A 112,132-nucleotide genomic window follows, 5' to 3' on the forward strand; every position below is an offset into this window, starting at 1 on the left:
GTTCGTCCCCGGCCGGGCCGCCCGGTCCACGCATCGGCGCCCCGGTGGCCGCGACGGTCCCCAGCACACCCCGGCCCGGCACCAGGCGGCGCTGGGTCAGTTCGGTGCCGCCCACGTCCCACTCGCCGGTCAGCCCGGCACCGCAGCGCGCGGCCAGCCGCCCGTCCCCCGGATCGGCCAGCAGGATCAGTCCGGCGCGGGCGCCGGTCGCGGTCATCGCGGTCCGCAGGATCACCGGCAGGATGCGGTCCAGGTCGTGGGTGCTGGACAGGGTGTCGCCGAGGATCGCCAGATGCCGGCGCAACTGGTCCCGGCTGGCGGTCAGCGCCTGCACGTAGGACTGCAGCTCCCGGGTCATCCGGTTGAACGTCCCGGCGAGCCGGCCCAGCTCGTCCGGCCGCGGGATCGGCACGCGGGTGTCCAGGTCGCCGTTGGCCACCCGGTCGGCCGCCCACGCCAGATCACCGAGCGGCCGGGTGGTGGAATGCGCCAGCCAGCGGGCGGCGAGCACCGCGAGAGCAGCGGTGACCAGCACGATCAGGGGCAGGACGGCGTACTTCAGGGTCGGTTCCCCGGTCGGTACGGTCAGCGTGAGCGGCAGCGGGCGGCCCGGCTCGGCGGCGAGCCCCCGGCCGGCCGAGCCCTCCGGCGGCACGACGCCGGCGCCCAGGGCGACGCTGACCCCACTGACCTCACCCAGCCGGTCCAGCAGGGCGGGATCCACACGCTGGGCGGCCACAACGGTGACATCATCGGTGTACGCGGCCGCGGAAAGCGCCGTGACCTCCGCGCCGGGCGCCGTCTCCGGTGCCGCACAGTCCTGCCAACCCGCCTCGTACGCGTTCTCCGGCACCGCGGCGGCCCGGGCCACACTGTCCGACGGGGCGCTCAGCGTCTGATCAGGAGCGGACACCTGAATGGCCGTAGCGAGCCCGCGCACGATCAACTGCTCCTTGACCGCCGTACGGTCGCCGGGCGGAACCACCGCGACGGCGTCGGCTGCGGCCTGCAACTGACGGCACACTGAACTCAGCGCGGCGCCGACGGTGCTCGCGGCGTGGTCGAGCCGCTCGTCCGTTCGTTCCCGGCTCACAGCGCCGACGGTGAGGGCGACGAAGATGGATCCGAGCAGGACCGGACCTAGCACGACCACCAAAAACGCACTGGTGAGCCGGCCACGTAGTGTCACACATCCTCCCGGGAGTGGCCCTCTTTGGAGCGATGCTGACATAGTGTGCACCGTTTGCCGCTTTTCGAAAGGGGGTGTTGCATGTCGCATTTGACCGATGACGCGGAAAAATCACCACAAAACAAGATCACGCTCCGCGCTCGCCTGCTCACGGCCCGTCGTGCACTCTCCCTCACAGACCGGGCGCACGCCACTGCGGCACTGCGGAACCACATCCTTTCCCTCGTACGCGCCGAAGCCCCGTCCACGATCGCCGCCTACGTCCCCCTCGGCGCCGAACCGGGCGGCCCCGACCTCCCCACCGTGCTGGCGCGGGCTCTCCCGCCGGGCGGCCGCCTGCTCCTGCCCGTGCTGCTCCCGGACAACGACCTCGACTGGGCGGAGTTCACCGCACCCCGCGCCCGACCGGACGGCCCCGAGCCGCCAGAGGGTCCCGGGCAGGCGGAAGGCCCCGGGCAGGTGGCGGAAGGCCCCGAGCCGGCGCTGGAAGGCCTCGGGCCGGTGGAAGGTCTCGCATCGACGCGGAATCCCGGATTGGCGGCCGGCCCGCGAGGACTCCTCGAGCCCACAGGCCCTCGCCTGGGCCCGGACGCCATCCGCTCGGCAGATCTGGTCCTGCTCCCCGCCCTCGCAGTAGGCCGCAACGGAATCCGGATGGGCCGCGGCGGCGGCTCCTACGACCGGGTCCTGGCCCGCCTGGCTACCCCACCCGGGCCATCCGAGTCATCCGAGCCGCTCTCCACCGCGCTCGAGCCGCACTCCACCGCACCCGAGCCGCACCCGACACCACCTGAACCGCACCCGACACCGCACGGGCCGCACCCGACACCGCCCGGGCCGCATTGCGACCGCCCGTTGTGGGCCTCGCAGCCCGGCCAACCGTCCTGGAGTCCGCGATCCGTCCGGGCACACCGAACCCCGCTCGTCGTGGCGCTCCTGCACGACGGCGAGGATGTCGACGAGGTCCCCGCCGAACCGCACGACCGCCCGGTCCACGGTGTGATCACGCCCACTCGGGGCTTCGCTGAACGCCCCGCTCCGTGACCGGTTCTGCCTCAACCCCGCGTCCGAGTGGACGAATTGACCTCCGATGGCGCAACATTGGCACTCGGACTTGGCGAGTGCCAGCAGCCGAATGATCCGGAGGAGCCGTGCCTACCTATCAGTACGCCTGCACCGAGTGTGGTGAGCAGCTCGAAGCCGTGCAGTCGTTCTCCGACCCGGCTCTGACCGAGTGCCCGAACTGCCAGGGCAAGCTCCGCAAGGTCTTCAACTCGGTCGGCATCGTCTTCAAGGGTTCGGGTTTCTACCGCAACGACTCCCGCGCGGGCAGCGTCAGCGCCGAGAAGCCGTCCAGCGGATCGACCTCGGAGTCCTCGACCCCCAAGAAGGCCGACGATTCGTCCTCGAGCTCGTCCTCGTCGACTTCGACGTCGTCGTCCTCGACCTCTTCGTCGTCCTCCTCGCCCTCGTCGTCTCCTTCGTCGAGCAGCACAAGCGCGGCCGCGGCGTCCTGAGCCTCGCGTCCTGAGCCTCGCGCTCTGAGCCTCGCGCTCTGAGCCTCGCGCTCTGAACCTGCCCCTCTGAGTGCCACGCCCCGAGCCGAGGCTCCAGGGTTCCGCTCTCTGAGCCCGGGCTCTGAGTTCCGCTTCGAGCCCGGGGTTCCGAGTTCTGTTCTGAGGTTCAGACCTTGAGTTTCATGCTTCAGCCAGAGCGCCGGTCCACTTCACGGACCGGCGCTCGCGCTGTCGTGCCCGTCCATCCCACCGCTTCACGGACCGGCGCTCGCGCTGCCGTGCCCGTCCATCCCACCACTCCGCGAGCCCGGCCGGCGGTTATCCACATTGCGTGGCTGTCCACAGGGCCGGAGCGCCGGCGCCGCGGCTTCTCCTAGCGTCTGAGCCCGTCCCCGCGCTGTCCGGCGCGGTACCGGCCGTGCAGGAGGTGGTCGCCATGCCCCGTTCCGCCAAGGGCTCCGACGAACGGCTGGACCCGGTTCGCTGGCGCGCTCCGAGCCGAGGTTCTCTGCTGCGTTTCGGCGCCGCTGCCGTCCTGTTGAGCACCGCAGCCGCCGTCGCCTGGTCCCAGCCCGCCACGTGTGCGTCTACAGCCCCGGACGCCCCGTCCCCGGCAGCCTCCGGCGGCATCGGCCCTGAAGGCACCTCAACGGGCTCCAGGACCTCCTTGACCGGCTCCGACAACGCCGATGGCACTTCGACCGAAGCCGGGGCCATCTCGACCGATTCGGGGAACGCCCCGACCGATTCCGAGGGCACCTCGGCTGCCTCAAACGGCGCAGGGGGTACGTCGACCGGCTCCGGGGACGACTCGACCGGTTCCGGCGCCGGCCTGACAGGCTCCGAAGCCACGGGCACGAGGCCGGATCCCGCGCCGGTCATCCCCGAGGGCCACGTCGGCGTTCCGATCCGCCTGGCCGACCCGACCGCCTTGAGTGTCGTACGCCCCGGCCACCGCGTCGATCTGCTCCGCCTGTCCGACACCGACGGCGGCGCGAACACGCCGATCGCCGAGTCCGTCCTGGTCCTGGACGTCACCGGAGCGGACGATCCGGTGCTCGGCGGCCTCCTGCTGGCCCTCGATCCCGAGCGTGCCCGCAAGGCGCTCTCGTCGCCGGGCCGAGGTTTCGCCGTCCTGATCAAACCCAGCGCATGAGGGATATCCGGCACCCCCTGATCGGGGCCCGGCGGAGCGCACCGTGATCGAGCGGTCGAGCGTCGCGGGTTCAGCCCCAGTGCGGCGGACGGTCGTCGAGCAACCGGTCGTCATTGGAGTAGTCGCGCTCGCCCCAGCCCCGCTCGGTGTCGTCACGAGTCTGCTCGGGGAGCACCGGAGCCTCATCGGAATCGAAGTCGACTTCGCGTTCGCCGTCGTTGTCGCGATCCGGCTCGTCCAGGATGTCCACGACTACGAGGGTAAGCGGACGGCCCGGCGGCCATCATCCCCCTCCGGCTGTACCGTCGGTGAACGTGAGTTCCCCCACCAGCGAACCGGCCGACGACTCGTTCTGGCAGCGGCCCTCTCCGGACGCCGCCTCGCTAGGCCGCCCGGAGCCGGTCGAGCCGACCACGCCGGAGCCCGCCGGCTACGCGGGTCCGCCACGGACCGACAATCCGACCCCGGCGTGGCGGCCGGCAACGATCGCTCATCCGCCGCCGCCACGCCCGATGCCGTCGCAGGACATCGACGCCCTCGACGAGGCCGAGGGCTCGGCGCGCACCGTGACCTTCGGGGTCGGGCTGGTCACGGGTGCGGTCGCCGTCGTCCTGATGTGCCTGCTCTGCGCGCGCGTCCTGTTCTGATCAGCCCGCTCTGCTCAGGCCGCTCTGCTCAGGCCGCTCTGCTCTGCTCAGGCCGCTCTGCTCTGCTCTGATCACGCCGTTCGGCGCGGGCCGATGCCGCGCGGGCCGCGCCGGGTCCTTCCCCGGACCGAACCGATCAGCAGGAGCCTGGACCGATCAGTAGGAGCCCCACACCGCCGTCGCGCCGGAGTCTCCGGTGAGGAAGATGTAGTACGCGGAGAACCCCGCAAGAACCAGCAGCACCACGCCGAACGCCAGGTCCGCCACCTTGGGCAGTGCTCCCGGCTTGCGGGTGGTCAGCACGACCAGGATCAGGCTGAGCACGCCGAGCGCGAGGGACAGCAGGAACGTGGTCTGGCCGTAACTCATGTGCTCGTCGAGGATCACCTTGCCCGCGGGCGAGACCCGTTCCTCGGCGATCAGCCGCTCGTAGAACGCGGTGCCGGAACGCATCGTGATCAGCGCGGACACCGGGGCGGCTATCGCCAGCAGCCCCACCGCCCAGCCGGTCTTCGGCCGCCAGGGGCCGACGAACGCGTACAGCACGGCGCCGAGACCCAGCAGCGGCACGAAGATCACTGCCGCGTGGAGCACGAGAATGTGCACCGGTAAACCGTTGACCTGGTCCAACACCATTTCCTCCTCGATCAGGGTGAGCGCAAGCTTATGAGTTGTCTGACGAGGCAAACATCCTTGGCGCCCATCCGTTACCGGGCTGTCGCGAAGGCGGGCGCGTCCGACCGCCCCACACGACGGTCGCCGGTGTGACGACGACCCGTATTGGTGAATCGGCCACAACGTGTTGTCATGGACCGATGTCCACCGGTGAAGAGCTGCTCCGCAAGCACGGTCTGCGGGTCACCCGCCCACGCCTCGCGGTGCTGGAGATCCTCACCGCCGGCGGGCACCTGGAGGTCGACGACATCACCCGGCAGGTGCGGGCCCGCCTCGACTCCGTCTCCACTCAGGCGATCTACGACGTGCTCGGCGCGTTCTCCCGGGCCGGACTGGCCCGCCGGATCGAACCCGCCGGCTCCCCGGCCCGTTACGAGGCCCGGGTCGGCGACAACCACCACCACATCGTCTGCCGAGGCTGCGGCAGGATCGCCGACGTGGACTGCGCCGTCGGCGAAGCACCCTGCCTGACGCCGGGCAGCGCGCACGGTTTCGAGGTCGACGAGGCCGAGGTGACCTTCTGGGGTCTGTGCCCGGTCTGCCGCACCCGCCGCGACGAGGAGAGCGCGGGCTGACCGCCCCGCGCCCGAGCACAGACGCGACAACAACCGTCGCCGAAGCCGAGCCCGGTCAGGACACCCCGGGCTCGGTCAGCCTCTCCACCGACGCCCACGGATCCTTGGCCACGGCGTCCGCCCCCGCCGGACACACCTTGCGGAAATCGCACCAGCCGCAGAGAGTGCCCGGATTGGTGGGGAACTCGTCGTCCGGATCCGCGCCCGCCGCCACCGCCTTCTCCGCCGCCATGATGTCGGTGGCCGTCTCCTCCGCCCGGCGCAGCTGACGGGCCAGCGACTCGTCGGTGTGCTCGTGCGCGGCGACCGTCCCGGTCGGCAGGTGGTGCAGTTCGACGCGACGGCAGGGACGCCGGAAGACCCGGGACGCGGCATACGCATAGAGGGCGAGCGCCATCGATCCACGGGCGTCGTCGTCACTCAGCCCGGCCCGCCCGGTCTTGTAGTCGACGATGACCGCCTCCGGCCCCTCCGGACCGGTCCGCCCGTCGATCCGGTCGGCCCGCCCGTTCAGCGCCAGGATCGACGTCTTCGTCGCCACCACCCGTTCGACGCCGAGCGGCTCGTCCGACGGGTCGAGGCCCGCCACATACGTCTCCAGCCAGTCCAACGCTTTGCGGTACGCCACCCGCTCCTGCTCGACGTCGCGGTATCCCTCGCGTACCCACGTGGATTTGAGCAGCCCGGGCAGCACCTCCGTGCCGCGGCGCTCGGTGGGCAGCGCATACCAGTTCTTCAGGGTGGTGTGGACACTCGCGCCGAGCGAGTTGTGCGCCCACGGTGGGCCCTTGGGTGGGGCGGGCCGATCGATGTAGGAATATCGATAGCGCCGCGGGCAGTCCGTGTAGGCGCCGAGCTTGCTCGGCGTGCAGACGAAGAGCCGCTCCGGCATGCCGGCGAAACCCAGCTGCTCGGGGATGGCCCGGCGGTTGGCGGTGGAACGGTTGGGGGGCACACGACAATCCTGCCAGCACCCCCCGACAAGACCTCAGAAGCGGGGCGCGTACAACTCGACGAAAGCGAAGATGGCATCCGCCATGAGCTGCACCGCGATGGCGGCGAGGAGCAGGCCGGCGATCCGGGTGAGCACCTCGATGCCGGCCGGGCGCAGCAGTCGCACGATCACGCCGGAGAACCGCAGGACCAGCCAGACGGTGGCCATCACGGCGACGATCCCGGCCGCCAGGACCAGGTATTCGTCGATGCTCTGGGCGCGCTGCACGTACAGCATGGTCGCGACGATCGCGCCGGGCCCGGCGAGCAGCGGGGTGCCGATCGGGACCAGGGCGACGTTGCTGGTGCCGATCTGGTCGACGGGCTCGTCGGTCTTGCCGGTGAGCAGCTGCAACGCGACCAGGACCAGCAGCAGACCGCCGGCTGCCTGCAGGGCCGGGAGCTGGACGTGCAGGTAGTCGAGGAGGGTTTGGCCGGCGACCGCGAACCCGACGATCACACCGAGGGCCAGCAGGACGGCCTGGGTACCGGCCTTGTTGCGGGCCTTCGCCGGCAGGTTTCCGGTGAGGGCCAGGAAGACGGGGACCATGCCGGGCGGATCGACGATCACCAACAGCGTCACAAAGAACTCGCCGAACAGCTTGACATTCACCCGATCAAGGTAGGGCCAGGTTCTCCTGGACGCAGGCCGGTGCGGCGATCGTCACCCCAGGACGGGCACTCCGGTCGCCGCCGACACGAGCTTCTCGAACGTCTCGGGGGCGGTGAGGAAGGCCCCCAACGCGACGGTCTTGTGCGTACCGTGAAAGTCGGAAGATCCGGTGACGGCCAGGCCGAGCCGTTCCGCCAGGGCCCGGATCTGGGCGCGTTCCGCGGGTGAATGGTCCTCGTGGTCGGCTTCCAGGCCGAAGAGTCCCTCGTCGGCCAGTGCCTCGATCAACTCGTCGGACACCACCCGGCCCCGTTTGCTCGCCCGGGGGTGGGCGAACACGGCGACGCCGCCCGCCGCCCGGATCCCGCGAAGAGCATCGAACACATCAAGATCTTCCTTGGGTACGAGATAACGGGCCCCCAACCACTCGGACGCGAACGCCTCCGCGGTGGTGGCGACCAGTCCCGCCCTGATCAGCGCCTGCGCGATGTGCGGCCGTCCGACGGATCCGCCGGCCGCGTACCCCGCCACCTCGTCCCACGAGATCGGCACGCCGTCGGCCCGGAGATTGTCGACGATCCGTTCGCCGCGGCGGGCCCGGTTCTCGCGCAGTCGTGCGAGTTTCCCGGCCAGCACCGGCTCGGCCGGGTCGAAGAGGTAGGCCAGCAGGTGCAGGGCGATCGGCCATCCCGGTGCGCCGTGCCAGATGCAGGACAGCTCGGCACCGCGCACCAGCGTCAACCCGGTCGGCCGTGCCGCTTCGGCCTCGGCCCAGCCGCCGGTGGTGTCGTGGTCGGTGATCGCCATCACGGTGAGACCGGCCGCGGCCCCTGCCCGCACCAACTGGGCAGGGGTCAGCGTGCCGTCGCTGGCCGTCGAGTGACAGTGCAGGTCGATCCGGGCCGACAGGTCAGGCGTCGTCGTCGTCTTCCTTACCGAGTCGTGCCTCGACCGCCTGCGGCTCATACATCTCCTCGACGACGCGGAGGTAGAGCTCGTTGGGGTTGGGCAGGTGCTTGACCTCGCGCAGAGCCTGGTCCTGACCGGCAGACTCCAGCACGAACGTGCCGTAGCTGAGCATGCGGCCGAGCGCGGACTGGGTGTACTTCATGTCGGTGACCCGGCCGAGCGGCATCATGGCCACCTTGCGCGTGACGATGCCGTTGACGACCATCACTCGCTTGTTGGTCAGGATGAACCGGTCGAAATACCAGTCGAAGACCTTCCACGCGACCCAGCTGATCACGCCGAGCCAGATCAGCACCGCGACGGTGACCAGACCGTCGACGTTCTGCCGGGTCAGGAACCCGGCGAGATAGCCGAGGACCAGGGTGGCACCGGCGGCGATGCCGAGCGGGCCGGTCAGATGGATCCAGTGCCGTTTCCACTCACCGCGGTAGCGCTCGGTGGGGAAGAGGTAGCGGGCGACCAGTGTGGTCGGTTCGTCCTCCAGGGGGAGGAACCGCCGGGGGCCGCCACCGCGGTCGAGGCCTTCCAGCTCCTCCTCGGTGAAGCTGGGCGGCTCGTACTCTTCCGGCTCATCGTAGAGATCCTCGGCCGTGCGCCTGCGACCGCGAGCGGCGTAGGCGGCCTCGTCCGCGTAGGGATCTGTCCCGTAAGGGTCAGCGCGACCGGTCGCGTACTGAGGATCGTTGTTGAATGCCGGGTCTTGATAACCGAAGTCATCGTCGTCCCGAGGGCGCCGGGCGCCCTCGCCTCTCGGTTGGCGCGGCTCACCAGGATCCATGTGGTGATGCTATGCGACGAGGTCGGTGAAGAAAGTGCCGAAGCCGCGCGCGATGTCGGCGATCGTGCCTCCGAGAGACTCGAAGACCGCCGCGGCGGATCTCGGGTTGAAGGCGATGAAGAAGATCAAGAATGCAATACCAAGCCAGGTGAGGACCTTCTTGATCATGGCGGGCCTTCTCCTCCGGTGCGGGTGACGTTCAGCGCCGCGGCAGTACTGACGGTATCAGCTCCGTCGCTTCGTGTGAACAAAGTGCCCAGAAAGCCGATGTCCATAGCGGCAGGTCACCCCCGGAAGGGTCAGACACGACCGTGCAGATATGGCGACGGAGCTCCGAACACCAGCTCGGGCGGCACTCCCTCGGACAGGTCGTGCAGGACGACGTGTTCCGCGAGAAGGTAGCCCGCGCTTGCCGGCCACGCTACCGCATAGAGCCACATTCCTTTGGCCTCACTCACGTACGCGCTGCGGTCCTCAGGGGACTTGACGCACCACAGTGGAGTGGGATGCCCAGCAGCCTTGATCTTGGCATGTGGACCCGAGTGAGCACTCTCGGCACTGAGCGCCTCGGTGATCAGATGTCCGGGATCGATCCCCGAGATGCCGGCGAAGCGCGTACCCAGCCCGACACCGGGCTGCTCGGCGATCAGAACGAGATCCGCGGGACCACCGCCGAACGGCTCCGGGCCACTGCACGCGACCGCCGTGGCGCTCACCCCGAAACGGTCGTCGCCGGACCAGCCGATGCCGGTGACCATCCAGCCCGGCGGCAACGGCCACAGGCACCAGACGGGCATCCGCGCCGCACTCGACGAGGTCTCCCGCAGGACCGTTCCGATGATCTCCGCACTGATGTGATCGGCGACGTGGAACGGCGGCACGTCACCGCAGTCGTCGCATCGCCAGGCGCTGTGCATCAGGTCCGGCTTGCGAACCTGAGCAGCACATCTGGGGCAACTCACCGGGACAACCACACCCCATACCGTGCGGGTCGGGCGAGCCGCCGTCAAGCGAATCGGCAGAACCCGGACCTTTACTGATCAGCCGGGCGGGGGACCCGCGTGTGCCCTGATCCATGCATGCATGGCGATGCCGCTGGCGACCCCGGCATTGATCGACCTCGTGGAGCCGTACTGGGCGATCGAGAAGAGCTGCGAGCAGGCCGTACGCGCGGGATCCGAGAGCCCGGGGCCCTCCTGCCCGAAGAGCAGCACGCAGCGCTCGGGCAGCGTGGTGGTCTCCATCGGCCGCGATCCGGGCAGGTTGTCGATGCCGATGATCTCCAGATCCGCGCCCCGCGCCCAGTCCACGAACTCCTCGATCGTGGCGTGGTGCCGCACGTGCTGGTAGCGATCGGTGACCATCGCGCCCCGCCGGTTCCAGCGCCGCCGGCCCACGATGTGCACCTCCGCGGCGAGGAAGGCGTTGGCGTTGCGGACCACGGTGCCGATGTTGAAGTCGTGCTGCCAGTTCTCGATCGCCACGTGGAAGCCGTGCCGCCGGGAGTCGAGATCCGCGACCACCGCCTCGCGCCGCCAGTACCGGTAGCGGTCCACCACGTTGCGGCGGTCACCCTGCTCGAGCAGGTCGGGATCCCAGTGGTCACCGACCGGGAGTTCACCGGCCCACGGGCCCACGCCGACCTCGGCAACGCTGTCGGTGATCTGGTCCTCGCCCGTGGTCATGGGGCGATAGGCTACTCATCCGGCCCGCGAGTGATCAGCGGCGGTCGTGAGTCGACCCTGACGAAGGGGAGACGCAATGAGCGGCGGGGCCCTCCCCGGCACCCGCCGCCCACGCTCTGTTGGGAAAGAGTTTGCCTCACCGTCCGTATCCATGTGAAGGACTTTCAGGTGTGACGCAGGTCACTGTAAACTTAGTTTACGTGAAGTCGCCTGAGATGGGCTCGCTCCCACAGCGCACACATAGGCTGGACAAATCGCCTACATCCCACAATGGCGGACCGAACACGCGGCCCCAGGGTGTCAGCAATCAGACACCGCATGCCTACTTTCAGTTACCATGGGTCGCCCCCGACCTCCCCGCACGAGGTGCTCCAGGACACGCTTGGGCGCGGCCGGAGCGGGAATGCAGAGTGGGTGACGGGGGTTCCACTGGACGAAAGCGATTCCCGCAGACGGAGGCATCATGGCGACGGTTGCGCTGACCACAGCGAACTTCGACGAGGTCACCGGCAAGGACGGCATCGTCCTGGTCGACTTCTGGGCCAGCTGGTGCGGGCCCTGCGTCCGCTTCGCACCCACCTACGAACGCTCCTCGGAGAAGCACCCGGAGATCACCTTCGGGAAGGTCGACACCGAGGCCGAGGCGGAGCTGGCGGCCAAGTTCGCCATCCGCTCCATCCCGACGATCATGGCCGTCCGCGACGGTGTCGTGGTCTACGCCCAGCCGGGCGCGATCCCCGAGTCGTCGCTCGAGAGCCTGATCGAGAAGGTTCAGGAGCTCGACATGGACGAGGTGCGCGCGCACGCGGCGGCCCGGCAGAAGGGCGCCGCGGCTCCGGCCAAGGCTCCCGCGGACGCCAAGGCCCCGGCAGCCAAGGCCCCGGCGACCAAGGCTCCGGCAGCCGAGGCTGCGGCCACCGAGGCCGAGAGCCCGGCCGCCGGAACCCCGGCGGACGCCCCGGCCAAGGCTCCGGCCGCCGAGAGCAAGGCTCCGGCCGAGGCGCGGGAGGAACCGGCCACCGTGGCCGGCTGACCCCGACGATCACGGGAGGCCCGTGGACCGGATTCTCCGGTTCGCGGGCCTCTTTCGTACCCGCCGAGGGATCTTCTGATTCTGCGGCTCCACGACTCGGGGATCCGCATGGACAGCAGACTCGAACATGTGTTCGAATGACTGTCATGCGCTGGTCCCACCTGTCGGTTTCCTCCGGTGACGGCTCGCTCCCGGCGGGGGCGGCGCCGGCGGCACCACCCCTGCCGCTGGCGCTGCCCGGGGCGACCGTCCGCACCTTCGACACGCCGGATTTCGCGGGCATGACGTTCTACGAGGTCCGCGCCAAGTCTTTGATCAACCGCGTTCCCGGCGCCTCCCGCGTGCCGTTCGAGTGGACCGTCAATCCCTACCGCGGCTGCTCCCACGCCTGCACCTACTGCCTGGCCGGCGACACCCCGATCCTGCTCGCCGACGGATCCACCCGACCGCTCGCGCAGCTGCGGCCGGGCGACGCGGTGATGGGCACGATGGGCGCCGGCCCGCACCGGCGCTACGTCCCGACCACCGTGCTCGACCACTGGTCCACCAGCAAACCGGCCTTCCGGGTGACCCTGGCCGACGGCACCCGCCTCGTCGCCAGCGGCGACCACCGCTTCCTCACCGACCGCGGCTGGCGGCACGTCAGCCCCACCGAGACAGGCCGGCCCGCCCTCGCCGTCGGCGACCTGATGTTCGGCGTCGGCCGCTTCGCCGAGCCGCCCAAGGAGTCCCCCGACTACCAGGCCGGATTCCTCTGCGGCCTGGTCCGGGGCGACGCCGCGAGCGACGGCTCGAGCCACGAGGGCGACGCGTGGATCCGCGCCGACGGCTACCTCGGCGACATCTCGCTCACCGAGGCGCTGCGCTGGCCCGGCGCACCGACGACCGACTGGCACCGGGGGTTCCTCGCCGGTGCGTTCGGTGCCGTCGGCCGCACCGACCGGCTCGCCGTCGTCTTCGAGAGCGGCGACCGGTTCTACCTGGCCCGCGTCACCGAGTCCCTGACCCGGCTGGGCCTGATCGCCCGCAGCCCGGTCCGTGCCCGTCCCGGCCACCGGCACGGTCCCGTTCAGGAGCCGTCAGCCGGTCGTGTGGAGACCGAGAGGCACCTGGAGGCGGCGTTGCGCTTCCGCCACCTCACCGGCGCCGCACAGGCCCGTCTGGACGCCTCCGGCGTCGGCGTGCGCACCGACCGCCGGCTCGCCGTGGCCGACATCGAGGACCTCGGCCTCACCCTCCCGCTGTTCGACATCTCCACCGGCACCGGCGACTTCATCGCCGACGGCGTGGTCAGCCACAACTGCTTCGCCCGCAACACTCACACCTACCTCGACCTCGACGCCGGCCACGACTTCGACACCCGCGTCATCGTCAAGGTCAACGCCGGCGATCTGATCCGCCGCGAGCTCGCCGCGCCCCGCTGGACCGGCGCCCCGATCGCGATGGGCACCAACGTCGACGTCTACCAGCGGGCCGAGGGTCGCTACCGCCTGATGCCGGAGATCCTGGCCGCCCTGCGCGACCACGCCAACCCGTTCTCGATCCTCACCAAGGGCACGCTGATCCTGCGCGACCTCGACCTGCTCCGTCAGGCCGCCGAGGTCACCCGGGTCGCCCTGTCGTTCTCCGTCGGCTTCCTCGACGAGGCGACCTGGCGCTCCGTCGAACCCGGCACCCCCAGCCCTCGCCGCCGCCTCGACGCGGTTCGCCGCCTGACCGACGCCGGCTTCCCGGTCAGCGTCCTGATGGCCCCGATCCTCCCCGGCCTGACCGACACCGACGAGTCCATCGACGCCACCGTCGCCGCCATCGCAGCCGCCGGCGCCACCAGCGTGACGCCACTCCCCCTGCACCTGCGTCCCGGCGCCCGCGAGTGGTATGCGTCCTGGCTGGCCCGCGAACACCCGCACCTGCGCCCCCGCTACCGCGAACTCTTCGGCAACGGCTCCTACCTCCCCCGCACCCGGCAGGACGAGATCAACGCTCGGGTACGCATGGCCGCCCGCCGCCACGGCCTCCACCGGCCGGACGCGGCGGCCGCTCGTCGGGTGGCCGCCCGCGAGGAGGCTGCGGACGTGGCTTTCGGTTTCAGCTTCGCCGCGGAGTCCACCCCAGTCAGCGGGTCGGCGGCCAGCACGTCAGCAGCCAGCACGTCGGCGGCCAGCGGGTCGGCGGCCAGCACGTCAGCAGCCAGCACGTCGGCGGCCAAGCCCAGCTCCGCCGCCGTTCCTGGCCGCGCCGACGCCGGCGGTTCCGTTCCCGCTGCCGGCCCCGGTTCCGCCTCCGATCCTGACCTTGGCCCTGCCACTGCGTCCAACCACGACCCCGGTACCGGCCTTGGCTCCGGCTCCGGCTCCGGCTCCAGCTCCAGCTCCAGCTCCAGCTCCAGCGAGTCTCGGCTGCGTCGAGCTGCTGAGCTTCGGCCGGCCGGTCAACGCCATCAGGCGGAGCATCCCGATCAGCTCACCCTGCTGTGAGGCTTCCGCGGGTGGTCGCTCGGTGGGGTTGCGGGAGCCCTCGTGCTGCGGCAGACCCGGACCAACGGGATCGAAAACAGGTGGCGGCGGCAAGTGGGTGACGGCCATGCTCGATGCCAGCAGGTGAGGCCACACCAGCTGAAACGTGAAACGGCCAGCCATACGCTCGCGCCATCCCTGGGCGGCGAGCGGGCAAGTGCCGTCATCGACGGACGGTCGTGCCGCCGCCAGCGGACACCGCACTTTCTTCGCCGTAACTAAACCTTGTCCGCTGTCACTGAATCATCGCCGTCACTGAAGCGTCGTCGCCGTAACTAGATCTTCTCTGTTGTCACCAAGTGGTCGTAGCGCCGTCGGCGCACATCGGCCGGTCCCGCCATGCCCGGCTGCGGCTGCGGCTGCGGCTGCGGCTGCGGCTGCGGCTGCGGCTGCGGCTGCGGCTGCGGCTGCGGCTGCGGCTGCGGCTGCGGCTGCGGTGGAGAACTACCCGCCCTCCTCGACGAAAGGCCAGACCGTTTGCGAAAGAGTCAGCTTTTTGTTCAGAACTGGAGTGCTTTGTTAGGAATCGGAACGCCTGATCGAAAACAGCTTGAGGAGTGAGGGAGCGGGCTGGAGAGCCCGCCACCGCTGCCAGTTCGACCAGGTCAAACAGGCCACCTTGTTATGAGGGCCGCTCACGGGGGAGCGATCACCATGAACATTTTCACGGTAGGCGACGGGCCGGGTAAGCCACCCAACCTGTCCTGCCCACTCGCTGATTCGTTCATCAATTTTCATCCGGCCGCGTCACCGCGGCTTTCGCACGGCTCTACCGTCTTCCGGCCGCTTGTGGCCAGCGGTGACTGCAGGGCCGACTCATGAGATCGACATCCACGGAATCGAGATCCACGGGTCGGGTCTTCATTGATCGACGGAGTAGCGCCAACTCCGGGTAGGCCGCGACGGCACGTTCCGGGCCGGGTCGGAGAGTCCGACTCCGGCTCGGACATCGGGTAGACCCCGGCGATACGTTCCGGGCCCGGGCCGCATCGGGTCCGGGCGGGTCCGACGGGTCAGGTCAGGCCGCGTCAGGTCAGGCCGAGCCGGGTCAGGCCGAGCCGGGCCGGATCGTGTCGGGCCGGATCGTGTCGGGCCGGATCGTGTCGGGCCGGATCGTGTCGGGCCGGATCGTGTCGGGCCGGATCGTGTCGGGCCGGGACTGCCGAAGACGCTCGGGTTCGGGGTCGAAATGATCAAGCAAGTTGCATCGGGGATTCGCGGATACAGTGTGGCCATGCGGAGCGCGCAGCAGATCCTGGCGGGGGCGAAGGTCATCGCGGTGGTGGGGGCTTCTCGAGATCCCTACAAGCCATCGCACACGGTGCCTTTGCAGATGCTGCAGCACGGGTGGCAGATCATTCCGGTCAACCCGTTCGTGGATGAGGTGTTCGGCGTGAAGACCGTGCCGACGCTTGCTGACATCGATGAGCCGGTGGATCTGGTCGACGTGTTCCGGCCCGCGCATGATGCGGTGGAGATCGTTCGCCAGGCTGCCGCGATCAAGGCTCCGGCGGTGTGGCTGCAGAGTGGCATCGTCTCGGCCGAGGCACGACGGATCGCTGAGGAGGCCGGCATGGACTATGTCGAGGACCGCTGCCTCGCGGTCGAACGCGCCGTGGGCCGGCTCAGCAAACTCAGCGGCGGCCCCGACCGGGTCGGCTGACCGGACCAGGGTCGGTTGGCCTGTACGTCGTGGTTGACCGGAACGGGCCGACAGACCGCACGCACCGGCACCGGCACCGGCACCGGCACCGAAGAGTGGAACACGGCCGAGGCGATCTCGGTGGGACACCGGACTCGGGCAGCTCGACCGACCAGCGTCGTTCGGACGAGTTGCCCTCGGGTCGCGGATGCCCGGTCGTGTCGGTCCGCGATCGAAGGCCATCCTGCACGGGCGGCTCAGGCGCACGTCGGCCCGCCTGAGGCCCGAAGTCACCACGCCACCACTTCCCCTTCGATGGCGTGGTGACTTCGGGTTCGCTCGGCATCCGAAGTCACCTGGACCGCCGCGACCAACGCAACGAACACGACGAACACACCGAAGCGACGGACGCAACGGACGCAACGGGACGCGACGCTGTGGGCCACTCGACCAGCGCGTATGCGAGCCACGACCAGCGCGTATGCGAGCGTCGACGGACGCGGTGTCGCGGCCGGCCGGCGGAGGATCAGCGGAACTGGGCCTCGCGGACGCTGTTGCCGCCGTCCACCACCAGCATCTGGCCGGTGATGTACGAGGCAGCCGGCGAGCACAGGAACGCCACCGCCGCCGCCACCTCGTCGGGGGTGCCGGGCCGACCGATCGGCGTGCCGAGGCCCTGCTTGATCTCGGTGACCGTGGACGCCGCGGTGTAGATCGTGCCGGGGGCCACGCAGTTCACGTTCACCCCGTCGGCCACCAGTTCCATCGCCAGCGCCCTGGTCAGGCCGACCACTCCGGCTTTCGCCGCCGCGTACGCCGCTTCGGTCGGCAGCGCATTGACCGGGCCCGCCGTGGCGGCCAGGTTGACGATGCGACCCCAGCCCCGTTCCGACATGCCGCTGACGAAGGCCCGGCTGCACAGGAACGCGGTGCTCAGATTGCGGTCGATCTCGGCCTTCCACTCGTCCAGGGTGAGCTGGGCGACCGGGCGGAGCACCTCAGGGCTGGCCCGGCTCGCCAGGCCGGCGTTGTTGACCAGGACTTCGACGTCGCCGAGCTGGTCGGCGATGGCGTCGGCGAGGGCGCCCACCTCGGATTCGTCGGTGAGGTCGGCGACGAATCCGGTCACGTTGAGTTCGGCGGCGCGCTCGTGGATGCGCCGGGTGGTCGAGACGATGGCGACGCGGGCGCCCAGGTCGCGCAGGCGCCGGGCGGTCGCGTAGCCGATGCCGTCGGGGCTGCCGGCGCCGGTGACCAGGGCGACCTTGCCGTCCAGCCGGAGGGTGACCGGGGCTTCGCCGACCTCTTCGACCTGGCCTTCGGCGTTGACCGGGACGTCGATGTCGGCGGGTCGGTCCTGCTCCGAGCCGGGCGCGCCGGATCGGGGTGGCCGGCCGTCGGCCGGGCGGGTGGCGTCACGGCGGGACGGACTGCCCCCGGCCGAACGGGCGTCGAAGACCATGCGGCGATCCTGCCTTCTCCCGGAAGCCGGGGCAAACATCACTTCACTGTGGCGTACCCGACGTTACCGGCGACGGAGGAGCCCTCCGTCAACCATGGGGAGGACGCCGGTTTTCTCTCACTCTCATTCTCGTCGTCAGCCACCGGTTCCGGGGATTGCCGCGCGGTCCCCGGCCGGGGTGGCATGTCCGTCGGGATTCTCGGCGACGAAGACCAGGGGCGCGGACCGGCCGTACCGGGCGGGGAGTTCGCGGCGGGCCCGGGCGAGGTCGTGGGTGCCGATCTCCACTCCGGCGCCGTCGTTGCGGCTGCCCACGGTGACTATCCGTACGCCGCGGTCGGACCAGTACGCCAGGTCGGCGACCACCCGGTCGTTCCAGTGGCCCAGTTCGCCGACGCCGTGGGCCGCGTCCCGGACCACGATGCACGAGTCTTCGGCGTTGGTCCGGACGAAGTCGTCGAAGCCTGCCGACGGAACCCGGTACAGGATCGCCCGTACTCGCATCTCGTCGACCTCGACGCCCGCGAAGCTGGCGCCGAACCGCTCGCGTCCGCCTTTGTCGATCCGGTCGACGGTGGCGCCGAGCCGTGCCGGGGTGGTCGGCAGCCGGATGCCGCCGACGACGGTGTACTGCGGCGCGCGCCGGAATTCGCAGCCGGCGGTTCGCCATCCGCCGAGCGGTCCGCCCTGGTCGGGCTGGCCTGCGCTGCCGATCCCGGTGCATCCGGTCGCGCTCAGCGTCAGTGTCACGGCGGCCAGCATCCGGGCCGCCTGATCGCGGTGCATCGCCATTCCCCTCCGAGCGAGAGCCGTCCAAAGCCGTGCAAAAGCCGCGCCAAAGCCGAGCCGGAACCGCGCCAAAGCCGAGCCGGGCCGACAGCCGCACCGACCGCCGGGCCGACCGACGAAACCGACAGCCGGTGCAACGAACGGCAGTCACACCAAGTGGCTCATATGGTGACTTTCAGCCACGGCGGCGTCCGGATCGGAGGAATGCTCGCGGACGAGCCATAAGGATGACCACGGCGACCCCGGCGAGCAGCAGCGCCAGGCCGGGCAACGCCTCCGGGCGTGGCTGCTGGCCGAGCCACAACCAGGCGAGCAGGGCCGCGCCGGGCACTTCGAGCAGGATCAGCACGCTGACCGTGGTGGCCGAGGTGCGCTGCAGCGCGTAGTTGAACATCGAGTGCCCGAGCAGTTGGGCGCCGACGACGACGGCCAGGATCGCGAGCCAGGTGCCGTTGTCGTAACCGCCCAGGTCGGCGCCGGCGATCAGGCAGACCGGCAGCAGGATCACCGCGCAGGTGCCATAACAGATCCAGGTGTACGTGGTGGTGCTCAACGTCGTCCGGGCCCGTTCGCCGAGGGCGGTGTAGACGGCGGCGAAGATCGCGCCGAACAGTGCCAGCACGTCGGCGAGCACGGCCTGTCCGGAGACGGCGATGTCGGCGCCGGTGGCCCATGCGGCGCCGGCCACCGCGAGGCCGATGCCGATCCAGCCGTGGACGCCGGGACGGCGGCCCTGCGCCGCCGCGATCAGTCCCTGCCAGACCGGTTGGGTGGCGACCAGGGCGGTGGCGGTGGCGACCGAGCCGAGTTGCACGCTCGGCATCCAGGTGGCGAAGTGCGCGGCCAGGGTCACGCCCGCGAGCAGGCAGAACAGGCCTGCTCGACGGTACGGCCCGAAGAGGATGCCCCGGATCTCGGCCCGCCGGGCGACCGCTGCGACGGGGGTCAGCACGGCGGTCGCGATGGCGTTGCGCCAGAACGCCACGGCCAGCGCCGGAGCGGCGGCGAACGCGATCAGTGGGCCGGAGGAGGAGACGGCGAGGACGGCCACGGTCAAGGCGAGGACGGTGGCCGGTTGACGAGGTGAGCGCGTATTCATCCCTGGCAGTCGCTTCTTGCGTGCGTGACCAGGCATACGCGACCAGCCCCATTGGCGGAGAGTGACGGAATGGATACAGTCACCGACGGTTCCTTGCCCGTTTCAGCACCTCGATGCCCGGGAGGCCGATTTACGTGCCCGCGTACCGTGCCGTGGTATTTGACTTTTTTGGCACGTTGACCCGATCCGTTCAGCGTGGGCCCCAGCACGCGGACATCGCCCGGGCCCTCGGCGCCGACCCCGAAGCCGTCCGCGGCGTCCTCGACCGCACGTTCCGGGCCCGCGCCTGCGGACGGTACGGCTCGGCCGAGGCCACCCTCGCCTGGGTGATCGAACAGGCCGGCGGCCGGCCGCGACCCGGTGCGATCCGCGCGGCGATGCCGGCCCGGGTGGACGCGCTGCGCGCCGACACCCGGTTGCGCTCCGACGCGGTCTCGGCGCTCACCGCCGTCCGGGGCCGAGGCGTCCGCACCGCGCTGATCAGCGACTGCACCCACGAACTGCCCGCCTTCCTGCCCGGGCTCCCTGTGGCGCCGCTGCTCGATGCTCAGATCTACTCCGTGGAGATCGGAGTCTGCAAACCGGACCCGGAGATCTATCTGGCTGCTTGTGATCAGTTGGGTGTCGCACCGCGGGACTGCCTGTACGTCGGGGACGGTGGCAGCCACGAGCTGACAGGGGCCGCGGCCGTCGGCATGACCCCGGTCCGGCTGGCCGCTCCGGATCTCGCGAACCACCTGGTCTTCGACGCCGACACGAACTTCGCCGGGCGGACCGTCCGGTCGCTCACCGACGTGCTCACGTTGATCGACCCGCTGCCGGTCCTGGTCTGAGCCCGGCGCCACGCCTGCGTGCGAGGATGGCCGGGTGAGTTCTGGCGTGCTGGAAGAGGCGATCAAGAAGGCGTCGATCGCCTGGATCTCGGTGGGCGACGCCCCGGCGTACGCGCTCTGGTGCCTGCCCGTGGAGAACACCCTGGCCGTGGTCAGCGGTGCCGGCGAGCAGTTCGCGCCGGGCCTGGACCGGGCCGAACGGGCCACGGTCCGGCTGCGCGGCGACCACGGCGGGCTGATCGTGCAGTCCGAGGCGACGGTGGCCCGGGTGCTGCCGGGCAGTCCGGAGTGGGACGAGATCGCGCCGCAGCTGGCCGCGAAACGGCTGAACGCCTCCGGCAGCGCCGAGGACCTGGTCACCCGCTGGGTGGAGACCGGCTGTGCGGTGGTCCGGCTGACCCCGGTGGCCGAGACCGTGCTCGGCGGTTCCGGCCTGTCGTCGGAGTCGGCTGCCGCACCGCCCCGGGAGACGCCGGCCCGGGTGGAGACCCGCAAGCCGTTCCGCCTTCACAAGGTCCGCAAGCGCTGATCGGAAGCGGTCAGCCCCGAAGGAGTGATCAGCCGATGAAAGGCGGGACCGCGATCCGGCCCTCAGCGACCGGGTAAACCGAACCGGCGACGGTGGCCGTGACGGCCGCACCGCCCACCGCGGTGACCGTGCAGTCCAGCAGCGACGGCCGTCTCATCTCGATGCCCTGGTGCACCCGGTACGACGAGGTGCCCTCGCCGGGCAGCCACCCCGCGTCGACCAGCCAGACGCCCAGACCCAGGGCCGCCGACCCGGTCGCCGGGTCCTCGTCCACGGCGGAACCGGCCACGAACACCCGGGCGTACGCCTCCCGGTTCCCGGCCGACCAGGCGAAGACGCTGAAGTCGCTGACGCCGGTCAGTTCGGCGGCGGCCGCGTTCGCCCGCGCCTTCGCGAGTGCCTCCCGGCGTACCGGAAGGAACACCCAGTCCAATCCGCACCCGGCCGCACGTGGGGCAGCAGGCCCGGCATGGTCCTCGGCCGTCAGGCCGACCGCCGCGAGGACCGCACCCGGCGCGAACGTCGCGCCCAGCCGGGGCTTCCCACCGGTCAGCGTGCCGTGACCGTTCTCGGTCACCTCGATAGGCAGCAGGCCGGCGCCGCACTCCTGCACCACCCGGCCCGGCCCGAACAGGCCACGGCGCATCGAGGTGACCGCGGATCCCACGCTCGGGTGACCCGCGAACGGCAGTTCGAGCTCCGGAGTGAAGATCCGCAGGCGGTATCCGGCCTCGGCGGTGGTGGCCGGCAGCACGAACGCGGTCTCGGAGAGGTTGAACTCCCGGGCCATGGCCTGCATCTGATCGGTGCCCAGGTGTTGTGCGCCGTAGACCACGGCGAGCGGATTGCCGGCGAAGGGCCGATCCGTGAACACGTCGACGATCTCGTACGCCACGGTGGACATGTCCGGACCCTAACCTAGTCTGGGTCCGTGACCATGGGGACGAGGGTTTATCTGGCTCGCCTCGCCGGCCTGGCGGTTTTCGACCCCAACGGGGACCGGGTCGGACGGGTTCGCGACGCGGTGGTCCGACTCCGCACGACCAACCGGCCGCCGCAGGTCGTCGGTCTCGTCGCCGAGATGGCGCTGCGCCGCCGCATCTTCCTGCCCATCGGGCGGGTGACCAGCATGGACGCCGAGTCGGTGGTGCTCAGCACGGGCACGCTCAACCTGCGCCGGTTCGAGAAACGGCCGAACGAGCTGCTGGTGCTGGAGGATCTGCTGGACCGCCGGGTGACCGTGACGCCCGAGCACGGCGACGGGCCGGAGCAGGGCGCCACCGTGGTGGACGTCGGGATGGAGCTGAGCCGCAACACCGAGTGGCAGATCACCCGGGTCGCGGTCCGCGGGCACACCGGCCGCCTGGCCCGCCGGGGTCACGTCTTCCAGGCCGAGTACGACCGGGTCCGCGGCCTGGTCGGCCCGACCGACACGCAGGGCACCTCGAGTCTGCTGGCCCTGCTGGACCAGATGCGCCCGGCCGACATGGCGAACGTGCTGCAGGACCTGCCGGACGCGCGGCGCAACGAGGTGGCCGCCGCGCTGAGCGACCGCAAGCTCGCCGACGTGCTGGAGGAACTGCCCGAGCACGACCAGGTGGAGATCCTGGCCCGGCTGGACCGGGAACGCGCCGCGGACGTGCTGGAACGGATGGACCCGGACGACGCGGCCGACCTGCTCGCCGAGCTGCCCAAGGCCGAGCAGGCGGTGCTGCTCGACCTGATGGAACCGGAGGAGGCGGCACCGGTCCGGCAGCTGATGGACTACCAGCCGGGCACCGCGGGCAGTGTGATGACCTCCGAGCCGGTGATCCTGACCCCGGACACCACGGTCGCCGAGGCGCTCGCCCGGATCCGCGAGCCGGAGTTGTCCGCCGTGGTGGCGGCCCAGGTGTTCGTGGCCCGGGCACCGGCCGCCACGCCGACGGGTAAGTACCTCGGCATGGTGCACTTCCAGCGACTGCTGCGCGAGCCGCCGTCGTCGATCGTGGGCGGACTGGTGGACGACGGCATCGAGCCGTTGCGCACCGGGGCCGGACTACTCGAGATCACCCGGCGGATGGCGACGTACGACCTGGTCGCGATGCCGGTGATCGACTCCAACCACCGGCTGCTCGGCGCGGTGACGGTGGACGATGTGCTGGACCACTCCCTGCCCAGGGACTGGCGTGACAGAGACGCGGCCTCATGAGCGAGACACGGCGGGACCGGCTGGACCAGCCTCGCGAGCCGGGCCGGGTGCAGCTGCCCAGGTTCGATCCGGAGGCCTTCGGCCGCTGGTCGGAGGGGATCGCCCGGTACATGGGGACGGCGAAGTTCATCGTCTACATGACGGTGCTGATCGCCGCCTGGTTCGCGTGGAACACCCTGGCGCCGGACCGGATGCGGTTCGACCCGTACACGTTCACGTTCCTCACCCTGATCCTGTCGTTGCAGGCGTCGTACGCCGCTCCGCTGATCCTGCTCGCCCAGAACCGGCAGACCGACCGGGACCGGCTGGCCATGGACGAGGATCGACGCCGTGCCGCCCTGCAGAAGGCCGACACCGAGTTCCTGACCCGGGAGATAGCGTCGCTGCGGATCGCCCTCGGCGACGTGGCGACCAGGGATTTCCTGCGTAACGAGCTGAACCGGCTGGCGGACGAGCTGGACGAGGCCGCGATGCGGCGGGAGAAGCGGGCGCGTACGGAGTGGGAGGAGGAGCACCCCTGACCTCGACGTAGCATGGCAGGCATGTCCGCTCCTGCTCCCACGCTCGAGGATGCCGTCCAGGCCGCTCTGGCGACCGTGGACGACCCTGAGATCCGCCGCCCGATCACCGACCTCGGCATGGTCTCGGGCTTCACCATCGGCGACGGCCTGGTGAAGGTCGACCTGCTGCTCACTGTCGCCGGCTGTCCGCTGCGGGACAAGCTGACCACCGACATCACCGACGCCGTCACGAAGATCCCCGGCATCGACCGGGTCGAGATCAACTTCGGTGTGATGAACGAGGAACAGCGCAAGGCGCTGCAGACCACGCTGCGCGGTGGCGGGGAGAGCGCGGAACCGGTCATCCCGTTCGCCCAGCCCGGGTCACGCACGCGGGTGTACGCGGTGGCCAGCGGCAAGGGCGGCGTCGGCAAATCCAGCGTCACCGTGAACCTGGCCGCGGCCCTGGCCCGGCGGGGCCTGTCGGTCGGCGTGGTCGACGCCGACATCTACGGCCACTCGGTGCCCCGCATGCTCGGGGTGGAGGGCCGTCCCACCCGCGTCGAAGAAATGATCATGCCGCCGCAGTCGCACGGCGTGAAGGTCATCTCGATCGGCATGTTCACGGCCGGCAACGCCGCGGTGGTCTGGCGTGGTCCGATGCTGCACCGCGCGCTGCAGCAGTTCCTCGCCGACGTCTACTGGGGCGACCTGGACGTGCTGCTGCTCGACCTGCCGCCGGGCACCGGCGACGTGGCGATCTCGCTGGCCCAGCTGCTGCCGAACGCGGAGATCCTGGTGGTCACCACGCCGCAGACGGCCGCCGCCGAGGTCGCCGAGCGGGCCGGAGCCATCGCGCTGCAGACCCACCAGCGCCTGGTCGGCGTGGTGGAGAACATGTCCTGGCTGGAGCTGCCGGACGGCTCGCGGATGGACGTCTTCGGCTCGGGCGGTGGCCAGGCGGTCGCCGACTCGCTGACCCAGACGGTCGGTGCGCGGGTGCCGCTGCTCGGTCAGATCCCGCTGGACACCCGGGTCCGGGAGGCCGGCGACGGGGGCACCCCGATCGTGCTGGCCGAGCCGGACGCCCCGGCAGCGAAGGCGCTGGACGCGGTGGCCGACAGCCTGGCCGTCCGCCGCGAGTCCCTGGTCGGCAAGCCGCTCGGCCTCATGGTGACCACCAAGAACTAGACACGGCTCACCACGCCCGCTGAAAGCTGGATCAACCAGCAATCGCTGCAGGCCAGGGGAGGCGTTTCACGTAGCGTCGAGGTCGTAACGCTGCGCCGGTCGGGGAGCCTCGACGGGCGCAGCGGCCTTCTCCGGGGCCTTCTTGATGTCGACGGCCGACGCGACCTCGTTCAGCTCGGTCTTGACGCCGTTCAGGTCGCCCTTCACATCGTCGTAGAGGGTCTGCAGCGGCTTGCGGATCGCCGCCTCGTCCTCCTCGCTGAGGATGTGCTTGCGGATGAAAGCCTTCGGATGCAGATCCTCGAGCTGGATGTCGGTGCCGAGCTCACGACTCAGGTCGGTGGTCGCGTTCTGCGCCATGGCGCGCAGGCCACGCAGCATGCGCAGGCCGTCGCCGATCACCTTGGGCAGCCGCTCCCCGAAGATCAGAAGCGCCAGCATCAGGAGCGCGCCGATCTCCCACCAGTTCAGATTCTCGAACACTTACTGCCTCCCGGGCGTCCGGGGCCAAGCGTACGCACGCCGACTGTGACCGCACAGCCCCGGGACTGTGCGCCACTTGTCAGTTCGTGTCGGCCGCCAGCGTCACCGAGGCCGAGGCGGTCTTGTTGCCGCGGCGGTACTCCACCGCGACCACCGATCCCGGCGCGTACTTGCGGACCAGGGCGATCAGGTCGGTGCCGTCGTCGAGCAGGTGCCCGTCCAGCCGGGTGACCACGTCGCCGCTCTTGAGCGCCGCGGCGGCGGCCGGTCCGGCCGGCTCCACGGCACGCAGCCGGGCCCCGCTGTAGGAACCGCCGGTCATCACCTCGGCACCGATCACCGTCCGGCGGGCCTTGCCGGTGTCGATGATGTCCTGGGCGACCCGCTTCGCCTGGTTGATCGGGATGGCGAAGGCCAGGCCGATGTTGCCGGCCTCGGTGTCGCTGGCACCGACCGAGCGGATCACCGAGTTGACCCCGACGACCTGACCGGACGCGTCGACCAGCGGGCCACCGGAGTTGCCCTGGTTGACCGCGGCGTCGGTCTGGATGGCCGCGTAGTACCGGGTGACGCCGCTGGAGTCGCCGCCGCTCTGCACGATGGGCCGGTCCAGCGCGCTGACGATGCCCTGGGTCACCGTGTTCACCAGGGCCAGCGGCGAACCGAAAGCGAGCACCGGGTCACCGACCGCGATCGTGTCCGAGTCACCCAGGCCCACCGGGGTCAACCCGGACTTTGCGACTTTGATCACTGCGACGTCGGACTCCGGGTCCCGTCCGACCAGCTTCGCCGAGGCCGTCGAGCCGTCGCTGAACGACACCGACATGGCCCCGTCGGCGCCCGCGACGACGTGATCGTTGGTGATCACGTAGCCGTCGGTGGAGACCACGAAACCGGACCCGATCGCACCCGAGACCCGGACCGTCACCACGCTCGGCAGCACCTGATCGACCACTCCGGCGGTCGACTCGGGCGCGTGCTGGACGGCGCCGGCGGTCTGCGGAGCGGCGCCCAACTGGGTGCCGCCACCGGTCGCGTAACCGCCGCGGACCGCGAAGACGAAGCCCAGCGTGCCGCCGACACCACCGGCCAGCAGGGCCGTGACCAGGCAGATCAGAAGGATCGGCGACCACGGGCGGCGCGGCGCGTCGGGATCGGGGACGACCTCCAGCGGCGGGCCCCCGGACGGCGCCGGCGGTGGCAGGTGGATCGCCGCCGCCGAATAGGGATCACGCCACGGATCCGACGAGGCATCGGACCACCACGCCGCTTCCGGAGCACCCGGAGCAGGCGGCATCGATGGCCGGCGCCAATGTCCGCCGTCGGTCACGTCGGTGCCTCCACTCATCGTTCGCCCGGCTCCGCGCATCCAGGATGACACGGAATCGCCGGATCACACCCACCCACCGGACACCTCGCTGCCCGCGGTGGCTGGTTTATCCATCGACGGTCAGGTGCATCACCCGAGAGCATCGCTCTACTCTCTTATCCGATGTGCGCGGTTTCCAGCCGCCGGCATCGACAGTCGCTCGGAGGTCGTCATCATCGGTCCAGCTCGTTCCTTCGGTCAGCAGGCGCATGCCACGCCGTTCGCCGAGACCTACGCCACCGAGGACCCGGTCCTGCAGACCGCGCGTGCCCTGGCGCACGAGCTCGGCCTGCCCTGCGTCTCGCCGGGCGCGGGCTCGGTGCTCAGCCTCCTCGCTGCCGCGGGCAGCGCCAAGGCCGTGGTCGAGATCGGCACGGGTACGGGTGTGAGCGGCATCTGGCTCCTCCGTGGCATGGTCCCCGGTGGCATCCTCACCACGATCGACGTGGAGCGGGAACATCAGAGGATCGCCCGCCGGATCTTCCAGGAGGCCGGGTACACCTCGTCCCGGACCCGGATCATCAGCGGTCGTGCCCTGGACGTGCTGCCCCGCCTGGCCGACGGGGCGTACGACATGCTGTTCGTCGACGCCGACACCACCGAGTTCGCGGCGTGCACCGAGGCCGCCCTGCGGATGCTGCGCCCCGGCGGCGTACTGGTCGTCAACGGGGCGCTGGCCGGCGGCCGGATCGGTGACCCGGCCGCCCGTGACGTCGACACCCTGACCGTCCGCGAGACGGTCAAGGCGATCAAGGAGTCGGAGGACTGGACGCCCGCCATCATCCCGTCCGGCGCCGGCCTGCTAACCGCCGTACGCCGCTGAGAGATAGCGCAGGAGCGTCCGCGCGCCCCAGCCGGTGGCACCCTTGCTGAGGTCGAGGTCGTCCGCCTCGGCCCAGCTCGGCGCCGACATGTCGATGTGCGCCCAGGTGGTCTCCCCGAAGAAGTCCCGCAGGAACAGGGCCGCCATCACCGACCCCGGGCCGGGCGCCGCGCTGACCCGGTCGGCGATGTCGCTGCGCAAGTTGTCGACGTAGTCGTCGGCGAGCGGCAGGCGCCACATCTTCTCGCCGGCCGCCGCGCCCGCCTCGGCGAGTGCCGTGGCCAGGGCGTCGTCCGGGCTGTAGAGGGCGGCGGTGCGCTTGCCCAGGGCGACCGCGTTGGCGCCGGTCAGCGTGGCCAGGTTGAGGATCAGGTCGGGGTTCAGCTCGGCGGTGGCGTAGCCCAGCGCGTCGGCGAGCACGATCCGGCCCTCGGCGTCCGAGTTGAGGTTCTCGCTGGTGCTGCCGTCGTAGTGGGTGATCACGTCACCGGGACGGAAGGCGGAACCGCTGATCGCGTTCTCGGCGAGCGGGAGCAGTGCGGTCACCCGGACATGGAGTCCGAGGTCGGCGACGCCGAGCGTGGCGGCGAGGACCGCGGCCGCACCGCCCATGTCCTTCTTCATCAGCTTCATGCCGTCGCGCGGCTTGATCGAGATGCCGCCGGTGTCGAAGGTGATGCCCTTGCCGACCAGCACCACGTGCGTGGTCGCGCCGGCGGGCGCCCAGGACACCTCGACGAACCGGGGCGGGGTCACCGAACCGCCGCCGACCGCCCGGATGCCGCCGAAGCGCTGCAGCTCGTCGCCGGCGCGGACGGTGACGGTCAGCCCGGGACGGCTCGCCGCCTCGGCGACGGCCTGGCCGGCGAACCACTCCGGGTTCTTCACCGAGGACGGGGTGTTGGTGAGGTCACGGGCCAGCCAGGTGGCGGCCGCGGTGATCCGGGCCTGTTCCAGGGTCGCCGCGAACTCGGCGGCCCGGGCGGTCACGATCCGCACCTCGGCGGACCGGGGAGCCTTGGGCGCGTCGCGGTAGCGGTAGCCGCCCAGCCAGAGGCCCTCGGCGAGGCCGCGCAGGGCCTCCGGACCGGCGTCGGACGGGAGCCGCACCTCGAGCTCCTCAGCGGCCTCTGCGGCCCGGACGGCGGCGGCGCCGGCGGATCGCCAGGCTGCCTCGTCACCGGAGCCGACACCGGCCAGCAGAGCACGGGCCGGCTCGCGCAGCGGACGCGGCAGAACCAGCACCTCACCGGCGGCGCGGACGCCACCGGCCAGCACGGCAGCCTCGGCGTCGAGGTCGCCGGCGGGGCCGTCACCGGGCAGTACGCCCTGCGGGCCGACCGGCAGAACCCGGGTGGCCGCCTCGTCTGGTGACGGGGTCAAACGGATAACGAACACGGGAGGATGACCTTTCCTTAAGACGTGGAAAGCCCGCCGGTACGGGCGGTACCGTACCGGCGGGCTCGCGTGAAACGTCAGCCGGCGATCGACTTCAACGCGTCACCCAGCGCGTTGGCCTCGTCCGGAGTCATCTCAACGACGAGACGGCCACCACCCTCCAGCGGGACGCGCATGACGATGCCACGACCCTCCTTGGTGACCTCCAGCGGACCATCGCCCGTCCGCGGCTTCATCGCCGCCATCTTGTCTCCCCTCAGACCTACGTCAGGGTCGGTGGGTTGCCCCACAGCCACTTGCTCCTGGAATGCCAGCAGCCACGTCACGTGCTCAGCCCCACGCGACGCGGTGCTCGTATCCGACCGGCGGCCGTACAGGCCGTTTCACGTGTTCACGCGTTGCGGCCCACCGTGCCGATCAAACATTTTCCCTGATGAACACCGGCGAACCCAAACCCAGCCCGGGCGGATGTGACAGCATCTAGCATATCGCCTTTCAGACTGTCACAATGTGCGGTCATGCAGGCGCGGTCCGCTCTCTTCGACCTGTACGGCGACTACCTGCGTGCCCGGGGCTCCCGGGCTCCGGTCTCAGCGCTGGTCCGGTTGCTGGCTCCCCTCGACATCGCCGCCCCCGCGGTCCGGACCGCCGTGTCACGAATGGTGCGGCAGGGCTGGCTTCATCCGCTTCGCCTGGCCGCAGGACCCGGATATCTGCTCACCCCGAAAGCCGCCCGCCGACTCGACGAGACGTCGGCCCGGGTCTACCGCACCGGGCGCAGCGGCTGGGACGGGCGGTTCGACATGCTGCTGCTGCACGAGCCACCCGGGCGCCCGGAGACCGACCGCCTCGCCCTCCTCGGCTACGGGCCACTCAGCGAACAGGTCTGGGTCTCGCCGCGAGCCTCCGACGAGATCGTGACGATCCTCGGTGCGGCGAGCATCGGGTACGAACGGTTCAGCGCCAGTCACAGCGGCTCGTCCGGGCCCGCCGAACTGGTGGACCGCGCCTGGGACCTGACCCGGCTCGGCGAGTCCTACGCGCGGTTCGCCGACACGGTCCACCCCGCGGTCAAGGCGATCACCCTGCGCAGCACCGACGAGGAGGCGTACGCGGCCCGCTTCCGCCTGGTCCACGCGTGGCGCTCGATCCTGCTCGACGACCCGCAGCTACCCCCGGCGCTGCTGCCGGCCCGCTGGCCCGGGGTACGCGCCGCGGCCTTCTTCGACAAGCACGCCACCCGGTTGCGGCCGGCCGCCGACCGCTACGTCGAACGCTGTCTGCACGCTGCCCATCGTGGCGGTCGTGTGGGATTCTCAGAGCCATGACCGCCATCCGACCGCCCCAGCCGCCGCCCAGAAACGGACTGACGGCTGACTCCCTCCTCGTCGACCGCACCGGCGCCGTCGTCACCCTGACCCTGAACCGTCCCGAGGCGATGAACGCGTTCACCGTGGACCTCAAGGAGGCCCTCCGGGACACCCTCGCCCAGCTGGAGAGCGACCGGTCGGTCCGGGCGATCGTGCTCACCGGGGCGGGCGGCGCGTTCAGCGGCGGCCAGGATCTGCGGGAGCACGCCTCGCTGCTGGAGGCGGGGTCGACCGACCTGAACACCGTCCAGTTGCACTACAACCCGATCGCGCAGCGGCTGGCCAGCATGCCGAAACCGGTGATCGCCGCGGTCCGCGGGATGGCCGCCGGGGCGGGTGCGTCGCTGGCGATGCTCGCCGACTTCCGGATCGGCGGGCCGAAGACGAGTTTCCTGATGGCGTTCGCCAACGTGGGCCTGGCCGGGGACAGCGGCATCTCGTGGTCGCTGCCGCGCATCGTCGGGCACGCCAAGGCGGTGGAACTGCTGCTGCTCGCCCAGCCGGTGCGCGCCGAGGAGGCGTACCGGATCGGCATGCTCTCGCAGTTGCTCGAGGACGACGAGCAGGTGCTGCCGGCGGCGCACGAGCTGGCCGAGCGGCTGGCGGCCGGGCCGACCGTGGCCTACGGGGCGATCAAGCGGGAGCTGTTCATCGGCGACGCGGGGACACTGTCCGACGCGCTGGCCGCCGAGGCCCAGGCGCAGGCCATCTGCGGTGCGACGGCCGACCACCGGGGCGCGGTGGAGTCGTTCCTCAACAAGCAGAAGCCGACGTACCAGGGGCACTGAGCCTCGACCACGCTGCTTCGGGCATGCTCCGGGCCGGCGGTCGCGCCGCGGCCCGGAGCGGGCACCGCATCGCGCGGTGCCGGCGGTGGGAGGCCGGTAGGCGTACCCCCGTCACTCGTCGTCTTCGTCTTCTTCTTCCGGGTCCTGGTTGCGCTCGGCGCCCAGCACGAAGGCCTGCATGGCGAGTTCGTCGCCGCTGGGCCAGACGTAGGCGGGCAGCTCGGAGGGGCCCAGCTCGAGCACGTGTGACCAGAACTGGCGGACCGCCTCGGCGGGGTTGCTCGCCTCGATCGGCATGGCCACGCTGACCAGCCAGTTCTTCTTGTCGGCCGGGCCGGCGACACGGGCCGCCAGACGCTGGAAGATCTCCACGTCGACCGCGGCGACCGGGGAGTCGGCGATCAGGCCCTCGGCGGGCACCGGGGAGTCGAAGGCCCGGCGCTGATAGCCCAGCACCAGGTCGCCGCCGTCGGTCTTCTCCACGCGGGCCAGTGCCACGACGTGGTCCTCGGCGAGGATCAGGACCTCGTCACCCGCGGAGGCCGCCACCGGCCCACCCGCCACCGTCACGACCTCGTGCTGGAACAACCGCTCGGTCGCCCACTGCTCGTCCGGAAGAATCACCGACCACTGCGCCATGCCTCCCATCTCATCACGCGGGGGCGGCGCGCTCGGACGGCGGGACCCAACAGTCCGCCAGATGATCGTCGACCATGCCGGTGGCCTGCATCAACGCGTACGCGGTGGTGGGACCGACGAACTTGAAGCCGCGTTTCTTGAGCGCCTTGGCGAGCGCGGTGGACTCCGCGGTGACCGCCGGGACGTCGGCCCGGGCACCCGGACGCGGCCGCCCGGCGGGCTGGAAGGACCACAGCAGTGCGGAGAGGCCCTCCGGGAGATCGGCGGCGACCTTCGCGTTGTGCAGCGCCGCGTCGATCTTCATCCGGTTGCGGACGATGCCGGCGTCGGCCATCAGCCGGGCGGCGTCGGCCTCGGTGTACCCGGCGACCTCGGCGATGACGAAGTCGTCGAAGGCGGCCCGGAACGCCGGACGTTTGCGCAGGATGGTGATCCAGGCCAGGCCGGACTGGAAGGCCTCCAGGGTGAGGCGCTCGAACAGCGCGTCGTCGCCGCGCAGCGGGCGGCCCCACTCGTCGTCGTGATAGGCCGCGTAATCCGGCGCGCTGCCAGCCCAGAAGCAGCGGGCCCGGCCGTCGGCGCCCACCACCAGGTCGGTCACGGCAGCCGGCCCTGCTCCACGAGGCGGCCGAACTTCTTCAGCGCGCCGGTGAAACCGATCTTGGAGCCGGGCCAGAGCACCGGCCAGGCGATCTTGCCGACCGCACCGGGCGGCAGGTGGAACCACTCGTGCAGGACGACCTGGGTCCGGTCGCCGGACATCGCCGTGCACCGCATCGAACCCGGCCCGCGCAGCACCTTGCCGCAGTGCACGACCCGCACCTCGAACGGCGCGTTGACCTTGACGACCCGCAGCTCGTCGCGGAGCACCGCCGGGCCGAGCGCGGTGACCGCCTCCACCAGGCTGCCCTCACCGCCGTCGCCCTCGACCACCCGGACCCGGGTGAACGGGATCCACGCGGACTGCGCCTCCCAGTCCAGGAAGGCGGCGAACACCTTCTCGGCGGGGGCGTTCACGATCACCGTGGCGGTGAACTCGCCGTGGCCGGGCCGGCCGGCGTCGCCGAGACCGTCACCGTTGCTTGGGTTGCCCTCCGGGCCGGTGCCACTCATCGTCCCGCCGGTTCCTCGTCGCTGCCGGGTGCCTTGCCGAGCACCGGGGCCGGGCCCGGTGCGGGGAGGCCCACGGTCTCCGCCACCGGGTCGTCCGCGACCGGCTCCACCGGCTTCTCCGGGTTCTCCGGCGCCCCGGCGGGTTCGACCTCGTCGGCGCCGGCCGGCTCGCCGGGCGTGACACCCGGGGCCACCGCGGCCTCGCGAGCCCGGCGCAGCACCTCGGCGTCCTCGGTGCGGCCCTCCCGCAGCGCGGCGACCTCGGCCTCGAGCACGCTGATCAGCTCGCCCTTGTAGCCGATGTCGTACGCCGCGCGATGCAGCGCCTGATCCACCTGATTCATCCGGTAACCACGCCACACGGTGTCGAACCGAGCCTTGGCGATGTCGCCCTCACCGAGCGGACGGTCGCCGGGCAGCGGCACCGACCGGCCGTCGGGCTCGACCGGGGTCAGCCCGGGGTCGCCCCCGCTCAGCAAGACGGTCACGCCGAAGACGATCGTCGCGACGACGAGAGCCACGACAATGAAGAGCAGAAGCTGACCCATGCGCACGATGTTGACATGTCGGCTCAGCCGTGGCGAGCCCGCCACCCGGTCAGTCGCAGGCTCGACCGTCAGGTCCAGGTCAGAATGCGTTTCCGCCAGGCGTACAGGATGCCCAGGGCGAGGACCGCGACGAAGACGCCCATCTCGGCGATCGCGGGACCGCCGAAGGACGGCCGATCGAAGATCACCGCCCAGGGGAAGAGAAATACGGCTTCCACTGCGAAAAGCACATAGAGGTATGCATAGACGTAATAGCGGATCTGCGCCTGTGCCCAGTCCCCGCCGACCGGGTCGATGCCACTCTCGTACGAGATCCGCTTGCCCGCCGGTTCCGCCGGGGACCCCGGCCGGAGCAGCCGGTTCGCCCCGAAGGCGGCCACGAACAGCAGCACACCGGCGGCGATCACCAGGCCGAGCATGGCGTACGAGCCGAGATAACCGTCCACGATCGGGGAGCCTAACCGAGACTTTGCCTGGATGGCGCTCGACCGTGTGACTACTGTGGGCAACGGTTCGCGGCCACCCCGTGAGGATCCGCGAAGTAGCATCGACAAGCGTCATCCGTCGGCACGCGCCGTTTTGGAGGTTGAGACGTGGCCGCCCCCTCGAAGCGAGTCGAACAACTGGACAGGGTCGTCATCCGATTCGCCGGCGACTCCGGCGACGGCATGCAGCTCACCGGCGACCGGTTCACCTCGGAGACCGCACAGCTCGGCAACGACATCTCGACCCTGCCGAACTTCCCCGCCGAGATCAGGGCACCGGCCGGCACCCTGCCCGGCGTCTCCAGCTTCCAGGTCCACTTCGCCGACTACGACATCCTGACCCCGGGCGACGCGCCGAACGTGCTGGTGGCGATGAACCCGGCCGCCCTCAAGGCGAACCTGTCCGAACTGCCGCCCGGCGCCGACATCATCGTGAACACCGACGAGTTCACCAAGCGCAACCTGGCCAAGGTCGGCTACCCGGTCAGCCCGCTGGAGGACGGCTCGCTCGACGAGTTCGCCGTCCACCCGGTCGCGTTGACGTCGATGACCGTCGGCGCGCTCGCCGACCTGGGTGTGGGCAAGAAGGACGCCGAACGCGCCAAGAACATGTTCGCGCTCGGCCTGCTCAGCTGGATGTACTCGCGGCCGTTCGAGTCCACGCTGCGCTTCCTGGAACGCAAGTTCGTGAAACGCCCCGACCTGGTCGCCGCGAACAAGGCCGCGTTCCAGGCCGGCTGGAACTACGGCGAGACCACCGAGGCGTTCGCCGTCCGCTACGAGGTCAAACCGGCCAAGATGCCGCCCGGCACCTATCGCAACATCACCGGCAACCAGGCCCTGTCGCTCGGACTGGTCGCCGCCGCGGTGCGCTCCGGGCTGCCGCTCTTCCTCGGCGCCTACCCGATCACCCCGGCGTCGGACATCCTGCACGAGCTCTCCAAGCACAAGCGCTTCGGCGTGACCACCATGCAGGCCGAGGACGAGATCGCCGCGGTGGGGGCGGCGCTCGGGGCGGCGTACGGCGGGGCGCTCGGCGTCACCACCACCTCCGGCCCCGGCGTGGCGCTCAAGAGCGAGACGATCTCGCTGGCCATCGCCCTGGAGCTGCCGCTGGTGATCGTGGACGTGCAGCGGGCCGGACCGTCCACCGGCATGCCCACCAAGACCGAGCAGGCCGACCTCAACCTGGCCCTGTTCGGCCGGCACGGCGAGGCGCCGCTCGCGGTGATCGCCCCGCGGTCGCCGTCCGACTGCTTCCACGCGGCGATCGAGGCGGCCCGGATCGCGCTCACCTACCGCACCCCGGTCATCCTGCTGTCCGACAACTACGTGGCCAACGGGTCCGAGCCGTGGCTGCTGCCGGCCGTCGACGAACTGCCCGACCTCACCGTCACGTTCGCCGCCGAGCCCAACGCGCCGGACGGCCGGTTCCTGCCCTACCTGCGTGACCCGGAGACGATGGCCCGGCCCTGGGCGGTCCCCGGCACACCCGGACTGGAACACCGCATCGGCGGCCTGGAGAAGGCCGACAAGACCGGCGACATCTCCTACGACCCGGCGAACCACGAGTTCATGGTCCGGACCCGGGCGGCCCGGATCGAGGCGATCCCGGTGCCGGACGTGGACGTCGAGGATCCCTCCGAGGCGGCCCGGGTGCTGGTCCTGGGCTGGGGTTCGACCTACGGGCCGATCGGGGCGGCCTGCCGGGCGCTGCGCCAGCGCGGGCTCACCATCGCCCAGGCCCACCTGCGGCACCTCGCGCCGCTGCCCGCCAACCTCGGCGAGGTGCTCGCGGGCTACGACAAGGTCGTCGTCCCGGAGATGAACCTCGGACAGCTCGCCGCGGTGATCCGGGCGAGACACCTGATCGACGTGGTGCCCTTCAACCAGGTCAGCGGCCTGCCGTTCACCGCCGCGACGCTGGAGAACATGCTCGAGGACGTGGTGAAGAATGGCTGACCCGGTCACCGTGAAACTCAGCTCCAAGGACTTCAAGTCCGACCAGGAGGTCCGCTGGTGCCCCGGCTGCGGCGACTACGCGATCCTCGCCGCCGTGCAGGGCTTCATGCCCGAGCTGGGCATCCCGCGGGAGAACATCGTCTTCGTCTCCGGCATCGGCTGCTCGTCACGCTTCCCGTACTACATGAACACCTACGGGATGCACTCGATCCACGGCCGCGCCCCGGCCATCGCCACCGGCCTGAGCGCCTCCCGGCCCGACCTGTCGGTCTGGGTCGTCACCGGCGACGGCGACGCCCTCTCCATCGGCGGCAACCACCTGATCCACGCCCTGCGCCGCAACGTGAACCTGAAGATCCTGCTCTTCAACAACCGGATCTACGGCCTCACCAAGGGCCAGTACTCCCCCACCTCCGAACTCGGCAAGATCACCAAGTCGACGCCGGCGGGCTCGGCCGACTCACCGTTCAACCCGCTCTCGCTGGCGCTCGGCGCCGAGGCGAGCTTCGTCGCCCGGACCATCGACTCCGACCGCAAGCATCTGCAGGCGGTGCTGCGCGCGGCGGCCGCCCATGAGGGCTCCGCGTTCGTCGAGATCTACCAGAACTGCAACATCTTCAACGACGGCGCCTTCGACCTGGTGAAGGACCCGTCCACCCGCGACGAGCACCTGATCCGCCTCGAACAGGATGCCCCGATCGTTTTCGGTCCCGACAACCGTTACTCGGTGGTCTACCCGGAGGGTGGTTTCGGTCTTCAGGTCCAGGAGGGCGGCACCCCGATCGTGCACGACGCCACGGTCGACGATCCGGCCTACGCGTTCGCCCTCACCCGCCTGTCCGGCTCCGACCTGGGCACGACACCGATCGGCGTGTTCCGTTCCGTGCAGCGGCCGTCCTACGACGAGATCGTCCGCAAGCAGGTGCTCGACGCGCGGGCGCAGGCGACCGGGACGCCCGGGGAGATGTTCACCGAACTCCTGCACGCCGGGGACACGTGGACGATCCTCTGAACCACACCCCGTTCCTCCGGGCCCAGGCGGTTCGTCTCACGCTTCTTCCGGGGGTACGACCTACCCCGTCTCCGGCGATCCGGACCGCCCCCACCTGACCGCCCGCGTCTGCATGGGTCACCCGCTTGCCGCAGTTCCGGTCCGATGCGCGGCGAGACCCCCACGGGTTCACTAATCAGTTTCGGTCAGCCGTGACGGTCGTATTCGACCGTCACGCATGCTGCCCACAGCTCCGCGACGGTCGACGCCACTCAGCTTAAGTTGATCTTGGGTGCGGCTCCACGCTGCGGCAAACGGCCGAGGTGCGCTGAGGTGGCCACCACTGCCGACCCGGCCGTCGACCACGGTCCGCCTGCGGTCCGCCTGCGATCCCGTCTGCGGTCCGCCTACGAGCCGCCCGCGGTCCGCCTGCGGGCCGCCTGTGGTCCGCCTGTGGTCCGCCTGTGGGCCGCCTACGAGCCGCCTACGAGCCGCCTACGAGCCGAAACGACCACAGCAGACGGCCCGGGCAGCTCCGAGCCGTCGGCCACGGCTGCCTAGGAGTCGGGAATCAGCCACGGTCGACGGCTCGGGTTGCTCGGCCGTCTGCTGTGGTCGTTTTCGACTCGCAGATGAGCCACAGCCGACGGCCGAGCCGGCCGAGCCGTCGACCACGGCTGCCCAAGAGGACGGAACCCAGCCGTCAGCAACGGCTCAGGGACACCCAGCCGCCGCCCACGGTCGCTTTCGACTCGCGGGCGGACCGTGGCCGACGGCCGGGGTGGCCGGAACGCCACTCGACCTCTTCCGATCTCGGCGACGGCCCCGAGGAGGCCACGAATGGCTGAACGGCGCCGACACATGGGGCGGCCGCAGAACGACGGCCGCAGACGGCTCTACCTCCGTGTGGCGGCCGTGAACGACGGCTGACGGCATGCGGGGCGACTCCCGACCGGGGCTCCCGACCGGGGCGGCGGCCATCCGGTCGCCGTCGCAGTGGCGGCTGTTGCCGGCTCGTCGCCCACGGCACCGTGTTGATCAATCGCCCGGCCCTCGGACCGGCCACGTCTCAGCTCCGACGCCCCCGTGCGCTCGTTCCTCAGTCTCGGGGTTCCAAGGACTGGACCAGCTGGGAGACGTCGACGATGTACTCGAACCAGTCCCGGTCGGACTGATAGCCCAGCTCCGCGTTGACCTTCAGCATCGACTCGTTGTGCTGGGCGTTCCAGGTCTGGACCTGATGCAGCCCCGGCTCGGCGGCCCGCAACTCGAACAGCATGCGGGCCTTGATCGCCCGGTCGATGCCGTAGCCGCGGTGTTCCCGGACCACGATCGTGTCGTACTGGTCGGCGCGCTCGGGATGCTGGGCGGGAACGACCACCTCGGTCAGCCCTGCGACGGCACCGGTCGCCTCGTGGATGGCCAGCACGATGTACGGCTTCAGCCCCCGCTTGTGCAGGGTGTCCAGTGACTCCCGCAGACGCTGCGGGTCCGACGAACGGGGCTGCAGGTCGAGGTCGTCGTCGTCGCGCTGGGCTTCGGTCTTGGCCTGCGCGTACGCCTCCAGCAGTGGATCCGGCGGACCACCGGGGTGGTATTCGACCCGGTAGCCGGGGCTGATCCCCCCGGCCATCGCCTGCAGCGCGTGCCAGTCGACCGCGTCCAGACTGAGCACACTGCGGGTCTCCACATACTCCCGCTCGAAGCCCAGCGACTCGTAGAACCCGATCGCCGGGGTGTTGCCGATCGCCTCCACCCCGATCGAGGAGAAACCCTCCAGGTAGGCGCGGCGGGCGGCCATCGCCACCAGCTGACGGCCCAGCCCGCGACGGCGCAACTCGGGGCGAACCACCACTTCGAGGACACCGATGTCACCGATGAGCAGAATGTTCACATGGGCGAAGATCTGCCCCTCGCCCTCGGGCAGACGGTCGTCCTCGGCGATCCAGGTGATCCGGCGTTCGCCCGGCATGGTTTCGGCCAGATAATCCCGGACCTGCACGTCACGCCAGGGTGGATCGTCGGGGAGGTCAGCCGCCAGGACCGCGTTCACCAACTCCACGAGCGAGTGGATCTCGGCCGCGGACGCGGAGCGGGGATCCCATTCACGCACCCTCACTCGTCCATCGTGCCGTTGATCCGACCTTCAGGGAAGTGCTGACCACGCAAAAGTACGCCTATGATCACCCTGGGTCGTGTTTGCCGGTCACCTCGTCACGCTGGGCTGTGCCGACCCGATCAACGGCGAGCTCGGCACCAACGTGGTGTCGCATTTGCCGTTCACCTCGTCACGCCAGACTGCGGGCCCCGTAATCCTCGGCGGCGGCGTAGACGTCCTGGGCGTACTGACGGACGGCGTTGTAGGACAGGATCGCGTCCCACCACGAGTCGGGCTTGGACATGTCCCGCCCGCCGGTGCAGAGGTAGGCCGCCGCGGTCAGCGCCGCGTCGTCGATGTCGTGCGGATCGGCCGTGCCGTCGTTGTCGGCGTCGATCGCGAACTGTTTCCACGTGGACGGGATGAACTGCATCGGCCCGATGGCCCGGTCGTACGTGGTGTCGCCGTCGAGCGTGCCCTGATCGGTGTCCCGGATCATCTGCCGCCCGCCCTGACCGTCCAGCGGCAGACCGTAGATCGGTGGCGTGGACTTGCCGTCCACCCCGAGCACCGCGTTGTTGTGGCTGCCGTGCGACGACTCGATCTTCCCGAGTGCCGCTAGTGTGGTCCAGCTCAACCGGCAGGCCGGGGTGGTCTTGGCGGTCACCAGCTCGGCGTACCCATAAGCCTGAACAGCCACCACCGGGATGCCCACCCGGGTGCCGATCTCGCGCGCCCAACTGTCCAGGGCGTCGGCCGGTCGTCCGCCGGTCGCGCCGGTACCGGTTCCCGTGCCGGTGCCCGGGGCCACGGTGCCCGGCAGGGTGGCACCGGGCACCGTGGCCCCGGGAAGAGTGGCGCCCGGAAGTGTGGCGGTCGCGCCCGGAACAACGCCGATCGAGGGAGCCAGTGTTCCGGCGCCGACGGGCAGGCCCGCGGAGGCTTCCGGTACGGCCGGGGCGGACCCGAACAGCGGGGTGGAGCTGGGCGAGGGGGTGACCTCGAGGGCCTTCGGCACCAGATAGGCGCCGGACGTCGCGGCGAACGCGACCAGCGCCGCCACCAGCACACCGGGCACGATCACGCGGCCGGCGGGCCGTCGCGTCCAGTCGTAGGTCGCCCGCCCGGCCCGCCCGACAGCACGCAACGGCCGGAGCCGCCGGGTCTCGACCTTCGTCGCCGCACCAGCCTTGTCGCCGGCCTCGCCCCCGTCGACCTTCGTGTCGCCATCGGCCTTCTTGACGTCGTCAGGCTTCTTCTCATCCCCGGAAGAGAGAGCCTTCGCACCCTCGGAAGAGGCACCCTTCGTGGGATCGGAAGGAACAGCCTTCGCGGGATCGGAGGCAGCAACCTTCTCGGAAGGGGCCGCCTTCTCGGGGGAGGCCGCCTTCTCGGCGGGTGCCGGCGAACCGGAAGCGCCGGCCTCGTTCACGGAAGGGGACGCCGGCGGGTCACTCTCTCCGGTGGTCTCCGGCTTCCCATCCGACTTCTCCACCGCCCCGGGCTTGCCGGATCCGCTACTGTCAGCAGCAACGACGGAACTGTCCGAATCGGCGGGTGACACCTTCCCCCCGGCGGGCGGAACCGAAGCGGGCGTAGCCGAAGCAGGCGGAACCGAAGCAGACGCAGCCGAAGCAGGCGCGGCGGCGTCAGGTTCGCCCCCGGCGGGCGCAGCGTCGTCGAGCGGCTCGCGCTGACGGGGCGCCGCGGACCGCAGCGCCGGCTGGTCGGCTGGTGGTTTCTTCCGCGACTCGGCCACGCGTCGACCCTACCGGTCCGGCACCACGACCGTGGCACTCGTCGACATGCCCTGGAACACTCCTCGACGTGCCCGGGGACAAGCCCTGGCCGACTCCCGGCGCAACGACCTCGACACGGGCCCTACGCTGGTCGGATGCCGCGTTACGAGTTCCGGTGCCGCGCGTGCGGCGCCACCTTCGAGGTCAGCCGTCCGATGAGCGAGGCCGGTCAGCCGGCCGCCTGCCCCGAGGGGCACGCCGACACGGTCAAGCTGCTGTCCACTGTCGCCGTGACCGGCCGTGGCGGGGGCGCCCCGTCCGCCCCGTCCGGCGGCGGAGGTGGAGGCTGTTGCGGCGGCTCCTGCGGCTGCTGATCGGGGAGCCGGAAGCGAACGCCCCGGGGCCGGGAACCAGGCGCCCCGGGAAGCAGCGGGCCCACGGACGCTGATCAGAAACGACCGGCACGCCGTCGATGGAACCGCACGACGCCTGAGCCGGTGAACGACCGCCAGGCCCCGGAACACCGGAGAACGGGATCATGTGCCGTACGCCGTGATCCCGTTCGGGTGACCGCCGACGATCGGCGTCGACTTCGGCCGGTGAGCGCGCCCTGGCACCCCGTGTCGATTCGTTGCCCCGTTCGGGTGCACCTGATCGGCTTGACGGTTTTGCCCGTCCGCGGCGTTTCCGCGTTCGATCTCTTTCGTTACGAGACGCGTAGTCCCGTACGTCACCGTCGATACCGACGATCAGTTGTCCTCCGTAAGGGGTCGGCCGTGGCGGGCAGATGATTACCGTCCGTTTCTACGATGGGCGGTGACTCAGAGATACGCCAGCATGAGTCACGACTTCCACGAAGGGGGCGGAGGGTCCACCGTGTCGGGACGGAACGAGCTACCCAGCGGTCTGGTGACCTTTATGTTCACCGACATAGAGGGCTCGACTCGCCTTGCCCGGATGCTCGGTGAGGGTTACCGCGATGTGCTCGGTGCGCATAGAACAGTGCTACGCGCTGTGTTGGCAGACTTTGATGGTGTTGAACTCTTAACGGAGGGTGACTCCTTCTTCGTGGCGTTCGCGGATGCCGGTGCCGCGCTCGCGGCGTGCGTCGAGGCGCAGCGCCGGCTTGCCGCGCACGACTGGCCGCAGCCCGATGCGATGCCCCGGGTCCGCATGGGTCTGCACACCGGGCATGCGACGCCGGTCGGCCGGGAATACGCCAGCGCCGAGGTTCACCGGGCCGCCCGGGTGTCCGCGGCCGCCCATGGCGGGCAGGTGCTCTGTTCGGAGGCGACCGCTCAGGCAGTGACCGCCGGATACGTGACCCGTGCCGCCGGCCTGGACGGTGTGGACCTGCAGGATCTCGGCGCGTTCCGGTTGCGGGGCTTCGACGACGACGAGCGGATCTTCCAGGTGGTCGCCTCCGGCCTGGATCGCGACTTCCCGCGGTTGCGGACCGCCGAGGCGCCCCGGCACAACCTGCCGGCCGAGCACACGCCGTTCATCGGGCGGCGGGCCGAGACGACCGAACTGGCCGAGCTGGTCGGTCACCACCGTCTGGTGACCGTGGTGGGTCCCGGCGGATCGGGTAAGACGCGGCTGGCCCACGCGGTGGCGGAGCAGCTGCTTCCCGCGTACCCCGGTGGTGTCTGGACGATCGATGCCGCCGCCGCGGCGAAAGGCCTGCCGCACGCCCTGGTCGCGGCTCTGGGTCTACGCCCGGAGCCGGGCCGTCCGGTGATCGACACCGTGATCGAGCAGTGTGCCGAGCGGCGGATGCTGGTGGTGTTGCAGACCTGCGACGCCGCGCCGGGGCTGACCGCGACGCTGGCGCACCGGCTGCTCAGCCGGTGCCGGCGGATGGATGTGCTGGCCACCGCCCGGGCGCCGATGGGCCTGCCCGGGGAGACCGTCTGGCGTCTGCCGTCGCTCGCTCCGGCGGACGCGTTCGCGCTGCTCCGGGACCGTGCCGCGGCCGCGCAGGGCGGGCGTCCGGGCGATGGGGAGTCGCAGCTGGCCCGGCTCGCCGCCCGGTTGGAGGGTTCGCCGCTGGCGATCGAGCTGGCCGCGGCCCGGCTGCGGCTGTTGCCGGCCGAGCAGTTGGCCCGGCGGCTCGACGATCCGCTCGCCGCCCTCGACCTGGATCCGGCCGACACCGTGGCGTTGCGGGAGGACCGGCATGCCAGTCTGACCAACAATCTCGCCTGGTCCTACCGCACGCTGGGTCGGCGGGCGGCGGCGCTGCTGCGGCGCCTGGCGGTGTACGCCGGCCCGGTGGATCTCGCCACGGTGGAGTGGTGCGGGTCGGACGAGCTCGGCGCGCTCTCCGAGTTGGCCGAGAAGTCGCTGGTCGAGGTGGTGCCCGGTCCGCGGTACCGGATGTCCGATCAGGTCCGCGCCTATGCGCTGCGCCTGCTCGCCGAGTCCGGTGACGAGCCGGCCGTCCGCGACCAGCACCTGGCCTGGTCGCTGGACACGCTCGACCGGGCCGGGGTGGACACCGACGACCAGGTCCGCACGGTGTCGCTGACCGAGTTGGGGCCGTATGTCGCCGAGTGGCAGGCCGCCCTGCGCTGGGCGGTGTCCAGTGGCGCGGTCCGGGCCGGTCTGCGCCTGGCCTGCGCGCTGGACCCGTGGTGGCGGGAGCACGACGGTGTCGCCGAGGGCCGGTCCCTGATCACCCGGCTGCACCAGCGGATCTCCGACGTGCACGTGACGCCCGCCGAGCAGGCCGGGGCGTTGCTGGTGCAGGCCGGGCTGACCGAGGAGCGGGCCGAACGGGAACGGCACCTGGACCGCGCGGAGCAGGCGGCCTGGCGGGCCGGTGATCCCGAGCTGCTGATCCGTTGTGCGGTGGCGCGGCGGGTCCGGCCGGACGGGGAGCCCGGCGACGAGCTCACCTGCCGGGAGCTGATCGCCCAGGCGGAGCGGGCCGGGGTCGCGGCGGCCGCGTTGCCGGCCGTGCTGGCGCTGGCCGAGTTGCTCTGGCGGCGGGACGCCCTGCGGGAGGCGGCCGATCTGCTCGGCGCGGCCCGGCAGCTGGAGGCCGGGCATCCGCAGGATCGGGGGCGGCGCGCGGTGGACTGGCTGCTCGGCATGGTCGCGTTGCGCCGTGGTGATCTGATCGCCGCCCACGATCATCTGGTGGTCGCGTTGCGGTCCCGGCTGCGGCACGGGTTCCGGGGTGCGGCGGCGGACGCGGTCGCGGCCATCGCGGTGCGGTGTGCGCTGGGCGGGGATCCGGTGACGGCTACGGTGCTGTTCGGTGGGGCGGAGGCGGCGCGCGGGGCGCGGCGGACCGACACGTTCGGCGGTTTCTGGTCGGCGCAGCAGACGTGCCTGCGGGCGGCCCTCGGGGACATGGCCTTCGATGCGGCGTACGCCGACGGCGCCGGCCTGGGGTTCGACCGGATCGTGGCGCTGGCGCTGGCGGTCGATCACCCGGACCTCGCCGACGGAGCGGTCCGATTCGCCCAGATAGCCCGCTGAGAGTCCGGACGACCGGCCGCGAACCCGGACAGCCCGCTGAAAAGGCTAGACGGACACCCCTGCCGGAGCGCTCTCCTCGTCGCGGATGTAGACCAGCAGGTCACCGGTCTCGATGGTGACCGCGTGCTCACCACCCAGCGGCAGCACCTTGCCCCGGCGGATCAGCGCCACCACCAGTGTGACCAGTTCCCGCGGGTTGCGTCCCACCTCGGCCCGCTCGGCCGACCGCATCGCGAGCGCCATGCCCTGGCCCGGGGTGAGCAGGTCCTCCACCACGTCGATCAGTGGCGGGGCGGTGGTGGTCAGGCCGAGCAGCCGGCCCGCCGTGGAGGACGACACGATCACGTGGTGGGCGCCGCTCTGCTTGAGCAGTGCGGCGTTCTCCTGTTCGCGGACCGCCGCGATGATCCGCACCTGGCCGGCGGTCAGCTGCCGCACGGTCAGCGTGATCAGCACCGACGCCTCGTCCCGGTCGGTCGCGATGATCACGGACTTGCAGTTCTTGACGTCCGCCTCGTTGAGCACCGCCGACCGGGTGGCGTCGCCCTCGATCACCACGAATCCGCCGGCGGTGGCCTGCCGGATGCCCGCCTCACGGTTCTCCACGATGACGATGCGCGACTTGTCGTAGCCCGTCTCCAGCAGTGCGGCGACCGCGGCCCGGCCCTTGGTGCCGTAGCCGCAGATGATGACGTGGTCCTTCAACTTTCGCCTCCACCGGCTGACCCGCAGGCCTTTGCGGTACTGGTCGGTCAGCACCTCCAGCGTGGTGCCGACCAGGATGATCAGGAAGAGCACCCGAGCCGGGGTGATCAGCAGGACGTTCACCAGGCGGGCGCTCGGTGTCACCGGGGTGATGTCGCCGTAGCCGGTGGTGGAGAGGGTGACGACCGCGTAGTAGAAGCAGTCGAGGAGTGTCAGGCCGTCCTCGTTGACGTCCCGGTAACCGGCCCGGTCGGCGTAGATGATGCTGACCGTCGCCAGGACGAGGGCGCAGGCCATCGCCAGCCGCGCCGCGAGCGCCTTGAGCGGTCCCTGCCGGACCAGGGGAAGGTGAATCATGGAACTGCCTGCACGCCCAACACCATAACGGTCACCGTGGAGATCACACGCAGAGGACGACACATCGCCCTTCGACGGCCTTCGGCAGGGCATCGGGTACGCGACGCGCCCGCGACCCGGTGATCCGGTCCGGCGACCGCGCTACGACCGGGAACAGGGCGGCGCGGTCGCGGGTGGACCGGATCAGCGTCGGGTCACGCGTACCCTAAGAAAGGATCTTGGCTACCTCGGTGGCCCAGTAGGTGAGCGTGATCTGGGCGCCGGCCCGCTTGATCGACGTCAGCGACTCGAGGATGGCGCGCTCGCGGTCGATCCAGCCGTTGGCCGCGGCCGCCTCGATCATCGCGTATTCGCCGGAGACCTGATAGGCGGCGACCGGCACGTTCACGCGCTCACGGACCGCGGCGATGATGTCCAGGTACGGCAGAGCCGGTTTGACCATCACGATGTCGGCACCCTCGGCCACGTCGAGGTCGACCTCACGCAGGGCCTCGTGGACGTTCGGCGGGTCCTGCTGGTACTGCCGGCGGTCGCCCTGCAGCGCCGAACCGACGGCCTCGCGGAACGGGCCGTAGAAGGCGCCCGCGTACTTCGCGGAGTACGCCAGGATCGAGACGTCCTGGTGGCCGGCCGCGTCGAGGGCTTTGCGGGCCACCCCGATCTGACCGTCCATCATCCCGGAGGCGCCGACCATGTGGGCGCCCGCCTCGGCCTGCACGACCGCCATCTCGGCATAGAGCTTCAGGGTCGCGTCGTTGTCGACGGAACCGTCCGCGGCCAGCACACCGCAGTGGCCGTGCGAGGTGAACTCGTCCAGGCAGAGGTCGCTCATGATGACCGTGCTGTCGCCCAGCTCGGCCTTGAGGTCACGGATGCCCGCGTTGAGGATGCCGTCCGGGTCGAGACCGGCCGAACCGGTCTCGTCCTTGGCAGCCGGGTCCGGCACGCCGTAGAGCATCAGGCCGCCGACGCCGGCCTCGACCGCCTCGTGCGCGGCCTTGAGCAGCGACTCACGGGTGTGCTGGACGACGCCGGGCATCGAGCTGATCGGTCGCGGCTCGCTGATGCCCTCGCGGACGAAGAACGGCAGGACCAGCTCGGCCGGGTCGAGGCGGGTCTCCGCGACGAGGCGGCGGATCGCGGGGGTGCGCCGGAGGCGGCGCGGGCGGATGTCGGGGAAGGACATCGACACTCCTTCAACGAGAAACGCGCCGGCATTCCTGCCGGCGCGTTTCAGAGGATCATCAGCGGAAGCGGAGAGCCGTCGGCCCCTGCACCTTCGAGCCGCGGCGCTGCTTGGCCGGCATCGCGGCCAGCTTCTCGCGCAGCTCCAGGGCGTATTCGGCGAGCGCCTCGACCAGGTCGGGCACCGAGGCGTTCTGCGGCTGGGAGTCGACCCGCAGGCCGAACTCGACCGCGGTCTCCGCCGTCTTCGGGCCGATCACCGCGACGACCGTACGGGCGTGCGGCTTGCCGGCGATGCCGACCAGGTTGCGGACCGTGGAGGACGAGGTGAAGAGCACCGCGTCGAACCCGCCCGACTTGATCGCGTCGCGGATCTCGGCGGGCGGCGGGGCGGCACGGACCGTCCGGTACGCCGTGACGTCGTCCACCTCCCAGCCACGCTCGATGAGGCCGGCCGCCAGGGTCTCGGTCGCGATGTCGGCGCGCGGCAGCAGCACCCGGCCGACCGGGTCGAGGATCTCGTCGTGCGGCGAGAACTCGGCCAGCAGACCGTCGCTGGACTGCTCACCGGCCGGGATCAGCTCGGGCTGGATGCCGAAGGCGCGGACCGCCTCGGCGGTGGCCTCACCGATACAGGCGATCTTGACGCCACCGAAGTGCCGGGCGTCCAGACCGTGCTCGCCGAACTTCTCCCAGACCGCGCGGACCGCGTTCACCGAGGTGAAGATCACCCAGGCGTAGCGGCCGTCGACGAGGCCCTTGACCGCGCGTTCCATCTGCGCCGGGGTCCGCGGCGGCTCGACCGCGATGGTCGGCACCTCACACGGGATGGCGCCGTAGGCACGCAGCCGGGCGCTCATCGCGCCGGCCTGCTCCTTGGTCCGCGGGACGAGGACCTTCCAGCCGTACAGCGGGCGGTTCTCCCACCAGCTCAGGTTGTCGCGCTCGGCGACGTCCGAACCGACGGTGAGCACGACACGGCCGGTGAAGCCGAGTGCCGCGGCGACGAAGCTGTCCACGGTCGAGGTGGTGGTGTACTGCGTCTCGCCGGTGCCGTCGCCGGTCACCGCGACCGGGACACCCGGCTCGACGCCCGCGGCCATCAGGCCGTCACGGACGGCGGCCAGGTCGCCGGCGTCCACGGCGACCGCGAACGACCCCTTCTGAGCGGCCGTGGCGAGCGCGTCGAAGTCCAGGTTCGTGACGTCGTCCACGTCGGCGGAGATGCGCACGCCGGGCAGCGGCACACCCGCGTAGGCGGCGACACCCTCGGCCTGGCCGATGCCCGGGATGACCTCGAAGTGCACCGCGGTCCGCGCGACCGCCTGCACCTCCTTGACCACCGACTCGTGGCCGAACGGGTCACCGGACACCAGGTGCACGGCGGAGAGGCCGGACTTGGCGGCGGAGAGCAGCACCTTGGCGACATCGCCGGGCGCGCCCTCGGCCGGGCTGAACTGGGCGTCCGCCTTGGCGTCGGAGCGGATCGCGCTGAGCAGGGATTCGGGCACGCCGCGGTCGTAGACCACCTGGTCGGCATCGGTCAGCGCCGCATATGCGCGGCGGGTCAGCAGCTCCGGGTCGCCGGGTCCGGCGCCGATGAACGCGATGCGTCCGGCTGGCTTACGGGCGGTGCGGGTGGTCATTCTGTGCTCCCCATCAGGGTATCGGCTCCGGCGTCGAGGAGATCGATGGCAAGGGCCTTGCCGATCTCCGCCGCGCCGGCGGGCGTTCCGGTACGCGACAGCCGGATGGCTCGAACCCCATCCGGGCTGATCACCGCACCGCGCAGGTAAATCTCGTCACCGTTGTCGCCCTCGGCAACCTCGGCGTATGCCGCGACCGGCGCGTTGCACCCGGCCTCCAGCGTGGCGAGCATCGACCGCTCCGCGTGGACCGCGGCGCGGGTCGGTGCATGGTCGAGTGCGGCCAGCAGCTCGACCAGGTCGGCGTCGTCGGCCCGGCACTCCACCGCCAGCGCGCCCTGAGCGGGTGCGGGAAGCATGAGCATCGGGTCGATCGTCTCGGTGATCTCGGTGGATCGGCCGAGGCGGGCCACTCCGGCTCGGGCGAGGACGACCGCATCGAGGTCGGCCTCGGGGCCGAGCACCCGTGCGATCCGCGTGTCGACGTTCCCCCGAATCGGCGTGACCTGCAACTCTAGGCCCAAGGCATGCAATTGCGCGATACGGCGCACCGCTCCGGTCCCGATCCGGGCGCCGGGCGGGAGCTCGGTGAGCGTCAAACCGTCCCGGGCGATCAGGGCGTCACGCGGGTCCTCACGGCGCGGGATCGCGGCGATGTACAGCCCCGGATGTCCCGCCGAGGGCAGGTCCTTGTAGGAGTGCACCGCGAAGTCGATCTCCTGGGACACCAGGGCGTCACGCAGGGCGGAGACGAACACGCCGACCCCGAGCTGGGCGACCGGCGCCGAGGAGCGGTCGCCCTTGGTGACGATGCGCACCAGTTCGACCGGACGGCCGGTGGCGGCGGTCAGCGCGTCGGCGACCATCTGGGACTGGGTGAGCGCGAGGGCACTGGCACGGGTGCCGAGACGCAGCGGGCGGGTCATGCTTTGCCTCCGATCTCGGGCACGGCGTCCGCCTGGGTGGCCAACGGCACGTCCAGGTCGAACAGTTCACGGAGCAGGGCCGCGTACTGGTCGCCGCCGGGTTCGGCGGCCAGCTGCCGGACCCGCACGGTCGGCGAGTGCAGCAGCTGCTGGACGACCCGGTGCAGGGTACGGGAAACGTCGCCCCGCTGCTCCTCGGTGAATTCCGGACGCCGGGAGATCAACTTGCGCATCTCGGCAGAGACGACCTCATCGGCACGGGTCCGGAGGGCCGCCACTGTGGGCGCGATCTCAGCACCGCGCAGCCAGCCGAGGAAGTTGTCCACCTCACCGGCGACGATCTGCTCGACGGCGGCGGTCTCCGCGGCCGCCGGCAGGGCACGCCGGCTGGTGGCCAGGCTGTCGATGTCGACGACGACGAGTCCGGGCAGGTCGGCGGCGCCCGGCGCGACGTCGCGCGGCACCGCCAGGTCGAGCACGACGAGCGGGTCGGTGGAGGTGCGGGCGGCCAGCGCGGCGGTCAGGCGCTCACGGGTCAGCACCGGCTCGGTGGAGGCGGTCGCGCTGACCACGATGTCCACCTCGCCGAGCGCCTGGACCAGTTCGTCGATCGGGAAGGCGGTCGCGCCGTACGCCTCGGCGAGCCGGTCGGCGCGCTCCAGGCTGCGGTTGGTGATGCGCAGCGGGCCGACGCCGGTCCGGGTCAGGGTCGCCACCGACAGCGAGCCCATCGCGCCCGCGCCGATGACCAGCGCGGGACGTCCGGTCAGGTCGCCGCCGAGGTGGTCGGCGGCCACGTCCAGGGCGGCGGTGACGACGCTCTGCCCGGCCTTGTCGATGCCGGTCTCGGCGTGCGCCCGCTTGCCGACACGCAGGGTCTGCTGCATCAGCTCGTGCAGCAGCCGGCCGGCCGAGTCGACCTCGGTGGCCACGTGGTACGCGTCGCGCAGCTGCCCGAGGATCTGCGCCTCACCGACGACCATCGAGTCGAGGCCGGACGACACCCGGAACGAGTGGCGCACGGCCGCCTCGCCGTAGTGCACGTAGAGGTGGGCGGCCAGGTCGGCGGCGGGGATGCCGGAGTGGTCGGAGAGCACGTTGCAGATGTCGCCGAGCCCGCCGTGGAACCCGCTGACCGCCGCGTAGATCTCCACCCGGTTGCAGGTGGAGACGACGACGGCCTCCCCCACGTAGGGCTGGGCGAGCAGTCGCTGCAGCAGTGCCGCCACGTCGGGTTCGGGAATGGTCAGCCGTTCCAGGACGGCCACGTCTGCGGTGCGGTACGAGGCACCGATGCTGAGCAGGTTCACGAACCGACCGCCTCCTGGTTGTCCGCCGCGGCGGACCGGCCACCGGGTAGCGATGTCAGAGACGCCTTGCGGTGCTCATGGAACGAGAGGATCTGCAGCTCGATGGCGAGATCCACCTTACGGACGTCGACGTTCGCGGGCACCGACAGCACGCCGGGCGCGAAGTTCAGGATGCTGGTCACACCGGCCGCGACCAGGGCGTCGGCGACCATCTGGGCGGTGCCCGGTGGAGTCGCTATCACGCCGATCGTGATCGACTCCTCGGCGGCGACCCGCCGCAGGTCGTCGATGTGCTGCACGTTCAGCCCGTTGATCTGCTCGCCGACCTTGTTCGGGTCGGCGTCGAAGAGTGCGACGACCCGGAACCCGCGGCTGGCGAACCCGGCGTAACCGGCCAGGGCGTGCCCGAGGTTGCCGACGCCGACCAGGCAGACGGCCCTGTTCTCGTCCAGGCCGAGGATGAACTCGATCTGGGCGACGAGCAGGGCGACGTCGTAGCCGACGCCGCGGGTGCCGTAGGAACCGAGGTGCGAGAGATCCTTGCGGAGCTTCGCCGAGTTGACCCCGGCGGCGGCCGCGAGGCCCTCGCTGGAGACGGTCTCGGCCCCGGTCTCGGCCAGGTGGTGAAGGGCGCGCAGATATTCGGGCAGCCGCGCGATGGTCGCCTCCGGCAGATCCGGGAAAGCCGGGACGCCACCGGCTTCGCCGGGCGTGCTTCCGTGACGCTGCTGACTCATCTGACTCCGTGCCGACGAGGCGGACCTGCGGTGAGCCCTGTCTGTGCGATACCGGTGGAAGCCTCGTGGGGCGGCTGTGGTAGCGGGGCTCGTCGGAGTCACAGAGTAGGCGCTTGTGAAGGCGTGCACAAATCGCGATCTTGTCGGGACAATTGGACAAGATCGACCCGACTGTGTTAGTCGAGCCGACCTCGTCGAGTATTACCGCTCCGAGGCCGCCAGGGCCACCTGACTCAGAGTGACATGGCCATCTTTACCGCGTCCACCAGCGTGTCGGCGACCGGACGGCCCGAATTACGCAGCCGGGTGGGGTCGGTGAACCCGCCCGTGTAGAGAACCGCCGTTCCGCCGACCGACTCGGCAGCCTCGGCGTCGTCGATGGAGTCACCGATCAGCACCACCCGGTCGCCGGGCACACCGAGCTCGCTCAGGTGCCGCGCCAGGTGCCCGGCCTTCAGACCGCCGCCCAGTTCGGCCCGCAGACCGTCGATCCGGGTGAAGACACCGGTCAGACCGTACGTCTCGACGGCCGGGACCAACTCCTCGTGGAACCACATGGACAGCAGCGACTGGCTGCCCGGCCAGCTGCGGATCGCCTCCATGGCGTCGGCGGCCAGCACGATGTCGGTCAGGCCCAACCGGTACGCCTCGTGGAAGATCGTGTCCAACCGGCCGAACTCGTCCTGCTCGACCGCGCGGCCGAGCATCTCGGCGTAGAAGTCGGCCACCGGGCGACGGAAGGCCCGCCGGTGCTCGTCGGCGTCGACGAGCCGCCCGCCGACCGAGGTGAAGGCCTGGTTGGTCGCGGAGACCACCAGGTGAAGATCGTCGAGGAGGGTCCCGTTCCAGTCCCAGACCAGGTGCTTAGACGTCACGGGGAGCCAACCTACAGCCGGGGTTCACCCGGTTGTCGAGCCAAATCCCGCAGCAGCCGCTCCTCCTCGATCCGCCAGTAGCCGTGCTCCTTGCCGTCGAGCAGCAGCACCGGGACCCGGTCGCCGTAGTCGCGCTCCAGCTCGACCGACGAGTCCACGTCGATCTTGGTGTACTGGCCCGGGGCGATCCGGTCCAGCGTCTGCTCGGCCACCTCGCACAGGTGACAGCCGACACGACTGATCAGGGTGAGACGGGACATTCAGAGCTCCCTCTTGCGAACTTTTCCGATCGGCGACCGCGGCAGCTCGGCCACCAGCTCCACGCCGGGCAGCTTGAACCGGGCCAGCCGGGCCGCACAGTGCGCCTGCAACTCGGCCACGCCGGGCGGCGGATCACCCGCGGGCACCACGTAGGCGTACGGCCGCTGACCGGTCCGCGGATCAGGGACGCCGACCACGGCCGACGCGGCCACCCCCGGATGCGCGTCGAGGACACGCTCGATCTCGGCCGGGTAGACGTTGAAACCGTGCACCAGGATCAGCTCGCCGATCCGGTCGACCAGCACCAGGTCGCCGTCGGCGTCGGCGTACGCGATGTCGCCGGTCGCCCACCAGCCGTCCGGGCCGGGACCGTCCCGGCCGTCCGGCCAGTACCCGGAGAACAGGTTCGGGCCGCGGACCACGATCTCGCCCGGGTCGGTGCCGGCCGAGCCCGCCACGTCCTCCTCGAGCGCGGCGGTGCCGTCCCGCCACAACACGGTGCCGCCGCCGGCCCGCAGGATCAGCTCGACACCGGGCAGCGGTCGGCCGATCGAGTCGCTCTTGTCCCGGTCGCCGACCGCGGTCGTGGTCAGCACCGGGGCGGTCTCGGTCAGGCCGTACCCGATCAGGATCGGCCGGCCGGTCCGCTGCCGGAACCGCGCCGCGACCCCGGCCGGCAGCGGAGCCGCGCCGCAGACCGCGGTGCGCACACCGCGCAGCGCCGCCGTGTCCGATTCCGGTGACTGGGTCCAGGCCTGGTACATCCCCGGGACGCCGACCGTGACGGTCGCCCCGTGCCGGGCGACCAGTTCCAGCGAGGCGGCCGCGTCGAAACGTTCGGCGAGCACGCCGGTCGCCGCGTGCCGGGCCACCGAGCCGAGGCCGGTGTTCAGCCCGTAGGCGTGGAAGAAGGGCACCGCCAGCAGCACCACGTCGTCCGGGCCGATCACCGGTGGGTCGATCCGGTCGAGCTGGTCGTGGTTGGCGGCGAGCGCGGCGTGGGTGAGCATCGCGCCCTTCGGGCGCCCGCTCGTGCCCGAGGTGTAGAACAGGACCGCGAGATCTCCGCCGCGAACCACCGGCATTTCTCCGGGTACGCCGTGAGCCGTCGGATTCTGATCAGGTCCGACAACGAGTGCCGCACCCGAGTCGGTGAGGATGTGCCCGCGCTCGTCGGCCGTGTAGCCGGGGTTGACCGGCACCGCGACACGGCCGGCGCGCAACACACCGAAATAGACCGCAGCGAACGTCACCGAGTTACCGAGCACGATGGCGACCCGGTCACCGGGATCGGTGCGCGCCGCTGTCCAGTGCGCCGCGGCGGTGACCATCGCGTCCAGCTCGGACCAGGTCACGACGGCATCATCGCTGATCAGCGCGGTCTGGCCGGGACGACGGGCGGCGGCCTCGGCGACGGGATCGCGGGCGGGTTCCTCCACTTCCTCCACGAGGCCCGAGTCTGGCACAGAGCACACCCGGCCGGGACGCCGGACAGGGCGTCCGATCGCGACCATGCGGTCTCGGTGAGGGTGACGGGAGGATCCGCGCGCCTCTTTTGGTCACTTACGCGGCTTTACTCGGAGCGCACACGGTGTGCGACTCAACGTGTCCAAAGTCGGTGATACTTCCGGTCTGCGTAACAGAATCCACACCAAAGGGTGAGGTCAACCGGCGATTCAGCGGGTTGCCCCACCCCTTTTGTTGTGAGTGACCACCCTCATCCCGAGGAGGCCGCTGTGCCACATGCCGCACCGAATTTCAGTGAATCCACGTCTGGCGGGACGGATTCGCGGTCGTTGGAGGCCCGCCGGGTTGAGGAGGCGAAGTGACTCATGCGTACGCGGGAGACCCGTACCAACGACGGCTCGCACTCCCGGAGAGCCTGAACGGCCTGCGTGAGTCCTTCGACGGAATGATCGTGAACACCATCCGCGGAGACAGCCCCAAACAGGCCGGCAGCCGCCGGCCACCCAACGCTCCACCCGCCGTCGCCTCGCCCAACAGCAGTGGCAACGGCAAGTTCGGCGGGGGCCGGGGCAGCGGCCCCCGCACCCCGGCTCAGCCCACCGCGGGCCAGCGCTCGAACGTGGGCGAGCCGGAGACCGCAGCCGCCGGCGACCACACCGTGGTCCTGCCGACGCAGAGCACCACCGGGCCACCCACCGAGTCGGCACCGCCCAAACACCCGGCACGCCCCGACCCGTCCGACGCGGCCGCCGAGGTGTGGGCGCTGGTCGAACGGGCCCAGGGCGGCGACTCCGAGGCGTTCGGCCTGATCTACGACCGGTACGTCGACACGGTCTTCCGGTTCGTCTACTTCCGGGTCGGCAACCGGCAGCTCGCCGAGGACCTCACCTCGGACACCTTCCTGCGGGCGCTCAAGCGCATCGGCAGCTTCACCTGGCAGGGCCGCGACCTGGGCGCCTGGCTGGTGACCATCGCCCGCAACCTGGTCGCCGACCACTTCAAGTCCGGCCGGTACCGCCTCGAGGTCACCACCGGCGACGTGCTCGACGCCGACCGTGAGGACCGCGGGCCGGAGGGCAGCCCGGAATCGGCGGTCGTCGACCACATCACCAACGTCGCCCTGCTCACCGCGGTCAAGCAGCTCAACCCGGAACAGCAGGAGTGCATCGTGCTGCGATTCCTGCAGGGATTCTCGGTCGCCGAGACCGCCCAGACCATGGGCAAGAACGAAGGTGCGATCAAAGCCCTGCAGTACCGGGCGGTCCGGGCGCTCAACCGGCTCCTACCGGAAGGGTTCCAGTCTTGATCCGGGGCTCTCGGATGTCGATCTCCGATACCCGATGGCACCCTCCGGCACCCGTAACCGGGGCCGCGTGTCGCGCGTTTGTCCGGATGCGACGGGCCGTCCCGTACCGCTCTGTCGCCGACACCGGCCCGCTGGCCGGCGAGACATTCACGAGCGAGGGGAGGTGCCCACGGTGAAGTTCGCCTTTCCGAGCTCGCGGCGCGCCGAGCGCTTCGCGGAACTGATCGACGACGCCCACGGCGCCCGCCGGCACCACACCCGTGGCCCAGCCGACGAGGAGCTCGACCGGCTGGTCGCCATCGGCAACCGCCTCACCGCGACCCGGCCCGGGGCCTCGGTCGATGCGGAGTTCCGCGTCGGCCTGCGGTCCATGCTGGTCGCGGCCGCCGAACGGGAGGGCATCGGCCAGACCGCCGTGCTCGATCCGGATCCGAGCGCCGACTTCACCACCGGCGCCCGCCGGCCGCTGTTCGGCCGGCGGATCCGGGCCCGGGGAGCGATCGTGATCGGCGTGGCCGCCGGCGCGATGGCCGTCTCCGGGATCTCCGCGGCAAGCGAGAGCGCGTCCCCGGGCGACGCCCTCTACGGCGTCAAGCGCTCCACCGAACGCGCCCAGCTGGCGATCGCCGGCTCCGACGTGACCCGGGGTCAGCTCTCACTCGACTTCGCCCGGACCCGGCTGACCGAGGCGCTGGCCATGGCCGGTGACGCCCCGCAGTTCACCGGGGTGCTCGACGACATGGACGCGGACACCCGCAAGGGCGTACGCCTGCTGACCACGTCGTCCGTGGCGCACCGGGACGTCAAACCGCTGATCACGCTCGACGGTTTCGTCGACAACCAGCGCAAGGCGTTCGGCCCGGCCCTGGAACGGCTCGCCCCGGTCAACCGGGAACGGGCGGTCACCTCCCTCGAACTGCTGGAGCAGGTCGGCGAGCGGACCGAGGCACTGCGGATCGGCCTGAGCTGCGACAAGCCCGAGTCGAACGGTTCCGATCAGCTCGGCCCGAAACTGCACGACTGCGCGGGCGGCCCGGCGACCGGTTCCGGCTCGGCGAAGGGTTCCTCGGGCACCGGCAAGACGCAGCAGCGTCCGGCCACCGAGGGCAAGAGCCCCACGCCGAAGCCGGTACGCACCGGGGCCGGCGCGGATCCGGACGCCTCCGGTGACGTGACGACACCGGACGACACCGACGGGACGGTCGGCACCGGGACGGACACGGACCGCCCGGACGTGCGCCCGACCACCGGCAAGGCGACCGTGACCACGGTGCCGCCGACGGCGACGACGGTTCCGACCACGCCTCCGGCGTACGAGGAACCGGCCGAGAAGAGCAACGGCGGGGTGCTGGGCGGGCTGCTCGACGACCTGTTCTAGGTCCGGGGCCCGGCTTCCAGGTTCTGGTTCTCAGCCTGGCTGCTGGTTCTCAGCCCGGCTCTTGGTCTCGGCCTGGTTCCGGTCCTCGGCCCGGTTCCGGTTCCGGTTCCCGGCATGGTTCCCGGTCCACAGAATGGTTCCCGGTCCACAGCATGGCGAGGGGCGGTGCCGTAGTCGTATTCGACTACGGGGCCGCCCCTCAATCGTCACTATAGGACGGTCGATCCGGGCGACCCGAGCAAGTTGCGTCGATCCGTTAGGGACCGAACGGATCCGGCCGCTTCTCCAACAGCTCGTGCAGGCTCGCCTGGATCGTCTCGCGGACCTGATCGGCGAGGTTGTAGACGACCAGCGGGTCGTCGGCGAACTCGGTCAGGTGAGCGGTCGGAATCGGCGGGCAGAACTGGATCAGCCACTTGCTCGGCAACGGCACCAGACCCAGCGGACCGAAGTGCGGGAAGGTCGGGGTCACCGGGAAGTAGGGGATGCCGAGCAGACGGGCCAGCGGCTTCAGGTCGGCGAGGATCGGATAGATCTCCTCGGCGCCGACGATGGCCACCGGCACGATCGGGGTGCCGGTGCGCAGCGCCGCCGAGACGAACCCGCCCCGGCCGAAGCGCTGCAGCTTGTAGCGCTCGGAGAACTTCTTGCCGATCCCCTTGAAGCCCTCGGGGAAGACGCCGACCAGCTGGTTCTCGGTCATCAGGCGTTCCGCGTCCGGGTTGCAGGCCACGGTCGCGCCGGCCGCCCGGGCCAGCTCGCTGAGCAGCGGCAGCCGGAAGACCAGGTCGGCGCCGAGCAGCCGCAGATGCCGGTTGCCCGGGTGCTTGTCGCGCAGGGCGACGGTGAGCATCAGGGCGTCCAGCGCGATCGTGCCGGAGTGGTTGCCGACGACCAGGCCGCCGCCCTCGAGCGGCAGGTGCTCCACACCGAACACCTCGGTGCGGAACCAGTCCCGATAGAGGATCTTGAGCATGGGGTGGAAGACCGTGTCGGTCAGCTCCGGGTCGAACCCGAAGTCGTCCACCCGGTAGTTGCCGGCCAGCCGGCGCCGGATGAAGGACAGGCCGCGGGCGACACGCCGGTCCCAGACGTCCGGGTCCTCGGCGGCGACCGGCGGCGCCTCGGGTTTCTCCGGGATCGGGCGGCGGCCGTTGACGCGCTGCGCCGGAGCCGGTCCCGGAAGCGTGAAATCGGCGTGGCCGGGCAGCATGTCGCGGCGGAACTCGTCCTGACTCACGATGCGTCCTGTCCCGCCGGGGAGGTCTCTGCGGCCGCGCGCACCTTCCGGATCCCGTCCAGGATGGCCCGTTCGGCGGCGACCAGCCGGTCCGCGCTGAGCGTGGAGCCGTCGGCGTGCGCCTGGATGAACTCCTCGAAGGCCGCGGTGGTGGTCCGCGGCGTGAAACCGAACTCCTCGACCAGCCGGCGGGTGTCCACCACCCGGCCGTGCACGAACAGGTCGATCTGGTCCAGGCCGATCTGCTCGACACCCAGGTGGCGCAGCAGGGCGGCACCGGTGGAGAGGGCGGACTCCGGAAGCGGCAGGGCGATCCGGCCGGACCGGCGCACCGCCTGGGAGAGCATCAGCACCCCGGAGCCGGCCACGTTGAAGGTGCCCGGGTGGTCCTCGGTCACCGACCGGTGCAGCACCTCGAGCGCGTCGTCGACGTGCACGAACTGCAGCCGGGCGTCACGGCCCACCACGGTGGGCACGACGGGCTGCACGAAGTAGCGGGTCAGCGACGTCGTCGCGGTCGAGCTGATCATCGGTGCGAACCGCAGCACGGTCGCCGCGACCTCGGGCCGACGACGACGGAACCCGCGGACGTAACCCTCGATGTCGAGGATGTCCCGGGCGAACGGGCCACGCGGCACAGCGCGCGGCTCGGTGTCCTCGGTGAAGACGGCGGGATCGCGGAACGAGGCGCCGTAGGCCGCGGTGGAGGAACGCACCACCAGCTTGCGCAGACGCGGCGCACCCTGGGCGGCCGCGAGCACCTGCATCGTGCCGATGACGTTCTGTTCCTTCATCGCCGCCCGGCCACCGTGCCGCACATCGGGCACGCTGGTGACAGCCATGTGCACGACCGCTTCGGCGCCGAGCTCGGCGATGGCCTCGGTCGCCGCACGCGCGTCGGCCCGGATCCGTTCCACCCCGTCCAGCAGGCCGAGAAGGCCCGGTGGGGGGTCATGCGGATCCAGACCGACGACACGGTCGATGCGAGGATCGGCAGCCAGCCGTGCAGCCACCCGAGCGCCGAGGAAACGGCTCACTCCGGTGACCACGACGACGCTGGGCGGTGAGGTCACCACGGGTGCACCTTTCGATGCCTTGCGACCGTCCGGTCGAACGTTGCGATCCTCAGGCCGGACGAGGCGTCCGGCCTGCCGTCACTTGCCGAGACGGCGACGCTGGACGCGGGTCTTGCGCAGCAGCTTGCGGTGCTTCTTCTTCGCCATACGCTTGCGGCGCTTCTTGACCACGGAGCCCATACGAAAGCCTCTCGAAACCATGTCGGAAGGAACCGGGCACCCGAAGGCGCGGCCGGAACCGAACTGGACGGCACCCGGAAGCGGCGCCACTCGTCCGAGGACGGGGACGGCACACATGAATCCAGGAGCCAACTGGACCAGCGTACCGGCCCGGTCGTGGCGTACCAACACGACCCCGCCGCGGGCGTCCTCAGGCGGTTTGCGAGAACGCTCCGCGCAGATACTCGTGTACCGCATGCTCGGGCACCCGGAACGAACGTCCGACCCGTACAGCGGTGAGGTCACCGCCGTGCACGAGCCGGTAGACGGTCATCTTGGAGACCCGCATGAGCGCGGCCACCTCGGCAACCGTCAGGAACCGGACCTCGGAGAGTCGTTCCTCGGTCGGGGCTGGACCCGTCATCGCGTCGCACCGTTCCTTTCCCAGCCACGAACCGCCGCGGGATGGAGGGTTTCCGGCGCCGCGGCGACGACGTGCGTGTCATCAGAACGGTATCGATACAGCTGTGACCAACGCGATACGTTCCGTGAAATGCCCACAAAAAGTCAAGGCCGACACGCCGGATCTGTGGCCTTTTCGCCCGATTGGGTTACTTTTTGGAGGTCATCGCCCGGGCCGCGAAGCCCACATTCGCCGGACGGTCGGCCAGCCGGCGAACCAGGTACGCATACCAGTGCTCGCCGTACGGCAGGTAGACCCGCACCGTGTTGCCGCCCGCGGCCAGCCGCGTCTGCTCCTCCGGGCGCACCCCGTACATCAGCTGGAACTCGAACTCCCCGGTCGACCGGTCGAACCAACGGGCCCGGTCCTCGGCGATCGCGATCAGCCGGGCGTCGTGGGTCGCCACCATCGGGTAGCCCTCCCCCGACATCAGGATGTTCAGGCAACGCACGAACGACTTGTCCACGTCCAGCGACGACTGGAACGCCACCGACTCCGGCTCGGCATAGGAGCCCTTGCACAACCGCACCCGGGAACCCGCCGCCGACAACTCCCGGCAGTCCCCCTCGGTACGGCGCAGATAGGCCTGCAGCACCGCGCCGGTCGCCGGGAAGTCCTTACGCAGTTCCAGCAACGTCTCCAGGGTCGCGTCCGTCGAACCGTGCTCCTCGGCGTCCAAAGTCACCGCGGTGCCGGCCTCCTCGGCCGCGGCACAGATCGCGCGCGCGTGCTCGTACGCCAGCTTCTCGTCGATCCTCTGCCCCAGAGCCGAGAGTTTGACGCTCACCTCGACCACCGACGACAGACCCGCGTCCCGCACCCGGCCCAGCGCGCCCAGATAGTCGTCGCGGGCCGTCACCGCCTGCTCGATCGTGCGGGTGTCCTCACCCAGCAGATCGAGGCTGACGACCAGGCCGTCGTCGACCAGGGCCCGGCTCGCCACGAGCGCCTCCTCGGCACTGCGGCCGGCGATGAAGCGCCGCACGACATCCTTGCTGACCGGCGCGGACTCGACCAGCCGCTCAAGCCGGGAGGACCCGGCAGCGGCGCGAAAGAGGGATCGGAGCATGGGCCGAGCGTATCGCCCGGACCTGTCACCGAACCCGGCTGCGGCACAGGATTCGCACGTCCCGGGCACCACATACGTGTCCCAGCGAGCCGGGTGCGGCTACCGTTGTCGGGTGAACTTCGATGCGTACGCCCGGACGGCGGTCGACCTCGTCAACGCCGGCCTGGACGATCTCGCCGGTTTGCGTGCCCTGTTCTCCGACGAACAGGCCTACATGCGCGACGAGGTCGTCGAGAAGGACCTCGCCGCCTTCCGCCGCGCCCAACGCCGGCTCCGCGAGGTGTTCGAGCTCGGCACCTCCGGCCGGGACGCCGAGGCGGTCCACGAACTCAACGGTCTGCTGGACGCCAACCCGGTCCAGCCGCGCATCTCCGGGCACGACGCCGGCGACTGGCACATGCACGTCACCAGCCGCGGCTCGACGGTCAGCGCCGAATTCCTGGCCGGGGCGGTCTGGGGACTGTCCGTGTGGCTCTGCGAGTACGGCAGCGCCCGTTTCGGCATCTGCGCCGACGAACGCTGCGGCAATGTCTACCTCGACACGTCGTCGAACAACTGCCGGCGGTTCTGCAGCGAACGCTGCGCCACCCGATCGCACGTCGCCGCGCACCGGGCCCGTAAGCGGGCGGCCACCGCGCTCGCTCCCGCCTGATCGCCGCCGCGCCGGCCCTCGCGTCGTCCATCGCCCCGTCGCGCCGCGACGGGCTCAGCCCTGGGTGATCGCCGTCTCCGCCGGGGTCAGGTGTTTACGGGCGAACTCCAGCGACTCACGCAGATCGGCCTCACGGACCTCACGGCTCGCGGCCTTACGCGTGGCGACCTCCAGCGCCACCGACCCGGTGAAGCCCCGGCCCGCCAGCGACTGCAGCAGCTCGGCACACGGCTGGTTGCCGCGCCCCGGCACCAGGTGCTCGTCCCGGCCCTCGCCGGTGCCGTCACCCAGGTGCACGTGCTTGAGGCCGGCACCCATCCGGTCGGCCATCTCCAGGGCGTCGATGCGCGACGCCGCGCAGTGCGACAGATCCAGCGTGTACGCGTCGAAGCCCGTCTCCGTGGGATCCCAGCCCGGCGTGTACGGCACGAACCAGCGTCCGGCCATCTTCACCGGGAACATGTTCTCCACCGCGAAGGTCAGGTGCGGGTGCCGCCCCTGCACTTTCGCCAGGCCCTCGGCGAAGTTGCGGGCGTAGTCGCGCTGCCAGCTGAACGGCGGGTGCACCACCACCGTCGGCGCGCCGAGCGTCTCGGCCAGCTGGGCGGCCTTGTAGAGCCGCTCCCACGGATCGGAGCTCCACACCCGCTGGGTCACCAGCAGGCAGGGGGCGTGCACCGACAACACCGGCACACCGTAATGATCGGACAGCCCTCGCAGGGCCCCGGCGTCCTGGCTGACGGCGTCGGTCCACACCATGACCTCGAGACCGTCATAGCCGACCGTGGCCGCCATCTCGAACGCCGCCGCCGTCGGCTCCGGGAAGACCGAAGAGCTGGAGAGAAGCACGGGTACGCGGGAACTCACACCGCCAAGCGTAGCCGCGCCGCTCCCGCTGGGATATATCAGCTCTAAACGGTCATGATCCACCAGACCGCGTAGGCTCAGGCCGATGAGCGGCAAGCAACCCACCCCGGAGGTCGCCCTCGACTTCCCTCGGGAATGGATCGAGTTCCTCGACCCCGACGACGAACAGCACCTGATCCGCGCCGACCTGACCTGGCTGCTCTCCCGCTGGACCTGCGTCTTCGGCTCCGCCTGCCACGGCATCGTCCCCGGTCGCGCCCAGGACGGCTGCTGCTCGCACGGCGCCTTCTTCACCGACTCCGACGACGAGAACCGGGTCCGGTCCGCCGCCGCCAAGCTCACCCCGCAGACCTGGCAGCACTACCGCCGCGGCTTCAAGAACTACACCGAGATGGACAGCGTCGACGGCACCAAACCGGCCCGCCGGACCGCCACCCGGTCCGAGGACGGGCCCTGCGTCTTCCTCAACGACGCCGGCTTCCCCGGCGGGGGCGGCTGCGCCCTGCACGCCCAGGCACTGCGCGACGGCGTCCACCCGCTCAAGTACAAACCCGACGTGTGCTGGCAGCTCCCGGTCCGCCGCGAACAGGACTGGGTCACCCGCCCCGACGGCACGAAGATCCTGCTCTCCACGCTCACCGAGTTCGACCGGCGCGGCTGGGGAGCGGGCGGCCACGACCTCGCCTGGTGGTGCACGTCGTCACCGGAGGCCCACGTGGGCGCCGACGCGATGTACATCACCTACGCGCCGGAGCTGACCGAACTGGTGGGCGTCGCGGCGTACACGAGACTCGCCGGGCTCTGCGCGGCCCGGCTGAAATCCGGCCTGATCGCGATCCACCCGGCCACCGCCGCCGCCGAACAGCCCCGGCGCGCCCCACGGCGCACCCTCAGAGGTTCGTGAAAGAGTCGGCGTCCAGGGCGCGCAGGATCTCCGACCGCACCTCCGGGCACTCCTGCCGGCTCTGCGCCTCCAGCATCTCGGCGTCCACGACCGCGTCCCGCTCGGTGTAGAACGCCGAGATCGCGATCACCACCTGCGCCGTCGCCCCCGGCTGCCGGCTCACCGGCAGCACCTCCGACTCCAGGAACGCGCACAGCTCCGCCGACGGCACCGCGGCGGTCGACAGATCGGCCGCCGGCTCCTCCACCCCGGCGGCGTCGCCACTCGGCACCGGCGCCGCCTTCTCCTCCATGGCCTCGGTGCACCCGGCCAGGGCGAACATCACCAGCAACAGACCCGCAGCGGACACCCTCATCGACAACACCCGGCAAACGTAGCGGGCGTCCACAAAAGACCCGCCGAGCGCCCGCTCCGAAGCCGACACACAGCAGGCCCGCACCGAGGTGCGAGCCTGCTCAATACCGTAAATGTCATAAAATGTCAGGGCTCGAACTTGTACCCAAGCCCACGAACGGTGACGATGTAGCGCGGCGCGGAGGGTTCGGGCTCGACCTTGGAGCGCAGGCGCTTCACGTGGACGTCCAGGGTCTTCGTGTCACCGACGTAGTCGGCTCCCCAGACGCGGTCGATCAGCTGGCCGCGGGTGAGGACCCGGCCGGCGTTGCGCAGCAGCAGTTCGAGCAGTTCGAACTCCTTCAGCGGCAGCTGGACGCCGGACCCGTCGACCGTCACGACGTGCCGTTCCACGTCCATCCGGACCGGGCCGGCGGCGAGCGTCGGTGTGGTGACCTCGGCCGCCTCGGTGCCCTGGCGGCGCAGGACGGCACGGATGCGGGCGACGAGTTCCCGGGGCGAGTACGGCTTGGTGACGTAGTCGTCGGCCCCGATCTCCAGGCCCACCACCTTGTCGATCTCGCTGTCGCGGGCGGTGACCATGATGATCGGAACGGCGGAGCGCTGCCGTAGCTGGCGGCACACCTCGGTGCCGGACATCTCCGGCAGCATGAGGTCGAGCAGCACGATGTCGGCACCGGTCCGGTCGAACTGCGTGAGTGCCGACGTGCCGGTCGCAGCGACCGATACCTCGAATCCTTCTTTACGCAGCATGTACGACAGGGCGTCGGAGAACGACTCCTCGTCCTCGACCACGAGCACGCGGGCCAATGAAGTTCCTTCCGTCGTCGGTGGCCGGGTCAGCGCCCGGCCACACCGGACTCGATCTCAATCGTCGTCGGTGACGACGAGGGGGCTTCCGGGGGACGCGCCGGTAGGCGCAGGGTGAACGTAGATCCGTCGCCGAGTTCGCTGGTGACGTCGACGCGGCCGCCGTGGTTGGTGGCGATGTGTTTGACGATGGCCAGGCCGAGGCCGGTGCCGCCGGTGGCACGGGAGCGGGCCTGGTCGGCCCGGTAGAAGCGTTCGAAGACGCGTTCGACGTCCTGGGGACCGATGCCGATGCCCTGGTCGGCGACGTCGATCTCGATCCAGTCCTCGCTCTGTCGCAGGGCCAGGGAGACCTTGGTGTCCTCGCCGGAGTACGCGATGGCGTTCTCGACGAGGTTGGTGACGGCGGTCGCGATCTGGCTGTCGCTGCCGTAGACGGTCGCGCCCTTGGGCCCGTCGTAGACGACCTCGATGCTCTTGGCCGAGGAGGTGGTCCGGGTGCGGTCGATGACTTCGGCGATCACCCAGTCGAGGGAGACCGGTTCGGGGTCGGGCAACGGTTCGGCGCCCTGCAGCCGGCTCAGTTCGAGCAGTTCGGTGACGAGGCGTCCCATCCGGGCCGACTCGTGGTGGATGCGCTCGGCGAAACGGCGGGCGGCGATCAGGTCCTCGGACTGGGCCTCGGGGGCCGAGTCGGGGAGTTGGGTGGCGTCGAGCAGTGCCTCGGCGAGGAGTTGGAGCGCCCCGATCGGGGTCTTGAGTTCGTGGCTGACGTTCGCGACGAAGTCGCGGCGGACGCGGGCGAGGCGGTGGGCCTCGGTGACGTCGGCGGCTTCGACGGCCACGTGGGTGGCGCTGATCGCGACGGCCCGCAGGTGCAGGCCGAGGGGTGCGTGCGCGTTCCCGGCCCGGCCGCGGGGCAGGTCGAGTTCGACCTCGCGGCGGACGCCGGTGCGGCGGACCTGGCCGGCGAGGGTGCGCAGGATGGGATGGGCGGCGATGGTGCCCGGCGCCCCGCCGGACCGGAGCAGGCCCATGGCTCGGGCTGCCGGATTCACCAGTACGGGGTAGTCGTCGGCGTCGAGGACGACGACTCCCACCCGCAGCGAGTCCAGGCTTTTTCGGCCGAGACCTTTGAGGCTGTTCTTGCCTCCCGGGCGATCGTCGTCCGGTTCGATGGCGGTTCTCCCCTCCAGCGACCCGGTCCGGGCGGTTCCGCCCGTACCGCGGAACCGCGCAAAGGTCAGGCCGGCACCCGCCCCGATGGCGAGCGCGGCAGTGACCATGCCTACGGCGTATTCCCACTCCACGCTGCGATCGTAGGGTCATTGTTTACCTGAGCTACAGGGCCAAAGGTACGAATCGGGCGCGCGTCGAATAATGTTCACCACTGCGCCCGGCGTCGTTCACCGCTGTTCATGTTCGCGCCGTGGGGCGCCCATAGCGTGAGCAGCACACACCGGCCGGCACCGGCTAATCGGGCCGGCCCCGAACACCGGGATCACAAACATGCGCGAGGAGTACCAGGCGGACCTGATCGAGGTGAGCCGCCTGCTGGTGACCATGTCCGAGGCGGTGCGTGCCGCGTTGCGCAAGGCGACGTCCGCGCTGCTGACCGCGGACCTCGAGGCCGCGCAGGCGGTGATGGAGCGCGACTCCGAGGTCGACAAGCTGTTCGACCAGGTGGAGCTGAAGGTGGCGGACACCATCGCGCGCCAGGCGCCGGTGGCCTCCGACCTGCGCCGGGTGATCACCGCTCTGCACATCGGGGCGGACCTGGAGCGGATGGGCGACCTGGCCGAGCACGTGGCGAAGACGGCGTCGCGGCGTCACCCGTCGCCCGCGGTGCCGGCCGAGTTGCGGCCGACGTTCAAGGGGATGGCCGAGGTCGCCGACCGGATGGCCGAGAAGATCACCGAGCTGCTGGGCGCTCCCGACGTGGCGGTCGCCGCCACCCTGGAGACCGACGACGACGCGATCGACGACCTCGAACGCGACCTCTTCAAGATCATGCTGGCGGACGACTGGCCGTACGGCGCGGAGACCGCGATCGACGGCGCGCTGCTCGGCCGCTTCTACGAGCGGTACGCCGACCACGCCGTCAACATCGGCGAGCACCTGATCTACCTGATCACCGGTGAGCAGGTGGGCGCGCAGGAGGACTGACTCCGAACCGACGAGGGCCGGGACACCACGGGGGTGTCCCGGCCTCGTCGTCCCGCCGAAGCGGAAAGGTCAGCGCCCCTGGTTCGCCACGGCCGCGGCGGCCTCCTCGGCGGCCTTCGGGTCGAGGTAGGTGCCGCCCTTGGTGACCGGGCGCAGGTCCAGGTCGAGGTCGTAGCGCAGCGGGATGCCGGTCGGGATGTTCAGCTTGGCGATCGCGTCGTCGGAGATCCCGTCCAGGTGCTTCACGATCGCGCGCAGCGAGTTGCCGTGCGCGGCGACCAGCACCGTCTTGCCGGCCCGCAGGTCCGGGACGATCGCGTCGTACCAGTAGGGCAGGGCCCGCTCGAGCACGTCCTTCAGGCACTCCGCCTTCGGCAGGATCTCCGGGGCGAGACCGGCGTACCGGGCGTCGCCGGCCTGGGAGAACTCGGAGCCGTCCTCGATGGGGGGCGGCGGGACGTCGTACGACCGGCGCCAGAGCATGAACTGCTCCTCGCCGTACGTCTCCAGGGTCTGCTTCTTGTCCTTGCCCTGCAGGGCGCCGTAGTGACGCTCGTTGAGGCGCCAGGAGCGCTTCACCGGGATCCAGTGGCGGTCGGTGATGTGCAGGGCGATCTCGCTCGTCCGGATCGCGCGGCGGAGCAGGCTGGTGTGCACCACGTCGGGGAGCACGTTCTGCTCCTTGAGGAGCTCACCGCCGCGGCGGGCCTCGTCCTCACCCTTGGCGTCGAGGTCCACGTCGACCCAGCCGGTGAAGAGGTTCTTGGCATTCCACTCGCTGTTGCCGTGCCGCAGCAGCACCAGGGTTCCAGTCATGACCACATCTTCCCTCGTGGCCGGTCACGCTGTACGGGCCACCCGGCACGTGGCCGCCGCCACATGGAAACCCGGTTGCGCCACCGCCTAGGTTGTAAGGGGAATCAGCACTGAGCATCACTTACCGGGGGTTTCGCGTGCGGGCGTGGTTACAGCAGACGGCCGGTGGGCTGCCGCGGCAGTTCTGGTTCCTCTGGGTGGGCACGCTGATCAACCGGCTCGGCTCGTTCGTGGTGCTGTTCCTGAATCTACCTCACCGTCGACCGGCACTTCACGCAAAGCCAGGCCGGCCTGGTGGTGGGCCTCTACGGTGCGGGCGGTGCGCTCGGCACGATGGCCGGCGGGGTGCTCGCCGACCGCTGGGGCCGCCGGCCGACCATGCTGACCGCCCAGTTCGGCGCGTCCGCGCTGATGCTGGCGCTCGGTTTCGCGCACACCTATGCGCAGATCGCCGTCGTCACGTTCCTGCTGGGCCTGGTGGCCGAGGCGGCCCGCCCGGCGATCTCGGCGATGCTCGTCGACGTGGTGCCCGACCACGACCGGGTCCGGGCGTTCTCGCTGAACTACTGGGCGATCAACCTGGGGTTCGCACTGGCCGCGGTGATCGCCGGGTTCGCCGCCACCCTCGACTACACGTTGCTGTTCGTCGTCGACGCGACCACCACGGCGGTCACCGCGATCATCACGGCGATGTTCCTGGCCGAGACGCAACCGGTCCGGTCCCGCACGGCCGGTCCCGCGGTGCCGCACGGTGGCCTCGGCGCCGCGCTCAAGGACCGGGTCTTCCTGGTCTACCTGGTGCTGACCTTCATGTCGGTGCTGGTCGTCATGCAACACCTGTCCATGCTGCCGCTGAGCATGCTCGCCGACGGCCTGACCGCCTCCACCTACGGCACGGTGATCGCGGTCAACGGCGTCCTGATCGTGGCGGGCCAGTTGTTCGTGCCGCGGCTGATCCAGGGCCGCGACAGCTCCCGGGTGCTGGCGGTGGCCACCCTGCTCATCGGCGCCGGCTTCGGGCTGGTCGCCCTCGCCGAGACCCCCATCGTGTACGGCCTGACCGTGGTCGTCTGGACCCTGGGCGAGATGCTGCAGTCCCCGAGCAACGCCACCACCGTCGCGATGCTGTCCCCGCCGGCGCTCCGGGGGCGTTACCAGGGGCTGAACTCGCTGGCCTGGCAGCTGGGCAGTGCCCTGGCCCCGGTGCTGGGCGGGGCGATCCTGCAACACGGCGGCGACGTGGTGCTGTGGGTGGGCTCGTTCGCGTTGTGCGCCCTGGCCGCCGTGGGTCATCTGCTGGCCGGCCCGGCCCGTGCCCGCCGGTCCGAACAGCGGAACGCGGCGATGCTCCGCGCGGCCGACGACCTCGCGGAGGCCGGTGTCGCGGCCGAGAGAAAGAGTTCTTGATCGACCCCGCGACCCCGGCAACGGAACAGATCGGACGTTATGCCAAAACGCGCCTCGGACCTCGCAAACCGTCCTTTCGTCTCGCGCGAACTGACGGCGGACACACACAAACGGGCAGAACCCACGAAGACCAACAACAGAAAACGCGTGAGCCATTCGATCGACTCACGCGTGAAGATGGTTCAGAAATGAAAGCGCCGGCGGCGGCGGGCGGCACCCATCCCCATAGGCGCCGCCCGCACTAACCGCCGGTCTCGGGTCGCGCCGTCCCCCAACGGCTCATGCCACCCGTCCCCAAACGCCGATCCGCGGCGACCATTGCTGATCCACCCGTTCCCCGAACTGACGGTTCGGCGTCCATCGACCACGCTAGTTGGGGCCGTCAAGCCTCACAACCCGATTTCGTGTCGACATCTGTCTCAACCGTCACATTCCCCAACATCCAACCGATCGGAGGATGCGCCAATCACTCGTCCGGGCTCCCCGGATGGAGCAAATAACCACACTTACCGATCGACGGGAATAGCGAGGGATGCCCGATCTCCGGGAAACCAAACCTCGGACCGTCCTCAGTAGACTAGACGGCTTGCGCAACAGGCCACTTCACCTCGTGTTCACACCCCGGCCCGCACCGGTTCACGATGATCCACATCGGAGCCTCAGAACGTCTGCTATAGGCTGCGGTCGCAGTGATATTGGGGGATGTCTTGGCTCTCGCACTCCGGACGACCGGATTCGTCACCGCGGCCACCCTGGCCGCCACTCTTCTCACCACCTCGCCCGCGCACGCCGCGGTGCCGAGGGTGCACGCGTTCACCGAGAACTTCTATGTCCACGGCATCACCCGGGTGACCTTCGAGGGTTCCTCCGGCGCCGACCTCTCCGACGTCGGCAGCATCCGGCTCCAGGCGAACGGGACCGACGTCGGGACCGACACCGAGGCGCCGTGGGCCGTCGACTGGGACACCACCGGCTACGACGGCGTCACCACGCTGACCACGATCGCCACCGGCGCCGGCGGTTCCACCACGACCTCACGCACCATCGTCGTGGACAACAAGGCACCGACCGGCCTGACCGTCCGTTTCCCGGTGCGGGACGGATACATCGGGCAGGGCGGCACCCTCACCGTCGACGCCACCGACAATCTCAACTCGTTCGGCGGCTCCGAGCTGATCGTCGGCGGCAAAGTCGTCGACAGCCGGGACTCGCCCACCGAGGGCACCCTCGACCTGCGCTGGAAAGCGAAGGTCGCCAACGGGCGCACACCGATGACGGTCCGGGTCCGGGACACCACCGGCAACGTGACGACCCTGAACCGCACGGTCACCGTCGACAACGACAAGCCGGTGATCACCGGAGGGACCAGCGCCGGTGCTGCGGTCCGTGGCACGTTCACGGTCACCCTCAGCGGATATCGGGACGCAAGCCCGCTGAGCAACTACACGGCCACCCTGGACAGCGCGAAACAGAGCTGGGGATACGGCCAGGGCACCGCACGGACGGTCACCGTCGACAGCCGGGACCTGCCGAACGGCAAGTACACGCTCGGTTGGCGGGCCACCGACGCGGCCGGCAACGTGACGGTGCTGAAGCGGTCGCTGACCGTGGACAACAAGGCGCCCACGGTGTCGATCAGCAAGGCGCCGAAGAACAAGGCGACGGTCAAGAAGGCATTCACGGTCACCGCCAAGGCGACCGACACCTACGGCATCGCCAAGGTTCAGCTGCTGGTCAACGGCAAGGTGGTCAAGACCGACAGCAAGGCCGGTTACGCGTTCACGGTGAACCCGAAGAAGTACGGCAAGAAGTTCACCGTGCGGCTCCGGGCATACGACAAGGCGGGCAACGTGAAGTACACGGCCACCCGGACGTACAAGCGTTAGGGCTTGTCCGGATCCGCCATCAGGTGCTTGAAGGCCTGCAGGTTGGCCGTCGATTCGCCGCGTTTGAGGCGCCAGTCCCATTCGCGGCGGATCGACGAACCGAAACCGATCTCCAGCATCGGGTCGAACGACTCGTCCGCGTACGTCAGGACCGACCCGAGCAGACGGTCCAGTTCGTCGGCGTCCAGGCCCTTCAGCGAGACCCGGCCGGTCAGGTAGACGTCACCGGCCGCATCGATGGAGAACGCGACGCCGTACATCCGGGCGTTGCGGCGCAGCAGCCAGGCCCACAGCTCCTCGTGCCGCTCGTCCGGCCGGCGCATCACGAACGCCTCGATCCGCAGCGCATGCCGGCCGACGATCAGGTTGCAGGCCGTCTTCAGTTTGTGGGTGCCGGGGAGCGACACCACGTACGCACCGTCCCCGGTGGACTCCCACTCGAGTTCCCGCTCGGTCAGGACGCTCTCGATCAGGTCGGTCACCATCCGCACGCCGCCCTCTCCACTCGCGCCGCGATCAGCGCCCGGTGCTCGGTCACCGCGTCACGGTAGACCCGCAGGAGGTCATCGGCGGTCCGGTCCCAGGAGAACCTGCTCGCGTGGGCGGCCGCTCCGGCCGACAGCCGGCGCCGGCGGCCTGGTGCGGCGAGCAACTCGGACAGCACCCGCGCCCACGCGGCCGGTTCGTGCCCGTCGACCAGGACACCGCTGATCCCGTCGCGGACCGCGGTGACCAGACCGCCGACGGCGGCCGCCACCACCGGCGTGCCGCAGGCCTGCGCCTCCAGCGCCACCAGCCCGAACGACTCGTTGTAGGACGGCACCGCGACCAGGTCGGCGGTCCGGTAGAGGGCGGCCAGCCCGGCGCCGGTCTGCGGGGGCAGGAACACCACCGAGTCGGCGACCCCGAGTGTGCCGGCCAGTTCGATCAGTGCGGACGGCCGGTCCAGGCCGCTGCCGCTGGGACCGCCGCAGATCACCAGGGTCACGTCCTCGTCGCCGGCCGCCTTCATCTCGGCGAGGGCGGCGATCAGCACGTCGGGCGCCTTGAGCGGCTGGATCCGGCCGACGAAGGCGATCACCGTGCCGTCGGCGGGCAGACCGAACCGGGCCCGGTCCGCGGGGCCGGGCCGGAACCGTTCCAGGTCGACGCCGGGCTGCACCACGCTGACCCGGTCCGGGTCGGCGCCGTAGTAGGTGATCAGGTCCTGTGCCTCGAACCGGGTGTTCGCCACCAGACGGTCCGACTCGGCGATCACCTGTTCCTCACCGATCACCCGGGCCTTGGGTTCCGGACGGTCACCGGCGGCGATGAACCGGTTCTTCACCTTGGCCAGGGTGTGCGCGGTGTGCACGTGCGGCACGCCCCAGCGTTCCCGGGCCAGCCAGCCGACCTGGCCGGAGAGCCAGTAGTGCGAGTGGATCAGGTCGTAGTGGCCCGGCGGGTGCGCCGCCTCGGCCCGCAGCACGCCGGCCGCGAACCCGCAGAGCTGGGCGGGCAACTCCTCCTTGGCCAGACCCTCGAACGGCCCGGAGGTGACATGCCGCACATACACACCGGGGGACATCTCGACCACCGGGGGCAGGCCGCTCGCGGTGGCCCGGGTGAAGATCTCCACCTCGACCCCGCGTTCGGCGAGACGCTTGGCGACCTCGACGATGTAGACGTTCATGCCGCCGGCGTCACCGGTGCCCGGCTGTTCCAGCGGCGACGTGTGCACCGACAGCGTGGCGATCCGCCGCGGAGTGGGCCATCGGCCACCGGCCCGTGGTTCGGCCACCAGGGACCACCTCCGCGTCGCATGAGAAGAGTCGCGTGTGAAAACTTGTTGCTCCAACGTTCATCTTCCCCATCGGCGGCCCCGGAACCACTACGCAGCCGACCGAGGGTGATCCAGGTCATGAGGGAAGATCGGGTCATGAAGAACATCGCAGTGGTGACCGGGGCATCGAGCGGTATCGGTGCCGCCACCGCACGCCGCCTGTCCGCCGAGGGTTTCCACGTCGTGGTCGCGGCCCGGCGCGCCGACCGGCTGGACGCGCTGGTCGAGGAGATCGGGCCGGACGCCACCGCCGTCGCGTGCGACGTCACCTCGGACGAGTCGGTGGCCGCGCTGGCCGCGACGGTGGCGGGACTCGACGGTCCGCTCACCGTGCTGGTCAACAACGCCGGCGGTGCCCGGGGCGTGGACCCGGTGGCCGAGGGCTCGGTCGACGACTGGCAGTGGATGTACGACGTCAACGTCCTGGGCACCCTGCGCGTCACCAAGGCGCTGGTCCCGGCACTCGAGGCGAGCGGCGCCGGCACGATCGTGACGGTCGGCTCGACCGCGGGTTTCATCACCTACGAGGGCGGCGGCGGGTACACCGCGGCCAAACACGCGCTGACCGCCATGGTCGGGACGCTGCGCCTGGAACTGTCCGGCAGGCCGATCCGGGTGATCGAGATCCAGCCGGGCATGGTGCGCACCGACGAGTTCGCCGTCAACCGCTTCAGCGGCGACCGGGACAAGGCCGACGCGGTCTACGCCGGGGTCAAGGAGCCGCTGGTCGCCGACGACGTCGCCGACTGCATCGTGTGGACCGCCACCCGGCCGCAACACGTCAACATCGACCGGATGGTGGTGCGCCCGATCGCCCAGGCCGCCCAGCACAAGGTGCACCGGGAACTCTGACGGTGAAACCGGTCGGCGCGATCACCCGGGGGACGACCAATCCCAACCGGCTGCGCCGTGTCGACAACTTCGTCGCGTACCGCTGCGGGGATCTGCTGAGGGCAGCAAGCGTGCCCCTGGTGGTGGATCTCGGTTACGGTGCCTCGCCGGTGACGGCGGTGGAACTCCGGGCCAGGCTTGCGGACACGGTCCGTGCGGACCTCACGGTGATCGGTCTGGAGATCGATCCGGTACGCGTGACCGCCGCACAACCGTGGGCCGCGGCGCCGCGGCTGCAGTTCCGGCGCGGCGGTTTCGAACTGGCCGGGCTGTCGCCGGTGGTGGTCCGCGCGTTCAACGTGCTCCGGCAGTACCCCGAGGAGGGTGTGCTCGAGGCGTGGCGCAGCATGACCGCCACCGGGGCGTTGCTGGTCGAGGGGACCTGCGACGAACTGGGCCGGATCGCCACCTGGGCGGTCGTCGAGCGGGGCACGCCGCTGACGTTGACGCTGTCCGCCCGGCTTCCGGTGCTGGAGCATCCCGCGGTGTTCGCCGAACGCCTGCCGAAGGCCCTGATCCACCACAACGTGCCAGGCCACCCGGTGTACGAGCTGCTGCGCTCGCTGGGCCGGGCGTGGGAGACCGAGGCGACCCCGTTCGGTCCGCGGCAGCGCTGGCAGGCGACGGTCCGGCGGATGCGCGCCGAGGGGTGGCCGGTGCTCGACGGCCCGGCCCGCTGGCGGCTCGGCGAACTGACCGTCCCCTGGCCGGCCGAGGGTCAGACGTCCTAGCCCTTCTTGCGGTCCAGCACCTCGCGCAGCGCCTGCAGCAGCAGGTCGGCGGTGAACGGCTTCTTGACCAGCAGCGCGTCCGGGCCGACCAGGCCCTTGTCCACGGCGATGTCCTTGGGCAGGCCGGAGATGAAGACCACGCCGAGGTCGGGGCGTACGGCGACCGCGTCGGCGGCGAGGTCGCCGCCGTTCGCGTCCGGCAACGTCAGGTCGACGACCATCACGTCGATCGTGCCGACGTGGTCGCGGCACAGGGCCAGGGTCTCCTGGGAGTCGCCGGCGGTGAGCGTCGCGAATCCGCGGCGCTCCAGTTGCCGGCGCATGATGTCGCGCAGGTCCTCTTCGTCGTCCACGACCAGGACGGTCGGTTTCTCGGCGACCGGCTCCTCGGACATGCGCTCCTCCTCGGGCTGGGGTCGTTCTCACGCTATCGTCGGCGGCCCTCCCGTACGGCACTTTCCGGTGCGAAGAGGCACGCCCGGTAACGCTCGGCCGGTTCAGCGGTCATGTCCCGGCGATCGACCGTCCGCAGAAGCAGCAGGTGGCGGCGGGGTTGCCGGTGACGTTCGCGGCGTACACCCGAAGGAGGTCCCGGGAAGCGGCCGCGACCGGCTCCGCCTGGTCGTTGAGGACAACGGTGGAGATGGACGAGAACCGTCCCGGGTTCGCGACGGTTGCTCGTCCGTTGCAGGTTTTCCGGACCACGGTTCTGATCAAACTGATCACAGGGTGAACCACTAAATCCACCCGGCGCGGGGCCGAACTACCCCCTGTCAGGACCGCTGCACCGCCACCGAGCAAGGAGAGCGATATGACCACACTGCTGTCGGCCGAGATCGACACTGTCGAGGAGCTGACCGAGCGTTGTGACCGTTGTGGTGCGGCCGCCAAGCTGGAGGTCGTCCTGAACACCGGCGGGGACCTGGCCTTCTGTGGGCACCACGCCAACCGGCACCGCGCCGACATCGCCCGGGTGGCCAGCCGGATCCGGATCGAGGACGGATTCAGCTGGCCGAGCAAGTAACCGCCCGCCCGGGTGGCGCGCGTTATGCTCTTTCCCTCACGTCTTGGGGGTATATGTGCATATCGCTGCGCATGGCGTGGGCAGGCTGTCCCGGCTGATCGCCGGGTGTGCCGGGATCACGGTCGCCGTTCTCGGCGCCGTGAACACGCGCACGCTTGACGACGGTGTACCGCCGGACGGGCTGTCTCCCGCCCCGGCGGTCGCCCTCCTCCCGGCCGGAATCGCCCTGCTGTTGCACGCGGCACCGATCGCCGCCGGGCCGGCCGGCCGGATCCGCTCCGGTGCGGCCGCCCTCCTCGCCCTGGGTGCCGCCGTCCTCGGCACCGCCGGCCTGGGCGACAGCCCGGCCGCCGCGGTCGCCGTGGCGCTCACCGGACTCGCGCTGGCCGCCCTGGACCTGCGGCTGCCACCGCGGGACGGCGCGGGCGCCTTCCGCGTCGCCGACCCGTTGCTCCTCGGCGCCGCGATCATCACGCTGGTGGCCCTGGTCCCCCGGCTGTTCGACGCGGCCGGCACGGACAGCGTGATGCCACGACATCAGGCCTTCGCCGTGCTCGCCCTGGTCGCCGGCGCGATCCTGGCCCGGCCGGAGAGCGGGCCGCTGCGGACCCTCGGCTCGTCCGGCCCGCGGCTCTCGCTGCGCCGCCTGGCGCCCGTCCTGGTCGCCACCTCCCTGGTCGCCGCGCTGACCAGCGTGCTCGCGCGGCGTACCGGCGTGAGCCCGGCCGCCGCGGCGGTCAGCACCGGGATCATCCTGGCCGTCCTCGCCCTGCTCGCCCTGCTCGCCTTCGGGGTCCGCACCCTGGACAAGGCCGGCCAGCGGCAGCGCAACCTGCTCGCCGAGCTGCGCGATCGCGAGGAGTTCGCCCAGACCCTGCTGCAGTCGATGAACGAGGCCGTGATGGTGCTCGACGTCAACTACCGGGTCATCGACGTCAACCGGCGCTGGCGTGAGCTGACCGGCAACCCGGACAACGAGCCCGAACCGCCGCCGCTCCCGCCGCCCGGCACCGGCCTGGACTGGACCCTGCCGCGGGCCGACGGCACCCGCGTGCCGGTCCTGGCCACCATGGCGGCCATCCCGGACGCCGCCGGCAGCACCCGCGGGTACGTCGCGACCTGCATCGACATCGCCGAACGCAAACGCGCCGAGGAGGCGCTCAGCGAGCACGCCGCCGACCTGGAACGCGGTAACGCCCAGCTGGCGGCGGCGCTCGCCTTCAAGAACGACCTGACCTCGATGCTGACCCACGACGTGGCCCAGCCGATCAGCTCGATCGCCAGTCTCGCCGAGCTGCTCTGCGACGACTGGGCGGACCTGCCGGACGACATCCGGCTGGAACTGGCCACCAAGATCGACAAGAACACCCGCCGGCTGATCAAGATGATGAACGATCTGCAGCTGCTGTTCCGGCTGGACACCGGCAAGGTCACCGCCCGGCGGGTGCCGGTGCCGCTGCGCGAGGTGGCCGAGGCGGCCGGGGGCGGCGCCGACGTGGACATCGCCGTCGACGCGGAGCTGACCGCCCTGGCCGACCGGGGACACGTCGCCGTCGTGGTGGAGAACCTGCTGAAGAACGCGCTGACCCACGGGTCGCCGCCGGTGCGGGTACGCGCCTGGCGCGAGGACGCCACGACGGTGCGCCTGGTGGTCGAGGACAGCGGAACGGGCATCCCGGACGAGGTGCTGCCGCGACTGTTCGGCCGGTTCATCAAGGGCGCCGGACTGGGCCTGTTCATCGTCCGGCACCTGGTGGAGGCGAACGGCGGATCGGTGCGGTACGAGGCGGTCACCCCGCAGGGTGCCCGCCTGATAGTCGATCTGGAGTCCGCTCCGGCTTGATTTGCGGCGTCCACCCACAAAGGTGTGGTGACTTCGGGCGCCGTAGACGCCCGAAGTCACCACACTCGAGAAGGTGTGGTGACTTCGGGCGCTGCGGGCGCCGGAGATCACCACGGTTGAGGAGAGCGGTCAGCTGCCGCGCTCCTCTTCGTTGATCATGCCGTCGCCCCAGGAGTCGGAACCCTGGTTGCGCCCGCCCATCCGGGCCGAACCGGAGACCCCGGCCGAGCGGGCCGGGGTGGAGATCCGGCGGGCGGCGGGACGGCGCTCGGCGGCCTGGGCGGCACCGATCGCGGACGGGGTACCGATGTCGGCGGCGGTCGGGATGTCGCGCAGCGGGTTGTCGGCGATCCCGGCACCCGACGGGTCCGCGTTGCTCAGGTTGCCCGCTCCGGTACCCCAGCCCGCGCCGGGGCTGGGGCTCGGTTCCGGGGGGAGCGTGGGCCGGGTGGTCCCGGCCGGCCCACCGAGAGAAGGCGCGGTGGCGGCGTTGCGGTTGCGGATCCGGGCGGCCACCGCGGCCGGACTGGGCGCCGAGCCGGAGAGGATCGAACGGCCGGACATCTGCTTGGAGCTGGCGCCGCCGGTGGGCATCGCGCGCCCGCCCAGCACGCCGCTCTCCACCAGCCCCTTGAAGGTGGTCAGATCGGCCTTCAGCCGGCGGTCCAGCGACTCCTGCCCATGCCGGTCGCTCGGCATCAGGAAGGCGATGTCGGCTTCCAGCTGCGCCACGATCTGGGTCTTGGTCTCGCCCATCGGCCGCAGCGTGATGGTCTCCGCGAGCAGCGGGCCCTCCATGGTCGACCAGGAGACCCGCTCGTCCGGCGACCGCTCGATGATCTGCGCGTCGAACTCGCGGCGCTTCCCGTCCACGTCCATGATCCAGTGGGTCTGGTCGGTGCCGGTGGCGGTCACCTGACGAACCCCGGTCATGAACCGCGGGTAGTTCTCGAAGGATGCGAGCTGCTCGTACACGGTGTGAACCGGTGCACTGACCTCGATAGCCTGCTGAACCATACTCATCGCAACTCTCCCATGCTGAAGTGCTGGCATCACAGAGAGTACGGAGACGAGTGCTTATCGTGTTCGGTTTCGCTCAGACGCGACGCAGGTACTGCCAGTGGCCCACCTCGGCGGCGTACCGGGCGTCACTCGCGGCCACCAGGGTCACACCCGCCTCCCGGAGCATCTCCACCACCCGCGGGGACGGGCTGCGCCACGCCTCGCTGACCTCCACGATCGTCCCGGTCGTCCGGCACGCGGCGGCCAGCTCGCCGACGAGGGCCGGGGTGACCGCGGTGTCGTCCACGCCGGCCTGGGCCAGCAGGGCCAGCGGGCGGGCGAGCTGACACGGGACGTAGCGCGAGGCCCGCTCCATGCCCTTCACCGTGGTCTGCACCAGCAACTCGACGGTCTGCGCCACGCTCAGCGAGCCGGCGTCCAGCCGGGCCCGCACCTCCCGCGGATCGAGCACCACGTCACCGAGGGGGAGACCGGAGACCGCCACCGAGATCGCGTCCAGCTGGGTGAGGTCGGTGGGCAGCGACAACCAGCCGTCCACCCGGACCACCTCGACCTCGACGGCCAGCTTCAGGATCATCTCGGTACGGTGCCGGGCCCGGCGTACCGAGTCGGCGTACGTGTTCATCCACGTCACGTCCGGCCCGGCCTGATCCGCGAAGGTCAGTGCGGTGAGACCGGCCCGGTCGGCGGCCGAGACCACCACGCCGACCGCGTCACGGCCGGCCGAGAAGCCGGTGTGCACGTGGCCGTCGACCGTCAGATCGAACCCGCCGGCGGTCCCGAGCGCACCAGCGTCGGCACCTGACTCGCGATCCGTCACCACACTGACTCCCCCAACCCTGTGGAACGGGTTTCTCCCGTCCGCCTATGAGACTGCGGAACCGGCGTTGTCCACGGGGTCGACGACCGGTGCAGGTGGGGTGCACCCCGCCGGCCGGACCCCGCCACCGATCCGCACTCACCGAGCACCGGCCCCCGTCGCCGGGACCGGATGACGTCTTCCCTGGTCACGAGCACATCCCCCACATACCGCGCGACGCCCGCCGCGATGGGCGGCGGGCGTCGTCGTTCACTCGCGCGTCTCGGCCTTGCCCTCGAGCATCTCGGTCAGCGCATGAACCGCCTCCTGCGGTGGCGAGGCGGCCGCACGGTTGGCCTCGCGCAGCTCGCGATAGACCTCCTCGCGGTGCACCTGCACGTCGCGGGGCGCCTCGATCCCCAGCCTGATGACGTCGCCGCGAGCTTCGAGGACCGTGATCACGACCTCGTCGCCGATCATCACGCTCTCCCCGGCCCGCCGGGTCAGCACCAGCATCGGCGCCTCCTCCATCCAGGGAACGGACGGCACAGGCCCAGGCGCGGCCGCGGCGGAACCGCGACCGCGCCTGGGCCTGTGCCGAACGGGTCAGAAATTCCGGTTCATGATCGCTCGGACCGGGAAGCCCGATCCACTGAGGACGACCTGCATGGCCCGCATGGAGTCGCGGTCCACCAGGATCGGGGCGAGCAGGTTGGCGGTCGTCTCGTCCTGGCCGGCCGTGATGATGGTGAGCAGCAGCAGCCGGTCCGGGTCGTGGGTGTTCAGCGCCGCCAGGACCTTCTCGTCGATCTCCGGCGCGTACTCCGGGAAGAACGGCTCCGGAGGGGCGACCAGGAAACGGAGCTCGGGGTTGTCCAGGGACGTGAAGGCGTAGAGAAGACCGTCCTCGTTGAGTCGCACCAGGACGAAGTCACGGTGCCCCGGGAATCCGGGCATGGGCACCGCCATCGTGATGGTCGGCAGTCCCAGCGCCGGATCGGTCATGGTGGCCTCAATCGGTCGGGATGCGGTGCGAATACTCATGGTCACCTCAGAAAATCGATGAGCGACGGCTGGATCACCTTGGCCGTGGCGGCCAGGGCGGCCTGATACGAGGTCTGCGCGAACTGCAATTCCATGATCGCCTTCGGCAGGTCGACGTCCTCGACATCGGACAGCTGCGACGACACGGATGACAAGCGATCCTCTGCGGACTGCTTCATCTGGGTAACCCGATTATATCGGGCACCTGCGTCTGAAAGAGTGGATTTCAGGGTTTCTGCAGCCTTATCCAGGCTTTGTAGTCCAGTCGTCACGCCGTCGATGTCTCCGCTGATCATGGCAGCCTGCAGGTCGTCCAGGACGTGGAAGAGTTGGGTCGGGTTCACGGTCGGATCGCCGTTCGCGTCCAGCACCGGGTCGCCGTTCGCGTCCAGCACGTAGTCGGTGCCGTAGACCTCGGGGCCACGGGTGTCCACCCGCACCTTGGCGTTCGGCCCGATCGACCGGGTCACCTCACCCGCCGCCTCACCGATGTACTCCCCCGTCGCCGAATAGGCGACGGCGTCCGGTGTGTGCCCACCGAAGACCGGGCGGTTCAGGTACTGGGTGTTGGCGTGCTGGATCAGGGTGCCCTTGATCTGTTTGATCTCGGCGGCCCGGGCCTTGTCCGCCTCCGGATTGCTGCCGCCGGCCGACGCCGCCGCCACCGTCAGGTCACGCACTTTGTTGATCAGCTCGACCGAGCTCTGCAGGGTGTCCTGCACCGTGCCGAGCCGGCCCATCGCGTCGTCGGCGTTGGCCGAGTACTTGCGATTGGCGCGCACCTCGCTGCGCAGCTGCAGCGCCGTCACCGTCCCGGTCGGCGAATCCGACGGGCGGTGCAGCAGCTTGCCGCTGGAGATCTGGTCCTGCGCGATCTGGGTACGGGTGAGGCTGCGCTGCAACCCCGCCATGGCGTGGCTTCGAATGCTGCTCTCGGTGACTCGCGGGCTAGTCATGAATGGTGTTCTCCTACCTACCGACCAGTCCGGTGCGGTTGATCAATTGGTCGAGCATCGAGTCGATGGTGGTGAGCACTCGAGCCGCGGCTTCGTATCCACGCTGGTACATCAGCATGTTGGTCATCTCTTCGTCGAGGTTCACCCCGGACTCGGCATCGCGGGCCGCGTCGACCTGTTCGGTCACCGCGTTCTGGATGTCGCGCCGCTGGGCCGAGGACTGCGCGGCCACGCCCAGGTCCCCGATCAGCGACTGGTACTCCGCGTCGGCGCCGACCCGGGACGTGGACAGCTCGGACAGGTCGTCCGCGACGATGCCGTTGAGGATCTTCACGGTTCCGGTCGGATCACCGGAGGAGACCGCCACCTTGTCCGGATCGGTGACCCCCACCTTGATGTTGGCCGCCGAGAGCGGATCGGCGTTGCCGGCCACGAAGAAGTCCAGGCCGGTGGTGCCGTCGATGCTGTACCCGGCGCGGTGCAGGGTGTTCACCGTGTCGGCGAGCTTGGTGGCGACCTTGTCCAGGCGGTCGGACATGCTCTGCACGATGCCGCCGGAGGCCAGCAGCTCCATCTCGGCACCCATCTGGCCCCCGGTGCCGACCGCCGTCTTGGTGTCGGTCCAGCGCGGGGCGACCTGGACCGTCTTCAGGTCCTCCAGCCGCGTCGCGCTGCCCGCCTCGATCTCGATCAGGCGCTGGTGGAAGCCGCTGACCATCGGTGAGCTGCCGACGTACACGTTGAGGGAGCCGTTCGGCATCTCGGTCGCGGTCGCGCCGATCAGCTCGGCCAGCCGGGTCATCTCGGTGCCGCGCTGATCCTTCAGCTCGTTCGGCGACAGGCCCGCGTTGGTGGCGTTGACGATCTGCTTGTTCAGGGCGGCGATCGACGCCGCCGACTTGTTGACCTCGTTGACGTACGTGTCCAGACCGGACCGCGTCGACGCGAACTGGCTGTTCAGCGAGGCGTAGGCGTCGTTGAGCGTGCTCGCCACGGTGGTGGCCTGCTCGATCATGGCGGACTTCGGCGCCGCCTTGTCCGGGTTGGCGGACACCGCGTTCCAGCCGTCCCACATGTCCTGGAGACGGGCCTGCAGCGCGGTGTCGCTCGGCTCCCCGAAGACGTCCTCGATCAGGTTGTACGCCGACGTCCGCTGGTTGTGGTACGCGGAGTTCGCGTGCTCGGTGTAGCTGCGCTGGTCCAGCGCGGCATTACGCATGCGTTCCACCGAGGAGACCTTCACGCCACCGGCCAGGTCGTCCTGGGTCACGTAGACGCCCGGGACCATGGAGTGGTTCTGCGCGTGCAGGATGACTCGTTGCCGGGTGTATCCCTCGGAGTTCGCGTTGGCGATGTTCTGGCCGGTGACGTCGAGTCCGCGGCGTTGCGCGTACAGCGACGTCAGCGCCGTGTTGAGTCCGCCAAAAGTGCTGCCCATCAGATCGCCTCATCCACCAGGCTGGGGCGGCGCACGCCGCCGGTGACGGTCTGGCCCTGTGGCCCGTACGTTTCCACGGAATCGGCGAAGGCGACCAGCGTCTCGCGCGCTGCCCGCTGCCCGGCCGTGAGGAGGTCACGGTTGGCGTCGGCCAGGGTCCGGATCTCCGAAGTCAGGAGAAGGAACGCCTTGCGGTGCTGGTGAAGGAGTTCCGACCAGGGTTCCGGCGCGGCGTCGGCCAGCTCTCCGAGCGGGGTGTCGGGACCCAGACCGAGCTCCGTGGCGACCTCCTGAGCGTAAGCGGCCCGGATGACCTCCGTCTGGCGGATCTGGTCGAGAACCACCTCGACTTCGCGAGTGGCGTGGCTGAGCCACCGTGACCGGTTCGCCGCAAGGAGCAGCTGCTCCTCCTCCAGCTTGAACAGCAGCATCTCCAGCAGTTCACGTGAACGCCACAGGACACTGGCCAGGTCGGTCAGGCTCACCTGGTCCTCCGTCGTCTCGGTGTTCGGGTCCCCGGTTCGGCGGACCCGCTCATCCGGACAGGTCGGCACGTCCGCTGCGGCACTGAGTGCTTTACCCCGGTGGAGAGCCGCAGCTGGGCAGACCAAGAAACGTCATGAAATTTCGGGAGAAGTCTCAAAGGTCGGGGGCGGCGAGCCGAAGAACAGGGCGTAGCAAATCGGCTCACGGACGGGCCGGCTCGACCCCCTCAAGGAGGAACCAACTCATGGGTCTTCGTATCAACCAGAACATCGCCGCCCAGAACGCCTACCGGAACCTGTCGGTCACCGACAACCAGATGTCGAAGTCGCTGGAGAAGCTGTCCAGCGGTTACCGCATCAACCGGGCGGCGGACGACGCGGCCGGCCTCTCGATCTCCGAGGGCCTGCGTTCCCAGGTCGGCGGTCTCAAGGTCGCGGTTCGCAACTCGCAGGACGGCGTCAGCGTCTCGCAGACCGCTGAGGGTGCGCTCAACGAGGTCACCTCGATCCTGCAGCGTATGCGTGACCTGTCCGTGCAGACCGCATCCAGCGGCTCGAACGACTCGGACGCGGCCGCCGCGGCGAACAAGGAGATGACGCAGCTCAACGCGGAACTGGACCGGATCGGCAAGACCACGTCGTTCGGCAAGTCGAAGCTGCTCGACGGCACCTTCGGCAGCTCCCAGAAGTACACCGGCACCCAGGTCGCGAACACCGGCGGCGCGCCCACCATCGACGCTGCCGTCTCGACCGCGGGCACCACGTGGACCTTCGACCTCAACGAGGTCGGCGGCAAGGCGCTCACCACACCGATCACGGTCACGGTCCAGCCGGTCGCCTCGGGTGCGACGCCCGCCGACGTGGCGGCTCAGGTCAACAACGCCCTCGGCACCGCCCTGCGCAACAACGGTTACGAGGGCAACGAGGTCAGCATGGCCGCGTCGGTGAACGCGTCCGGCGACGCCACGTACAGCATGTACGGCGCCGGCAAGTTCCAGACCGCCGCGTCCGCGGGTCTCACGGCTCTGGGCATCGACGCCACCGTCGACACGACCATGACCGCGACCGGCGGCAACACCGGCCGGTTCCAGGTCGGCGCCAACGCCGGCGAGAAGATCAACATTCAGATCGGTGCGGTCGACGCCGGCACGCTCGGCACCAAGATGATCGACCTCTCCGTCGACCCGACCGCGGCCATCGGCATCCTGGACAGCGCCCTGCGCAACGTCTCGGACTCCCGGGCAGGTCTCGGTGCTGTGCAGAACCGGTTCGAGCACACCATCAACAACCTGAACGTCGCGGTGGAGAACCTGTCGGCGTCGGAGTCGCGTATCCGTGACACCGACATGGCGCAGGAGATGGTCCAGTTCACCCGGAACCAGATCCTGACCCAGGCCGGCACCTCCATGCTGTCGCAGGCCAACCAGTCCGCGCAGAACGTTCTGTCCCTGCTGCGCTAACCGAACTGCCACCCGGCAGTACTGAAACGCACGACGGAACAACCGAACAGAGGGGGTGACCGGCAACGGTCACCCCCGTTGTTTAGCGGCAACGTTGGAAGGCAGGAACCCGTGACAAGCTCTGTCGACGGACTCGTCAGCGGCCTCAGCACCTCCTCCATGATCACTTCGCTGATGCAGGTGGAGGCGGCTCCGCAGAACCGGCTCAAGTCCAAGGTCAAGACGGCGGAGACGACCGTCGCGTCGTACCAGTCGGTGAACAGCAAACTCAACTCCCTCAAGACCGCCGCCGACGACCTCGGCCAGCTGAGCACCTGGCGCGCGGTCAAGGCGAACTCCAGTTCCAGCACCGTCAAGGCCACCGCGACCGGCGGCACCAACTCGCTGTCCGGGTCCACCACGTTCGACGTGATCGCGCTGGCCAAGGCCCAGATCTCCACGGCGCAGGTGCCGGCCGGTGCGAACATCACCGACACCGGCACCATCCAGATCACCATCGGGAACAACGCACCCATCGACATCACCACCACCGACCAGACCCCGGCCGGTGTCGCCGCCGCGATCAACGGCACCAAGAACCTCGGCATCCGGGCCGGCGTGGTCACCACCGCCGACGGCAACAGCGTTCTGCAGCTCACCTCGACCAAGACCGGCACCGACAACGCCTTCACCGTCGCCGGCCTCAACACGGATCTCACCGACGTCGCCACCGCCTCCGACGCACGCCTGCGGGTCGGCGCGGTGGACGGCAACGGCGACCTGACGCCCGGCAGCTACGAGATGAAGAGCTCCTCGAACACGTTCACCGGGGTGATGTCCGGGGTCAGCGTGACCGTCTCGAAGCTGGAGACCGGGGTCACCATCGACGCGCAGAGCGACGTCGAGTCGATCGCCGCGAAGTTCCAGGCCATGGTGGACGCCGCCAACGCGACACTGACCGACGTCCGGGCGCAGACCGCGTACGACCCGTCGACCCGGATCGGCTCGCCGCTCACCGGTGACTTCATGGTCCGCCAGATCAGCCAGAACCTGCTCAGCGCGGTCAGCGGCGGACTGTCCTACGACAACCCGAAGTACGTCGCGCCCGCGGACGGCGGTTCCAGCGACACCACCGTCAACCCGCCGACGATCGCGTACGGCAGTCTCGCCCAGTTCGGCATCGCGCTGGACCGCACCGGCAAGCTGACCTTCGACGCGAGCAAGTTCGCCACCACGTACGCCGCCGACCCGGTCGCCGTCCAGGAGGCCGGCACCGCGCTCGCCGGGAAGTTCGAGACGATGGCCGGCGAGCAGTCGTCGACCGTCACGGCGGTCATCCTGGGCCGCAACAACGAGATCGACAACTTCAACACCCAGATCAACGACTGGGACGTGCGGCTCGCCGCCAAGAAGGAGGCGCTCCAGAAGACCTACGCCGACCTGGAGACCGCACTCGGCAAGCTGAAGAACCAGTCCTCCTGGCTGTCCGGACAGCTGGCCGGCTTGGGCTGACCGCCTCGCCCGGGGCCGGCGGCCGGGCACCTATGACCGAGGATCACGATGACTGCTCCGAATCTCCGTGACCGATACCTGCAGGACTCCATCAACACGGCCTCGCCCGCGAAACTGCTGCTGCTGCTCTACGACCGGTTGATCCTGGACATGGCCAAGGGCGAGGAGCACCTGCTGGCCGGTGACCGGGAGGACGCCAACGGCCGCCTGACACACGCGCAGGAGATCATCATCGAGCTGCGCACCAGCCTGGACATGGAGGCCTGGGACGGCGCACCCGGTCTGGCCAGCCTCTACGGTTTCGTACTGACCGAATTGATCGGCGCCAACATCGCCCGCGACCCGGCCCGGGTGGCGAACTGCCGGACCCTGATGGAGCCGTTGCGGGACGCGTGGCGTGAGGCGGCGTCGGCGACATGAGCACCACGACCGCGCATCAGGACCGGCAGGCGGCCTGGATCGCCGCGCTGGACGCGCTCGAGGCCGACGTCGCCGAGGCGGAGACGATGCTCGCCGACGAACGGCGACTCACCGAACCACCGCCGCCGTCGGACCTGTGGCGGCCGCCGGCCGCGATGGGCGCGCTACCACTCGACCTCAAACCGCGGGCCGACGCGATCCTCGACCGGCAACTGGCGGTGGCCGAGGAGATCGCCCGGCGGCTGGCCAGCAACCGGCAGCAGGCCGCGATGACCGCCCGCATCGAGACCGGCGAAGCGGTCAAACGGCCCGTCTACCTCGACCGCGCCATGTGAGACCGAAGACCGAAACATGTGACACCGAACGTCCCGGAACCCCCGAAGAGGGGGTACCGGGACGTTTTGCATGTGCGGGGCGCGGATGCCCTCAGTGAATCGCCCGAAAGGCCGATTTGCAGGGTACGAGCACGGATTGCTCACCGAATTGCCACGGATCGGCGACCTGACGGATCGAAAAGGGAGTCGCCTTGTTCGACGACCGATCGTCGACCGCTTTGCGTGTCGCACTGGCCGGACTGTCCGCCCGGCAGAACGAGATCTCCAACAACATCGCCAACGTCGACACCCCGGGTTTCAAGGCCCGGAAGGTCATGTTCGAGGAGTCGCTGCAAACCGCCGTCGCCCAGGGCGTCTCGCCCGCGCTGGCCACCCCGACCGTGCACCGGTCGCTGGAACCCACCCGGCTCAACGGCAACAACGTCAACCTCGACGAGGAGACGCTGTCGCACATCGACACGATGCTGCGGTACCAGCTCGCCATCCGGGCCCTGGACGGCAAGTACAGCACCCTGCGTGAAGCCATCAAGGGAGCCTGATCATGCCCATCTTCAACGCGATCGGCACGGCCACCACCGGCGTCACCGTGTACCGCAAGTGGCTGGACGCCGTCTCCGACAACATCGCGAACATGAACAACGTCTCCCGGACCGGCGACCAGGTGTTCCGGGCCCGGTACGTGCAGGCCCGCGAGGCGGCCGACGGCAACGGCGCCGAGGTGGCCGGCATCCAGTACGGCAACCCGGACGGCCTGCTCACGTACGACCCGACGAACCCGCTGGCCGACCCGGAGGGGTACGTCCGCCGGCCCGACGTCGACCTGGGCGCCCAGATGGCCCAGTTGATGATGGCCCAGCGCGCCTACCAGGCGAATCTTTCGGTGGTCGATCGCGCTCGGGACTCGTACACCGCTGCCATCAACCTCGGGAAGTGATCAGCGTGACCATGCCGATCAACGCCATCGGGGGTTTCGCCGGGATCACCGGCCTCAGCGGTTCCGGCACCCTCCTGGGTTCGCGGTGGATGCCGCCGATCCCGGACGCGGGCGACGACGACGAGCTCGCCACCACCGGCCCGAACGCCGAGTTCGCCAAGATGCTGGCCCGTGGCATCGCCCGGGTCAGCGAGGCGCAGACCACCGCGAACGACCTGGCCGTGAAGGTCGCCGACGGAACCCTCTCCGATCCTTCCCAGTACACGATCGCCGCCACCGAGGCGTCCCTCGCCCTGCAACTGGTCATCTCGTTGCGCAACAAGGGACTCGAGGCCTTCCAAGAGATCATGAGGATGCAGGCCTGATATGACCGACCGCCTTCCCGCGCCGGTACGCCGCGTCACCGACACGTTCAGGGCATTCACACCGGGCCAGAAGGCCGTCACGATCTTCGCTGTCCTCGCGCTGCTCGTCGGCGGTTACTTCTTCGCCGTGTGGGCCTCGAAGCCCTCGTACCAGATCCTCTTCAACAATCTGTCCGAGAAGGACGCTTCGGCGATCGTCGAGTCCCTGCAGGGCGCCGGCACCAAGTACGAGCTGGCCAACAACGGTCAGACCATCCTGGTGCCGCAGGACCAGGTCAACGAGCTGCGCCTGCAGCTGTCCGGCGAGGGCCTGCCCAACGACGAGGGCACCGGGTACGCCCTGCTGGACCAGCAGGGCATCACCACCAGTGACTTCATGCAGCACACGAACTACCAGCGGGCCCTGGAGGGTGAGCTGGCCAAGACGATCCGGTCGATAGACGGCGTCGAGGCGGCCACCGTGCACCTGGTGATCCCGCAGAAGGACGTGTTCTCCGACGACCAGAGCCAGCCGACCGCATCGGTGCTGGTGGCGTCCTCCAAGCCGAACGAGCAACTGGACAACGGGCACGTGCAGGCGATCGTGCACCTGGTCGCGGCCAGCGTCGAGGGCCTGAACCCGACGCACGTCACGGTGGCCGGCGCGGATGGCCGGGTGCTGTCCACCGGCGGCGGCGAGGCGGTCGGCGGCGGGGGTGGCGAGAACAGCACCGAGCAGCAGACGGTCGCCTTCCAGAACCGGATGAACGACGCCCTGCAGCGGATGCTGGACAACCTGGTCGGTCCCGGCCACTCCGCGGTGACCACCACCGCCGAGCTGGACTTCGACCAGACCGAGACGACGAGTGAGAACTACTCGGCCGACCCGGCGGTGCCGCCGCAGTCGGAGAGCGTCAGCACCGAGACGTACGCGGGCAGCGGCCTCACCGACGGCGGGGTGCTCGGACCGGACAACATCCAGGTGCCCAACGGCGCGGGTTCGACCGGTCAGTACGCGAACAAGAACGAGGTGCGCAACCGGCAGCTCAACAAGAGCGTCGAGAAGCGGATGAAGGCGCCGGGCGGCATCAACCAGCTGCACGTCTCGGTGCTGCTGGACAGCACCGTGGCGGGTGGGGTGAACGCCAACCAGGTGCAGGATCTGCTGAGCACGGCGGCCGGCATCGACCCGGCTCGGGGCGACAGCATCGCGGTCGCCGCCATGCCGTTCGACACCACCGCCGCCGAGGCCGCGAAGAGCTCTCTGGATGCCGCGATCGCCGCCGATAAGGCTGCCAAGCAGCGCACACTGATCCAGACCGCAGTACTGATCTTCGTCATCCTGGCGCTGATCTTCCTGGCCTGGCGGGCCAGCCGCCGCGCCAAGAAGCGGCAGCAACTCACCGAGGAGGAACGCCTGCACCTCGAGGAGATGCAGGCCGCCCTGGAGGCACAGCGTCAGGCCGAGCTGGACATGAACGCCAACGCGAACATGCTCGAGGGCGCCGACTTCGAGGACCGCGACCGTGCGGCCCGCGAGGAACGCAACCGCGAGATCGATGCGATGGTCCGGGAGAAGCCGGAGGAGACCGCCGCCATGATCCGCAGTTGGCTCTCCGGCGACGCGGCGAACCGCTGATCGTCCGATGCAGACGCACAGGAGTCTTCCTTGAGCACACAGCAACTCTCCACGCTGTCGCTGACGGGTGCCCGCAAGGCCGCGATGATGCTGGTCCAGTTCGGCAAGGAGCAGTCGGCGCAGGTACTGGCCAACATGACGGAGAAGGAGGTCGAACTGCTCTCCGCGGAGGTCGCGCGGCTGGGCAAGCTCGACCCCCTGCAGGTCGACGACGTCATGGACGAGTTCTACGTGATGGCCACCACCCGCTATGCCGGGGCCGGTGGCATGGACTACGCCCGGGATCTGCTGGAGGCGTCGCTCGGCAAGGAACGGGCGGCGATGATCCTGGACCGGCTGGAGGCATCGTTGAACGACATCCCGTTCAACTTCCTCAGCCACGCCGACCCGCGGCAGCTGCTCTCCTACGTCCAGTACGAGCATCCGCAGACGATCGCGCTGGTGCTGGCGCACATCCCGTCGGCACTGGCGTCGTCGATCCTGGCGGGCCTGCCGTTGGAGGTGCAGACCGAGGTCGCGCACCGGATCGCGATCATGGACCGCACCTCGCCGGACGTGATCCGGCAGGTGGAGACGGCGTTGCAGCGCAAGCTCTCCACCGTGCTGCAGCCGGACGAGTTGTCCACCGTCGGCGGCCTCCAGCCGCTCGTCGAGATCATCAACCGCGCGGACCGCACCACCGAGCGCCTGATCCTGGAGGCTCTGGACGCCCGCAGTCCGGAGATAGCCGAGGAGATCCGGCGCCGGATGTTCATGTTCGAGGACGTGGTGAACCTGGAGGACCGGGCGGTGCAGCTGGTGCTGCGCCAGGTGGAGCCGGCCGACCTGGCCACCGCGCTCAAGGGTGTGCCCGAGGCGGTGCGCGAGAAGGTCACCAAGAACCTCTCCGAGCGCGGCCGGGAGAACCTGCTCGAGGAGATCGACCTGCTCGGCCCGGTCAAGGTCAAGATGGTCGAGGAGGCACAGGCCAAGATCGTCAGTGTCATCCGTACGCTCGAGGACTCCGGCCAGATCGAGATCCAGCGCAGCAGTGAAGCCGATGAGATCATCCAGTGACGGACCGGTGATCCGCGGTGCGGGGGCGGCCGAGGCCACCCCCGCACGGTTCGGCGCCAACCTGCGCCAGGGACCACCGGGCACCGCCGACGTCTCGGCGATGGAACAGGCCCGGCTGGAGGCCCGGGCCACCGGTTACGCCGAGGGGTGGGCGCAGGGCCGGCGGGACGTCGCGGCGGCGACCGCGGCGGACACCAACCGGGCGCAGGCCGCCGAGCAGGCGTACGAGGAACAGCGGCGGCACGCCATCTCGCAGGCGGTGAACGCTCTCGGCCGCGCCGTGACCGACCTGGAGAACCAGCTCACGCCGACCTTCACCGAACTGCAGGAAGTGATCCTGGCCAGCGCGTTCGACCTGGCCGAGGCGATCGTCGGCGGCACGATGCGCGACGACCCGGAACGCGGGCTGACCGCGATGCGCCGGGCGGTCAGCGCGGCCCCCGAGAACGGCGGCGTCACGGTGAGCCTGCACCCGGACGACTTCCACACCCTGGTGGGCGAGAAGGGCAGCGCCGAGTTCGAGTTCGAGGGGCGCCGGATCAGCCTGCGGCCCGACAGGAATCTGCGGCCCGGGGACGCGGTCGCCGAGACCGGCACCTCCTCCGTCGACGCCACCATGGCGTCGGCGGTGGCCCGGGTCCGCGAGGCGTTGCGTCTGTAGCGGACGCCGAGGGGATGGCACGGATGACCGACGTCTTTCAGCAACGGCTGCAGGCCGCGATGGCTGCGGCCCGGCCGTCGGTCAGCGGCCGGGTGACCGGCGCCGTCGGCCTGCGCGTGACGGTCAGCGGGATCGAGGCGAACGTCGGTGACCTGGTGCGCATCGGTGAGGGCCGGGACATGATGCTCGCCGAGGTGGCCGCGCTCGACGGCGAGAAGCTGTCCTGCCTGCCACTCGGCCCGATCGCCGGGATCGGCGCCGGGACGCCCGCGGTGAACACCGGCGGGCCGTTGCGGGTCGCGGTCGGCCCGGACCTGCGCGGCCGCATCCTGGACGGCCTGGGCCGCCCGATGGACGGCGGCCCTCCGCTGCGCGGCGACCTGGTCGGCATCGACGCCGCCGCGCCCTCGGCGATGGAGCGCCAGCTGGTCGACGCCCCGATCTCCTTGGGGGTACGCGTCCTGGACACGCTCGTCCCGTGCGGGCGGGGTCAGCGGATCGGCATCTTCGCGGGTTCCGGGGTGGGCAAGTCGACGCTGATGAGCATGATCACCCGGAACACCTCGGCGGAGCTGAACGTGGTGGCCCTGGTCGGCGAGCGGGGCCGCGAGGTCCGCGAGTTCATCGAGCACGACCTGGGACCGGAGGGGCTGGCCCGCTCGGTCGTGGTGATCGCCACCTCGGACGCCCCGCCGCTGGTCCGGCTGCGGGCGGGAGCGGTCGCCACCCGGATCGCCGAGTACTACCGCGACGAGGGCGCCGACGTTCTGTTGATGATGGACAGTGTGACCCGCGCGGCGATGGCCCAGCGCGAGGTCGGCCTCTCGGTCGGCGAACCACCGGCCACCCGCGGCTATCCGCCGTCGGTCTTCGCCATGCTCGCCTCCCTGCTGGAACGGGCCGGGCCGGGTGCCCGGGGCAGCATCACCGGGCTGTACACGGTGCTGGTCGAGGGCGACGACCACAACGAGCCGATCGCCGACGCGGCCCGGTCGATCCTGGACGGTCACATCGTGCTGGACCGGAAACTGGCCACCGCCGGGCATTTCCCGAGCATCCAGGCGTTGGACTCGATCTCCCGGGTGGCCACCAAGATCACCAGTAGGGATCAGCGGGCCGACGCCACCGAGCTGCGCCGGCTGCTGGCCGCGCACCGGGAGGTCCGCGAACTGGTGGAGATCGGCGCCTACGTGCACGGGACCAATCCGGACGCCGACCGGGCCAACGCCGCCTGGGACCGGATCAGCGCGTTCCTGCGTCAGGACCTCGACGACCGCACCACCGCACCACAGGCCTGGAACGACCTGCGGGAACTCCTGGCGAGCACATAGGACTCGCCGTGTCGATCAACCAGGGCCACGGCGCGGTCCAGGGTGATCGACATGACGAGCCCGGACGCAGCACCACGGGACCCGGGAATGCCTCACGACGAGCCACGGGCATGGGTGGGCGTACATCCGAAAAAGCGCGACCGGCGCACCCGGCCGGACCACCCACTTGTTCGGTTGCATTCGCTCAGAGGCCGCCCATGCGGGCCGAAGCGGGTGAAGGAGGGCCTGACGGCCCTGGTTGGAGGACTCCGTTGAATCGTCTCTTCAAACTCGGACCCGTTCTGCGCGCCCGCAAGGCGCAGGAGGACGCCGCCCGCGGCGCGGTGCTCCAGTCGCAAGCCGAGATCCGGGAAGCCCAGGCCCTGGTCAAACGCCGGCACATGGATCTCGTCGGCGCCGACGCGCCGACCGAGGGGACCGCCCGCGCGATGGTCGCCGCCCTGGTGGCGCGCCAGTCCCTCGCGGCCGGACTGTTCGGGGCCCAGCGCATGGTCGCCGACGCCGAAGAGGTGGAACGGGAACGGGTCGCGGCCCTCACCGACGCCGCCAAACGCCGCCGGGCCGTCGAGATGATGGCCGAACGGCACGCCGCCATGGTCCGGGCCCACGACCTGCACACCGACCAGGCGAACCTGGACGAACTGGCCGTGACCGCCAAGGCGCGGCGATCCGCCGGCGGTGGCGCACCCGTCGGCTCCTCCATCGGACAACGGGAAGGCGAACGATGATGCTGGGAGTCGGTGGGGTCCTGTCCCGGGTCTCCGAGTTGCGGGACCATCTGGGCTTCGACCAGGCGCCGGTGGCCGCCACGGCCCCGGCCGGATCGGACTTCGCCACGGTCCTCGCCCGGGCCTCCGCCGCGGACCCGGCCCGCGCGGCTGCCCCGGCCTCCCCCGCCGGACCGGTGGCCTTCTCCGGCGTGCCGATGGCCGCCCGGCAGGCGCTCAAGGAGGCGCCGCCGCCGGTGGCTGCGCCCCGCTCGGCCGCGCTGGTCTCGCCCTACGCCGAAATCTTCCAGACGGTCGGCATGCGGTACGACGTCCCGCCCCGCCTGCTGGCCGCGGTGGCGAAGGTCGAGTCCGATTTCAATCCTGGAGCCGTGAGCTCGTCCGGTGCGCAGGGGCTGATGCAGCTGATGCCGTCGACGGCCCGCGGCCTCGGCGTGCGCGACCCATTCGACCCGGCCCAGGCGGTGGACGGCGCGGCCCGGCTGCTGCGGCAGCACATGCGCGAGTTCGGATCGGTCGAGCTGGCCCTGGCCGCCTACAACGCGGGCGCCGGAGCGGTCCGTCGCCACGACGGCATCCCGCCGTACGCGCAGACCCAGGCCTACGTCCCGAAGGTGCAGAAGGCCCTGGCCGCGCTCGGCGGCTGAGGGGTGAACCGGTGAGTCAGCGAGTTCTCGGTGGGGGAAGCTTCATGAGCATGCCGCATTCCGTGACCGGTCCCGATCGCCGGACGGTGGCCGAGAGCCATCGCCGGACCGGCGGGCGGGGCGACGAGGGGGATTTCGTCGACGCGCTGTCGGCGGAGCTGAGCCGGCCGGGAGGTGACACGGCGGGCGGTGGCCGGAACGGATCCTGGTCGGCGCGGGCCGCGGCGTCGGGGGCGGCGGCACGGTCGGCCCTGAACCGCAGACTTGTGGACAGGGCTGTGGACGAACGGGCCGCGGAGCGGATGGCCGGGGATCAGGTGGTCGCCCGGCGGGCGATGCGGGATCGCGCGGCCTCCGCATCCGCCGCCTCCTCCGCAGCCCGGGCGGCGGCGTCCCGCGCGGCCGGGGAGCGCACGGCCGCGGACCGGACGGCGGCGAACCGGACCGCCGACCGCACCGCGGACCGGGTGTCCGAGCAGCGTTCGTCCGCCACCCGCGACACCGGCCGGAACGCCGCCACCGACGAGGTCCGCGAGGACCGTGAGGACCGCGCGAACGTTCGTGATGTTCGTCGTCAGAGCACGCGGACCGCCGCTCCCGAGGTCGTCGAGGACACCACCCCGGCGGACGACCGGGACCCCGTCGCCGCACCCGAGGAGCCCACCGCGGAGACTCCGGTGACCAGGACGGATGTCCTGACCACCGGCCTGCTGACCGCCCTGACCGTGGCGATGAACGCCACCCCGGCCGCCCGCTCGGCACCCACCGCCGACACCGCACCGGCCCCGGAGACCGCACCCGCCGAGGGGGTGGCCGCCGTCGTACCGGCCCCGGTTCTCACCGCCCCGGCCACGACCGAACCCGGCACCGGGACGCGATCGGAGACCCCCGCCGCTGCCGAGGCTCCGGAGCCCGCCCGGCCACCGGTCGACCCCGAAACCGTGACAGCCCCGGCCGCCGAGCCTGCGGACACCACCCCGCCGGACCCCGGGGTCCCCGCGGAACCCCGCGCGCCGCGACCGGAACAGATCACCGCACAGGCCCGCCCGGAGCAGCCCGCGCCGGTAGCCGCCCGATCGCTGGGTGACGCCACCGCCACCGCGGCGGTGAGCAACGCCGCCCTGACCGGCACCGGTACCGGCACCCCGGCGACCACGGCCGCGACCACCGCGACCGCCCCGGAGCAGAACACCACCACGGCCCCCGAGCCGGCCCTCGCCGCTCCCGCCGCACCGTCCGGCAGCGGCGACGGCGGACAGCACACCGGGGCGGGGACCGGCGACGGCAGCGGCGGCGACGGCAGCCGGTTCCAGGAACCCACCGAGCACGTGCCGGCGGGCATGCCGCCCGCCCCGGCCTTCACCCCGGCCAACGACTCCGCCACGCCGCTCGCCGGTCTGCCCCCGTCCGCGCTGGCCACCGTTCCCGGCGCGCCGGCGCCGATGTCCGGCGGGTCCACCGCGCCGGTCGCCGACGCCGCGCCGGCCCCGCCACCGGCGCCCACCCCACCGACACCCGCCGCCGTCCAGGTGGCCATGCGGATCGCCCCGCTACGGCTGGAGGCGGACGGCGTGCACCGGCTCACCGTGCAGTTGCACCCGGCCGATCTGGGACCGGTCCAGGTGGTCGCGGAGATCCGCAACGGGGACATCAGCGTGCTGCTCAGCGGTGCCACCGACGCCGGCGCGGACGCGCTCCGCTCGTCCCTGGACGACCTGCGTCGCGAGCTGCGCGACTCCGGCTTCGACAACTGCTCGCTCGACCTGCGGCAGGGCAACTCCCAGCAGGAACGGCAACAGCAGCAGCGGGAACAGCTCGCCGAGGCGTTCGCCCCGGCCCGCTACCGCGACTTCTCCCTCGCGGACGCGGAGGCCGAACCCCCTACCGTGACCGTTCCGGTGCCGCCCCGGCGGCCGGTGTCGACCGGGCGCCTGGACGTGGATGCGTGAAGGCGGGAGCCGCCGGGCCTTGCGGCCCGGCGGCTCCCGCCGACGTGGTACGGATCAGAACTCAGGGGGTGTTCTCCGGGCCCGCCCCGATCGGCCGGCCCTGGGCACGCTTCTCGGCCGCGTCCTTGTACCCGGAGAACACATAGCGCAGCCCGGCGAGCAGCACCGCGGCGATCGGCACCGCGATGACGAACCGGAGCAGCACCTGCACGATGTCGACCTCGTCCCGGATCAGCCGATACCAGGCCGGGGCACTCATCAGCAGCGCGAAGAGCAGAACCGACGGTCTGATCATCGGCTCAGCGGCGCCCGCCGCGGGTCAGCCGGCGCGGCACGGTCGCCGGCATCACCTCCGCGGCGATGCGGGCGCACAGCATCGCGGCCCAGGCGTGCGGGGTGGCCGGTTTGCCGTCCAGCGAGAAGATCGGCACGTCCAGGCCGAGCACCGACGCCGGGTCCCCGGTCAGCTCCACGGCGTGCACCACCAGCGCCTCCACGTCGCCGAGGCTGCGCAGGTAGCGGGCGGTGTCCGCGGTCTTGCGGGTGGCGTCGACGACGGCCCAGAGCGCGGTGACGCCGAGCGCGTCGCACATGTCGTTGACCCAGAACGGGTCGGTGCCGCCGACCGGCGCGTCGATCACGATCACCGACGGGTGGTCGGAGCTCTGCAGCTTCTCGGCCCGGGACTCGGCGGCGCCCGGACTGGAGATCAGCCGGGACGAGTGCAGTCCGGTACCGGCCGTGGACGGCGCGGCCAGCAGCAGATGGGTCTGGTCGATATGGATCTGTTCGAGCAGGTGCTTCGCGATCGGGACGGCGGTGTGCACCTCGCCGGCCAGCACCAGGATCTCGCCGGGTGCGTCCGGGATGCCGGGTGCGGCGGGCCGGGACGCGAGGACGCTCAGCACGCCCGCGTACGTGTCCCCGCCAGTGATCTTGCGAGCGAGTTCCTCGGGCATCCCGACCAGCATCAGGTTCCGCTGCACCGGGTCCAGCTCCGCCGGGCGGGGCCGTTCCACGATCACCGCGGGCGGAGCCGGCGCGGGCGGTGCGACGGGGGCCGGGGCGGGCGCGGGCGCCGCGGCAGGTGCGGGTGCCGCGGCGGCCGGCGCCGGTGACACCGGGACGGGGGCGGCCGGCGGCTTGGGCGGTGCGGCGGGAGCCGGGGCCGCGGGCCGCGGCGGGGTGGCCGGCATCCGGGAGGCCAGGATCGACTCCCGGGCCTCCTGCGCCTCCCGTTCCCGGACCGCCAGGCGCTCCTGGAAGCTGGGCATGGTGGGCAGCGCGGCGGGCAGGCCGGGACGCTGCACCGTGTTGATCGGCACGCCCCCCGCGGCAGCCGGCCGGAAGGGCCGCACCGTGGGGGTGTCCCCGTTCGGTTTGACGCCGTTCGGCAGCGACTTGGCCGGCACGCGCCCGCCGTTGAGGTGACTGGCCACGTCGAGCCCGGCCATCAGCTCGGCGAACGCCGCACCGGTGTTCTCGGCACCGGCCTCCCGTGATTCCCGGGCACCGCCCGGCGGTCCTTCCGTGGTCGTCACCCGGTCCTGGGCCTCGGCCTTCTCCAGCAGCCGGTCCAGGTGGTCGTGTGTGCCGTTGTCGGCGACGGTCTGTTGAGCCATGTCGATAACGTCCTCTTGATCCGGTACCTCGACGGAGAGTTCGTAGTGCTGCTTCGCGAAGAAGCCCCCGATACCACCGCTGCGTACCTTGTCTGCGGAGATGATCCGCACGCTCGAGCCGTACTCGTCGCGTGCCTGAGCCAGTAACGGCTCGATGGCCGGTCCCTCAAGAAGCACCCGCGTAGGCACCGTTCACCACCCCTATCGTCTCGATCTGTGCGGTGGAACCAGAGATTTCGCTGTACGACAGCACCTGGACCCGGCGGGACCCAGCCCGCAGCAGTCGCATCAGGGGCAGCCGCAGCTGTGGTGAGCAGGCCAGGACCGGGTTGAGGCCCTGCTGCTCCCCGGCCTCGGCGAACCGGCTCGCCTCGCTGACGATCGCCTCGGCCTTCAGGCCTTCGATCGCCATGAAGGCGCCGGTCTCGCTGGGCCGGAGTGATTCGAGCAGCGCCTGCTCGAGGATCGGGTCGAGGGTGATCACGGTGAGCCGGCCGCCGCTCGCGTACTGGGCGGCGATGGCCGGGCCCAGCGCGCTGCGGGCCGCCTCGACCAGCCCGTCGTGGTCGGTGCCGACCTTCGCGCGCAGCGACAGCGACTCGAAGATCCGGACCAGGTCGCGGACCGGCACACCCTCGTCGAGCAGTGCCTGCAGCACCTTCTGGACCTGGCCGAGGCTGAGCAGCGACGGGGTCAGCTCCTCGACCACCACGGGATGGGTGCGTTTGACCATCTCGGTGAGGTTGCGGACGTCCTCGCGGCCGAGCAGGCGGCTGGCGTTGCTCCGGACCACCTCGGCGAGGTGGGTGATGATGACCGAGGCCCGGTCGACCACCGTCGCACCGGAGAGCTCCGCCTGGTAGTGCAGCTCGGCCGGGATCCACTTGCCGGCCAGGCCGAAGACCGGTTCGGTGCCGGCCCGGCCGGGCAGCGCCTGCAGGCCGTCGCCGATGGCGAGCACGGTGCCCGGCGGGGCCTGCCCGGCACCGGCGTCGACACCGGAGATCCGGATCGCGTACGACGACAACGGCAGGTCCAGGTCGTCGCGGGTACGCACCGGCGGCATGATCACTCCGAGTTCCATCGCCATCTTGCGGCGCAGGGCGCGTACCCGGTCGAGCAGGTCGCCGCTGGCGGTGTCCACCAGGTCGACCAGGTCGGGGGCGAGTGCCAGTTCGAGCGGGTCGATCCGCATCTCGCCGAGGAGTTGTTCGGGCGAGTCCGGTGCCGGCATCTCGACGGCCTGGGCGGTGACCGCCGCGGGTTCGGCCGGTTCCGGCTCCTCGGGGTCCTTCAGTTGTTGTGCGATGGCCAGGATGCCGACGCCGACCAGCAGGAACGGCAGTTTCGGCAGGCCGGGGATGATGCACAAGGCCAGGGCCGCGGCGCCGCCGATACGCAGTGCCAGCCGGTTCTGGCCGAGCTGCTTGGTGACCGTCGAGCCCATGTCGCCGGAGGTGGCCGAGCGGGTCACGATGAGGCCGGTGGCGACCGAGAGCAGCAGCGCCGGGACCTGGGAGACCAGGCCGTCGCCGATGCTGAGCAGGCTGTACAGGTTCATCGCGTCGACCGGCGCCATGCCGTGTTGCAGGATGCCGACCGCGAAGCCGCCGATCAGGTTGACCAGGGTGATGATGACGGCGGCGATGGCGTCGCCCTTGACGAACTTGGAGCCACCGTCCATGGCGCCGTAGAAGTCGGCTTCGGCGGCCACGTCGGCGCGGCGTTTCTTGGCCTCGGCCTCGTCGATCAGTCCGGCGTTGAGGTCGGCGTCGATGGCCATCTGCTTGCCGGGCATGGCGTCGAGGGTGAACCGGGCGCCGACCTCGGCGACCCGCTCGGCGCCCTTGGTGACCACGACCAGCTGGACGATGACCAGGATCAGGAAGATCACCAGGCCGATGACCAGGTTGCCGCCGACCACGAAGCTGCCGAACGCGTGGATCACCTCGCCGGCGTCGGCGTCGCGCAGCACCAGACGGGTGGCGCTGATGTTGAGGGCGAGCCGGAACAGGGTCAGCACCAGCAGCAGGGCGGGGAAGACCGCGAAATCGAGTGGTCTCTGGACGAACATGCTCACCAACAGCACCAGGAGGGCCATCGTGATGTTGAAGGCGATCAGCAGGTCGAGCAGGAAGGTCGGCAGTGGGACGACCATCATGATGATGATGCCGATGACCCCCACGGGGACGGCAAATCTGCTGATGTTCCGGTTTTTCACGGCACCTTCCGAGCAGGAACAGTCCGATGACCTGGCTTCGCCACGCACCGATCTTGCCTGCTCTTGCTCCCCGATGTGAGGAAATCTCCCAAATTCCGGTTATGTCGCTACTGGGCTCGGTTCCGGGTTGCGGTGGAATCCGGCGGCGGATCCCTTTGACTTCAGCCTCATCACGAACGCCAGCACCTTCGCCACCGCGGCGTAGAACTCCACCGGGATCTCGTGCCCCACCTCGACGCTGTCGTTGAGAGCCCGGGCCAGCGCCACGTCCTGGACGACCGGAACCCGGGCGTCGGTGGCCAGTTGGCGGATCCGGGCGGCGACCGGGCCCCGGCCCTTGGCCACCACCCGCGGGGCACCCTTGGCCGGTTCGTACCGCAGGGCCACCGCGACGTGGGTCGGGTTGACCACCACGACGTCGGCCAACGGCACCGCGGCCATCTGCCGGCTGCGGGACATGGCCATCTGCTTGGCCCTGATCTGCGCCTTGATCAGCGGGTCGCCCTCGGTGTTCTTGTTCTCCTGCTTGACCTCTTCCTTGGTCATCCGCAGCTGCTTGTTGGTACGCCTGCGCACCACGAAGTAATCGGCCGCCGCCATCACGATGCCGGCCACCGCGGCCGCCTGCATCAGCTTGATCACCGCCCCGTCGACCATCGTGAGCAGCGATCCCAGCGGCAGCTCCCCCGGTGTCATCAGGATCGGGATGAAGCTCTTCATCGTGCTGTACAGCACGAGGGTCAGCACCGCCGTCTTGATCAGCGCCTTCACGCCCTCCCAGAGGGCCTGGGTGCCGAACACCCGCTTGAGGCCGGGCCACGGATTCAACCGGCTGAACTTGGGGATGAACAGCTTGGTGGCCACCCGGATGCCGCCCTGCACCCCGGACGCCGCCACACCGACCGCCATCATGGTGAGCGCCAGCGGCAGGACCGCCCAGCCCGCGCCCAGCACCGCCTCCTTGAGCAGGCTCAGGGACATCGCCGGGTCCGGGTCGCCGATCGTCTCCGGGACCTTCGCCATCATCTCCCGGGCGTGTCCCATCGCCTCGCCGAGCGCCCGCGGCAGCATCAGGCTGGCGGCCAGCATCCCGGTCCAGGCGCCGAGGTCGGGCGTCCGCCCGATCTGGCCCTCCTGCTTGGCCTTCTTGAGTTTCTGCGGTGTCGGTTGTTCGGTCTTCTCACCGGCCATCGGCCCCTACCCTCCGCCGCTGATCCGGACCACACCGGTGACCGCATGGTCGACCAGGGAGTCCAGGATCGTCGGCAACGACACGATGGCGACGGCGGCGAGCGACACCACCAGGAAGATCTTGACCGGGAAGCCCAGTTGGAAGGCGTTGAGAGCGGGCGCCACCCGGTTCAGCAGGCCGAGCGCCACGTCGGCGAGGAAGAGCACGGCGACCAGCGGGCCGGCGATCTGGACCGCGGCCAGGAACATCTCACCGGCGCCACGCAGCATCAGCCGGCTCAGCGTCTCGCCGTCCAGCGAGACGTTCAGCGGCAGCGTGCGATAGCTCTGCATGAAGCCGCGCAGGATCATCTGGTGACCGTCACCGGCGAAGAGCAGCGTGATGGCCACCAGGTTGTAGAACCGGCCGAAGATCGAGGACGGGTTGGCCGAGACCGGGTCGTACACCGTGGCCAGCGTGAAACCGCTGGCCATGTCGAGCAGATCGCCGGCCGCCTGCACCGCGGCGAACAGCAGCAGGGTGATGAATCCGAGGGCCGCGCCGACGAAGACCTGCAGCGCGGCGGTGGCGATCAGGCCGGAGGTGTCCAGCGCCGGCACGGTGCCGCGCAGGTGGGGCGCCATCGGCAGGGCCAGCCCGATGGAGAGAAGCACCTTGATCCGGCGGGGGATGAGACCGGAGTTGAACGGTGGACAGATCAGCATCCAGGCACCGGCCCGGACCGCGCCCAGCATGACCGCGAGGAACTCCGCGGTGACCATGTCGAAGTTCACGGCGGGCCCCTAATAGGAGCCGACCAGCGCCGAGATGATCAGACTCCAGCCGTTGACCAGCACGAACAGCAGCAGCTTGAAAGGCAGCGCGACGGTCACCGGCGGCAGCATCATCATGCCCAGCGACATCAGCGAGGCCGCCACCACCAGGTCGATGATCAGGAACGGGATGAAGATGACGAACCCGATGATGAACGCCGCCCGGACCTCGGACAGCACGAACGCCGGGATCAGGGTGGTCAGCGGGACGTCGTCGATGTTCCGCGGCTTCGCCTCGCCGGACACCTTGATCATCAGGGCCAGCTCGTCCTCACGGGTCACCTTCGCCATGAAGTCGCGCAGCGGCTGCACCCCGTCCCGGAACGCCACCGACTGCGACTTGTCGCCCTTGAGGTAGGGCTGCACCCCGGCGTCGTTCATCGCCGACAGGGTCGGTCCCATGATGAACATGCTCAGGAACAGCGCCAACCCGGCCAGCACCTGGTTGGGCGGCATGCTGGTCAGCCCGAGCGCGTTGCGGGTGATGCCGAGGACCATGAAGACCTTGGTGAACGCGGTGCAGAGCAGCAGCACCGACGGCGCGGCGGAGAGCACGGTCAGGCCCAGCACGATGACCAGCGGCGTCGAGGGCCGGCCCTTGCCCGGGTCGGTGCCGTTGATGTTCAGGTTGATGCCCGGCGGCGTGGGGGTGGCCGGGGCACGCGGCGCCTGTGCGACCTGCGGCACGAGGGCGACCCGCGCTGGCGGTGCCTGCGGCGCTTGCCGGGGTACGCCGACGAGCACCGCGGGCATCGCAGGAGGCGGGCCGGGGCGGTCCGGTGGGGAGAAGGCGAGGGCGGTCGCGACCGGCAGCATCACGAGTGCCAGCCCGGCGGCCGCCATCAGCAGCAGGATCGCGCGTCGCATCAGCGCCTCGTCGTCCGGTCGCGGAGGAACTCGAGCGTCGACACCCAGGTCCGTGGGGAGAGCAGCGAGCCGTCCAGGGTTCCACCGGCCGGGGAGCACTCGAGCGCCGCGGCGGGCTCGACGCCGTTCCGGACGCCCTCCCGGTCGAAGGCAGCCAGATCAGTCTCGGTCAGCAGGCTCACCTGCTGGTCGGTGATGCCGAGCACCAGCGCGCGGTCGTCCACCCGGACCACCGCGATCGCCGAACCACGGCTCAACGGCTGGCGCCGGAGCACGGTGAGGCGGCCCTCGCCCCGTCCACCGAGCGGGCGGCGCACCAACCGGGCCAGCACCCACATCAGCATCAGGACCACCAGCAGCGCGGCGCAGACCTGCAGGGCGAGTGGCAACAAGTCGGTTACCTACTCCCGCTCGGCGCCGGGAGAGACGATCTCGGTGATCCGGATGCCGAAGTTCTCGTCCACGACCACGACCTCGCCGCGGGCGATCAGACGGCCGTTGACCAGCAGGTCGGCGGGGCTTCCGGCGGCTCGATCCAGTTCTATTATCGCGCCCGGCGACAGGGAGAGCAGCTCCCGGACGCTCATCCGGGTCCGGCCCAGTTCGGCCGAGACCTCCATCTCGACGTCGTGCAGCATGTCCAGGCCGCCGCGGGCTCCGGCCGGGCGTTCGGACCGTGGCGCGACGTCCGCCTGCGGCGCCTCCTCGCTGGGCCACTGGCTGAGCGCCAGGGCGATCACGGCCCGGACCTCGTCCTCGTCCCGCAACGGGACCGAGATCGCGCCGTCCTTGGTGGCCAGGGCGCTGAGCGCCACGTCCGGTTCCATCACCTGACCCGGGTCGAGCACGACCGGGCCGAAGACCCGCGCGGCCGCCTCCAGGGCCGGCCGGACCGCCGCGGTCAGGTCCAGTTCGCCGAGCGGGCTCTCCCGGAGCGCGTCCGCCAGGTCCTGGCCGACCACCACGACGACCTCGCCGGAGGCCGCTCCGGTGAACCGCGCCGTCACCGCCTGGCCCGCGATCGCCGTCCCGCCGTCGGGGAGCACCGGCTCGCCGACGACCAGCGCGTGGCTGGTCGGCAGGACAGCGAGAGCTGCCTCCGCGGCGTTGCGGGCGAGCGCCAGTTGCGGCGCGGTCATCGTTGGCGCTGTCATGGGCGGCCAGACTCCTTGGTCGAGCTCTCGTTGGTCGACGGCACGACGAGACACGCAAGCCGGGCGCCTTGGTTACCGGGGACCGCGTGGGCGAAGACGCGGTCGTTCACGGTCACCTCGAGCGGCCGGCTGGTCGGATGTCCCAACGGAACGACGTCACCGGGGCGTAGATCCACGATGTCATCGGTACGCATCCGAATGGGGTGAAATCGCACTGCTACGTCAATCGGAGCGGCGGAAAGTCCGGCGGTCAGGTTGTGCAGCGCCCGGTCCCGCGCCTGCCGCTCGGCCGGACTGAGGATGATGGTCTCCTCCCGGGAGAGCACCGGCAGGATCGTGTTGAAGGGCACGCAGATGGTCTGGACGCACTCCTCGGCGCCGATCTTGGTCTCCAGGGAGGCGATCACCACCGCATCGCCGGGAGCGTGCGCCCGCAGGAACTGGGCGTTGTACTCGATGTCCTTGAGGATCGGCTTGATGTCGACCAGGGTCTCGAAGCCGTACCGCAGCTCGCCCAGCATCCGCTCGATCAGGCTGCGCAACAGCGGCATCTCCACCTCGGTGAGCGGCCGCTCCGGCTGGGTGCCGCCGGGACCGCCCAGCATGTGGTCGATGGCGGTCATCACCGCCGACTGGGAGAGCTCGATCAGCACCGTGCCGGGCAACGGGTCCAAGGTGACCTGGCCGATGATCGTCGGGTTGGCCAGGCCGGCGACGTACTCGTCGTAGTTCAGCTGTTCGATCGAGATCAGCGAGACGTTGCTGACCGCGCGGAGGCGGGTGGTCAGCAGGGTTCCGCAACTGCGCGCGTACGTCTCGAAGGCGATCTGCAGGGTGCGGACGTGCTCGCGGGACAGCTTGATGGGCCGCCGGAAGTCGTACGGCGTCGGGCCTGAGCCTGGGCTGCGACGCGAAATCTTGCCGGAGGGCCGGGCTGCGGAGACGGTCACGTCGTCCTCATCGGCTCACTTACCGAACCGCTGAGCCCTCGCGCCGTTTTCAGCGTCTTTTGCGACCTCTAAGCCGAATGGGCAGATCCCCGCAGGGATCTGCCCATCACGCCACACCCGTCACTGAGTCACGAACGCCGTGTAATAGATGTCCATGACCAGGATCTTCTTCTCCTCGGTGTACGCCTTCTTGAGCTTGGTGAGCAGCTCCTCCTTGAGCTTCAACCGGCCCTCCTCGGTGGAGAGCTCCGCGACCGTCCGCCCGGTGTAGGTCTCGATCGCCAGGTCGAGGGCCTCGTTGAGGTCCACCGTCTCGGTGCCGGCGTCTGCCGTCTGCTGCAGCGCGAAGCCGAGCTTGAGATAGTGCCCGTCGGCGAGGTTCACCGTGATGGTGTTCTCGATCGCCGCGACCACCGTGCCCTTCACCAGCGGCGCCGCCGCCTCCGCGGAGTCGCTCTTGAAGAAGAGGAAGTACGCCCCGACACCACCACCGGCGAGCACGACGACCGAGACCGCGGCGATGATGATGATCAGCATCTTCTTGGACTTCTTCGGCGCGCCCTCGGCTGCCGGGTCCTTCTCTTCCTTGGCCATCAGATCCTCCCCCGTCAGTCGTGGGTAGTCGTGGTTGTGGAATCGGCTTCGGCCTTCGCCTCGGCCTCCGCCTGTGCGGTGGTCTGGCCGCTGTGCAGCTTCGAGTCGGCCCCCGACGCGGAGGGCAGGAGCTGCGCCAGATCGGCCGTCAGCATCGTCAGGACGACGACGTCCACGCGACGGTTCATGGTGATCGACCGCGGGTCCTTCGGGTCGATCAGTGGTTTGGTGTCCGAGTAGCCGACCGCCTTGAGCCGCTTCTTGGGGATGTTGTGCTCCGCGAAGAAACGGACGACGGTCGAGGCCCGCGCGGAGGAGAGTTCCCAGCCGCTCGGGTAGTAGGTGGTCTTGGCCTTCAGCTGGTTGGTGTTGCCGTCGACCTCGAGGTTGTTCGGCAGCTTGGCCAGTGTCGGCGCGATCGCGTTCAGGATCTTGGCACCCCGGGGGCGCAGGTCGGCCCGGTTGCCGGCGAAGACCACCTCGTTGGTGACGATGGTGACGACCAGGCCCCGTTCGTCGATGGTGAACTTCACCGCGTCGAGCAGCTTCTGCGCGTTCAGCGCGTCGGCGATCTTCCGCTCGATCGCCTTCAGGTTCTCCGCCTCCTTGGCCGCGGCCTTGGCGCTCTGCGAGGACTTCTTCCGGTCCGCGGCCTGCAGGGCCCGCTCGACGGCGTCCTTGTCCTTCGTGCTCATCCCGGCGGTGCCGGAGTTACCGTCGCCCGGATTCGAGCCCGGGTCGATCTGCACGATCTGGGCGGAGTTGGCGGCGCCGTCCATCGGCGCCGACTGGCCGGTGAACGCCTCGTTCTGAGCACCGAAGCCCTCGGACAGGCCGGACGCCAACTCGGCGAACTTCTTCTGGTCCACGCTGCTCATGGAGAACAGCACGACGAACAGAACGAAGAGCAGGGTCAGCATGTCGGCGTACGACACGAGCCAGCGTTCGTGATTGACGTGCTCCTCGTGCTCCTCGTGCTTCTGTTTGCGCTTGGAGCCACCGCCAGAACTCATCGGTTCAGGCCGCCTTCTTCGTCGAGGCCGCGGCCTCGGACTTCTTCATCTCGTCGGGCGGCAGGAGACTACGCAGCTTCTGCGCGACCAGACGCGGGTTGGAGCCGGCCTGGATGGCCAGCACACCGTCGATGACCAGTTCCATCTCCTCGGCCTCGATCTGACTCAGCCGGGCCAGGCGTGCCCCGATCGGCAGCCAGATGATGTTGGCGCTGAGCACACCCCAGAGGGTGGCGACGAACGCCGCCGCGATCGAGTGGCCGAGGGTCTCGGGCTTGTCGAGGTTCTCCAGAACGTGGACCAGACCCATGACCGTGCCGATGATGCCGATGGTGGGGGCGTAACCACCCATGCTCTCGAAGAACTTCATCCCGGCCTTGTCCGCCTTCTTCTTGGCGGCGACCTCGGCGTGCAGGATGTCGTGCAGTTCGTCCGGGTCGGTGCCGTCGATGGCGAGCTGCAGACCGCGCTTGAGGAACGGGTGCTCCACCGTCTTGACCGCGTCCTCCAGCGCGAGCAGGCCCTCCCGGCGGGCCCGTTCGGCCAGCTTCACCACCGCGTCCAGCAGCTGGGTGGGCGGGATGACCTTCGTGGAGAACGCCTTCTTCAGGTTGTTCACGAAGTTGGCCGCGTCCTTCATGACGCCACCGGCCATGGCGGCGCAGAAGCCACCGCCGAACACCAGCAGCATCGACGGGAGCAGCAGGATGGAGGTGGGCGAACCACCCTCCAGGATCTGGACGGTGAAGACGATCGCCAGACCGACGACCACACCGATGACGGTGGCTAGATCCATCAGCGTTCCTTCCGGTGCAGCCTGAGCACCTTGGCGTCATCGTCGTCCGTGGCGGGGGCCGCAGGTTCCGTCTCCATCCGGCTCGCCTGGGCGATGAGGGAGGCGCGGTAGTGGCGTACCGAGGCGACGAACTCGGGCACGGATTCCGAAATGATGTACTTCGTCCCGTCGACCAGGGTGACGACCGTGTCGGGCGTGCACTCCACGCGTTCGACCAGGTCCGGGTTCAGCGCGAACACGACACCGTTGATACGGGTTACCAGGATCACGAATTCCGTCCTTGGGGTGTCTGGGGAGCGAGGGCCCTCCCTGGCCCGTCACCTAGTACTTCGGCTGCTTTTGGGGTGCGAATGAGTTCGCGGCGGCTACCAATACGGGTTCGTCACCGAAAAGGGCCGGGACGGGCATTACTGCCCGTCCCGGCCCTCCGGCGTCAACCGGGTCAGCGCTTCATGGCGACGAGTTCCTGCAGGATCTCGTCGGAGGTGGTGATGATCCGGGAGTTCGCCTGGAAACCGCGCTGCGCGACGATCAGGTTGGTGAACTCCTGGGCGAGGTCGACGTTCGACATCTCCAGCGCACCGTTGAGCACCGAACCCATGCCGGCGCTGCCGGGTTCGCCGACCTGGGCGTACCCCGAGTTGATGGTGCTCCGGAACAGCGAGTTGCCGACCTTCTCCAGACCGGCCGCGTTCTTGAAGGTCGACATCGCGACCTGACCGAGGATCTGCTTCAGGCCGTTGCTGAAGACGCCGACGATCTCACCGGAGTTCGAGACGGTGTACGCCAGCGACGTCAGCGTGCCGGCCGTCTGACCGTCGGTGTCGAACACCCGGGCGTCGGCCAGACCGGAGTACATCGTCAGGTCGGTGACCTTGATCTTGTAGCCGTTCGGGGCGGGTGGCGTCCCGATCGTCATGGTGCCGTCCGCGTCCAGCCCGTTCGCCGTCGCGTCCGCCTTGCCACCGGTCATGTCCAGCGTGCCGGTCGCCCCCGGGATGTCGGCGCCCGTCGGGTCCAGGAGGGTGATGTCCCAGGTCTCCGAGGCGGTGGGCCGCACATCGCGCTCCAGCTTGACGGTGATCGTGCTGGTCGCGCCCTTCTCGTCGTAGACCTTCACCGGGATCGTGTACGTGTCCCGCGTGAGCAGTTCGTTCTCCGGCAGGTCGCTGGTCAGGTTGCCGCGCAGGGTGATCGTGGTGGTCGCCTTCGGCGGGATGGTGGTGCCGATCGGCATGTTGATGTCGTCCGGCTTCGCGGCCGAGTTGACCACGCCGTCCACCGCGGTCCAGCCCTGCACCGGCTCGCCGGTGGTGGTGGCCAGCGTGCCCTTGGCGTCGAAGAAGAACGCGCCGGCCCGGGTGTACAGCATCTCCTTACCGCTGCGGACCACGAAGAAGCCGTCCCCTTGGATCATCATGTCGCCGGACTTGCCGGTGGTCTGCGCCGAGCCCTGACTGAAGTTCGGGGTGATCGCGCCGACCCGCACACCCAGACCGACCTGCGCGGGGTTGGTGCCGGCCTGGCCGTTCTGCGGTGCGCCCGCGGCGCCCATCATCTGGCTCAGCGTGTCCATGAACTGGACCTGGGAGGTCTTGTAGCCCACGGTGTTGACGTTCGCGATGTTGTTGCCGGTCACGTCGGTCATCTGCTGGTGGGCCTTCAGACCGCTGATGCCGGAGTACAGAGAACGCAGCATGGGGTTTCCTTAGCGGTTGAGAGGAAGCGGTTCAGCGATCTGCGGAGAGACGGTCGGTATCGCGGCTGCCGGAGCGATGGCTGCCGGGACGGCTGCCACTGGAACGGCCTCCGCCGGAGCGACCGCTGCCGGAGAGACAGCTGCCGGAGCGGCGGTCGCCGGGGTCGCGGTGGCGGGTGCCGCGGGCTCGGCGTCCGGGGCGGCCCCGTCCTGCCGGATCTCCAGAACCTTGGACAGCGCCACATCCCTGTTCCCGACCGTGAGCGTCGGATCGCTGTCCCCGTTGAGCTTCGCGGAGGTGATCACACCGGTCTGCCGGGCACCGGCCTCGTCCATGTAGGCGACCGTCCGGCCCACCATCGAACCGGCGGTGACCAGTCGCTGCGACCGCATCGAGTCGAGCAGTTCCTGCAGCTTCTCGACCTGTGTGAACTGGGCGGTCTGCGCGAGGAAGGCGGTCGAGTCGGCCGGCTTCATCGGGTCCTGATAGCGGAGCTGGGCGACCAGCAGCTTCAGGAAGGTGTCCTTGTCGGCGAGGTTGCGCACCCGCGACATGTCCTCCGACGACTGGGCGGTGACGCCCGGCATGCCCGGGATGGCGATGCCCGGGGCCGGGGCGCCCGGGGTGGTGACGCCCGGAGTCGCTGTCGTGCTTCCCGGGATCGCCGTCCCGGTGGGAATCGCTGTCCCGGCAGGAGCGGCGGTTGCCGGCGCGACTGCTCCGACGCCGGTCGGCCCGGGGATCGGCGAGGTCATACGGCGTTCTCCTGTCGGTTGCGAGCGGAGCTCAACCTAAGGTTCGGCCTGGTTGCGGGATTGCTTAGAGACAAAAATGGGCGGGCCCGCCGACATCGGCGGACCCGCACCCACGGTTTTCAGTTGTGTGCTGCCGGCGGCCGTCAGGGCGCCAGCGACAGGCTGAGCTTGCCCTTGCCGTACCGGCTGACCTCGGTCATCAGGTCGAGCCGGCGGCCGAGGGCGAGCAGGACCGCCCGCGCGTCGGCGGGCAGATCCATCTTCGGATAGATCACCTGGTAGAGCTTGACGTGCGGAGAGCCCTCCTTGTTGAGGAGGCTGGTGAAGATGTTGCACAGTTCGAAGACGTTCTCGGCGAGGTTGGGGAAGAGCTCCTTCTCGTCGATGCTGTCCTCGGCCGCACCGGGCGGCAGCAGACCGAGGGCGGCGCCGGCGTTGGCCGCGAGACTCATCTCCAGCCCCAGGCAGGCGTAGATCTTCTGATTGGCATCGGTGAAGATCGCGACCGTGGCCATGGCGATGTCCTCCGCGCTGAGCGGATCACCAGGGCTGACGATCACCTCTCGGCCGAGAAGGTCCTCGAACAGGTTGCGAACGGCTAGTGAGCCGGGAAGAACTGAGACGTCTGACATGTCTTAATCATCCCAAAATAGGAGCGAAAACCTCATCGAATCGCTCAGCTGTGAACGGTTTGACGATGAAGAACGCCGAGCCTGAGGCCTCCGCGGCCTCCTTCATCTCCGGAGTGCACTCCGAGGTCACGAAGCCGAACTTCACGTTGTTGCCGGTGGCGCGGATCTGCCGCAGGACTTCGATGCCGGTCAGGTGCGGCATGTTCCAGTCCGAGATGATCAGGTCGGGCTTCTCACTGAGGGCCATGTCGTAGGCCTGTTGCCCGTCCGCGGCCTCGATCAGATCGTGGTCGCCGAATCCCGCCTGACGCAGGGTACGAACGACGATCTGCCGCATCACCCGGCTGTCGTCGGCAATGAGGATCTTCATGCACCGTCCTCCTTTGTCTCGCTGCTGATCTGCCACATCGAAATCGACACGGGCTCGCCTTCCCACAACCCGTACACGCCGCTGATACGGGCGGCGTTCGGGTAACGCGCCGTGGACTCCGGCGCGAGCACAACTTGCGGCAGTGACAACTGCGCGCCCGGGGGCAGCATCGCCTTGACGTTGCCGCCGACGATGTTGGCCAGCTCTCCGAGAGTGTCGGAGATGTCCTCCTCGCTGACCTCCTCGAGCTCCATGGCGAGGAAGGCCGCGGCCGCGCGGCGGGCCGCCGCGGTCGAGGACGCGTACACGACGTGCCCGCTCCATGAACCGGTGATGGAGACCGAGGAATGCACCTCCGACGCCTGGTTCTCGTCGTAGGTCGGGATCAGCGGGCTGACGCCTTCGGGGTCCAGGTACGACTCCCAGACCTGTTCCACCATCTCGGCGAGGTCGCTCTCGTCAACCTCGACTTCGACGCTCATGAGTTCGCTCCGGTCGGGACGAGGCCCAGCAGGGCCAGCTTTTCGATCATGGCGCCCTCCGTGAAGGGCTTGATCACGTATTCGTGGGCGCCCGCGGCGAGTGCGCGGACGATCTGGCTCTGTTCGCTCTCGGTGGTGACCATGACCAGGGTCATCTCCCGCAGACGCGGATCGGCCCGGACCTTGGTGACGAACTCGAGCCCGTTCATGTTGGGCATGTTCCAGTCGATGAGGGCCAGGTCCGGCACCTCGGTCATGTCGGCGAGAAGGTCGAGCGCCTCCTTGCCGTCACCCGCCTCCACCGCCTCGAAGTTGAGCTTCGTGACAATGCGCTTGAGGATCATGCGCATCGCGCGCGAGTCGTCGATCACCATGGCGCGCATCGGCGTCATCCCCTTCTCGCGGCACCGGCGGGCACCGCGTTACGGATCCGGTATGCAGAGGTGCGGCCGGCGGCCACTCGCTCGTAGTTGTCGTCGATCCCGATCGTCGTCTCGGCCGCGCCCAGGAAGAGCCACCCGTCGGGGCGCAGGATCTTCGCGGCGTTCTGCAGCACCTGCCGCTTGGTGGCGACATCGAAATAGATCAGCACGTTACGCAGGAAGATCACGTCGAACGGCTGCATGGGCGGGAACGGAGCGGTCAGGCTCATGTGCTTGAACGAGACGTTCTTGCGCAGCGCGGGGATGATCCGCCAGTGCGCGCCGGCCCGCTCGAAGTACTGCACCAGTTGGGTAGCCGGAAGACCCCGGTTCACCTCGACCTGGCTGTATTCGGCCTTCTCCGCGCGGGCGATCATCTCGGTGGAGATGTCGGTCCCCATGATCTCGTAGGTCCATCCCGCGGGCAGGTTCTCCTGCAGGGTGATGGCCAGGCTGTACGCCTCCTGGCCACTGGAACTCGCCGCCGACCAGAAGCGCAGCTTACGGACGGCCTGCCGTGCCTTGATCAGGTCGGGCAGGACCACGTCGATGAGCGCCGAGAACGGTTCCCGGTCCCGAAACCACGAGGTCTCGTTGGTGGTGAGCGCATCAATGATCTTCCGCTGATGCTGCGGATTGGGACGTTTCTGCAGGTCAGCGATGAAGTCGTTGACGTTCGGCGCCCCGACGGCACGGGCGACAGGGATGAGACGGGCCTCGACCAGGTACTCCTTGCCCGGCGCGAGGACGATGGACGCCTCCTTGCGGACCAGGTTCGAGACGAAGGTGAACTCCGCTTGCGAGAGGGTCATCGGGCCACCGCCGGCGACCGCCCGACCCGAACCCGGCTGAGCAGCGCTCCCGCGATCTTGTCGAGTGGCAGGATCTCGTCCGCCAGCCCCGCCGTGACCACGGCGCCGGGCATGCCCCAGACCACCGAGGTCGCCTCGTCCTGTGCCAGTACCTCGGCGCCCGAGTCTCGTAGCACTTTCGCACCACCCCGTCCGTCTTGTCCCATTCCGGTGAGCACGGCCGCGAAAGCCGATGCGCCGTACAACGCCGCCACCGAGCGGAACATCACGTCCACTGCAGGCCGGCACGAGTTCTCCTGTGGCGCACTGCTGAGCTGGGTCAGCGTCGCGGTTCCCCGCCGCTGGAAGACCAGGTGACGGTCGCCCGGGGCGATGTAGACCGTGCCGGCCGCGAGCTCCATGCCGTCGCCGGCCTCCAGCACCCGCAACGGCGTGCTCCGGTCGAGACGCTCGGCGAACATCTTGGTGAACACCGGCGGCATGTGCTGCGTGATGACGACCGGGACCGGCAGATCCGCCGGGAGACCCAGCAGGACCTTGGTCAGCGCGTCCGGCCCGCCGGTCGAGGAGCCGATCGCCAGGATGTCGCACCGGCCCGCAACTCCGGGACGGCGAGTGGCGGCGGGACGTCCCGGCGGTGGGCCACCCGCAGCCGGGCGGGCCGTCGTGGGTGCCGCACCCGGGCGCACCGGTGCGGCGCCGGGGCGCAGTCCGGCGGCGGGCGCGGGTCCCCGGGACGGCGGACCGGCCGCACCGGGACGGCGACGACCGCCCAGCGCATGGATCTT

At 70.1% G+C, this 112,132-nt stretch carries 119 protein-coding genes and 3 pseudogenes (2 of these 122 only partly in view); 45 read left to right on the forward strand and 77 right to left on the reverse strand.

Translation table 11 applies throughout. The features are described from left to right. A protein-coding gene (locus WH85_RS02985) for a diguanylate cyclase (protein ID WP_083448749.1) crosses the window boundary here: on the reverse strand, positions 1 to 1,231 show its 5' portion. It extends 827 nt beyond the left edge of the window; only the first 1,231 of its 2,058 coding nucleotides appear in the window; the start codon lies at positions 1,229 to 1,231; its stop codon lies beyond the left edge, outside the window. A 39-nt stretch (positions 1,232 to 1,270) separates the two neighbouring features. Here WH85_RS02985 and WH85_RS49885 point away from each other — a divergent pair, with 39 nt between their 5' ends. Next, positions 1,271 to 2,233 (forward strand): 5-formyltetrahydrofolate cyclo-ligase, encoded by a 963-nt coding sequence (locus tag WH85_RS49885; RefSeq protein WP_157410709.1) that lies wholly within the window; start codon positions 1,271 to 1,273, stop codon positions 2,231 to 2,233. A 262-nt stretch (positions 2,234 to 2,495) separates the two neighbouring features. On the opposite strand, the gene WH85_RS52710 is transcribed toward WH85_RS49885, so the two are convergent. Beyond that, positions 2,496 to 2,684, reverse strand: coding sequence for a hypothetical protein (locus tag WH85_RS52710; protein ID WP_045740086.1), 189 nt, complete (start codon positions 2,682 to 2,684; stop codon positions 2,496 to 2,498). Positions 2,685 to 3,637: 953 nt separating this feature from the next. Between WH85_RS52710 and WH85_RS49890 the strand changes: the two genes are divergently transcribed. Next, complete coding sequence (locus WH85_RS49890) at positions 3,638 to 3,862, forward strand: hypothetical protein (RefSeq protein ID WP_157410710.1); 225 nt, start codon at positions 3,638 to 3,640, stop codon at positions 3,860 to 3,862. Positions 3,863 to 3,932: 70 nt separating this feature from the next. Here WH85_RS49890 and WH85_RS03005 read toward each other — a convergent pair whose 3' ends face one another. After that, positions 3,933 to 4,112 carry a hypothetical protein gene (locus WH85_RS03005; RefSeq protein ID WP_045740087.1) on the reverse strand — a complete coding sequence of 60 codons (180 nt, stop codon included), beginning with the start codon at positions 4,110 to 4,112 and terminating at the stop codon, positions 3,933 to 3,935. A gap of 64 nt (positions 4,113 to 4,176) precedes the next feature. Between WH85_RS03005 and WH85_RS03010 the strand changes: the two genes are divergently transcribed. After that, positions 4,177 to 4,509 carry a hypothetical protein gene (locus WH85_RS03010; RefSeq protein WP_045740216.1) on the forward strand — a complete coding sequence of 111 codons (333 nt, stop codon included), beginning with the start codon at positions 4,177 to 4,179 and terminating at the stop codon, positions 4,507 to 4,509. Between the two features lie 156 nt (positions 4,510 to 4,665). On the opposite strand, the gene WH85_RS03015 is transcribed toward WH85_RS03010, so the two are convergent. After that, on the reverse strand, positions 4,666 to 5,115 hold the full coding sequence (locus tag WH85_RS03015; RefSeq protein WP_245673795.1) for a hypothetical protein: 450 nt from the start codon (positions 5,113 to 5,115) through the stop codon (positions 4,666 to 4,668). 209 nt (positions 5,116 to 5,324) lie between these two features. On the opposite strand from WH85_RS03015, the gene WH85_RS03020 reads away from it, so the two are divergent. Then, positions 5,325 to 5,759, forward strand: a complete 435-nt coding sequence (locus WH85_RS03020; protein WP_045740089.1) for a Fur family transcriptional regulator — start codon at positions 5,325 to 5,327, stop codon at positions 5,757 to 5,759. 55 nt (positions 5,760 to 5,814) lie between these two features. Here WH85_RS03020 and WH85_RS03025 read toward each other — a convergent pair whose 3' ends face one another. The 7 genes from WH85_RS03025 to WH85_RS03050 form a co-directional block, all read right to left on the reverse strand. Next, complete coding sequence (locus tag WH85_RS03025; protein WP_083448759.1) at positions 5,815 to 6,651, reverse strand: RecB family exonuclease; 837 nt, start codon at positions 6,649 to 6,651, stop codon at positions 5,815 to 5,817. 96 nt (positions 6,652 to 6,747) lie between these two features. Then, entirely contained in the window at positions 6,748 to 7,365 is a 618-nt protein-coding gene (locus WH85_RS03030) for a MarC family protein (RefSeq protein WP_045740091.1), read from the reverse strand. Between the two features lie 51 nt (positions 7,366 to 7,416). After that, positions 7,417 to 8,274 (reverse strand): PHP domain-containing protein, encoded by an 858-nt coding sequence (locus WH85_RS03035; RefSeq protein ID WP_211275270.1) that lies wholly within the window; start codon positions 8,272 to 8,274, stop codon positions 7,417 to 7,419. A gap of 1 nt (position 8,275) precedes the next feature. Beyond that, entirely contained in the window at positions 8,276 to 9,112 is an 837-nt protein-coding gene (locus WH85_RS03040) for a PH domain-containing protein (RefSeq protein WP_045740093.1), read from the reverse strand. 9 nt (positions 9,113 to 9,121) lie between these two features. Further along, the gene (locus WH85_RS51485; RefSeq protein WP_014447648.1) at positions 9,122 to 9,280 is read right to left on the reverse strand and encodes a hypothetical protein; all 159 of its coding nucleotides are present in this window, start codon (positions 9,278 to 9,280) and stop codon (positions 9,122 to 9,124) included. A 131-nt stretch (positions 9,281 to 9,411) separates the two neighbouring features. After that, positions 9,412 to 10,086 carry a DUF6758 family protein gene (locus tag WH85_RS03045; RefSeq protein WP_342669767.1) on the reverse strand — a complete coding sequence of 225 codons (675 nt, stop codon included), beginning with the start codon at positions 10,084 to 10,086 and terminating at the stop codon, positions 9,412 to 9,414. A gap of 66 nt (positions 10,087 to 10,152) precedes the next feature. Further along, a complete protein-coding gene (locus WH85_RS03050; protein WP_045740095.1) occupies positions 10,153 to 10,797 on the reverse strand; it encodes a TrmH family RNA methyltransferase in 645 nt (214 codons plus the stop codon). 463 nt (positions 10,798 to 11,260) lie between these two features. Between WH85_RS03050 and trxA the strand changes: the two are divergent. The 3 genes and pseudogenes from trxA to WH85_RS03065 form a co-directional block, all read left to right on the forward strand. After that, a pseudogene (trxA, locus tag WH85_RS49895) lies at positions 11,261 to 11,608 on the forward strand (thioredoxin); the annotation flags it as partial. 368 nt (positions 11,609 to 11,976) lie between these two features. Beyond that, positions 11,977 to 14,307, forward strand: a complete 2,331-nt coding sequence (locus WH85_RS03060; protein WP_245673796.1) for an intein-containing Rv2578c family radical SAM protein — start codon at positions 11,977 to 11,979, stop codon at positions 14,305 to 14,307. Positions 14,308 to 15,580: 1,273 nt separating this feature from the next. Continuing rightward, entirely contained in the window at positions 15,581 to 16,009 is a 429-nt protein-coding gene (locus WH85_RS03065) for a CoA-binding protein (RefSeq protein WP_045740219.1), read from the forward strand. A 505-nt stretch (positions 16,010 to 16,514) separates the two neighbouring features. On the opposite strand, the gene WH85_RS03070 is transcribed toward WH85_RS03065, so the two are convergent. The 3 genes from WH85_RS03070 to WH85_RS03080 all read right to left on the reverse strand — a co-directional run bounded on the left by WH85_RS03070 (position 16,515) and on the right by WH85_RS03080 (position 19,338). Further along, a complete protein-coding gene (locus WH85_RS03070) occupies positions 16,515 to 17,450 on the reverse strand; it encodes an SDR family NAD(P)-dependent oxidoreductase (protein ID WP_045740096.1) in 936 nt (311 codons plus the stop codon). Positions 17,451 to 17,585: 135 nt separating this feature from the next. Next, complete coding sequence (locus WH85_RS03075) at positions 17,586 to 18,236, reverse strand: hypothetical protein (RefSeq protein WP_045740220.1); 651 nt, start codon at positions 18,234 to 18,236, stop codon at positions 17,586 to 17,588. 178 nt (positions 18,237 to 18,414) lie between these two features. After that, positions 18,415 to 19,338, reverse strand: a complete 924-nt coding sequence (locus WH85_RS03080; protein WP_045740097.1) for a DMT family transporter — start codon at positions 19,336 to 19,338, stop codon at positions 18,415 to 18,417. A 134-nt stretch (positions 19,339 to 19,472) separates the two neighbouring features. On the opposite strand from WH85_RS03080, the gene WH85_RS03085 reads away from it, so the two are divergent. Further along, the gene (locus WH85_RS03085) at positions 19,473 to 20,171 is read left to right on the forward strand and encodes an HAD family hydrolase (RefSeq protein ID WP_045740098.1); all 699 of its coding nucleotides are present in this window, start codon (positions 19,473 to 19,475) and stop codon (positions 20,169 to 20,171) included. A gap of 34 nt (positions 20,172 to 20,205) precedes the next feature. Continuing rightward, a complete protein-coding gene (locus tag WH85_RS03090; RefSeq protein ID WP_045740099.1) occupies positions 20,206 to 20,700 on the forward strand; it encodes a hypothetical protein in 495 nt (164 codons plus the stop codon). A gap of 28 nt (positions 20,701 to 20,728) precedes the next feature. On the opposite strand, the gene WH85_RS03095 is transcribed toward WH85_RS03090, so the two are convergent. Continuing rightward, positions 20,729 to 21,604 (reverse strand): PhzF family phenazine biosynthesis protein, encoded by an 876-nt coding sequence (locus WH85_RS03095; protein ID WP_045740100.1) that lies wholly within the window; start codon positions 21,602 to 21,604, stop codon positions 20,729 to 20,731. Positions 21,605 to 21,631: 27 nt separating this feature from the next. On the opposite strand from WH85_RS03095, the gene WH85_RS03100 reads away from it, so the two are divergent. The 3 genes from WH85_RS03100 to WH85_RS03110 are packed head-to-tail and all read left to right on the forward strand — an operon-like array spanning position 21,632 to position 24,582. Next, positions 21,632 to 22,891 carry a magnesium transporter MgtE N-terminal domain-containing protein gene (locus WH85_RS03100; protein WP_045740101.1) on the forward strand — a complete coding sequence of 420 codons (1,260 nt, stop codon included), beginning with the start codon at positions 21,632 to 21,634 and terminating at the stop codon, positions 22,889 to 22,891. Beyond that, complete coding sequence (locus WH85_RS03105; protein ID WP_045740102.1) at positions 22,888 to 23,412, forward strand: DUF1003 domain-containing protein; 525 nt, start codon at positions 22,888 to 22,890, stop codon at positions 23,410 to 23,412. Before WH85_RS03100 ends, WH85_RS03105 begins: the two co-directional genes overlap by 4 nt. A gap of 21 nt (positions 23,413 to 23,433) precedes the next feature. Then, positions 23,434 to 24,582, forward strand: coding sequence for an Mrp/NBP35 family ATP-binding protein (locus tag WH85_RS03110; protein ID WP_045740103.1), 1,149 nt, complete (start codon positions 23,434 to 23,436; stop codon positions 24,580 to 24,582). A 66-nt stretch (positions 24,583 to 24,648) separates the two neighbouring features. On the opposite strand, the gene WH85_RS03115 is transcribed toward WH85_RS03110, so the two are convergent. Beyond that, positions 24,649 to 25,065, reverse strand: a complete 417-nt coding sequence (locus WH85_RS03115; protein ID WP_045740104.1) for a twin-arginine translocase TatA/TatE family subunit — start codon at positions 25,063 to 25,065, stop codon at positions 24,649 to 24,651. A 79-nt stretch (positions 25,066 to 25,144) separates the two neighbouring features. Beyond that, positions 25,145 to 26,395 carry a S1C family serine protease gene (locus WH85_RS03120; protein ID WP_045740221.1) on the reverse strand — a complete coding sequence of 417 codons (1,251 nt, stop codon included), beginning with the start codon at positions 26,393 to 26,395 and terminating at the stop codon, positions 25,145 to 25,147. A gap of 292 nt (positions 26,396 to 26,687) precedes the next feature. Here WH85_RS03120 and WH85_RS03125 point away from each other — a divergent pair, with 292 nt between their 5' ends. After that, on the forward strand, positions 26,688 to 27,257 hold the full coding sequence (locus WH85_RS03125; protein WP_045740222.1) for an O-methyltransferase: 570 nt from the start codon (positions 26,688 to 26,690) through the stop codon (positions 27,255 to 27,257). On the opposite strand, the gene WH85_RS03130 is transcribed toward WH85_RS03125, so the two are convergent. Continuing rightward, a complete protein-coding gene (locus WH85_RS03130; protein ID WP_052720106.1) occupies positions 27,237 to 28,655 on the reverse strand; it encodes a leucyl aminopeptidase family protein in 1,419 nt (472 codons plus the stop codon). The genes WH85_RS03125 and WH85_RS03130 overlap by 21 nt on opposite strands. Positions 28,656 to 28,732: 77 nt before the next feature. Further along, positions 28,733 to 28,900, reverse strand: coding sequence for a DUF3117 domain-containing protein (locus tag WH85_RS48410; protein ID WP_014447667.1), 168 nt, complete (start codon positions 28,898 to 28,900; stop codon positions 28,733 to 28,735). A 273-nt stretch (positions 28,901 to 29,173) separates the two neighbouring features. On the opposite strand from WH85_RS48410, the gene WH85_RS03135 reads away from it, so the two are divergent. Together WH85_RS03135 and WH85_RS03140 are read left to right on the forward strand one after the other, a co-directional pair. Beyond that, a complete protein-coding gene (locus WH85_RS03135; RefSeq protein ID WP_045740106.1) occupies positions 29,174 to 29,983 on the forward strand; it encodes a PaaX family transcriptional regulator in 810 nt (269 codons plus the stop codon). Then, entirely contained in the window at positions 29,980 to 30,813 is an 834-nt protein-coding gene (locus WH85_RS03140) for an enoyl-CoA hydratase/isomerase family protein (protein ID WP_045740107.1), read from the forward strand. The genes WH85_RS03135 and WH85_RS03140 overlap by 4 nt, the downstream gene beginning before the upstream one ends. A 111-nt stretch (positions 30,814 to 30,924) precedes the next feature. Here the strand turns inward: WH85_RS03140 and WH85_RS03145 are convergent, their stop codons facing one another. The 5 genes from WH85_RS03145 to ndhC form a co-directional block, all read right to left on the reverse strand. Then, positions 30,925 to 31,461 (reverse strand): hypothetical protein, encoded by a 537-nt coding sequence (locus WH85_RS03145; protein WP_083448752.1) that lies wholly within the window; start codon positions 31,459 to 31,461, stop codon positions 30,925 to 30,927. A gap of 4 nt (positions 31,462 to 31,465) precedes the next feature. Then, a complete protein-coding gene (locus tag WH85_RS03150) occupies positions 31,466 to 32,053 on the reverse strand; it encodes a DNA-3-methyladenine glycosylase I (protein WP_045740109.1) in 588 nt (195 codons plus the stop codon). After that, complete coding sequence (locus tag WH85_RS03155; RefSeq protein WP_045740110.1) at positions 32,050 to 32,565, reverse strand: SRPBCC family protein; 516 nt, start codon at positions 32,563 to 32,565, stop codon at positions 32,050 to 32,052. The genes WH85_RS03150 and WH85_RS03155 overlap by 4 nt, the downstream gene beginning before the upstream one ends. Continuing rightward, entirely contained in the window at positions 32,562 to 33,113 is a 552-nt protein-coding gene (locus tag WH85_RS48065; protein ID WP_045740111.1) for a DivIVA domain-containing protein, read from the reverse strand. Before WH85_RS48065 ends, WH85_RS03155 begins: the two co-directional genes overlap by 4 nt. 68 nt (positions 33,114 to 33,181) lie before the next feature. After that, positions 33,182 to 33,559 (reverse strand): NADH-quinone oxidoreductase subunit A, encoded by a 378-nt coding sequence (ndhC, locus tag WH85_RS03165; RefSeq protein ID WP_045740112.1) that lies wholly within the window; start codon positions 33,557 to 33,559, stop codon positions 33,182 to 33,184. Between the two features lie 147 nt (positions 33,560 to 33,706). Between ndhC and WH85_RS03170 the strand changes: the two genes are divergently transcribed. From WH85_RS03170 to WH85_RS49900, 3 genes are all read left to right on the forward strand, one after another. Further along, a complete protein-coding gene (locus WH85_RS03170) occupies positions 33,707 to 35,560 on the forward strand; it encodes a 2-oxoacid:acceptor oxidoreductase subunit alpha (RefSeq protein ID WP_045740113.1) in 1,854 nt (617 codons plus the stop codon). Then, complete coding sequence (locus tag WH85_RS03175; RefSeq protein ID WP_045740114.1) at positions 35,553 to 36,572, forward strand: 2-oxoacid:ferredoxin oxidoreductase subunit beta; 1,020 nt, start codon at positions 35,553 to 35,555, stop codon at positions 36,570 to 36,572. The genes WH85_RS03170 and WH85_RS03175 overlap by 8 nt, the downstream gene beginning before the upstream one ends. 312 nt (positions 36,573 to 36,884) lie before the next feature. Next, positions 36,885 to 37,112: a hypothetical protein gene (locus WH85_RS49900; RefSeq protein WP_157410711.1), complete on the forward strand. Its 228-nt coding sequence runs from the start codon at positions 36,885 to 36,887 to the stop codon at positions 37,110 to 37,112. Between the two features lie 538 nt (positions 37,113 to 37,650). Here the strand turns inward: WH85_RS49900 and WH85_RS03180 are convergent. Together WH85_RS03180 and WH85_RS03185 are read right to left on the reverse strand one after the other, a co-directional pair. Continuing rightward, positions 37,651 to 38,670, reverse strand: a complete 1,020-nt coding sequence (locus WH85_RS03180) for a GNAT family N-acetyltransferase (protein WP_045740115.1) — start codon at positions 38,668 to 38,670, stop codon at positions 37,651 to 37,653. Positions 38,671 to 38,839: 169 nt separating this feature from the next. After that, positions 38,840 to 40,144, reverse strand: a complete 1,305-nt coding sequence (locus WH85_RS03185; RefSeq protein ID WP_052720107.1) for a lytic transglycosylase domain-containing protein — start codon at positions 40,142 to 40,144, stop codon at positions 38,840 to 38,842. 399 nt (positions 40,145 to 40,543) lie between these two features. Here WH85_RS03185 and WH85_RS03190 point away from each other — a divergent pair, with 399 nt between their 5' ends. Together WH85_RS03190 and WH85_RS03195 are read left to right on the forward strand one after the other, a co-directional pair. Then, positions 40,544 to 40,762: an FmdB family zinc ribbon protein gene (locus WH85_RS03190; protein ID WP_045740117.1), complete on the forward strand. Its 219-nt coding sequence runs from the start codon at positions 40,544 to 40,546 to the stop codon at positions 40,760 to 40,762. Between the two features lie 544 nt (positions 40,763 to 41,306). Continuing rightward, entirely contained in the window at positions 41,307 to 43,877 is a 2,571-nt protein-coding gene (locus WH85_RS03195) for an adenylate/guanylate cyclase domain-containing protein (protein WP_245673798.1), read from the forward strand. 45 nt (positions 43,878 to 43,922) lie between these two features. On the opposite strand, the gene WH85_RS03200 is transcribed toward WH85_RS03195, so the two are convergent. From WH85_RS03200 to WH85_RS03240, 9 genes are all read right to left on the reverse strand, one after another. Further along, complete coding sequence (locus WH85_RS03200; RefSeq protein ID WP_045740118.1) at positions 43,923 to 44,939, reverse strand: potassium channel family protein; 1,017 nt, start codon at positions 44,937 to 44,939, stop codon at positions 43,923 to 43,925. A 205-nt stretch (positions 44,940 to 45,144) separates the two neighbouring features. Further along, positions 45,145 to 46,125, reverse strand: a complete 981-nt coding sequence (gene hemB, locus WH85_RS03205; RefSeq protein WP_045740224.1) for a porphobilinogen synthase — start codon at positions 46,123 to 46,125, stop codon at positions 45,145 to 45,147. Between the two features lie 58 nt (positions 46,126 to 46,183). Then, positions 46,184 to 47,770, reverse strand: coding sequence for a bifunctional uroporphyrinogen-III C-methyltransferase/uroporphyrinogen-III synthase (locus WH85_RS03210; protein ID WP_045740119.1), 1,587 nt, complete (start codon positions 47,768 to 47,770; stop codon positions 46,184 to 46,186). Continuing rightward, entirely contained in the window at positions 47,767 to 48,696 is a 930-nt protein-coding gene (gene hemC, locus WH85_RS03215) for a hydroxymethylbilane synthase (RefSeq protein ID WP_045740120.1), read from the reverse strand. The genes WH85_RS03210 and hemC overlap by 4 nt, the downstream gene beginning before the upstream one ends. Beyond that, complete coding sequence (locus WH85_RS03220) at positions 48,693 to 50,006, reverse strand: glutamyl-tRNA reductase (RefSeq protein WP_045740121.1); 1,314 nt, start codon at positions 50,004 to 50,006, stop codon at positions 48,693 to 48,695. The genes hemC and WH85_RS03220 overlap by 4 nt, the downstream gene beginning before the upstream one ends. Further along, positions 50,003 to 50,743 (reverse strand): redox-sensing transcriptional repressor Rex, encoded by a 741-nt coding sequence (locus tag WH85_RS03225; RefSeq protein WP_045740122.1) that lies wholly within the window; start codon positions 50,741 to 50,743, stop codon positions 50,003 to 50,005. Before WH85_RS03225 ends, WH85_RS03220 begins: the two co-directional genes overlap by 4 nt. A 233-nt stretch (positions 50,744 to 50,976) precedes the next feature. Further along, positions 50,977 to 51,618: an HAD family hydrolase gene (locus tag WH85_RS03230; RefSeq protein ID WP_045740123.1), complete on the reverse strand. Its 642-nt coding sequence runs from the start codon at positions 51,616 to 51,618 to the stop codon at positions 50,977 to 50,979. Positions 51,619 to 51,629: 11 nt separating this feature from the next. Further along, on the reverse strand, positions 51,630 to 51,878 hold the full coding sequence (locus WH85_RS03235; RefSeq protein WP_045740124.1) for a glutaredoxin family protein: 249 nt from the start codon (positions 51,876 to 51,878) through the stop codon (positions 51,630 to 51,632). Beyond that, entirely contained in the window at positions 51,879 to 53,393 is a 1,515-nt protein-coding gene (locus tag WH85_RS03240; RefSeq protein WP_045740125.1) for a class I adenylate-forming enzyme family protein, read from the reverse strand. Positions 53,394 to 53,791: 398 nt separating this feature from the next. Here WH85_RS03240 and WH85_RS03245 point away from each other — a divergent pair, with 398 nt between their 5' ends. After that, on the forward strand, positions 53,792 to 54,652 hold the full coding sequence (locus WH85_RS03245) for a sigma-70 family RNA polymerase sigma factor (protein ID WP_425394611.1): 861 nt from the start codon (positions 53,792 to 53,794) through the stop codon (positions 54,650 to 54,652). Between the two features lie 163 nt (positions 54,653 to 54,815). Next, a pseudogene (locus WH85_RS03250) lies at positions 54,816 to 55,688 on the forward strand (DUF5667 domain-containing protein); the annotation flags it as partial. Positions 55,689 to 56,286: 598 nt separating this feature from the next. Here the strand turns inward: WH85_RS03250 and WH85_RS03255 are convergent. The 5 genes from WH85_RS03255 to WH85_RS03270 form a co-directional block, all read right to left on the reverse strand. Continuing rightward, on the reverse strand, positions 56,287 to 57,270 hold the full coding sequence (locus WH85_RS03255) for a lysophospholipid acyltransferase family protein (protein ID WP_083448753.1): 984 nt from the start codon (positions 57,268 to 57,270) through the stop codon (positions 56,287 to 56,289). Continuing rightward, positions 57,267 to 58,346: an NAD-dependent epimerase/dehydratase family protein gene (locus tag WH85_RS03260; RefSeq protein WP_045740127.1), complete on the reverse strand. Its 1,080-nt coding sequence runs from the start codon at positions 58,344 to 58,346 to the stop codon at positions 57,267 to 57,269. Before WH85_RS03260 ends, WH85_RS03255 begins: the two co-directional genes overlap by 4 nt. Before the next feature lie 78 nt (positions 58,347 to 58,424). Further along, positions 58,425 to 58,526, reverse strand: coding sequence for a 30S ribosomal protein bS22 (locus WH85_RS48415; RefSeq protein WP_007465623.1), 102 nt, complete (start codon positions 58,524 to 58,526; stop codon positions 58,425 to 58,427). Positions 58,527 to 58,716: 190 nt separating this feature from the next. After that, complete coding sequence (locus tag WH85_RS03265) at positions 58,717 to 58,929, reverse strand: helix-turn-helix domain-containing protein (RefSeq protein WP_045740128.1); 213 nt, start codon at positions 58,927 to 58,929, stop codon at positions 58,717 to 58,719. 187 nt (positions 58,930 to 59,116) lie between these two features. After that, the gene (locus WH85_RS03270) at positions 59,117 to 60,037 is read right to left on the reverse strand and encodes a proline dehydrogenase family protein (RefSeq protein ID WP_045740129.1); all 921 of its coding nucleotides are present in this window, start codon (positions 60,035 to 60,037) and stop codon (positions 59,117 to 59,119) included. Positions 60,038 to 60,149: 112 nt separating this feature from the next. Here WH85_RS03270 and WH85_RS03275 point away from each other — a divergent pair, with 112 nt between their 5' ends. Beyond that, positions 60,150 to 60,689, forward strand: coding sequence for a CGNR zinc finger domain-containing protein (locus tag WH85_RS03275; RefSeq protein ID WP_045740130.1), 540 nt, complete (start codon positions 60,150 to 60,152; stop codon positions 60,687 to 60,689). Between the two features lie 54 nt (positions 60,690 to 60,743). Here the strand turns inward: WH85_RS03275 and WH85_RS03280 are convergent, their stop codons facing one another. Further along, on the reverse strand, positions 60,744 to 61,556 hold the full coding sequence (locus WH85_RS03280; RefSeq protein ID WP_045740131.1) for a sugar phosphate isomerase/epimerase family protein: 813 nt from the start codon (positions 61,554 to 61,556) through the stop codon (positions 60,744 to 60,746). A gap of 85 nt (positions 61,557 to 61,641) precedes the next feature. Between WH85_RS03280 and WH85_RS03285 the strand changes: the two genes are divergently transcribed. Next, complete coding sequence (locus WH85_RS03285; protein ID WP_045740132.1) at positions 61,642 to 62,460, forward strand: DUF3109 family protein; 819 nt, start codon at positions 61,642 to 61,644, stop codon at positions 62,458 to 62,460. Here WH85_RS03285 and WH85_RS03290 read toward each other — a convergent pair. The 3 genes from WH85_RS03290 to WH85_RS03300 all read right to left on the reverse strand — a co-directional run bounded on the left by WH85_RS03290 (position 62,447) and on the right by WH85_RS03300 (position 64,934). Further along, the gene (locus WH85_RS03290) at positions 62,447 to 62,815 is read right to left on the reverse strand and encodes a hypothetical protein (protein ID WP_157410713.1); all 369 of its coding nucleotides are present in this window, start codon (positions 62,813 to 62,815) and stop codon (positions 62,447 to 62,449) included. The two genes, WH85_RS03285 and WH85_RS03290, sit on opposite strands and share 14 nt — an antisense overlap. A gap of 125 nt (positions 62,816 to 62,940) precedes the next feature. After that, a complete protein-coding gene (locus WH85_RS03295; protein WP_045740134.1) occupies positions 62,941 to 63,624 on the reverse strand; it encodes a response regulator transcription factor in 684 nt (227 codons plus the stop codon). 29 nt (positions 63,625 to 63,653) lie between these two features. Beyond that, positions 63,654 to 64,934: a sensor histidine kinase gene (locus WH85_RS03300; protein WP_045740135.1), complete on the reverse strand. Its 1,281-nt coding sequence runs from the start codon at positions 64,932 to 64,934 to the stop codon at positions 63,654 to 63,656. 199 nt (positions 64,935 to 65,133) lie between these two features. On the opposite strand from WH85_RS03300, the gene phoU reads away from it, so the two are divergent. Continuing rightward, complete coding sequence (phoU, locus tag WH85_RS03305) at positions 65,134 to 65,790, forward strand: phosphate signaling complex protein PhoU (protein WP_045740136.1); 657 nt, start codon at positions 65,134 to 65,136, stop codon at positions 65,788 to 65,790. A 69-nt stretch (positions 65,791 to 65,859) separates the two neighbouring features. Here phoU and WH85_RS03310 read toward each other — a convergent pair whose 3' ends face one another. After that, complete coding sequence (locus WH85_RS03310) at positions 65,860 to 66,606, reverse strand: phosphoglyceromutase (protein WP_045740137.1); 747 nt, start codon at positions 66,604 to 66,606, stop codon at positions 65,860 to 65,862. 137 nt (positions 66,607 to 66,743) lie between these two features. Between WH85_RS03310 and WH85_RS03315 the strand changes: the two are divergent. Then, positions 66,744 to 68,013: pseudogene (locus WH85_RS03315) on the forward strand (MDR family MFS transporter). Positions 68,014 to 68,720: 707 nt separating this feature from the next. Beyond that, positions 68,721 to 69,899 (forward strand): Ig-like domain-containing protein, encoded by a 1,179-nt coding sequence (locus WH85_RS03320; protein ID WP_045740138.1) that lies wholly within the window; start codon positions 68,721 to 68,723, stop codon positions 69,897 to 69,899. On the opposite strand, the gene WH85_RS03325 is transcribed toward WH85_RS03320, so the two are convergent. Then, complete coding sequence (locus tag WH85_RS03325; protein WP_045740227.1) at positions 69,896 to 70,384, reverse strand: type III secretion system chaperone family protein; 489 nt, start codon at positions 70,382 to 70,384, stop codon at positions 69,896 to 69,898. The two genes, WH85_RS03320 and WH85_RS03325, sit on opposite strands and share 4 nt — an antisense overlap. Further along, positions 70,378 to 71,679, reverse strand: coding sequence for a D-inositol-3-phosphate glycosyltransferase (gene mshA, locus WH85_RS03330; RefSeq protein WP_245673799.1), 1,302 nt, complete (start codon positions 71,677 to 71,679; stop codon positions 70,378 to 70,380). The genes WH85_RS03325 and mshA overlap by 7 nt, the downstream gene beginning before the upstream one ends. 138 nt (positions 71,680 to 71,817) lie before the next feature. Between mshA and WH85_RS03335 the strand changes: the two genes are divergently transcribed. Then, positions 71,818 to 72,573, forward strand: a complete 756-nt coding sequence (locus WH85_RS03335; RefSeq protein WP_045740139.1) for an SDR family oxidoreductase — start codon at positions 71,818 to 71,820, stop codon at positions 72,571 to 72,573. A gap of 2 nt (positions 72,574 to 72,575) precedes the next feature. Next, positions 72,576 to 73,343, forward strand: a complete 768-nt coding sequence (locus WH85_RS03340) for a hypothetical protein (protein WP_045740140.1) — start codon at positions 72,576 to 72,578, stop codon at positions 73,341 to 73,343. Here WH85_RS03340 and WH85_RS03345 read toward each other — a convergent pair. Together WH85_RS03345 and WH85_RS03350 are read right to left on the reverse strand one after the other, a co-directional pair. After that, positions 73,340 to 73,738 (reverse strand): response regulator, encoded by a 399-nt coding sequence (locus WH85_RS03345; protein WP_045740141.1) that lies wholly within the window; start codon positions 73,736 to 73,738, stop codon positions 73,340 to 73,342. The two genes, WH85_RS03340 and WH85_RS03345, sit on opposite strands and share 4 nt — an antisense overlap. A 109-nt stretch (positions 73,739 to 73,847) precedes the next feature. Beyond that, on the reverse strand, positions 73,848 to 74,048 hold the full coding sequence (locus WH85_RS03350; RefSeq protein ID WP_045740142.1) for a hypothetical protein: 201 nt from the start codon (positions 74,046 to 74,048) through the stop codon (positions 73,848 to 73,850). Positions 74,049 to 74,154: 106 nt separating this feature from the next. Here WH85_RS03350 and WH85_RS03355 point away from each other — a divergent pair, with 106 nt between their 5' ends. Continuing rightward, positions 74,155 to 74,367 (forward strand): DUF7455 domain-containing protein, encoded by a 213-nt coding sequence (locus WH85_RS03355; protein ID WP_045740143.1) that lies wholly within the window; start codon positions 74,155 to 74,157, stop codon positions 74,365 to 74,367. 76 nt (positions 74,368 to 74,443) lie between these two features. Then, positions 74,444 to 76,210 carry a sensor histidine kinase gene (locus WH85_RS03360; RefSeq protein WP_245673800.1) on the forward strand — a complete coding sequence of 589 codons (1,767 nt, stop codon included), beginning with the start codon at positions 74,444 to 74,446 and terminating at the stop codon, positions 76,208 to 76,210. A gap of 129 nt (positions 76,211 to 76,339) precedes the next feature. Here WH85_RS03360 and WH85_RS03365 read toward each other — a convergent pair whose 3' ends face one another. The 7 genes from WH85_RS03365 to WH85_RS03395 form a co-directional block, all read right to left on the reverse strand. Continuing rightward, the gene (locus WH85_RS03365) at positions 76,340 to 77,233 is read right to left on the reverse strand and encodes an SRPBCC family protein (RefSeq protein ID WP_045740145.1); all 894 of its coding nucleotides are present in this window, start codon (positions 77,231 to 77,233) and stop codon (positions 76,340 to 76,342) included. Positions 77,234 to 77,306: 73 nt separating this feature from the next. Further along, entirely contained in the window at positions 77,307 to 78,053 is a 747-nt protein-coding gene (locus tag WH85_RS03370) for a hydrolase (protein WP_157410714.1), read from the reverse strand. Positions 78,054 to 78,302: 249 nt separating this feature from the next. Next, the gene (csrA, locus tag WH85_RS53640) at positions 78,303 to 78,548 is read right to left on the reverse strand and encodes a carbon storage regulator CsrA (RefSeq protein WP_045740229.1); all 246 of its coding nucleotides are present in this window, start codon (positions 78,546 to 78,548) and stop codon (positions 78,303 to 78,305) included. A gap of 90 nt (positions 78,549 to 78,638) precedes the next feature. Continuing rightward, positions 78,639 to 79,037: a flagellar assembly protein FliW gene (fliW, locus tag WH85_RS03380; RefSeq protein ID WP_045740230.1), complete on the reverse strand. Its 399-nt coding sequence runs from the start codon at positions 79,035 to 79,037 to the stop codon at positions 78,639 to 78,641. A 41-nt stretch (positions 79,038 to 79,078) separates the two neighbouring features. Beyond that, positions 79,079 to 79,987, reverse strand: coding sequence for a flagellin N-terminal helical domain-containing protein (locus WH85_RS03385; RefSeq protein ID WP_245673801.1), 909 nt, complete (start codon positions 79,985 to 79,987; stop codon positions 79,079 to 79,081). Between the two features lie 58 nt (positions 79,988 to 80,045). After that, positions 80,046 to 81,470, reverse strand: coding sequence for a flagellar hook-associated protein FlgK (flgK, locus tag WH85_RS03390; RefSeq protein WP_045740148.1), 1,425 nt, complete (start codon positions 81,468 to 81,470; stop codon positions 80,046 to 80,048). After that, positions 81,470 to 81,955 (reverse strand): flagellar protein FlgN, encoded by a 486-nt coding sequence (locus WH85_RS03395; RefSeq protein WP_045740231.1) that lies wholly within the window; start codon positions 81,953 to 81,955, stop codon positions 81,470 to 81,472. The genes flgK and WH85_RS03395 overlap by 1 nt, the downstream gene beginning before the upstream one ends. A 245-nt stretch (positions 81,956 to 82,200) precedes the next feature. Between WH85_RS03395 and WH85_RS53645 the strand changes: the two genes are divergently transcribed. From WH85_RS53645 to WH85_RS03465, 14 genes are all read left to right on the forward strand, one after another. Continuing rightward, positions 82,201 to 83,415 (forward strand): flagellin N-terminal helical domain-containing protein, encoded by a 1,215-nt coding sequence (locus WH85_RS53645; RefSeq protein ID WP_045740149.1) that lies wholly within the window; start codon positions 82,201 to 82,203, stop codon positions 83,413 to 83,415. Between the two features lie 111 nt (positions 83,416 to 83,526). Further along, entirely contained in the window at positions 83,527 to 84,906 is a 1,380-nt protein-coding gene (gene fliD, locus WH85_RS03405; RefSeq protein ID WP_045740150.1) for a flagellar filament capping protein FliD, read from the forward strand. Positions 84,907 to 84,954: 48 nt separating this feature from the next. Continuing rightward, positions 84,955 to 85,326, forward strand: coding sequence for a flagellar export chaperone FliS (gene fliS, locus WH85_RS03410; protein ID WP_045740151.1), 372 nt, complete (start codon positions 84,955 to 84,957; stop codon positions 85,324 to 85,326). Beyond that, a complete protein-coding gene (locus WH85_RS03415; RefSeq protein ID WP_045740152.1) occupies positions 85,323 to 85,661 on the forward strand; it encodes a hypothetical protein in 339 nt (112 codons plus the stop codon). The genes fliS and WH85_RS03415 overlap by 4 nt, the downstream gene beginning before the upstream one ends. A 191-nt stretch (positions 85,662 to 85,852) precedes the next feature. Continuing rightward, positions 85,853 to 86,200, forward strand: a complete 348-nt coding sequence (gene flgB / locus WH85_RS03420) for a flagellar basal body rod protein FlgB (RefSeq protein WP_045740153.1) — start codon at positions 85,853 to 85,855, stop codon at positions 86,198 to 86,200. Between the two features lie 2 nt (positions 86,201 to 86,202). Next, positions 86,203 to 86,595, forward strand: a complete 393-nt coding sequence (locus WH85_RS03425; RefSeq protein ID WP_045740154.1) for a flagellar basal body rod protein FlgC — start codon at positions 86,203 to 86,205, stop codon at positions 86,593 to 86,595. Further along, positions 86,592 to 86,960, forward strand: coding sequence for a flagellar hook-basal body complex protein FliE (fliE, locus tag WH85_RS03430; protein ID WP_245673802.1), 369 nt, complete (start codon positions 86,592 to 86,594; stop codon positions 86,958 to 86,960). Before WH85_RS03425 ends, fliE begins: the two co-directional genes overlap by 4 nt. A gap of 1 nt (position 86,961) precedes the next feature. Beyond that, complete coding sequence (gene fliF, locus WH85_RS03435; RefSeq protein ID WP_045740155.1) at positions 86,962 to 88,578, forward strand: flagellar basal-body MS-ring/collar protein FliF; 1,617 nt, start codon at positions 86,962 to 86,964, stop codon at positions 88,576 to 88,578. A gap of 30 nt (positions 88,579 to 88,608) precedes the next feature. Then, positions 88,609 to 89,634, forward strand: coding sequence for a flagellar motor switch protein FliG (gene fliG / locus WH85_RS03440; RefSeq protein WP_045740156.1), 1,026 nt, complete (start codon positions 88,609 to 88,611; stop codon positions 89,632 to 89,634). After that, entirely contained in the window at positions 89,618 to 90,295 is a 678-nt protein-coding gene (locus tag WH85_RS03445; RefSeq protein WP_245673803.1) for a FliH/SctL family protein, read from the forward strand. The genes fliG and WH85_RS03445 overlap by 17 nt, the downstream gene beginning before the upstream one ends. Before the next feature lie 23 nt (positions 90,296 to 90,318). Further along, on the forward strand, positions 90,319 to 91,626 hold the full coding sequence (locus WH85_RS03450) for a FliI/YscN family ATPase (protein ID WP_045740158.1): 1,308 nt from the start codon (positions 90,319 to 90,321) through the stop codon (positions 91,624 to 91,626). Positions 91,627 to 91,877: 251 nt separating this feature from the next. Further along, positions 91,878 to 92,354 (forward strand): flagellar export protein FliJ, encoded by a 477-nt coding sequence (locus tag WH85_RS03455; protein ID WP_045740159.1) that lies wholly within the window; start codon positions 91,878 to 91,880, stop codon positions 92,352 to 92,354. Further along, entirely contained in the window at positions 92,351 to 93,001 is a 651-nt protein-coding gene (locus WH85_RS48420; protein WP_083448756.1) for a lytic transglycosylase domain-containing protein, read from the forward strand. Before WH85_RS03455 ends, WH85_RS48420 begins: the two co-directional genes overlap by 4 nt. 44 nt (positions 93,002 to 93,045) lie before the next feature. Continuing rightward, positions 93,046 to 94,950: a flagellar hook-length control protein FliK gene (locus tag WH85_RS03465; RefSeq protein WP_045740160.1), complete on the forward strand. Its 1,905-nt coding sequence runs from the start codon at positions 93,046 to 93,048 to the stop codon at positions 94,948 to 94,950. 61 nt (positions 94,951 to 95,011) lie between these two features. Here the strand turns inward: WH85_RS03465 and WH85_RS03470 are convergent, their stop codons facing one another. The 21 genes from WH85_RS03470 to WH85_RS03570 form a co-directional block, all read right to left on the reverse strand. After that, complete coding sequence (locus WH85_RS03470) at positions 95,012 to 95,245, reverse strand: hypothetical protein (RefSeq protein ID WP_045740161.1); 234 nt, start codon at positions 95,243 to 95,245, stop codon at positions 95,012 to 95,014. A gap of 4 nt (positions 95,246 to 95,249) precedes the next feature. Next, positions 95,250 to 96,749, reverse strand: coding sequence for a type 1 glutamine amidotransferase family protein (locus WH85_RS03475; RefSeq protein WP_083448757.1), 1,500 nt, complete (start codon positions 96,747 to 96,749; stop codon positions 95,250 to 95,252). Next, complete coding sequence (locus WH85_RS03480) at positions 96,739 to 98,730, reverse strand: flagellar biosynthesis protein FlhA (protein ID WP_281179035.1); 1,992 nt, start codon at positions 98,728 to 98,730, stop codon at positions 96,739 to 96,741. Before WH85_RS03480 ends, WH85_RS03475 begins: the two co-directional genes overlap by 11 nt. Before the next feature lie 162 nt (positions 98,731 to 98,892). Beyond that, complete coding sequence (locus WH85_RS03485) at positions 98,893 to 99,984, reverse strand: EscU/YscU/HrcU family type III secretion system export apparatus switch protein (protein WP_045740164.1); 1,092 nt, start codon at positions 99,982 to 99,984, stop codon at positions 98,893 to 98,895. A gap of 6 nt (positions 99,985 to 99,990) precedes the next feature. Further along, the gene (locus WH85_RS03490; protein ID WP_045740165.1) at positions 99,991 to 100,758 is read right to left on the reverse strand and encodes a flagellar biosynthetic protein FliR; all 768 of its coding nucleotides are present in this window, start codon (positions 100,756 to 100,758) and stop codon (positions 99,991 to 99,993) included. A 9-nt stretch (positions 100,759 to 100,767) separates the two neighbouring features. Beyond that, positions 100,768 to 101,664: a flagellar type III secretion system pore protein FliP gene (gene fliP / locus WH85_RS03495; RefSeq protein ID WP_045740166.1), complete on the reverse strand. Its 897-nt coding sequence runs from the start codon at positions 101,662 to 101,664 to the stop codon at positions 100,768 to 100,770. Then, entirely contained in the window at positions 101,664 to 102,056 is a 393-nt protein-coding gene (gene fliO / locus WH85_RS03500) for a flagellar biosynthetic protein FliO (RefSeq protein WP_157410715.1), read from the reverse strand. The genes fliP and fliO overlap by 1 nt, the downstream gene beginning before the upstream one ends. A 9-nt stretch (positions 102,057 to 102,065) precedes the next feature. Further along, the gene (gene fliN / locus WH85_RS03505; protein WP_045740167.1) at positions 102,066 to 102,818 is read right to left on the reverse strand and encodes a flagellar motor switch protein FliN; all 753 of its coding nucleotides are present in this window, start codon (positions 102,816 to 102,818) and stop codon (positions 102,066 to 102,068) included. Beyond that, entirely contained in the window at positions 102,815 to 103,768 is a 954-nt protein-coding gene (locus WH85_RS03510) for a flagellar motor switch protein FliM (RefSeq protein ID WP_045740168.1), read from the reverse strand. Before WH85_RS03510 ends, fliN begins: the two co-directional genes overlap by 4 nt. A 120-nt stretch (positions 103,769 to 103,888) precedes the next feature. Then, positions 103,889 to 104,362 carry a flagellar basal body-associated FliL family protein gene (locus tag WH85_RS03515; protein WP_045740169.1) on the reverse strand — a complete coding sequence of 158 codons (474 nt, stop codon included), beginning with the start codon at positions 104,360 to 104,362 and terminating at the stop codon, positions 103,889 to 103,891. A gap of 14 nt (positions 104,363 to 104,376) precedes the next feature. Then, entirely contained in the window at positions 104,377 to 105,375 is a 999-nt protein-coding gene (locus WH85_RS03520) for a flagellar motor protein MotB (protein ID WP_045740170.1), read from the reverse strand. Between the two features lie 4 nt (positions 105,376 to 105,379). Next, positions 105,380 to 106,171: a flagellar motor protein gene (locus WH85_RS03525; protein ID WP_045740171.1), complete on the reverse strand. Its 792-nt coding sequence runs from the start codon at positions 106,169 to 106,171 to the stop codon at positions 105,380 to 105,382. Beyond that, a complete protein-coding gene (locus WH85_RS03530) occupies positions 106,171 to 106,440 on the reverse strand; it encodes a flagellar FlbD family protein (RefSeq protein ID WP_045740172.1) in 270 nt (89 codons plus the stop codon). Before WH85_RS03530 ends, WH85_RS03525 begins: the two co-directional genes overlap by 1 nt. Positions 106,441 to 106,613: 173 nt before the next feature. Then, the gene (locus WH85_RS03535; protein WP_045740173.1) at positions 106,614 to 107,870 is read right to left on the reverse strand and encodes a flagellar hook protein FlgE; all 1,257 of its coding nucleotides are present in this window, start codon (positions 107,868 to 107,870) and stop codon (positions 106,614 to 106,616) included. Between the two features lie 9 nt (positions 107,871 to 107,879). Further along, a complete protein-coding gene (locus tag WH85_RS03540) occupies positions 107,880 to 108,626 on the reverse strand; it encodes a flagellar hook assembly protein FlgD (protein WP_169792402.1) in 747 nt (248 codons plus the stop codon). Positions 108,627 to 108,769: 143 nt separating this feature from the next. Further along, positions 108,770 to 109,258 (reverse strand): hypothetical protein, encoded by a 489-nt coding sequence (locus WH85_RS03545; protein WP_045740174.1) that lies wholly within the window; start codon positions 109,256 to 109,258, stop codon positions 108,770 to 108,772. A gap of 7 nt (positions 109,259 to 109,265) precedes the next feature. Then, entirely contained in the window at positions 109,266 to 109,628 is a 363-nt protein-coding gene (locus WH85_RS03550; protein ID WP_045740175.1) for a response regulator, read from the reverse strand. Next, entirely contained in the window at positions 109,625 to 110,110 is a 486-nt protein-coding gene (locus WH85_RS03555) for a chemotaxis protein CheX (protein WP_045740176.1), read from the reverse strand. The genes WH85_RS03550 and WH85_RS03555 overlap by 4 nt, the downstream gene beginning before the upstream one ends. Next, the gene (locus WH85_RS03560) at positions 110,107 to 110,493 is read right to left on the reverse strand and encodes a response regulator (protein ID WP_183222472.1); all 387 of its coding nucleotides are present in this window, start codon (positions 110,491 to 110,493) and stop codon (positions 110,107 to 110,109) included. Before WH85_RS03560 ends, WH85_RS03555 begins: the two co-directional genes overlap by 4 nt. A gap of 5 nt (positions 110,494 to 110,498) precedes the next feature. Next, complete coding sequence (locus WH85_RS03565; RefSeq protein WP_045740178.1) at positions 110,499 to 111,344, reverse strand: CheR family methyltransferase; 846 nt, start codon at positions 111,342 to 111,344, stop codon at positions 110,499 to 110,501. Further along, positions 111,341 to 112,132, reverse strand: the 3' portion of a protein-coding gene (locus WH85_RS03570) for a protein-glutamate methylesterase/protein-glutamine glutaminase (protein WP_045740179.1). Its footprint extends 378 nt past the window's final position; 792 of the gene's 1,170 nt are visible here — the last part of the coding sequence; its start codon lies beyond the right edge, outside the window; it ends in the stop codon at positions 111,341 to 111,343. The genes WH85_RS03565 and WH85_RS03570 overlap by 4 nt, the downstream gene beginning before the upstream one ends.

This window comes from Actinoplanes rectilineatus, from assembly GCF_000962825.1.
Taxonomy (GTDB): domain Bacteria; phylum Actinomycetota; class Actinomycetes; order Mycobacteriales; family Micromonosporaceae; genus Actinoplanes; species Actinoplanes rectilineatus.

Excerpts from the sequence above, each read along its gene's own strand:
- WH85_RS03110 (WP_045740103.1), top strand. The coding sequence starts at position 23,434 with ATGTCCGCTCCTGCTCCCACGCTCGAGGATGCCGTCCAGGCCGCTCTG.
- WH85_RS03450 (WP_045740158.1), top strand. The coding sequence starts at position 90,319 with ATGACCGACGTCTTTCAGCAACGGCTGCAGGCCGCGATGGCTGCGGCC.
- WH85_RS03245 (WP_425394611.1), top strand. The coding sequence starts at position 53,792 with ATGATCGTGAACACCATCCGCGGAGACAGCCCCAAACAGGCCGGCAGC.
- WH85_RS03535 (WP_045740173.1), bottom strand. The coding sequence starts at position 107,870 with ATGCTGCGTTCTCTGTACTCCGGCATCAGCGGTCTGAAGGCCCACCAG.
- WH85_RS03190 (WP_045740117.1), top strand. The coding sequence starts at position 40,544 with ATGCCGCGTTACGAGTTCCGGTGCCGCGCGTGCGGCGCCACCTTCGAG.
- WH85_RS03540 (WP_169792402.1), bottom strand. The coding sequence starts at position 108,626 with ATGACCTCGCCGATCCCCGGGCCGACCGGCGTCGGAGCAGTCGCGCCG.
- fliN (WP_045740167.1), bottom strand. The coding sequence starts at position 102,818 with ATGACAGCGCCAACGATGACCGCGCCGCAACTGGCGCTCGCCCGCAAC.
- WH85_RS03555 (WP_045740176.1), bottom strand. The coding sequence starts at position 110,110 with ATGAGCGTCGAAGTCGAGGTTGACGAGAGCGACCTCGCCGAGATGGTG.
- WH85_RS48420 (WP_083448756.1), top strand. The coding sequence starts at position 92,351 with ATGATGCTGGGAGTCGGTGGGGTCCTGTCCCGGGTCTCCGAGTTGCGG.
- WH85_RS03525 (WP_045740171.1), bottom strand. The coding sequence starts at position 106,171 with ATGGATCTAGCCACCGTCATCGGTGTGGTCGTCGGTCTGGCGATCGTC.
- WH85_RS51485 (WP_014447648.1), bottom strand. The coding sequence starts at position 9,280 with ATGATCAAGAAGGTCCTCACCTGGCTTGGTATTGCATTCTTGATCTTC.
- WH85_RS03175 (WP_045740114.1), top strand. The coding sequence starts at position 35,553 with ATGGCTGACCCGGTCACCGTGAAACTCAGCTCCAAGGACTTCAAGTCC.
- WH85_RS03545 (WP_045740174.1), bottom strand. The coding sequence starts at position 109,258 with ATGTCAGACGTCTCAGTTCTTCCCGGCTCACTAGCCGTTCGCAACCTG.
- WH85_RS48410 (WP_014447667.1), bottom strand. The coding sequence starts at position 28,900 with ATGGCGGCGATGAAGCCGCGGACGGGCGATGGTCCGCTGGAGGTCACC.
- WH85_RS03470 (WP_045740161.1), bottom strand. The coding sequence starts at position 95,245 with ATGATCAGACCGTCGGTTCTGCTCTTCGCGCTGCTGATGAGTGCCCCG.
- WH85_RS03550 (WP_045740175.1), bottom strand. The coding sequence starts at position 109,628 with ATGAAGATCCTCATTGCCGACGACAGCCGGGTGATGCGGCAGATCGTC.
- WH85_RS03080 (WP_045740097.1), bottom strand. The coding sequence starts at position 19,338 with ATGAATACGCGCTCACCTCGTCAACCGGCCACCGTCCTCGCCTTGACC.
- WH85_RS03565 (WP_045740178.1), bottom strand. The coding sequence starts at position 111,344 with ATGACCCTCTCGCAAGCGGAGTTCACCTTCGTCTCGAACCTGGTCCGC.
- WH85_RS03040 (WP_045740093.1), bottom strand. The coding sequence starts at position 9,112 with ATGGATCCTGGTGAGCCGCGCCAACCGAGAGGCGAGGGCGCCCGGCGC.
- hemB (WP_045740224.1), bottom strand. The coding sequence starts at position 46,125 with ATGTCCTTCCCCGACATCCGCCCGCGCCGCCTCCGGCGCACCCCCGCG.
- WH85_RS03095 (WP_045740100.1), bottom strand. The coding sequence starts at position 21,604 with ATGTCCACCGTGGCGTACGAGATCGTCGACGTGTTCACGGATCGGCCC.
- WH85_RS03270 (WP_045740129.1), bottom strand. The coding sequence starts at position 60,037 with ATGCTCCGATCCCTCTTTCGCGCCGCTGCCGGGTCCTCCCGGCTTGAG.
- WH85_RS03210 (WP_045740119.1), bottom strand. The coding sequence starts at position 47,770 with ATGACCACCCGCACCGCCCGTAAGCCAGCCGGACGCATCGCGTTCATC.
- WH85_RS03345 (WP_045740141.1), bottom strand. The coding sequence starts at position 73,738 with ATGTCCGAGGAGCCGGTCGCCGAGAAACCGACCGTCCTGGTCGTGGAC.
- WH85_RS03235 (WP_045740124.1), bottom strand. The coding sequence starts at position 51,878 with ATGTCCCGTCTCACCCTGATCAGTCGTGTCGGCTGTCACCTGTGCGAG.
- fliP (WP_045740166.1), bottom strand. The coding sequence starts at position 101,664 with ATGCGACGCGCGATCCTGCTGCTGATGGCGGCCGCCGGGCTGGCACTC.
- WH85_RS49885 (WP_157410709.1), top strand. The coding sequence starts at position 1,271 with ATGTCGCATTTGACCGATGACGCGGAAAAATCACCACAAAACAAGATC.
- WH85_RS03060 (WP_245673796.1), top strand. The coding sequence starts at position 11,977 with ATGCGCTGGTCCCACCTGTCGGTTTCCTCCGGTGACGGCTCGCTCCCG.
- flgK (WP_045740148.1), bottom strand. The coding sequence starts at position 81,470 with ATGGGCAGCACTTTTGGCGGACTCAACACGGCGCTGACGTCGCTGTAC.
- WH85_RS03325 (WP_045740227.1), bottom strand. The coding sequence starts at position 70,384 with ATGGTGACCGACCTGATCGAGAGCGTCCTGACCGAGCGGGAACTCGAG.
- WH85_RS03560 (WP_183222472.1), bottom strand. The coding sequence starts at position 110,493 with ATGCGCGCCATGGTGATCGACGACTCGCGCGCGATGCGCATGATCCTC.
- WH85_RS03135 (WP_045740106.1), top strand. The coding sequence starts at position 29,174 with ATGCAGGCGCGGTCCGCTCTCTTCGACCTGTACGGCGACTACCTGCGT.
- WH85_RS03480 (WP_281179035.1), bottom strand. The coding sequence starts at position 98,730 with ATGGTCGTCCCACTGCCGACCTTCCTGCTCGACCTGCTGATCGCCTTC.
- WH85_RS03355 (WP_045740143.1), top strand. The coding sequence starts at position 74,155 with ATGACCACACTGCTGTCGGCCGAGATCGACACTGTCGAGGAGCTGACC.
- WH85_RS48065 (WP_045740111.1), bottom strand. The coding sequence starts at position 33,113 with ATGGGTCAGCTTCTGCTCTTCATTGTCGTGGCTCTCGTCGTCGCGACG.
- phoU (WP_045740136.1), top strand. The coding sequence starts at position 65,134 with ATGCGCGAGGAGTACCAGGCGGACCTGATCGAGGTGAGCCGCCTGCTG.
- WH85_RS03065 (WP_045740219.1), top strand. The coding sequence starts at position 15,581 with ATGCGGAGCGCGCAGCAGATCCTGGCGGGGGCGAAGGTCATCGCGGTG.
- WH85_RS53645 (WP_045740149.1), top strand. The coding sequence starts at position 82,201 with ATGGGTCTTCGTATCAACCAGAACATCGCCGCCCAGAACGCCTACCGG.
- WH85_RS03290 (WP_157410713.1), bottom strand. The coding sequence starts at position 62,815 with ATGAGGGTGTCCGCTGCGGGTCTGTTGCTGGTGATGTTCGCCCTGGCC.
- WH85_RS03195 (WP_245673798.1), top strand. The coding sequence starts at position 41,307 with ATGTTCACCGACATAGAGGGCTCGACTCGCCTTGCCCGGATGCTCGGT.
- WH85_RS03515 (WP_045740169.1), bottom strand. The coding sequence starts at position 104,362 with ATGGCCAAGGAAGAGAAGGACCCGGCAGCCGAGGGCGCGCCGAAGAAG.
- fliF (WP_045740155.1), top strand. The coding sequence starts at position 86,962 with ATGACCGACCGCCTTCCCGCGCCGGTACGCCGCGTCACCGACACGTTC.
- WH85_RS03415 (WP_045740152.1), top strand. The coding sequence starts at position 85,323 with ATGAGCACCACGACCGCGCATCAGGACCGGCAGGCGGCCTGGATCGCC.
- WH85_RS03520 (WP_045740170.1), bottom strand. The coding sequence starts at position 105,375 with ATGAGTTCTGGCGGTGGCTCCAAGCGCAAACAGAAGCACGAGGAGCAC.
- WH85_RS03140 (WP_045740107.1), top strand. The coding sequence starts at position 29,980 with ATGACCGCCATCCGACCGCCCCAGCCGCCGCCCAGAAACGGACTGACG.
- WH85_RS03365 (WP_045740145.1), bottom strand. The coding sequence starts at position 77,233 with ATGAGTATGGTTCAGCAGGCTATCGAGGTCAGTGCACCGGTTCACACC.
- WH85_RS03385 (WP_245673801.1), bottom strand. The coding sequence starts at position 79,987 with ATGGCGGGGTTGCAGCGCAGCCTCACCCGTACCCAGATCGCGCAGGAC.
- WH85_RS03485 (WP_045740164.1), bottom strand. The coding sequence starts at position 99,984 with ATGGCCGGTGAGAAGACCGAACAACCGACACCGCAGAAACTCAAGAAG.
- WH85_RS03265 (WP_045740128.1), bottom strand. The coding sequence starts at position 58,929 with ATGACGGGTCCAGCCCCGACCGAGGAACGACTCTCCGAGGTCCGGTTC.
- csrA (WP_045740229.1), bottom strand. The coding sequence starts at position 78,548 with ATGCTGGTGCTGACCCGGCGGGCCGGGGAGAGCGTGATGATCGGCGAC.
- WH85_RS03050 (WP_045740095.1), bottom strand. The coding sequence starts at position 10,797 with ATGACCACGGGCGAGGACCAGATCACCGACAGCGTTGCCGAGGTCGGC.
- WH85_RS03285 (WP_045740132.1), top strand. The coding sequence starts at position 61,642 with ATGAGCGGCAAGCAACCCACCCCGGAGGTCGCCCTCGACTTCCCTCGG.
- WH85_RS03105 (WP_045740102.1), top strand. The coding sequence starts at position 22,888 with ATGAGCGAGACACGGCGGGACCGGCTGGACCAGCCTCGCGAGCCGGGC.
- WH85_RS03335 (WP_045740139.1), top strand. The coding sequence starts at position 71,818 with ATGAAGAACATCGCAGTGGTGACCGGGGCATCGAGCGGTATCGGTGCC.
- WH85_RS03070 (WP_045740096.1), bottom strand. The coding sequence starts at position 17,450 with ATGGTCTTCGACGCCCGTTCGGCCGGGGGCAGTCCGTCCCGCCGTGAC.
- WH85_RS03445 (WP_245673803.1), top strand. The coding sequence starts at position 89,618 with ATGAGATCATCCAGTGACGGACCGGTGATCCGCGGTGCGGGGGCGGCC.
- WH85_RS03240 (WP_045740125.1), bottom strand. The coding sequence starts at position 53,393 with ATGGTCGCGATCGGACGCCCTGTCCGGCGTCCCGGCCGGGTGTGCTCT.
- WH85_RS03465 (WP_045740160.1), top strand. The coding sequence starts at position 93,046 with ATGAGCATGCCGCATTCCGTGACCGGTCCCGATCGCCGGACGGTGGCC.
- WH85_RS03020 (WP_045740089.1), top strand. The coding sequence starts at position 5,325 with ATGTCCACCGGTGAAGAGCTGCTCCGCAAGCACGGTCTGCGGGTCACC.
- WH85_RS03025 (WP_083448759.1), bottom strand. The coding sequence starts at position 6,651 with ATGCCGGAGCGGCTCTTCGTCTGCACGCCGAGCAAGCTCGGCGCCTAC.
- fliW (WP_045740230.1), bottom strand. The coding sequence starts at position 79,037 with ATGACCGATCCGGCGCTGGGACTGCCGACCATCACGATGGCGGTGCCC.
- WH85_RS03425 (WP_045740154.1), top strand. The coding sequence starts at position 86,203 with ATGCCCATCTTCAACGCGATCGGCACGGCCACCACCGGCGTCACCGTG.
- WH85_RS03145 (WP_083448752.1), bottom strand. The coding sequence starts at position 31,461 with ATGGGAGGCATGGCGCAGTGGTCGGTGATTCTTCCGGACGAGCAGTGG.
- WH85_RS03200 (WP_045740118.1), bottom strand. The coding sequence starts at position 44,939 with ATGATTCACCTTCCCCTGGTCCGGCAGGGACCGCTCAAGGCGCTCGCG.
- hemC (WP_045740120.1), bottom strand. The coding sequence starts at position 48,696 with ATGACCCGCCCGCTGCGTCTCGGCACCCGTGCCAGTGCCCTCGCGCTC.
- WH85_RS03075 (WP_045740220.1), bottom strand. The coding sequence starts at position 18,236 with ATGCACCGCGATCAGGCGGCCCGGATGCTGGCCGCCGTGACACTGACG.
- fliS (WP_045740151.1), top strand. The coding sequence starts at position 84,955 with ATGACTGCTCCGAATCTCCGTGACCGATACCTGCAGGACTCCATCAAC.
- WH85_RS03225 (WP_045740122.1), bottom strand. The coding sequence starts at position 50,743 with ATGAGTCAGCAGCGTCACGGAAGCACGCCCGGCGAAGCCGGTGGCGTC.
- WH85_RS03310 (WP_045740137.1), bottom strand. The coding sequence starts at position 66,606 with ATGACTGGAACCCTGGTGCTGCTGCGGCACGGCAACAGCGAGTGGAAT.
- WH85_RS48415 (WP_007465623.1), bottom strand. The coding sequence starts at position 58,526 with ATGGGCTCCGTGGTCAAGAAGCGCCGCAAGCGTATGGCGAAGAAGAAG.
- WH85_RS03155 (WP_045740110.1), bottom strand. The coding sequence starts at position 32,565 with ATGAGTGGCACCGGCCCGGAGGGCAACCCAAGCAACGGTGACGGTCTC.